The sequence below is a fragment of the Ktedonobacter sp. SOSP1-52 genome (assembly GCF_016587395.1).
On the sequence record NZ_BNJH01000001.1, the window covers coordinates 2121024 to 2236366 of the forward strand.

97 protein-coding genes and 19 pseudogenes (1 of these 116 only partly in view) are annotated in these 115343 nt (G+C 53.4%); 46 read left to right on the forward strand and 70 right to left on the reverse strand.

Annotated features, from left to right (window positions below; all coding sequences use genetic code 11):
• Positions 1 to 228 precede the first annotated feature (228 nt).
• The 4 genes and pseudogenes from JMJ16_RS09940 to JMJ16_RS09955 all read left to right on the forward strand — a co-directional run.
• Entirely contained in the window at positions 229 to 549 is a 321-nt protein-coding gene (locus JMJ16_RS09940; protein ID WP_201380829.1) for a PadR family transcriptional regulator, read from the forward strand.
• Positions 533 to 880: a DUF1048 domain-containing protein gene (locus tag JMJ16_RS09945; protein ID WP_201380831.1), complete on the forward strand. Its 348-nt coding sequence runs from the start codon at positions 533 to 535 to the stop codon at positions 878 to 880. Before JMJ16_RS09940 ends, JMJ16_RS09945 begins: the two co-directional genes overlap by 17 nt.
• A gap of 10 nt (positions 881 to 890) precedes the next feature.
• Complete coding sequence (locus tag JMJ16_RS09950) at positions 891 to 1241, forward strand: DUF1048 domain-containing protein (protein ID WP_201380833.1); 351 nt, start codon at positions 891 to 893, stop codon at positions 1239 to 1241.
• A gap of 12 nt (positions 1242 to 1253) precedes the next feature.
• A pseudogene (locus JMJ16_RS09955) lies at positions 1254 to 1496 on the forward strand (ATP-binding cassette domain-containing protein); the annotation flags it as partial.
• Positions 1497 to 1597: 101 nt separating this feature from the next.
• On the opposite strand, the gene JMJ16_RS09960 reads toward JMJ16_RS09955, so the two are convergent.
• From JMJ16_RS09960 to JMJ16_RS09975, 4 genes are all read right to left on the reverse strand, one after another.
• Positions 1598 to 2452, reverse strand: coding sequence for a carboxylesterase (locus JMJ16_RS09960; RefSeq protein WP_201380842.1), 855 nt, complete (start codon positions 2450 to 2452; stop codon positions 1598 to 1600).
• A gap of 104 nt (positions 2453 to 2556) precedes the next feature.
• Positions 2557 to 3018, reverse strand: coding sequence for a cupin domain-containing protein (locus JMJ16_RS09965; protein WP_201380844.1), 462 nt, complete (start codon positions 3016 to 3018; stop codon positions 2557 to 2559).
• A gap of 34 nt (positions 3019 to 3052) precedes the next feature.
• Positions 3053 to 4171, reverse strand: coding sequence for an alpha/beta fold hydrolase (locus tag JMJ16_RS09970; protein WP_201380846.1), 1119 nt, complete (start codon positions 4169 to 4171; stop codon positions 3053 to 3055).
• A gap of 62 nt (positions 4172 to 4233) precedes the next feature.
• Positions 4234 to 4989 (reverse strand): SDR family oxidoreductase, encoded by a 756-nt coding sequence (locus JMJ16_RS09975; protein ID WP_201380848.1) that lies wholly within the window; start codon positions 4987 to 4989, stop codon positions 4234 to 4236.
• A gap of 275 nt (positions 4990 to 5264) precedes the next feature.
• Here JMJ16_RS09975 and JMJ16_RS53940 point away from each other — a divergent pair.
• The 3 genes and pseudogenes from JMJ16_RS53940 to JMJ16_RS10000 form a co-directional block, all read left to right on the forward strand.
• Positions 5265 to 7226 (forward strand): annotated as a pseudogene (locus JMJ16_RS53940) (tetratricopeptide repeat protein); the annotation flags it as partial.
• 62 nt (positions 7227 to 7288) lie between these two features.
• Positions 7289 to 7516, forward strand: a pseudogene (locus JMJ16_RS56890) (tetratricopeptide repeat protein); the annotation flags it as partial.
• Positions 7490 to 8341 (forward strand): tetratricopeptide repeat protein, encoded by an 852-nt coding sequence (locus tag JMJ16_RS10000; RefSeq protein ID WP_374228997.1) that lies wholly within the window; start codon positions 7490 to 7492, stop codon positions 8339 to 8341. The pseudogene JMJ16_RS56890 and the gene JMJ16_RS10000, both read left to right, overlap by 27 nt.
• A 77-nt stretch (positions 8342 to 8418) precedes the next feature.
• Here the strand turns inward: JMJ16_RS10000 and JMJ16_RS10005 are convergent.
• A pseudogene (locus JMJ16_RS10005) lies at positions 8419 to 9129 on the reverse strand (IS6 family transposase).
• Between the two features lie 48 nt (positions 9130 to 9177).
• On the opposite strand from JMJ16_RS10005, the pseudogene JMJ16_RS10010 reads away from it, so the two are divergent.
• A pseudogene (locus tag JMJ16_RS10010) lies at positions 9178 to 9363 on the forward strand (IS6 family transposase); the annotation flags it as partial.
• Positions 9364 to 10013: 650 nt separating this feature from the next.
• On the opposite strand, the gene JMJ16_RS10015 reads toward JMJ16_RS10010, so the two are convergent.
• The 3 genes and pseudogenes from JMJ16_RS10015 to JMJ16_RS10020 form a co-directional block, all read right to left on the reverse strand.
• The gene (locus tag JMJ16_RS10015) at positions 10014 to 10268 is read right to left on the reverse strand and encodes a helix-turn-helix domain-containing protein (protein WP_374228998.1); all 255 of its coding nucleotides are present in this window, start codon (positions 10266 to 10268) and stop codon (positions 10014 to 10016) included.
• Positions 10245 to 10486: pseudogene (locus JMJ16_RS56895) on the reverse strand (recombinase family protein); the annotation flags it as partial. The pseudogene JMJ16_RS56895 and the gene JMJ16_RS10015, both read right to left, overlap by 24 nt.
• Positions 10483 to 10833, reverse strand: a complete 351-nt coding sequence (locus JMJ16_RS10020) for a Tn3 family transposase (RefSeq protein WP_201380852.1) — start codon at positions 10831 to 10833, stop codon at positions 10483 to 10485. The gene JMJ16_RS10020 and the pseudogene JMJ16_RS56895, both read right to left, overlap by 4 nt.
• Positions 10834 to 10983: 150 nt before the next feature.
• On the opposite strand from JMJ16_RS10020, the gene JMJ16_RS10025 reads away from it, so the two are divergent.
• From JMJ16_RS10025 to JMJ16_RS10040, 4 genes are all read left to right on the forward strand, one after another.
• A complete protein-coding gene (locus tag JMJ16_RS10025) occupies positions 10984 to 11889 on the forward strand; it encodes an N-acyl homoserine lactonase family protein (RefSeq protein WP_201380854.1) in 906 nt (301 codons plus the stop codon).
• Positions 11876 to 12331 (forward strand): MarR family winged helix-turn-helix transcriptional regulator, encoded by a 456-nt coding sequence (locus tag JMJ16_RS10030; RefSeq protein WP_201380856.1) that lies wholly within the window; start codon positions 11876 to 11878, stop codon positions 12329 to 12331. Before JMJ16_RS10025 ends, JMJ16_RS10030 begins: the two co-directional genes overlap by 14 nt.
• A gap of 67 nt (positions 12332 to 12398) precedes the next feature.
• Positions 12399 to 12845, forward strand: coding sequence for an SRPBCC family protein (locus JMJ16_RS10035; RefSeq protein WP_201380858.1), 447 nt, complete (start codon positions 12399 to 12401; stop codon positions 12843 to 12845).
• A 596-nt stretch (positions 12846 to 13441) separates the two neighbouring features.
• Complete coding sequence (locus JMJ16_RS10040; RefSeq protein ID WP_236601353.1) at positions 13442 to 14656, forward strand: IS110 family transposase; 1215 nt, start codon at positions 13442 to 13444, stop codon at positions 14654 to 14656.
• Between the two features lie 575 nt (positions 14657 to 15231).
• Here the strand turns inward: JMJ16_RS10040 and JMJ16_RS10050 are convergent.
• The 11 genes and pseudogenes from JMJ16_RS10050 to JMJ16_RS10095 form a co-directional block, all read right to left on the reverse strand.
• Positions 15232 to 15615, reverse strand: a complete 384-nt coding sequence (locus JMJ16_RS10050; RefSeq protein ID WP_201380860.1) for an FAD-binding oxidoreductase — start codon at positions 15613 to 15615, stop codon at positions 15232 to 15234.
• Between the two features lie 50 nt (positions 15616 to 15665).
• The gene (locus JMJ16_RS10055; protein WP_201382805.1) at positions 15666 to 16100 is read right to left on the reverse strand and encodes an SDR family oxidoreductase; all 435 of its coding nucleotides are present in this window, start codon (positions 16098 to 16100) and stop codon (positions 15666 to 15668) included.
• An 89-nt stretch (positions 16101 to 16189) separates the two neighbouring features.
• Positions 16190 to 17041, reverse strand: a complete 852-nt coding sequence (locus JMJ16_RS10060) for an alpha/beta fold hydrolase (protein WP_201380861.1) — start codon at positions 17039 to 17041, stop codon at positions 16190 to 16192.
• A gap of 186 nt (positions 17042 to 17227) precedes the next feature.
• Positions 17228 to 20161 (reverse strand): PAS domain S-box protein, encoded by a 2934-nt coding sequence (locus JMJ16_RS10065; RefSeq protein WP_201382806.1) that lies wholly within the window; start codon positions 20159 to 20161, stop codon positions 17228 to 17230.
• 255 nt (positions 20162 to 20416) lie between these two features.
• Positions 20417 to 20575, reverse strand: a complete 159-nt coding sequence (locus JMJ16_RS10070) for a hypothetical protein (protein WP_201380862.1) — start codon at positions 20573 to 20575, stop codon at positions 20417 to 20419.
• 96 nt (positions 20576 to 20671) lie between these two features.
• Positions 20672 to 20779 (reverse strand): annotated as a pseudogene (locus JMJ16_RS56900) (hypothetical protein); the annotation flags it as partial.
• Positions 20780 to 20887: 108 nt separating this feature from the next.
• The gene (locus tag JMJ16_RS10075) at positions 20888 to 21040 is read right to left on the reverse strand and encodes a hypothetical protein (RefSeq protein ID WP_201380864.1); all 153 of its coding nucleotides are present in this window, start codon (positions 21038 to 21040) and stop codon (positions 20888 to 20890) included.
• 100 nt (positions 21041 to 21140) lie between these two features.
• Positions 21141 to 21536, reverse strand: a complete 396-nt coding sequence (locus tag JMJ16_RS10080; RefSeq protein WP_201380866.1) for a response regulator — start codon at positions 21534 to 21536, stop codon at positions 21141 to 21143.
• A 9-nt stretch (positions 21537 to 21545) separates the two neighbouring features.
• Positions 21546 to 23819 (reverse strand): PAS domain S-box protein, encoded by a 2274-nt coding sequence (locus JMJ16_RS10085; RefSeq protein WP_236601556.1) that lies wholly within the window; start codon positions 23817 to 23819, stop codon positions 21546 to 21548.
• A 452-nt stretch (positions 23820 to 24271) separates the two neighbouring features.
• Positions 24272 to 25231 carry an NADP-dependent oxidoreductase gene (locus tag JMJ16_RS10090; RefSeq protein ID WP_201380868.1) on the reverse strand — a complete coding sequence of 320 codons (960 nt, stop codon included), beginning with the start codon at positions 25229 to 25231 and terminating at the stop codon, positions 24272 to 24274.
• A 266-nt stretch (positions 25232 to 25497) separates the two neighbouring features.
• A pseudogene (locus tag JMJ16_RS10095) lies at positions 25498 to 26215 on the reverse strand (IS6 family transposase).
• Here JMJ16_RS10095 and JMJ16_RS10100 point away from each other — a divergent pair.
• Positions 26214 to 26735, forward strand: coding sequence for an SDR family NAD(P)-dependent oxidoreductase (locus JMJ16_RS10100; protein ID WP_236601358.1), 522 nt, complete (start codon positions 26214 to 26216; stop codon positions 26733 to 26735). The pseudogene JMJ16_RS10095 and the gene JMJ16_RS10100 overlap by 2 nt on opposite strands.
• Here the strand turns inward: JMJ16_RS10100 and JMJ16_RS10105 are convergent.
• Positions 26732 to 27679: an NADP-dependent oxidoreductase gene (locus tag JMJ16_RS10105; protein WP_201380869.1), complete on the reverse strand. Its 948-nt coding sequence runs from the start codon at positions 27677 to 27679 to the stop codon at positions 26732 to 26734. The genes JMJ16_RS10100 and JMJ16_RS10105 overlap by 4 nt on opposite strands.
• Positions 27680 to 28159: 480 nt before the next feature.
• The gene (locus tag JMJ16_RS10110; RefSeq protein WP_201380871.1) at positions 28160 to 28702 is read right to left on the reverse strand and encodes a dihydrofolate reductase family protein; all 543 of its coding nucleotides are present in this window, start codon (positions 28700 to 28702) and stop codon (positions 28160 to 28162) included.
• A gap of 482 nt (positions 28703 to 29184) precedes the next feature.
• Between JMJ16_RS10110 and JMJ16_RS10115 the strand changes: the two genes are divergently transcribed.
• Together JMJ16_RS10115 and JMJ16_RS10120 are read left to right on the forward strand one after the other, a co-directional pair.
• Positions 29185 to 29694, forward strand: coding sequence for a hypothetical protein (locus tag JMJ16_RS10115; RefSeq protein WP_201380873.1), 510 nt, complete (start codon positions 29185 to 29187; stop codon positions 29692 to 29694).
• Between the two features lie 515 nt (positions 29695 to 30209).
• Positions 30210 to 32055, forward strand: a pseudogene (locus JMJ16_RS10120) (reverse transcriptase domain-containing protein).
• A gap of 389 nt (positions 32056 to 32444) precedes the next feature.
• Here JMJ16_RS10120 and JMJ16_RS10130 read toward each other — a convergent pair.
• A complete protein-coding gene (locus JMJ16_RS10130) occupies positions 32445 to 34370 on the reverse strand; it encodes a hypothetical protein (protein ID WP_236601363.1) in 1926 nt (641 codons plus the stop codon).
• Positions 34371 to 34758: 388 nt separating this feature from the next.
• Between JMJ16_RS10130 and JMJ16_RS10135 the strand changes: the two genes are divergently transcribed.
• The 3 genes from JMJ16_RS10135 (at position 34759) to JMJ16_RS10145 (ending at position 36924) form a co-directional block, all read left to right on the forward strand.
• Positions 34759 to 35157 (forward strand): hypothetical protein, encoded by a 399-nt coding sequence (locus tag JMJ16_RS10135; protein ID WP_236601365.1) that lies wholly within the window; start codon positions 34759 to 34761, stop codon positions 35155 to 35157.
• Between the two features lie 345 nt (positions 35158 to 35502).
• The gene (locus JMJ16_RS10140; RefSeq protein WP_201380877.1) at positions 35503 to 35787 is read left to right on the forward strand and encodes a hypothetical protein; all 285 of its coding nucleotides are present in this window, start codon (positions 35503 to 35505) and stop codon (positions 35785 to 35787) included.
• 165 nt (positions 35788 to 35952) lie between these two features.
• On the forward strand, positions 35953 to 36924 hold the full coding sequence (locus JMJ16_RS10145) for a phosphotransferase (RefSeq protein WP_201380884.1): 972 nt from the start codon (positions 35953 to 35955) through the stop codon (positions 36922 to 36924).
• Positions 36925 to 37326: 402 nt separating this feature from the next.
• Here the strand turns inward: JMJ16_RS10145 and JMJ16_RS10150 are convergent, their stop codons facing one another.
• The 3 genes from JMJ16_RS10150 to JMJ16_RS10160 form a co-directional block, all read right to left on the reverse strand.
• On the reverse strand, positions 37327 to 38661 hold the full coding sequence (locus JMJ16_RS10150) for a transposase (protein ID WP_201380886.1): 1335 nt from the start codon (positions 38659 to 38661) through the stop codon (positions 37327 to 37329).
• A gap of 281 nt (positions 38662 to 38942) precedes the next feature.
• The gene (locus JMJ16_RS10155) at positions 38943 to 39857 is read right to left on the reverse strand and encodes an NADP-dependent oxidoreductase (protein ID WP_201380888.1); all 915 of its coding nucleotides are present in this window, start codon (positions 39855 to 39857) and stop codon (positions 38943 to 38945) included.
• Positions 39858 to 39950: 93 nt separating this feature from the next.
• A complete protein-coding gene (locus JMJ16_RS10160; protein ID WP_201380890.1) occupies positions 39951 to 40778 on the reverse strand; it encodes an SDR family oxidoreductase in 828 nt (275 codons plus the stop codon).
• A 164-nt stretch (positions 40779 to 40942) separates the two neighbouring features.
• Between JMJ16_RS10160 and JMJ16_RS10165 the strand changes: the two genes are divergently transcribed.
• Complete coding sequence (locus tag JMJ16_RS10165; protein ID WP_201380892.1) at positions 40943 to 41530, forward strand: TetR/AcrR family transcriptional regulator; 588 nt, start codon at positions 40943 to 40945, stop codon at positions 41528 to 41530.
• A gap of 681 nt (positions 41531 to 42211) precedes the next feature.
• Here the strand turns inward: JMJ16_RS10165 and JMJ16_RS10170 are convergent.
• Complete coding sequence (locus JMJ16_RS10170; RefSeq protein ID WP_201380894.1) at positions 42212 to 43084, reverse strand: alpha/beta fold hydrolase; 873 nt, start codon at positions 43082 to 43084, stop codon at positions 42212 to 42214.
• Positions 43085 to 43262: 178 nt separating this feature from the next.
• Between JMJ16_RS10170 and JMJ16_RS10175 the strand changes: the two genes are divergently transcribed.
• Positions 43263 to 44150: a LysR family transcriptional regulator gene (locus JMJ16_RS10175; RefSeq protein WP_201380896.1), complete on the forward strand. Its 888-nt coding sequence runs from the start codon at positions 43263 to 43265 to the stop codon at positions 44148 to 44150.
• A 496-nt stretch (positions 44151 to 44646) separates the two neighbouring features.
• Here the strand turns inward: JMJ16_RS10175 and JMJ16_RS10180 are convergent, their stop codons facing one another.
• Positions 44647 to 45285 (reverse strand): hypothetical protein, encoded by a 639-nt coding sequence (locus JMJ16_RS10180; RefSeq protein WP_201380898.1) that lies wholly within the window; start codon positions 45283 to 45285, stop codon positions 44647 to 44649.
• 264 nt (positions 45286 to 45549) lie between these two features.
• On the opposite strand from JMJ16_RS10180, the gene JMJ16_RS10185 reads away from it, so the two are divergent.
• Both JMJ16_RS10185 and JMJ16_RS10190 read left to right on the forward strand, forming a co-directional pair.
• Positions 45550 to 45723: a zinc-binding dehydrogenase gene (locus tag JMJ16_RS10185; RefSeq protein ID WP_201380900.1), complete on the forward strand. Its 174-nt coding sequence runs from the start codon at positions 45550 to 45552 to the stop codon at positions 45721 to 45723.
• A 476-nt stretch (positions 45724 to 46199) separates the two neighbouring features.
• Positions 46200 to 47132: an SDR family oxidoreductase gene (locus JMJ16_RS10190; protein ID WP_201380901.1), complete on the forward strand. Its 933-nt coding sequence runs from the start codon at positions 46200 to 46202 to the stop codon at positions 47130 to 47132.
• Between the two features lie 636 nt (positions 47133 to 47768).
• On the opposite strand, the pseudogene JMJ16_RS10195 reads toward JMJ16_RS10190, so the two are convergent.
• Positions 47769 to 48297, reverse strand: a pseudogene (locus tag JMJ16_RS10195) (transposase); the annotation flags it as partial.
• A gap of 127 nt (positions 48298 to 48424) precedes the next feature.
• Here JMJ16_RS10195 and JMJ16_RS10200 point away from each other — a divergent pair.
• Together JMJ16_RS10200 and JMJ16_RS10205 are read left to right on the forward strand one after the other, a co-directional pair.
• Positions 48425 to 49657 (forward strand): hypothetical protein, encoded by a 1233-nt coding sequence (locus JMJ16_RS10200; protein ID WP_236601368.1) that lies wholly within the window; start codon positions 48425 to 48427, stop codon positions 49655 to 49657.
• 393 nt (positions 49658 to 50050) lie between these two features.
• A complete protein-coding gene (locus JMJ16_RS10205) occupies positions 50051 to 50350 on the forward strand; it encodes a hypothetical protein (RefSeq protein ID WP_201380903.1) in 300 nt (99 codons plus the stop codon).
• 434 nt (positions 50351 to 50784) lie between these two features.
• Here JMJ16_RS10205 and JMJ16_RS10210 read toward each other — a convergent pair whose 3' ends face one another.
• From JMJ16_RS10210 to JMJ16_RS10230, 5 genes and pseudogenes are all read right to left on the reverse strand, one after another.
• Positions 50785 to 51528, reverse strand: a complete 744-nt coding sequence (locus tag JMJ16_RS10210; protein ID WP_201380905.1) for a LysR family substrate-binding domain-containing protein — start codon at positions 51526 to 51528, stop codon at positions 50785 to 50787.
• A gap of 319 nt (positions 51529 to 51847) precedes the next feature.
• Positions 51848 to 53233, reverse strand: a pseudogene (locus tag JMJ16_RS10215) (ISNCY family transposase).
• Positions 53234 to 53239: 6 nt separating this feature from the next.
• On the reverse strand, positions 53240 to 53677 hold the full coding sequence (locus JMJ16_RS10220; protein WP_201380907.1) for a transposase: 438 nt from the start codon (positions 53675 to 53677) through the stop codon (positions 53240 to 53242).
• A gap of 465 nt (positions 53678 to 54142) precedes the next feature.
• A pseudogene (locus tag JMJ16_RS10225) lies at positions 54143 to 54520 on the reverse strand (transposase); the annotation flags it as partial.
• A gap of 184 nt (positions 54521 to 54704) precedes the next feature.
• On the reverse strand, positions 54705 to 55439 hold the full coding sequence (locus JMJ16_RS10230; protein ID WP_201380911.1) for a helix-turn-helix domain-containing protein: 735 nt from the start codon (positions 55437 to 55439) through the stop codon (positions 54705 to 54707).
• Positions 55440 to 55600: 161 nt separating this feature from the next.
• On the opposite strand from JMJ16_RS10230, the gene JMJ16_RS10235 reads away from it, so the two are divergent.
• Together JMJ16_RS10235 and JMJ16_RS10240 are read left to right on the forward strand one after the other, a co-directional pair.
• Positions 55601 to 56464 carry an alpha/beta fold hydrolase gene (locus JMJ16_RS10235; RefSeq protein ID WP_201380913.1) on the forward strand — a complete coding sequence of 288 codons (864 nt, stop codon included), beginning with the start codon at positions 55601 to 55603 and terminating at the stop codon, positions 56462 to 56464.
• Between the two features lie 14 nt (positions 56465 to 56478).
• The gene (locus tag JMJ16_RS10240; protein ID WP_236601370.1) at positions 56479 to 57039 is read left to right on the forward strand and encodes a hypothetical protein; all 561 of its coding nucleotides are present in this window, start codon (positions 56479 to 56481) and stop codon (positions 57037 to 57039) included.
• A 738-nt stretch (positions 57040 to 57777) separates the two neighbouring features.
• On the opposite strand, the gene JMJ16_RS10245 is transcribed toward JMJ16_RS10240, so the two are convergent.
• The 4 genes from JMJ16_RS10245 to JMJ16_RS10260 form a co-directional block, all read right to left on the reverse strand.
• On the reverse strand, positions 57778 to 59442 hold the full coding sequence (locus JMJ16_RS10245; protein ID WP_201379118.1) for an IS1182 family transposase: 1665 nt from the start codon (positions 59440 to 59442) through the stop codon (positions 57778 to 57780).
• A 177-nt stretch (positions 59443 to 59619) separates the two neighbouring features.
• A complete protein-coding gene (locus tag JMJ16_RS10250; protein WP_201380914.1) occupies positions 59620 to 60390 on the reverse strand; it encodes a sulfite exporter TauE/SafE family protein in 771 nt (256 codons plus the stop codon).
• 65 nt (positions 60391 to 60455) lie between these two features.
• A complete protein-coding gene (locus JMJ16_RS10255; RefSeq protein WP_201380922.1) occupies positions 60456 to 61895 on the reverse strand; it encodes a rhodanese-like domain-containing protein in 1440 nt (479 codons plus the stop codon).
• A 52-nt stretch (positions 61896 to 61947) separates the two neighbouring features.
• Positions 61948 to 62541, reverse strand: coding sequence for a rhodanese-like domain-containing protein (locus JMJ16_RS10260; protein ID WP_201380924.1), 594 nt, complete (start codon positions 62539 to 62541; stop codon positions 61948 to 61950).
• Between the two features lie 222 nt (positions 62542 to 62763).
• On the opposite strand from JMJ16_RS10260, the gene JMJ16_RS10265 reads away from it, so the two are divergent.
• The 3 genes from JMJ16_RS10265 to JMJ16_RS10275 are packed head-to-tail and all read left to right on the forward strand — an operon-like array spanning position 62764 to position 65615.
• Entirely contained in the window at positions 62764 to 63432 is a 669-nt protein-coding gene (locus tag JMJ16_RS10265) for a metalloregulator ArsR/SmtB family transcription factor (RefSeq protein WP_201380925.1), read from the forward strand.
• Positions 63433 to 63445: 13 nt separating this feature from the next.
• Positions 63446 to 64939 carry an MFS transporter gene (locus JMJ16_RS10270; RefSeq protein ID WP_201380927.1) on the forward strand — a complete coding sequence of 498 codons (1494 nt, stop codon included), beginning with the start codon at positions 63446 to 63448 and terminating at the stop codon, positions 64937 to 64939.
• 49 nt (positions 64940 to 64988) lie between these two features.
• Positions 64989 to 65615, forward strand: coding sequence for an RNA polymerase sigma factor (locus JMJ16_RS10275; protein ID WP_201380929.1), 627 nt, complete (start codon positions 64989 to 64991; stop codon positions 65613 to 65615).
• Positions 65616 to 66419: 804 nt separating this feature from the next.
• Here the strand turns inward: JMJ16_RS10275 and JMJ16_RS10280 are convergent.
• Positions 66420 to 66695, reverse strand: coding sequence for a DUF2071 domain-containing protein (locus JMJ16_RS10280; RefSeq protein WP_236601371.1), 276 nt, complete (start codon positions 66693 to 66695; stop codon positions 66420 to 66422).
• A gap of 401 nt (positions 66696 to 67096) precedes the next feature.
• Here JMJ16_RS10280 and JMJ16_RS10285 point away from each other — a divergent pair, with 401 nt between their 5' ends.
• Entirely contained in the window at positions 67097 to 68653 is a 1557-nt protein-coding gene (locus JMJ16_RS10285; protein WP_201380931.1) for a serine/threonine-protein kinase, read from the forward strand.
• Between the two features lie 72 nt (positions 68654 to 68725).
• On the opposite strand, the gene JMJ16_RS10290 is transcribed toward JMJ16_RS10285, so the two are convergent.
• From JMJ16_RS10290 to JMJ16_RS10310, 5 genes are all read right to left on the reverse strand, one after another.
• Entirely contained in the window at positions 68726 to 69433 is a 708-nt protein-coding gene (locus JMJ16_RS10290) for a carbohydrate ABC transporter permease (protein WP_201380933.1), read from the reverse strand.
• Positions 69379 to 69651 carry a hypothetical protein gene (locus JMJ16_RS10295; RefSeq protein ID WP_201380935.1) on the reverse strand — a complete coding sequence of 91 codons (273 nt, stop codon included), beginning with the start codon at positions 69649 to 69651 and terminating at the stop codon, positions 69379 to 69381. The genes JMJ16_RS10290 and JMJ16_RS10295 overlap by 55 nt, the downstream gene beginning before the upstream one ends.
• Complete coding sequence (locus tag JMJ16_RS10300) at positions 69648 to 70025, reverse strand: carbohydrate ABC transporter permease (protein WP_201380937.1); 378 nt, start codon at positions 70023 to 70025, stop codon at positions 69648 to 69650. Before JMJ16_RS10300 ends, JMJ16_RS10295 begins: the two co-directional genes overlap by 4 nt.
• 51 nt (positions 70026 to 70076) lie before the next feature.
• The gene (locus tag JMJ16_RS10305; protein ID WP_201380939.1) at positions 70077 to 70559 is read right to left on the reverse strand and encodes a carbohydrate ABC transporter permease; all 483 of its coding nucleotides are present in this window, start codon (positions 70557 to 70559) and stop codon (positions 70077 to 70079) included.
• Positions 70560 to 71082: 523 nt separating this feature from the next.
• Positions 71083 to 71394, reverse strand: coding sequence for a YtxH domain-containing protein (locus JMJ16_RS10310; protein ID WP_201380941.1), 312 nt, complete (start codon positions 71392 to 71394; stop codon positions 71083 to 71085).
• A 311-nt stretch (positions 71395 to 71705) separates the two neighbouring features.
• Between JMJ16_RS10310 and JMJ16_RS10315 the strand changes: the two genes are divergently transcribed.
• The gene (locus JMJ16_RS10315) at positions 71706 to 71942 is read left to right on the forward strand and encodes a hypothetical protein (RefSeq protein WP_201380943.1); all 237 of its coding nucleotides are present in this window, start codon (positions 71706 to 71708) and stop codon (positions 71940 to 71942) included.
• A 222-nt stretch (positions 71943 to 72164) separates the two neighbouring features.
• A pseudogene (locus JMJ16_RS10320) lies at positions 72165 to 72482 on the forward strand (DDE-type integrase/transposase/recombinase); the annotation flags it as partial.
• A gap of 396 nt (positions 72483 to 72878) precedes the next feature.
• Here JMJ16_RS10320 and JMJ16_RS10325 read toward each other — a convergent pair.
• Together JMJ16_RS10325 and JMJ16_RS10330 are read right to left on the reverse strand one after the other, a co-directional pair.
• On the reverse strand, positions 72879 to 73607 hold the full coding sequence (locus tag JMJ16_RS10325) for an SDR family oxidoreductase (RefSeq protein ID WP_201380945.1): 729 nt from the start codon (positions 73605 to 73607) through the stop codon (positions 72879 to 72881).
• A gap of 16 nt (positions 73608 to 73623) precedes the next feature.
• The gene (locus tag JMJ16_RS10330) at positions 73624 to 74088 is read right to left on the reverse strand and encodes a MarR family winged helix-turn-helix transcriptional regulator (RefSeq protein WP_236601373.1); all 465 of its coding nucleotides are present in this window, start codon (positions 74086 to 74088) and stop codon (positions 73624 to 73626) included.
• A 1250-nt stretch (positions 74089 to 75338) separates the two neighbouring features.
• On the opposite strand from JMJ16_RS10330, the gene JMJ16_RS10335 reads away from it, so the two are divergent.
• Positions 75339 to 75932, forward strand: coding sequence for a hypothetical protein (locus JMJ16_RS10335; RefSeq protein ID WP_201380949.1), 594 nt, complete (start codon positions 75339 to 75341; stop codon positions 75930 to 75932).
• A gap of 487 nt (positions 75933 to 76419) precedes the next feature.
• On the opposite strand, the gene JMJ16_RS53955 is transcribed toward JMJ16_RS10335, so the two are convergent.
• The 10 genes and pseudogenes from JMJ16_RS53955 to JMJ16_RS10380 form a co-directional block, all read right to left on the reverse strand.
• Complete coding sequence (locus JMJ16_RS53955; protein WP_236601089.1) at positions 76420 to 76980, reverse strand: IS630 family transposase; 561 nt, start codon at positions 76978 to 76980, stop codon at positions 76420 to 76422.
• Positions 76926 to 77426, reverse strand: a complete 501-nt coding sequence (locus tag JMJ16_RS53960; RefSeq protein WP_236601227.1) for a winged helix-turn-helix domain-containing protein — start codon at positions 77424 to 77426, stop codon at positions 76926 to 76928. Before JMJ16_RS53960 ends, JMJ16_RS53955 begins: the two co-directional genes overlap by 55 nt.
• 1476 nt (positions 77427 to 78902) lie before the next feature.
• On the reverse strand, positions 78903 to 79070 hold the full coding sequence (locus JMJ16_RS10345) for a hypothetical protein (protein ID WP_201380951.1): 168 nt from the start codon (positions 79068 to 79070) through the stop codon (positions 78903 to 78905).
• A gap of 577 nt (positions 79071 to 79647) precedes the next feature.
• A complete protein-coding gene (locus JMJ16_RS10350) occupies positions 79648 to 79971 on the reverse strand; it encodes a nuclear transport factor 2 family protein (protein ID WP_201380953.1) in 324 nt (107 codons plus the stop codon).
• A 68-nt stretch (positions 79972 to 80039) separates the two neighbouring features.
• Positions 80040 to 80957 (reverse strand): SDR family oxidoreductase, encoded by a 918-nt coding sequence (locus tag JMJ16_RS10355; RefSeq protein WP_201380955.1) that lies wholly within the window; start codon positions 80955 to 80957, stop codon positions 80040 to 80042.
• Positions 80958 to 81077: 120 nt separating this feature from the next.
• A complete protein-coding gene (locus JMJ16_RS10360; protein ID WP_201380957.1) occupies positions 81078 to 81821 on the reverse strand; it encodes an SDR family oxidoreductase in 744 nt (247 codons plus the stop codon).
• Between the two features lie 171 nt (positions 81822 to 81992).
• Positions 81993 to 82865: a helix-turn-helix domain-containing protein gene (locus JMJ16_RS10365; protein WP_201380959.1), complete on the reverse strand. Its 873-nt coding sequence runs from the start codon at positions 82863 to 82865 to the stop codon at positions 81993 to 81995.
• A 187-nt stretch (positions 82866 to 83052) separates the two neighbouring features.
• Positions 83053 to 83382: a hypothetical protein gene (locus tag JMJ16_RS10370; protein ID WP_201380961.1), complete on the reverse strand. Its 330-nt coding sequence runs from the start codon at positions 83380 to 83382 to the stop codon at positions 83053 to 83055.
• Positions 83383 to 83791: 409 nt separating this feature from the next.
• Positions 83792 to 84856, reverse strand: coding sequence for an IS630 family transposase (locus JMJ16_RS10375; RefSeq protein ID WP_201380962.1), 1065 nt, complete (start codon positions 84854 to 84856; stop codon positions 83792 to 83794).
• Positions 84857 to 85208: 352 nt separating this feature from the next.
• Positions 85209 to 86915, reverse strand: a pseudogene (locus tag JMJ16_RS10380) (M3 family oligoendopeptidase).
• Positions 86916 to 87427: 512 nt separating this feature from the next.
• On the opposite strand from JMJ16_RS10380, the gene JMJ16_RS10385 reads away from it, so the two are divergent.
• Positions 87428 to 87952 carry a YceI family protein gene (locus JMJ16_RS10385; protein ID WP_201380964.1) on the forward strand — a complete coding sequence of 175 codons (525 nt, stop codon included), beginning with the start codon at positions 87428 to 87430 and terminating at the stop codon, positions 87950 to 87952.
• On the opposite strand, the pseudogene JMJ16_RS10390 reads toward JMJ16_RS10385, so the two are convergent.
• From JMJ16_RS10390 to JMJ16_RS10400, 3 pseudogenes are all read right to left on the reverse strand, one after another.
• A pseudogene (locus tag JMJ16_RS10390) lies at positions 87941 to 89581 on the reverse strand (AAA family ATPase). The gene JMJ16_RS10385 and the pseudogene JMJ16_RS10390 overlap by 12 nt on opposite strands.
• A gap of 374 nt (positions 89582 to 89955) precedes the next feature.
• Positions 89956 to 90774: pseudogene (locus JMJ16_RS10395) on the reverse strand (IS6 family transposase).
• A 180-nt stretch (positions 90775 to 90954) separates the two neighbouring features.
• Positions 90955 to 92270 (reverse strand): annotated as a pseudogene (locus tag JMJ16_RS10400) (cation:proton antiporter).
• A 1098-nt stretch (positions 92271 to 93368) separates the two neighbouring features.
• Here JMJ16_RS10400 and JMJ16_RS10410 point away from each other — a divergent pair.
• Positions 93369 to 94535, forward strand: a complete 1167-nt coding sequence (locus JMJ16_RS10410; RefSeq protein ID WP_201380985.1) for an IS701 family transposase — start codon at positions 93369 to 93371, stop codon at positions 94533 to 94535.
• 343 nt (positions 94536 to 94878) lie between these two features.
• On the opposite strand, the gene JMJ16_RS10415 is transcribed toward JMJ16_RS10410, so the two are convergent.
• A complete protein-coding gene (locus tag JMJ16_RS10415; RefSeq protein WP_201380987.1) occupies positions 94879 to 95370 on the reverse strand; it encodes a MerR family transcriptional regulator in 492 nt (163 codons plus the stop codon).
• Positions 95371 to 95637: 267 nt separating this feature from the next.
• On the opposite strand from JMJ16_RS10415, the gene JMJ16_RS10420 reads away from it, so the two are divergent.
• On the forward strand, positions 95638 to 96588 hold the full coding sequence (locus JMJ16_RS10420) for an LLM class F420-dependent oxidoreductase (RefSeq protein ID WP_201380989.1): 951 nt from the start codon (positions 95638 to 95640) through the stop codon (positions 96586 to 96588).
• A gap of 135 nt (positions 96589 to 96723) precedes the next feature.
• On the opposite strand, the gene JMJ16_RS10425 is transcribed toward JMJ16_RS10420, so the two are convergent.
• The gene (locus JMJ16_RS10425) at positions 96724 to 97218 is read right to left on the reverse strand and encodes an Lrp/AsnC family transcriptional regulator (RefSeq protein WP_201380991.1); all 495 of its coding nucleotides are present in this window, start codon (positions 97216 to 97218) and stop codon (positions 96724 to 96726) included.
• A gap of 120 nt (positions 97219 to 97338) precedes the next feature.
• On the opposite strand from JMJ16_RS10425, the gene JMJ16_RS10430 reads away from it, so the two are divergent.
• Positions 97339 to 97938 carry a cysteine hydrolase family protein gene (locus JMJ16_RS10430; RefSeq protein WP_201380993.1) on the forward strand — a complete coding sequence of 200 codons (600 nt, stop codon included), beginning with the start codon at positions 97339 to 97341 and terminating at the stop codon, positions 97936 to 97938.
• Positions 97939 to 98015: 77 nt separating this feature from the next.
• Here JMJ16_RS10430 and JMJ16_RS10435 read toward each other — a convergent pair.
• The 4 genes and pseudogenes from JMJ16_RS10435 to JMJ16_RS10445 all read right to left on the reverse strand — a co-directional run bounded on the left by JMJ16_RS10435 (position 98016) and on the right by JMJ16_RS10445 (position 100780).
• Positions 98016 to 98811, reverse strand: a pseudogene (locus JMJ16_RS10435) (IS5 family transposase).
• 22 nt (positions 98812 to 98833) lie between these two features.
• A complete protein-coding gene (locus JMJ16_RS53965) occupies positions 98834 to 99061 on the reverse strand; it encodes a hypothetical protein (RefSeq protein WP_236601377.1) in 228 nt (75 codons plus the stop codon).
• Positions 99062 to 99263: 202 nt separating this feature from the next.
• Positions 99264 to 99848: a dihydrofolate reductase family protein gene (locus tag JMJ16_RS10440; RefSeq protein WP_201380995.1), complete on the reverse strand. Its 585-nt coding sequence runs from the start codon at positions 99846 to 99848 to the stop codon at positions 99264 to 99266.
• A 98-nt stretch (positions 99849 to 99946) separates the two neighbouring features.
• Positions 99947 to 100780 (reverse strand): AraC family transcriptional regulator, encoded by an 834-nt coding sequence (locus JMJ16_RS10445; RefSeq protein ID WP_201380996.1) that lies wholly within the window; start codon positions 100778 to 100780, stop codon positions 99947 to 99949.
• A 263-nt stretch (positions 100781 to 101043) separates the two neighbouring features.
• Between JMJ16_RS10445 and JMJ16_RS10450 the strand changes: the two genes are divergently transcribed.
• Complete coding sequence (locus JMJ16_RS10450; protein ID WP_201380999.1) at positions 101044 to 101376, forward strand: hypothetical protein; 333 nt, start codon at positions 101044 to 101046, stop codon at positions 101374 to 101376.
• Here JMJ16_RS10450 and JMJ16_RS10455 read toward each other — a convergent pair.
• Positions 101328 to 101861: a hypothetical protein gene (locus JMJ16_RS10455; RefSeq protein ID WP_201381001.1), complete on the reverse strand. Its 534-nt coding sequence runs from the start codon at positions 101859 to 101861 to the stop codon at positions 101328 to 101330. The two genes, JMJ16_RS10450 and JMJ16_RS10455, sit on opposite strands and share 49 nt — an antisense overlap.
• A 138-nt stretch (positions 101862 to 101999) precedes the next feature.
• On the opposite strand from JMJ16_RS10455, the gene JMJ16_RS10460 reads away from it, so the two are divergent.
• Complete coding sequence (locus tag JMJ16_RS10460) at positions 102000 to 102227, forward strand: hypothetical protein (protein ID WP_201381003.1); 228 nt, start codon at positions 102000 to 102002, stop codon at positions 102225 to 102227.
• Positions 102228 to 102479: 252 nt separating this feature from the next.
• On the opposite strand, the gene JMJ16_RS53970 is transcribed toward JMJ16_RS10460, so the two are convergent.
• Positions 102480 to 103061, reverse strand: coding sequence for an ATP-binding cassette domain-containing protein (locus JMJ16_RS53970; RefSeq protein WP_236601557.1), 582 nt, complete (start codon positions 103059 to 103061; stop codon positions 102480 to 102482).
• Entirely contained in the window at positions 102955 to 104184 is a 1230-nt protein-coding gene (locus JMJ16_RS10465) for an ABC-F family ATP-binding cassette domain-containing protein (protein WP_236601379.1), read from the reverse strand. The genes JMJ16_RS53970 and JMJ16_RS10465 overlap by 107 nt, the downstream gene beginning before the upstream one ends.
• A 1269-nt stretch (positions 104185 to 105453) precedes the next feature.
• Here JMJ16_RS10465 and JMJ16_RS10470 point away from each other — a divergent pair.
• Entirely contained in the window at positions 105454 to 105702 is a 249-nt protein-coding gene (locus tag JMJ16_RS10470) for a hypothetical protein (protein ID WP_201381005.1), read from the forward strand.
• 757 nt (positions 105703 to 106459) lie between these two features.
• Here the strand turns inward: JMJ16_RS10470 and JMJ16_RS10475 are convergent.
• Positions 106460 to 106708: a hypothetical protein gene (locus JMJ16_RS10475; protein ID WP_201381006.1), complete on the reverse strand. Its 249-nt coding sequence runs from the start codon at positions 106706 to 106708 to the stop codon at positions 106460 to 106462.
• A gap of 321 nt (positions 106709 to 107029) precedes the next feature.
• On the opposite strand from JMJ16_RS10475, the gene JMJ16_RS10480 reads away from it, so the two are divergent.
• Complete coding sequence (locus JMJ16_RS10480) at positions 107030 to 107317, forward strand: hypothetical protein (protein ID WP_374228943.1); 288 nt, start codon at positions 107030 to 107032, stop codon at positions 107315 to 107317.
• 262 nt (positions 107318 to 107579) lie between these two features.
• Here the strand turns inward: JMJ16_RS10480 and JMJ16_RS10485 are convergent, their stop codons facing one another.
• Both JMJ16_RS10485 and JMJ16_RS10490 read right to left on the reverse strand, forming a co-directional pair.
• Complete coding sequence (locus tag JMJ16_RS10485; protein WP_201381008.1) at positions 107580 to 108263, reverse strand: hydrolase; 684 nt, start codon at positions 108261 to 108263, stop codon at positions 107580 to 107582.
• 303 nt (positions 108264 to 108566) lie between these two features.
• Positions 108567 to 108947 (reverse strand): hypothetical protein, encoded by a 381-nt coding sequence (locus JMJ16_RS10490; protein ID WP_236601381.1) that lies wholly within the window; start codon positions 108945 to 108947, stop codon positions 108567 to 108569.
• Between the two features lie 309 nt (positions 108948 to 109256).
• Here JMJ16_RS10490 and JMJ16_RS10495 point away from each other — a divergent pair, with 309 nt between their 5' ends.
• The 5 genes and pseudogenes from JMJ16_RS10495 to JMJ16_RS10515 all read left to right on the forward strand — a co-directional run.
• Complete coding sequence (locus tag JMJ16_RS10495; RefSeq protein ID WP_201381010.1) at positions 109257 to 110492, forward strand: IS110 family transposase; 1236 nt, start codon at positions 109257 to 109259, stop codon at positions 110490 to 110492.
• A gap of 199 nt (positions 110493 to 110691) precedes the next feature.
• Entirely contained in the window at positions 110692 to 111000 is a 309-nt protein-coding gene (locus tag JMJ16_RS10500; RefSeq protein ID WP_201381012.1) for a transposase, read from the forward strand.
• A 54-nt stretch (positions 111001 to 111054) separates the two neighbouring features.
• Positions 111055 to 111876: pseudogene (locus JMJ16_RS10505) on the forward strand (IS6 family transposase).
• A 263-nt stretch (positions 111877 to 112139) separates the two neighbouring features.
• Positions 112140 to 112712: a TetR/AcrR family transcriptional regulator gene (locus JMJ16_RS10510; RefSeq protein WP_201381014.1), complete on the forward strand. Its 573-nt coding sequence runs from the start codon at positions 112140 to 112142 to the stop codon at positions 112710 to 112712.
• A gap of 451 nt (positions 112713 to 113163) precedes the next feature.
• Positions 113164 to 115343, forward strand: partial view of a PAS domain S-box protein gene (locus JMJ16_RS10515; protein ID WP_201381016.1) — the 5' portion only. Its footprint extends 382 nt past the window's final position; only the first 2180 of its 2562 coding nucleotides appear in the window; its start codon is at positions 113164 to 113166; its stop codon lies off the right edge, out of view.

The window sequence follows — 115343 nt, forward strand, 5'->3', positions numbered from 1 at the left end:
CATCTTGTACGCTTGATCAATGATCGGCCTCGGAAATGCCTTGGGTGGCATTCTGCTTACACTTCATTCTTGGCCGAAATTGGGACCATGTCGCACTTTACTTGACAATCCATTATTTTTCTCTTGACGCTCACACTACTAAGTGTTACAATATAGTGGTACTAAGTAGTACTTCATATCGGTGACACTGATTAGTAAGGAGGTGTCGACACGGATAAATTAACTGAAATGCTCAAAGGTGTCCTGGAAGGGTGTGTCCTTGAAATTATCAACCGAGGAGAGACCTACGGTTATGAAATCACACGAAAGCTCAACGCTTTGGGCTTTACAGACGTGGTGGAGGGAACGGTTTATACCATCCTTATCAGGCTTGAAAAAAATAAGCTGGTGGAGATTACGAAAAAGTCGTCCGACATGGGGCCGCCCCGAAAGTTTTTTACGTTAAACGACGCGGGCCGTGAGGAACTGTGCCAGTACTGGAAAAGGTGGGAGTTCCTATCATCAAAAATCAAAGAGTTAAAGGAGAAAAACCATGAATTCTTGGGATAAAATCACAGGCAACGACATGACGAGAGAATTGAAGACTTTTGAGGCGCGCGCAAAAAAACTTCCCACTGATTATCAAGCGGCATGGGGAGAAATTCAGGCCAATCTTTGGCCTCATACAGATTTCACCGGACGTAACCTCATGCCGATTCTTGATCGTGTGCTTGGCCTGCTCGAAGAAGCGGTGGCGGATGGCCAGAGCGCCCGGGAGGTTCTGGGCGACGATATCGCGGGCTTCAGTTCGGCGTTGGCGGGCTCGGAGGGGGCAAAGTCTTATCGCGACAAGTGGCGCGAGCAACTCAACAATACTATCGCTAGAAAATTAGGCAAGTAGGAGAATAACAATGAGCATACGAGATCTCATCGAAGGCAAAAAAGCGTGGCGAGCGCATATGGCACGTGTCAAGGCGCTCCCACAAGAGTATCAGATTGTTTACAAAGAGATTCAAAAATATCTCTTTAAGGTCGGGCCTGTCGAGCTAACCGAGGGGACTGATTTGCTCTCGGGGATTGTCGATCTTTTTGAGGAGGGCGCAGCCGTTGGGAAAGGTGTACTCGAAGTGACAGGCAGAGATGTGGCAACTTTCTGTGATGATCTCATCGAGGGTTCAAAAACATATGCCGACGTCTTTAAGGAATCAATTGGCCAAGAAGTCGCCAAGACCATGAAAAAAGGTACGGATAAAGATCATTGAGGGGGGATCGGTATGGAAAATGCGATTGAAGTGACGAGCCTGCGAAAATCTTTCGCAGGCGCGAAAGGCGCGAAAACCAGAGTCCTGAGAGGCGTAGATTTCAACGTCCGCAAAGGCGAGATATTCGCCCTGCTCGGCTCAAACGGCGCTGGCAAGACGACGACCATAAACATCCTTTCGACACTGCTGAAATTCGACGAAGGAACCGCGGCAGTGAACGGTTTTGACCTGGTTTCGCAACCTGAGAAGGTACGAACAGACTAGATGAACCGCTCTCTCTGCTGGACTCGATCTCGCATGAAGAACAAACGGCTTGTTTGCCTGTTCCACAACTGGCGTGCGTTCCTCTTGACAGACTACTGGCCGATCGAGAGGTGCCCTGCGATGAAGGCAAACGCGATCTCGGCCACTTCTCGCCAGCCATGGTCAATGGTGAGTGAGTGCCCGCGACCGGGTATTTCACGGAACTCCGTGACTGAGGAATTGTGTTGCTGCAATTTGTATGCTGCTTTGACAACTGCCAGCGGGACGGTATGATCTTGTTCGCCTGCGATGAGCAAGAGGGGTCCACGTTGGGGGTTTCTGGTGTTGACCTGATCTTCTGTCCACGGGTTCAGGTTGGCGGCAGCGGCCTGGAAGAGAGGTGTTCCGGAGCCAGGGACCGCGTACCGGTCGTAGAGTTGGTGGGCTTCCTCTTCCGAGAGCGCGTTGGTAAAGCCGTAGCGAAACTGCTCGTAGGTCAGTGCGACAGCCCGATGATAGTTGAAAGGATTCGAGAGAACCGGCGCACCGGACTTGAGTTCGGAGAGCGGCACGGGCAGCACGCCACGGAACCCGGCCGGGTCGATGGCGACCGTCACCGCCGAGAGACCCTCATCGGCCAGTTGTTGAGCGATGAGGCCACCGAAGGAATGTCCGATTACAGCAGGCTTCCTCTTGAGCTGACCGAGCGCCTGAGCATAGTAATCGGTGACCTGCTTGATCCGCTTGTGAGCAAAGACCTCCGGGTTCTCATTGGCCTCTGCGACGGTCTCCGGGTCATCGGGCCAGCCTGGCGCGAGCGTCGTGTAGCCCCGTTCTTCGAAGAACGGGCGCCAGTTGTCCCAACTGGATGCCAGGAGATAGAGGCCGTGGACGAATACCGCTGGCTGCAATCCCGAAGCGTTGGCGCGGTCGATTTGTTGTTGTTCATGGATCGTAAGATATGTCATGTCGTCCTCCTTTGGTTGGGTCATTGGACATTGTTTCACTGAATGAGAAGTACCCCCTACAATGGACATCCTGTTTCAGCAACAGGAAAAGGAAAGCGACGGGACTATTCCGTCAGAGGGGGGCCGGTCACCACCAGACCATACTTGGCCGCAAGAGCTGTGAGCGCTTGCATATCCAACTGCGGAGCCAGATAGAGGGGATGTAGCCCTTCAAAGAACCCTCGCAGCCCACCTGGAAGAAAGGTGACGAGCATCTTTCCCGCCGTTAATCCACGCCAGGCATGTGACACGCCTCCGGGAATGCGCAGAGAGGTTCCCGCTGAAGCGGTAAACACCTGTTCCCCCAGTTTTACCCGATAAGTCCCTTCCAGAATGTAGAGGAGTTCCTCTTGCTGATGGGTATGTTCAGGTGGTCCCACTTGCGGGAGCGTGATCGTGACTGCCTGATCGAAGAGGCCATTGGTGGTTTCCCCCGTGGCTTTCCAAATCCAGTACTCGCCGCTGGCTTCAAAGGTGGTCTCTCCTTCGTTCGCGCTCAGAACGAGCGATGCCATGTTTGTGGTCATAAAAGGTCTCCTTTTCTTTTTCTTCCCGTCTATTTTACTTCTTGCTGAGGAAGGCGAGAAGCTGGTCTACGAATGCTTGCGGTTGCTCTTCAGGGATCCAATGGCCTGAGCCGGTGACCACACCTCCTGTGACGTTGGTCGCATAGCTTGTAACCTGTGTTCCCACAGCAGCGCCGAGGCTGTGGTCCGCCCCCAGCGCAAGCACTGGCATTCGCAACTTCTTCTTGCCATAGATTTTTATCTGCTCTGCGTCCGTTTGAAAGGAACTGAAATAGCTGATGTAAGCATGCAGATGTGCAGGATTTTGCCAGTAGTGCGCATAGAGTGCTATCTCCGCTTGCGTGATGCTCCCCTGGACCTGTACAGGAACGCTGTTCTGGAAGAACTGAGTTAAAAAGGCTGCTTCACGTCCCTGGATGAGTTTTTCAGGCATCTGCGGCGTACTGAAAAATCCGAACCACCAGACGCCGGGTCCTTTGGCAGTCAGTGCTGGAAGCGTGTAGATACTCGCATCAGGGATCGGCGCTTCCAGCAGCGCCAGGTGTTTCACATTGGTGGGATAAAGCGCTGCATACGCATAAGCGACCATCAGCCCAACATCATGACCGACTAGATTGATGGGTCCAAGGCCGAGTTGCGAGACAAGCCCATGGATATCCCTGGCCATCGTTGCCTTGTCGTACCCTGTCGATGGCGCGTCTGTCTGGCCTGCACCCCGCATATCAGGAGCAATCACCCGGTAATGTTTGGCAAGATCGGGAAGCACTTTATGCCACGTGTACCAGGTTTCTGGAAACCCGTGGAGCAGCACCAATGGCTGTCCCTTTCCACCGCTGACATAATGCATGCGAATGCCATTGGTCATGGCGAAACTTTCAGTAAAGCCCTCTGGCAGAAGAGAGGATGCCTTCTGAGCCTGAGCAATCGAGGTGTGACCTCCTTCCTGAGCGTGTACAGCCGAGGAGAAACTTCCTGCGAACAGCACGATACTGAAAAGCAAAACCAGTGTGAGTTGCCATCTCCAGCGCTGGCCCGCTCCTCCAGGCGCAGACGTGAGGCTCGTGAACCAACCTCGTTGCATCTGCTGCTGCTGTTCATCCGAGATCTTGCTCGTTCTCCTCTTCCTGACATGGTGAAAGATATCTGTTTTCATGAAACAATCTCCTGTTTTTCTTCTCTGGTAGCAACCAGAACAGCATACTTTCTTTGCCCGATTTAAATGGTATTCAAGAGCCAGCCACCGTCTGCCGCGATCTCCGATCCCACCACAAAAGAGGAATCATCTGAAGCAAGAAACAGCGCGACTCTGGCCACTTCTTCTGCCTGGCCCAGGCGTTTGAGGGGAGAATGGTTGATGCGTGCCCTGTCCTGAGCCTGCAGGATCTCTTGTGAAGACCCTGAGCGGGTTAACAAGCGGGTTGCGGTGGGGCCAATCGTGATGGTATTGACCCGAATACCACGACCGATAAGCTCTGCCGCCAGTGCTCGCGACAGCGCGTGTATCGCTCCTTTGCTGGCAGTATAGAGCGAACTATCGACGATGCCTGTCAGAGCGTTGACCGATCCATTGAAGATGATGGATGCTGGCTCATTGAGAAAAGGGAGAACCTTCTGGACGGTGAAATACGCTCCCTTAAAATTAACGTTCAGCATCTCGTCAAACGCCGCTTCATCTACCTCTTCCAGAGAAGCCCCCTTGAAAATGCCTGCGTTGACAAACAGGATATCCAGTTTACCAAACGTCTTATAGGTGCGAGCCATCAACTGATCGATGTCACCGAGCTTCGCAACATCTGCCTGAACCGCCAGCACATCGGAACCCAATTGTCGAGTAACCTCTTCAAGGGTTGCGGGATCCCGCCCAGAAATCACGACTCTCGCTCCATGGGCATGAAAGGCTCTGGCCGTTGCCAAGCCGATCCCACTATTGCCGCCGGTGACTAAAGCCACTTTTCCTGTAAGTGAACGCATACTACTCTTTTCCTTTCGATAGGTGATCTTCCTCTCTGAAAAAGGATACTCTATTGTGCTGCTTTTTCAGAGGGCGTTATCGGTCTTTCAAGTGACCTTTTTCCGTCGCTTTCAAAAGAAACAAGAACGAGAAAAATCTTCGGAGCGTATCGCAGACCATCCAGCGTATCGTATACTATCCAATGGATGACCTTCTTTCCCATCCGATCGAGCAGGAACATCAGGGAAGGATGCTTGAGCGTACCCATCACATGGGGAGATTAGGAGGAAATGCTATGCCAAGGAACGAGTCCTTACGGAAGCTTCGCATCGGGCGCAATTGGCGGCAGCAAGATGTCGCGGACCAGTTGGGCACCACCATTACCACCATTGGGCGTTGGGAACGAGGCGATCAGCAACCCAGCGCCTACTTCCGTGTCAAGCTCTGTACACTCTTTGGGAAGAGCGCCCAGGAGTTAGGCTTGGTGGAAGCGTTTTTATCATCACCAGAGAACAATACCACAGATGCAGCGCAGGCCGTGAGCGCTCCCTCCGAGGAGAGCGCGTTGTGGACGGTGCCCTATGCACGCAATCCCCACTTTACCGGACGCGACGACCTGCTCTCCCAACTGGAGCAGCTCTTTGCTGAGGAGACACCAGACCAGCCGAAGAGCGTTCGCCAGGCCGCCTTGATCCAAACCCAGGCGATGACGGGATTAGGTGGCATTGGAAAGACTCAGATCGCCATCGAATATGCCTATCGCGCACGCGTGCAGGGACGCTATCGCGATATTCTCTGGATCTCTGCGGCAAGTGCAGAGACGATTGTGACCAGCTTTGTTGAGCTTGCGCGTTTGTTGCCAACGCTTGTTCCCCAGGAGGAGACCAATCCACACACCATCATTGCCGCCATCCTGCGCTGGTTAGAACAGCGCGAGCCGCCCTGGCTGCTTCTGGTTGACAACGCCGACGATCTCTCCCTGGTTCAACCCTATCTCCCTCGCCAGGGCAATGGACACATTCTCCTCACCACGAGGGCACACGCCGTTGGTACGCTTGCTTCCTCCGTCGAAGTCGATACGATGGGGATCATGGAAGGAACCCATCTCTTACTGCGACGGGCGCACCGCTTTTCGGCCTCCTCACCCGAGGAAATAGACGAAGCCATCAATGTGGTCATTACCCTGGCACAATTTCCTCTCGCCATCGATCAGGCGGGTGCCTATATTGAAGAGACAGGATGCAGCCTGCATGACTATCTTCACATCTATCAACAGCATCGCTCCGCGTTACTGGCACGGCGTGGGAAGCAGACCACGCCATATCCCGAGTCGGTGGCAACCACCTGGTCCCTTTCGTTTGAGCAGGTGGAACGAAGCAACCCGGCAGCCGCCGAACTGCTCCAGCTCTGTGCCTTTCTCGCCCCGGACCACATCCCAGAAGAACTGCTCACAGAGGGTGCTTCTCATTGGCCTCCTGCACTGGGTGAGGCGGTAACGAATCTCCTCAGCTTTAACCAGATGCTCGAAACCTTGTTGGCCTTTTCTCTGGTAAAACGGCTCTCTGAGGAACGGATGCTGAGTATCCATCGTCTGGTACAGGCTGTCCAAATGGATCGCATGGAAGTCCAGACCCAACGTGCCTGGAGCGAACAGGTGGTGCGTGCCGTGCAGACGGTCTTCCCCCAAGATCCGAAAAACGTGAGCACCTGGCCTCAGTGCCTGCGCTATCTGGAACAGGTCGAGGCGTGCGATACGTTGATCCAGCACCACCAGCTCCTGCTGCCTGAGGCGGCAGATCTGCTGGACCGAACAGGCAGCTACTTTCTTGAACACGCGATGTACACGCAGGCAGAGTCCTTGTACCGGCACGCCCTTGCCATCTGCGAGCAGCGCTTCGGTTTGGAGCATCCTCAGACAGCGGCCAGTCTGAACCACCTGGCGATCCTCCATCGAGACAATGGCAACTATAAGGAGGCGGAGCCATTGTACCTGCGTGCGCTACACATCCGAGAGCAGCAGTTGGGTCCTCATCATCTCGACACCGCTGCCAGCCTGGACAGCCTGGCGAATCTCTATGAGTCACAGAGAATCTACGCCAGGGCGGAACCCTTCTACCAACGTGCGCTACGCATCCGAGAGCAGCAGTTGGGTCCTCACCATCTCGACACCGCTGCCACCCTGTACCACCTGGCGATCCTTTATAGAGATCAGGGGAAATACGAGCAGGCGGAGCCATTGCTTCAGCGAGCATTGCACATCCGAGAGCAGTTCGTACCTCACAATTTCGATACAGCTGCCACTCTGAACTATCTGGGGGGATCTATCAGGATCAAGGCAAGTATGCCGAGGCGGAATCCTTCTACCAACGTGCCTTTGAGATCTTTGAACAACAATTCGGCTCTTCCCATTTTTATACAGCGATGTCTCTGTACAATCTGGCAGCTTTATATACGGAGCAAGGATGGTACAGGGAAGCGGAGCCGTTATGCCAGCGGGCACGAGACCTCTACGAACACCATCTGGGCCCCCTTCATGCTCACACAGCAGATATTTTGGCCTGTCAGGCCATGCTCTCGCTCAAACTGGGCAAGCATGCACAGGCGGAAGCGTTGGCTCTGCGGGCGCTACGCATCCACGAAGAGCATCTGGGGGCTTTCCATCCCTACGCGTCTCTCGATCTGGTGATCCTGGCGAGCCTCTATCGAGACCAGGGGAAATATGCCGAGGCAGAGTCGTTGTTTCTTCGGGCTCTCGCCATCAATGAACAGGCGTTTGTCTCCACCCATCCGCAAGCGGCTCAAGCCTGCTATGAGTTCGCTTTGTTGCGGCATGCACAGGGTCACGACGACGAAGCCCGTTCCCTCTACGAACGCGCACTGGCAGCTCGAACCCACACATTTGGAGCGACACATCCCCGGACCATCGAGGCCCGCGAACGTTTGATGGCGCTGTTGCGGAGCATGGGCAGCACTCAGGAAGCTGCGCAACTGGAGGAAGCCCAACCTCGATCAACACATCTCCCCAGAGAGAGGACTCGCGCCAGCAGGAGAGGGGGATCAATGGAGCAGAGTGCGGCGGTAATCAGTGCAGGGGACGGTGTTCTTCCTGCGTGCCCTCACTGCCAGCAGACGACAGAGAGTATCAAAAGCGGGAAAAATCGGTCGGGGAGTCAGCGATTTCGATGCCGTGCGTGCCAGTTGTACTTTACTCCTGGGCCACGTGTCCGGCAACCCGATCAATCACGCAAAGCCGAGGCTCTCACGCTTGCAGAACAGGGTGTGAGTTATCGTCGTATCGCGAGCCTTCTGGGCGTGCATCATCAAACCGTGAGCGCGTGGATCAGTTCTCCCAGCACGCAGAAGGCAGAATGAGCAAACATATTCTGGCAGTGTTGCAAAAATACGAAGGGGAACACAAAGGACGGAGTTTCACTGTTCTTCTGCTGGGTTTAGATGGCCATTCCGAACAGTTCCGCGATGAATACTGCCTGCCTCAAGCTATCTCCTTTGCTCACTTCTTGCGTCTGTCCTTTTCTCAGCATGTTCATCACCTCATATCCCTGTACAGTTCTCCACGCCGTTTCAAACGAGAAGAATCCCATCCCTGGCTTCACCAGACGTTTGATAAAACGATGATCTTGTTCGATCAGATTGTTCATGTATTTACTCTGCCGGAGTTCACATGGTTGTGGAAGAAGTCCTTCTGCTTTGAGGTCGTTAAGGGCTTTCGGATAAGCAGCGTTCTTGTCGACCGTCATCACGCGGGGAGTCACGGTGTGGCAGGCACGAATGGCTTTCAAGAAGAACGCTTTGGCCGCTTGCGCATCTCATTTGGGACTCAGAAAAGACTCCAGGGTCTTTCCTTGCGAGTCTCCTGCTCGATAGAGAGACATCCACATTCCCTTGACCTTCACGTACGTCTCATCCACCCTCCAGGAATCGGTGGTGATTTTGAGATGCGGGCGACAGCGTTTCTCCAGTTCGGGGGAGTAATGCTGGACCCAGCGGTAGATGGTGGTATGGTCAACAGCCAGGCCACGCTCTCTCATGATCTCTTCCAGATCGCGATAGCTGAGTGCATACCGCAGATACCAACGGACACACAGCAAAATAATCTCGGCTTCAAAATGACGCCATTTGAACGGGGCTTGGCCTGTCATCATACTTCTCATCTCATCTTTTGATTGCATCTTATCTGATGAGTTTTACGAGAGCGAAGCATGCGGCGGTTTACATCACCTGGACAGGCCCAACGCTTCCTCTCAGCCTTTGGACCGATCCTGGATCACTTTCGGCCCAAACGGCACCGTTTCACAGCAGAAGATTACCATACTCTCATGCAGGATCGGTTTCTGATCTGGAACGAGGTAACCAGCGGGAAAACTGCCGCCTAACACCAACCATCCTCTCCAAACCTCCGCTTCTTTTCTGCTCTTCCCCCTTCTTCCTAAAAAGCGCTTCTATTTCTCCGTCAAGTTGACAATACCGCTGCATTTGCAGATCTCAAAGAATTGGGTCATATCGAAAGCAAATGACGTCCGATTGTCAATTTGGGAATGAAATGGGCCTGGCACGGTCTTGGTGAAAACGCCTCTGGAAGGGAGTGAAAGCACCTCTCCTTGTGTTCAGTGTGAGCACATTTCTTTACAGGAAATTTCCTCGGTCACCAAATTGTGCCAGACCCATTAAAGAAACTGGCTCAATCTTGGTGAAAGCATCCTGAGCTTATCTGAGCATGGCGCTTCATTCTCTGCGGAGAAAAAAAGCGCTATGCTCAGATAAGCTCCTCATTCACCTCAATTGGGCTAGAACCGTTTTATTCGTCAGACAACAAGAAACGAACCCCTTTTTGGGGGAGATTACACCAATTTTTTGCCTAATTGGAGTGCGCACCCCTTTCAAGCATCATACGACGAGGTGTCGACGCTATGAACCGTGAGCAGTGCGAGAAGACCTTTACAGATAAGATGGGGTCCCGACATATTTTTCCCGATATTTTCCCGCTAAGGGACTGATAGGGGAAAAGAGATCTTCATCCTTCCCGCTACGCTTGTGATCCCGTTTGTTTCCTTGCCTCCTTGACGTAGCGAAAGAAGGTCGAGCGAGAAATCTCAAGCATGGAGCAAATTTCAGCGACGGAATGCTTCGAGTCTTGGTAGAGATGTCGGGCCAGAGCAACTTTCCCATCAGCAGTTTTTCTCGGCCTGCCGCCGACACGCCCTCTGGCCTTAGCTGCGGCCAAGCCCGCTCTGGTTCTCTCTCGAATGAGATCACACTCAAATTCGGCCAATGCTCCCATCAGGTGAAAAATCAGTTTGCCACCGGGTGTTGTGGTGTCAATGTTCTCCGTTAGGCTGATAAAACTCACGTCTCGCTCATTGAGAGATGAAGTGTCTCGATGAGAGCTTTCAGAGAGCACCCCAAACGGTCGAGCTTCCACACTACGAATATATCCCCTGGTCTGATAAAAGCGAGAGTTTCCTCCAAATCTTTGCGTTCAAATTTGGCTCCCGTCATGGTATCGCTGAAATAGGGGTCAGCGTATCAAAACCTGAAAACTGTACGTTAAGCTGGCGAGCGTGTGGACTCTTCACCGTCAAATCCCAAATAGAATCCCCAGTCAGATTGATATGCTCCCAATCCATCGGAGAGAGATAGGCAAGTTGTTCTGGTGTGATGGCCATCCCCTCTTGTTGGGGTAGAGTTAAGGTTCGTACCACCAGCGGCAAAGTAGGCACGCGATACGTGCCGTTTTGCCAAATGGTTTTGGAACTTGACCACTTTTTGGCCGTTTCAACCAGTTCAATCCTAGCACCAGCAGTCTTTTCGGGCAGAATAGTGCTGACTCCAATGGAAAGAAGCACTATTCTGTTGACCTATCGCAATCTACTTTGCAGCTGGTGGTACGAACCTTAACTCTACCCCTAGTAGATCCCCCTTGACATTCTCATATTCATGACGTATCATTCATGATACGTCATGAATGATAGGAAATCAAAAGAGGAGAATGAACTATGCGTATTCATGCCATCCAGACGGGGACGGTCGCCATTAAAGCGAGACAGGTAAGTGGGAAAGGAAGTGGTTCTCTGCGCCTCATCAATACAATACTCGACAAGGAGTGGACAGAGCCCTTACCCATTTATGTTTGGGTAATTGAACATCCAGAAGGGCTGATCGTTATCGATACTGGTGAGACCGCCCGTGCTGCTGAACCGGGTTATTTCCCCTGGTGGCATCCCTACTACAAGAGTGTACGTGAAGCCATGCGTCCTGAAGAGGAGATCGGGCCGCAACTTCGTACGCTGGGTCTCTCACCCAATGATGTTCGCTGGGTGTTACTGACACATCTGCACACTGATCATGCGGGAGGGCTGCATCATTTCCCGAAATCTCAGATCCTGGTGTCACGTGCTGAGTATCAGGCTGCTCGCGGTTTTAGGGGCCAGGTGAAAGGCTATTTGCCCCAACATTGGCCAACCTGGTTCTCTCCAACATTGATTGATTTCGCTCCTGAGCCGTTTGCATCGTTTCCCCAGAGCTATACGCTGACCAAAGCAGGCGATATTCATCTGGTAGCGACTCCTGGTCATACCCTTGGGCATTACTCGGTTATCTTGCAAGAAAACGACCACGTGCTCTTTTTTGCAGGCGACACATCGTATACGGAGCAGTTGATGCTGGAGCAGTCAGTTGATGGAGTCACATCAAATATCGCCGTCTATCGAGAGACGTCACGCCAGATTCTGGCGTATCTGCAATCAACACCGACCGTCTATCTTCCCAGCCATGATCCTGATGCGTTAGAGCGTTTGGTCACTCGCAAAGCCGCTCTTCCTGTGAGTGCTCAACGAGTCTCTGGGGCGAAAACAGAAGCACATCAATGGAGAACGGAGAAGAAAACCCATGCACCCTGCTGAGGAATTACGCTATCTTATCCTTGCCGCACAACGAGAGGGGAACCGGATATTCACAGAGGCGTTACGCCCCCTTGGTCTTACCTCATCGCAGGCTGAGGTCCTGCGTGTGCTTCAGGATCACCAGCCATTATCACTGATCGCACTTGGGAATATGCTGATCTGTGAGAGTGGCAGTCCGAGCAGGTTAGTCAATAGGTTAGTTGAGATGGGTTTGGTCAAACGGATCCCATCCACAACCAATGGTCGTATGGTAGAGCTGACATTAACCGAAAAAGGAGAAGCAATGGCTCAGCACGTGATGTCAGCAGAAGCAGAACTTCACACGTTACTCATGAGGGCCGCTGAAGGACACAACATCTCTGATTGTCTGGCACTCTTGAGACGTATCGTCGAGGAACGCCCGGCAGGGGAGGCTCTTACACGGCGTATGCAAGAGCGGTAGTTGGCGAACTGCTTCCTTCTCTCACTTACGTTGTTCCCATTCAGAATTGCCAGAGGAGATGTGCATCATGAAATTTTCCAATACCATTCTCATTCGTCGCCCCATTGCTGATGTCTTTGAGTATCTTGCTCATCTTGAGAACTTGCCACAATGGAACTATGCGCTCCAGGAAACGCGGAAAATCTCACCGGGATCTCTCGGAATCGGGAGTGTGTATCAGCAGGTGCGCAGATTGCCTCAACCGATGAAAGAGACTCTGCAAATAACAGCCTACCAGCCAGATCATTCTCTGGTGGTATGTGGAGGTTTCGCTTATTTCCAAGGGCAAAGTACCTATATGCTGGAGTCGCTTACAGATGGAACGAAGCTAACGAATAACGTAGAATTGCATGCTCCTGGAGTACTTGACGTAGTATCAGCGTTGTCTCTTAGGAGCGTACAGCGTGCAGTTGCGCAGAATATGGCTGTTCTTAAAGGGCTGCTTGAAAGGAGCGCCCAAGAGTATTCTGATTGAAAGGCGAGTGCTTTGCCTTCCGCTTTCTGGGGTCAGCGCATCTAAACCTTAGCGTACAGTTTTCAGGTTTAGATGCGCTGACCCCAAATACTTTTCGCATTCTGCTTCTTGTAACGCATCCCTCTGTAACGCCTCATTTTGCTCGTGCTTGGAGATGCGAATATATCCGATCTTCATAGAACCTCTGCTGTAAGTGTCACTTACTCATCTCGCTATGCACAAAACTGATACTTTGATTATGGCACATTTTTTGAGACTGCCCCAGCCATAAGCCCTCGCTCGCAGAGGCGATGCGCTCCCATGCTGGAAAAGCTGATCAGAAAGAGGTATGTCCAGGATGTTAGCATGTGAGTTGCAGAGAGTGCGTCATTTCGGTATCCTTGACAGGTAAAGCTGACGGGGACGCCGAGGGTACGCGGCGTCAGGGTTGGCCCGTTTGCACGGTGGGACACCAAGCCCGATAGGATGTTTGGCCACCCGTCGAATCCGCTAGACTGGGAGCGTGAAAGATCGCAGTCCGTATCGGTGTATGAACACTGCAGAACCCAAATGACGTACTCTTTCGTCCTTGTTCTCACCTGAAAAGGAGGAAATGTATGCTCTCATCTGTCTCCGGAGAACGTTTCGTAGCCCTGGATGTCCATAAGCATTATGTCGTTGTCGGAGCGGTCAATCCCTCCCAGCAGGTGGTCCTTTCCCCACGCCGAGTCGATCTGGATGATTTCCTTTCCTGGAGCCAACAGCATCTTTGCTTGACGGACGCGGTTGTGTTGAAAGCTACCACCAATGCCTGGCATCTCTGTGACCAGCTCCGTCCCCTGGTTTCCTCTGTAACAGTCGCTCATCCCAACCTTGTGAAACTCATTACCACTGCTCGCGTTAAAACCGATGCGCGCGATACGCTGCACCTGGCGCGACTCCTGGCCGCAGGTCTGATTCCTGTGGTGTGGATCCCTCCTCAGGATGTGCGTGAGTTGCGCGGTCTCATCGCGCACCGCGCTCGTTTGATCCGTCAGCGTACGCAGGCCAAGAATCGACTGCGCAGCACCTTACATCGTTACAACATCGCCCCACCAGCTGGAGGGCTCTTTCTTCAGGCTCAGCACCCCTGGTGGGAGAACCTTTCCCTCTCAGCGGTTGAGAAGCTACGCATCCGCCAGGATTTGAGCTTGTTAGAGAACTTAGAGCCATTGATTGGAGAAGTGGAAACGGAGCTGACGCGCTTAAGTGGGACCGAGCCGTGGGCCAGCCAGGTGGTTTTTCTGCTCCAGGTGCCCGGCATTGGAGTCATCAATGCGCTCATTCTGCTGGCGGCGATCGGGGATATTACGCGTTTTCCCAGCGCGAAGCAGCTTGTGGGATATGCTGGCCTGGGAGCGAGTGTCCACGCTTCTGGGCAGACCTACCAAACCGGCCACATTACCAAGCAGGGACGAAAGGAAATGCGGGCAGCGCTCGTTGAAGCGGCCTGGATGGCGGTCGAGCACCATCCTCATTGGAAAGACCAGTTCGAGCGACTAGCGATGCGGATTGGCAAGAGGAAAGCCATTGTGGCCATTGCTCGCAAGCTGCTCGTGATCATCTGGCATGTGCTTTCCAAACAGGAAGCTGATCGGCATGCTGATCAGGCGATGGTGACTCGGGCGATTATGGAATGGGCGCGCAACAAATCGACCGCGACGCGGCAAGGGCTTTCTCGTGTCGAGTTCGTGCGCCGCGAGCTGGATCGGGTCGGAATCGGGGCTGAGATGGAGAGCTTCGTGTTCAATAGCCGAACTTACCATTTACCGGCATCGGCTCGTTCGGGCTAACCCTGCCAAAATTGACAAGGAAGCGAGCTCCGCTCGTCCTCCCATCACGTTTCTGGAAGAGATCACAGCAAATGCTGTGAGACTAGGGGATTTTGTGCCTGGCGAGAGGCAGCGTACCACGTTTTCTCTTTTTCTTCCCTCTTGACAGGGTACTTCATCGGTTCGTGCAAAAATCTATCATAAGCCTCTAGAAACGCTTCACAGGCCATTCGAGGCGATGGCAGAAGAAACAAAGGCGCGAGTGAGAAATGCATGAAATATATGATAAAACTGCTTTTATGACACTTCCTGAAGAGAGTCATGAGCCATATTTCAGGACATCTGCACGCTCTGATAGATTTTTGCACGAATCCTAGTCATACCTCAACAAGTAGCCAATTCTGCTTTTGTGTTGCTTGTTGTTTTACTCATGATTTAAATCTTCCTCCTCGCCCTCTGTTATCTTGACAGATCAGCATCAATATCCCACGGAGTGCGCAATGAGATGGACATCGGCAGCCGAGTCCTACCTCAACGAGACACGGTCCGGGTCTGTCTCCCTTTGCGTGATTCTCAAATTGAACGGCAAACTCAGATCAGTGGAGCTTCGCAGCTAAAGCCGATGAATGAGTATGCCCCCCCTGAACATGGGCCGTACGCGCTCCTGGATCGATGGCAACTGCCCTCATCTGAGAGCAATCGATCACGATGCCATTCTCGGAGAGGGCTCGTCCTGCAAAGTCGTTTCCTCCTCCAAGAACAGAGAGTGGCAGGCCATGCGAACGCGTCCACTGAACCGTGTGAATGACATCTTGCGTATTCGCGCAGCGAACGAACGCAGCTGGATGGATGTCGACCTTTCCATTCCAGAGTTGGCGCACGTGTTCATAGGCTCCATCCCCGGGGAGGATGAGTTGACCCGTAAGGGGGGCGAGAAGGTCTGCGAAAAAAGAATGATCATATCTATGAATGGTTGACATTTCTTCTTCCTTTCCTGTTCGTTTCATTTTTAAAAGTCTTTCAACATCACTTAAATTTGCGCCACTCCCCCATCGACGAACAACTCGATCCCAATGACAAAACTGCTGTCGTCTGAGGCCAAAAACAAGACGGCTTTCGCAACTTCGTCAGGATCGCCCAAACGCCTCATTGGCACAGTAGTCGCGATCCCCGCGAGGATTTGCTTTGTCTGCTCCTCTGTCTCTCCCATACTATTCAGCATTGGTGTGTTGATCGGACCAGGACTAACAACGTTGATGCGAATTTTGCGACCGCTCAATTCGACCGTCCAGGTGCGTGCGAATGATCGCACAGCAGCTTTGCTCGCACCATTTATGGTACCTCCTCCCTGCCCTTTGGAGGCCCCGATTGAGGCGGTGAGAATAATCGATCCTCCATCTTGCAAGAGTGGAAGCCCTTTTTGCCAGGGCTTGTGAATGATTGCAGAGAGGAAAGAGTCATGGATCTCAAAGTGTCTGGCTTCCCCTTACGCTTCTTAGAACCATACGGCTTGTGAACAAGGCCCGTTCAAAGACCTCGTATGAGGGGAAGAACTCAAGGATAAACTTGCTGCAGGAAAGCGGCAACGTCACGGTTGAATTGGGAAACCTGCTCTAAAAAAGGAGTGTGACCACACTGATCATACACAATACGCGAAGTATGTGGAATATAGCGAGCGATATAGTCTGAAGCAGCAGACAAAATCACACGATCGTTTCGCCCGTGCAACAGCAATGTAGGAATAGTAATACTCTCTAAGACGGCTCGATTATCCATTTCACGCATGAGCATGCCCTGACGTGTGGCAGGCAAGGTCACTGCGCCAAAGCCAACCATCTGGTAAAAAGTCTGTGGATCGACCCCTTCGTAGGTCATCAGATCCACGAATTGTTGCAAGGCCGTCATCCATTGGGCGTAATCGGGAGATAAGAAACCCGGAATCAATTGGAGAAAATCTCCGCCAAAGAGAGGCAGCACCTCCTCTCGGCCTGCATCCGAAGCAGCATCCACAAAAATCAGCCCGCTCAGGTTGTCCTGTCCCCAGCATTGGACGTAGTCACAGAGGATGTGACCTGCGTAGGACCAGCCTACCAGGAAGGGCTTGTGCAGATGCAATGCGTCGATGACGGCTTGAATGTCATCAGCCCAGATTTTGCTATTTTGGTACGCTCTCAGATCGGTCGGCTTGTCAGAGAGTCCATGCCCCCGTAGATCCAGACGAATCAGATGGTACTGTGCACCCAAATTCTCGTCCTCAAATTGCCTATCCCAGGCGAGACGACTTTGACAAATCCCATGAATCCAAAGGATCGCCGGTTTGCTTGGATCTCCATGCTCTTCCACGAAGAGCCTGGTCCCGCCCACGCCTTCAATAGAACGTCCTTTATACTTAGGAGCAAGTTTCATAGTAGACCTCCTGTAGATTGATAAATATGGATGAAATGCAAAGAAAACCGTATCACCTTCTGACGAGCGAAGGTGTCCGCAGGAAATAGGTCCGTGATGGCGGCGCGCATCCGTGCGCATCCGTATCGACACGGCTTCTGCCGCCATCATCGTCTCACATGATGTGCATGTGGAGGTCTTCCCGGGTCAGCCATCCCTCTTCTTGGGCAGGGTCACCTGGAAGGTGGAGCCTTTGCCGGCTTCGCTCTCCACCATCAGGGTTCCCCCATGATGCCTGACGATCTCCGCCACAATGTGTAACCCCATGCCCAGACCGGGAATCGCCTTCTGCTTGGGATCTGTGACCCGATAGAATCGGTCAAAAATCTTGTCGTGCAGCTCGCGCGGGATGCCCAGCCCGTGATCCTGCACCTGGACCACGACCGCATCTTTGGAGGCCGAGAGTTCCATCTCAACCGCCTCTGCGCTGGGAGAATACTTGATGGCATTGCTGAGCAGGTTGGTGAAGACCTGTCCGAGCCGGTCTCGGTCCCCCAGCAGGCTGACCTCTGCTGTACCATGTACCAGAATGGTATGGCTCGGGTTGGTTTGCTGCATGGTGTCGACGATCTCCCGCAGCAAGGCATCGAGATCCACCGATTCCTGCCGGTACTCCAGCCTCCCTGCCTGGATCTTGGAGACATCGAGCAAGTCTTCTACCAGTCGGGTGATTTTGTTGATCTGGGTTTGCATGCTCGAGAGAGCTGGAGCCTGGAGGCCTTGCTTGACCAGTTGCCGGTGCAGCAAGGAGGTCTGCATTTTCAAGGCCGTGAGTGGGTTCCTCAGTTCATGGCCGGCCATGCTGATAAAGTCATCTTTGCGTTGTTCGAGTTCCTTGCGGGCCGAGTTATCCAGCACAAAGCCTATCGCTTGGAGTGGGTGATGCTGTAAGACGACGCGACCCACGACCACCGGAAGGCGACTGCCGTCTTTACACACGTACTCTTTCTCATAGGGCGTCATTGACTGTTGGGTGGCAAGTTCCTGCTGGGCTTGCTGAGTACGAGCTAGATATTCTGGAGGCGTCATGTGCATCCAGTTCATGTGCCCTTCATGCAGATCTTCGCGGGTATAGCCGGTCATGCGCAGAAAGGTGTCGTTCGCGTCCACAATCTGTTCACCTTCGATGATATGAATCCCGATAATGCTGGAGTTCATCAGGATGCTCGCTTGTTCCTGACTCTGGCGTAAAGCTTCCTCGACGCGCTTCTGGTCATCAATATCAGTGCCAGTGCCGAACCACTTGAGGATCTGACCCGCTTCATCGCGGACTGGGAGCGCACGGGTTAAATACCAGCGGTACTCTCCAGTCCGTCCATCCTTAAGACGATATTCGTTCTCGTAGATTTCCCCTATTCTGAGTAATTGGTGCCGGATCGCCAGTGTCCGCTCAATGTCCTCTGGATGCACGAACTGACGCCATATATCGTCTCCTTCGAGGGTAAGATTGGCCTGCGTTACGTCGCGATAACGCTGATTCGTGTAGTCTAGACGGCCGTCGGGCCACATGGTCCACACCAGTTGCGGCACCATTTCGGCGAGCGTGCGAAAGTTCTGCTCACTGGTTTTGAGCTGCTGCTCAGCCTGTTTCTGCTCCTCTATGTCAGTGCAGGTGCCAAACCATTTGAGGATCTGACCGGTTGCATCGCGCACCGGCAGCGCGCGGGCTAAAAACCAGCGATACGCTCCAGTTCGCCCATCTCTGATACGACATTCGTTCTCAAAGAGTTCACCGGTGGCAAGGGATTGCTGCCGAAGCGCAAGCGTGTGCTCGGCATCTTCGGGATGCAGGAATTGACGCCATCCATAGTCCCGTATCTGCTCGAAATCGGCCTGCGTCAGGTCACAGTAGCGCTGATTACAGTAGTCAACACGGCCATCGGGCTGCGTTGTCCACACCAGTTGCGGCAGTGTTTCAGCCAGCACGCGCCAGTTCTGCTCACTGGCTTTGATTCTCTGTTCAGCCTGTTTCTGCTCGTCAATGTCGGTAGCAGTCCCAAACCATTTCAGGATCGTGCCCTGATCATCCCTGTGTGGCGCTCCTCTAACAAGGAACCAGCGATACTCCCCGGTCGTGCCATGGCGCAGGCGCTGTTCCGCTTCATAGGGCCTGCCGGTCTGGACGGCACACTGCCACCTCTCCAGGACACGTTGTTGGTCATCGGGGTGGATGGCCTGGAGCCAACCATCCCCTTGAGCTTGTTCAGAAGTCATATTGGTAGAGTCACACCAGCGTTGGTTACAGTATTCACACGAGCCATCGGGGCGCATGATCCAGACGAATTGGGGAATGGTATCGATCAGGACACGGAGTCCTTCTTCTGCTCGTTTGCGCGCGGTGATATCCAGCCCGGTATAGATGAGGTACTCGACCTGTCTGTCAGCATTCAGATGCGGGGTCATCGTCACCGCAAGATCCAGATACCACCCCTCTTGTGGGCGTATCCTGGTCTCAAAGTGCACGATTTCGCTCCGACTGGCTTGTTCAATCGCTGCGCGTAATTGCTGCTGGACAGGTGGAGCATACGACCACCAGGGAGTTTCGGTGAACGGTTTCCCGACCACTTCCTCTCGCCGGAGGTGTGCGTCCTCTAAGGGGCGCTGACTGATGGCCAGGACCATCCCATCAGGGGTCAAGATCACGAGCCGGTCAGAGACAGTCTCCAGGATATCAGCGTAGAGATGTTCGCTGAGGGGAACCATCTCCTGGCGTCGGGCTCGTGCTCTCACGTTGTGGAACTGCAAGGTGAGCCCCCCCATGGTCGGAGCGAGCTGCACGTGCAGCCTGGTCTGGGTTATGGGAGACCAATACTCCACTTCGGTTGGCTCTTGGGTCTGCCTGGTCTTGAGCACTGCCTGATAGAGTGAGGGGCTCACGAGTTGTGGAGCACCGCGCCAGAAGGGGTTCCCCAGGAATTGCTCTCGTGATGCGCCGAGCATGGTCTGCGCGCTCGCATTGGCATACACAATCGTGGTGGCGTCATCGACGACAAATAACGCATCAGGAAGCATCTCAAGCGTGCTGAGGAGCGTTTCACGCGATGTGAGCATGCTTGACTCGCTGCTTTGTGGGTTGAACATCATACTGTCTCTCTCCCTTTCATATGGCCCGTGTCTCGGTGAAGAGGTTTTTCGCCTCTGACATCGAGCTGTATTGTTGTATGGTGGTTGTCGACCTACCTTCTCTTTGTGGGCAGAATTATCGAGTACAAGGGGTCATCGAGCAGGGCCGTGCGAGTTCCTCATGTGCCTGCTTGATATAGGCTTTGTATTCTGGAGGGGCCATCTGCATCCAATTGATCTTTCGTTGACAGAGATCTTCCCGGGGATAACCGGTCATGCGTAAAAAGACATATTGGCCTCCACAATCACATCGTCTTCGCCAATGGTGATCCCGATACTCGTTGAGTTTATCAGTGTGCGCACCCGTTCCTGGCTCTGGCGCAGGGCCTCTTCAGTCTGTTCGGCCCGCTTTAAACATCGATGTCTGTGCATGTGAAATCCAGTGCAGAATCGCCCCCTGCGCATCTTTGTAGGGAATCCTTCGAGCGTGGCGCACACTGCCAAACAGCTTGCCAGGCAGTTCGTGCTTGTCCCAAGCATGGTGGCGGCTCTTGTATTAACATCCTGGATCATGGCTTTCTGATCTAGAAAGATCGGCGCATCAGGAGGCGTATCCAGCAGAGCAATGAGTTTCAGGGAGAGCGCAGACGAATTGCCCGAGGTACATCCTCATCTATGAAGCGTTAGGTAGTCAACTGCTCTCCTTATTGTGTGCTTGTTTGGCTGCATCCATCGCTATGATGCTCACGCGGTGGCAGCAGCCAGCACGACATCCTTTAAGAGAAACTCACCATACAGGGCGAGCGCGGAAATCCGGTCACTGCTGGCGCAATCACAAAAATGGTCAGTGTTCCAGTACACAAGACCAGGCAAAGCAGGCCGACGTAACGCAGCCATGCACCTGCAATGAGGGGAATGGCGGCAACGATCACCATCACTTACCAGAAAGGGATGAATACGATCACCATCACTTTCTGGTAAAAAACTCTTGTCCTTCTCATGCAAGAAGATGTGCGATCAATTGCAGCAGCGTCTCCAGATCAAAGGGTTTCTGGAGCGTTCTGAGATGATCCAAGGCGCCGCTTTCTTGTGGCAAATCGGCACTCATCAGGAGGATGGGTGTGTGCTCACCTCCTTCTCTACGCTGCAACTGGTCGGCGAGTTCCAGCCCATTCATCCCAGGGAGATGATAATCGAGGAGAAACAAATCAGGCGTGATCGTTTGCAGCATATTCAGCGCCATCTCGCCGCTCGGGGCAAGATGCCCTTGATAGATTGCCTCCTCCTGGAGCACTTCCAGCAGGAGATTGCCAAGGATGGGATCATCTTCGACAATGAGAATACGCTTGACAGCAAGAACATCATTCCATGCTTGTGGCTGGAACGTCTCCATATGCGCTCCTTATGTTCTTTTCCGGGGAAGCGTCACCTGAAAAGTTGATCCTTTTCCCATTTCGCTCTCCATCGTGATGGATCCTCCATGGTATTTCACAATCTCCGCGACAATATACAAGCCCATTCCGAGGCCTGGAAAGGCGCGCTGATGTGGAGCAACCGCCCGATAGAAGCGCTCAAAGATTTTCTCGTGCTGCTCTTGTGGAATGCCGATACCCTGATCATGCACGCTGAGCGTCACGGCCTCTTCGGAGGTCTTGCTATCCACCTCTATCGTGTTGGCTCCTGGGGAATATTTGATCGCGTTGCTGATCAGGTTCAGCAACATTTGCTCGAGCCGGTCCTTATCCCCGACCAGAAGAGGGGGGGACGCGGCACGATGCACGACGATGGTATGGGTCGTCTGCATCTGTTGCACGATCTCAACGACCTCCTGGAGCACGTCGTCCATATTCACCGTTTCTTGGGCATACTCCAGGGTGCCAGCCTGAATTTTGGAGAGGTCGAGCAACTCTCCGACCAATCGGGTAACCATGTTGAGTTGTGCCTCCATCCGGGAAAGAACGGTATCCGCGTTGTAGATGCCTTGCTTTCCCAGTTGCTTTCGTAATAGTTGCGTTTGCAGCTTCAAGGACGTGAGCGGTGTCTTGAGTTCATGGCTGACCATCCCTAGAAAGTGATCTTTGCGCTGCTCCAGCTCCTTGCGGGCTGAGTTGTCCAACACAAAGCCGATGCCCTGGAGCACCTCACCATGAAAGGCCACTCCTCCCATGAGCACGTCCAGGCGGCTGCCATCCTTACACACGAGTTCGGCTTCAAAGGGCGTGGTATCTTGCTGCACGACCAGTTCCTGGTGCACTTGCTGGAACAGCGAGGGCTTCGAGGTTGGCAGGGTGAAACTGCCCCAGTTGATACACTGCCGGCACAGCTCGTCTCGGTTATAGCCCGTCATCCTCAGGAAGGTGTTGTTCCCTTCCACCACCACGTCGCCTTCGGCGAAAAAGATCCCGATCACGCTAGAATTCATGAGATGGTTCACGCGTTCCTGGCTTTGACGCAAGGCGTCCTCGGTTTGTTTCTGCCTCTGGATATCAGTGCAGGTGCCAAACCATTGGATGATCTGCCCCGCCTCGTTTCGCAGAGGCACACCCCGTGCTAAAAACCAGCGATAGGTGCCCGGCTGTCTCTCCCTGAGACGATATTCATACTCATAGGGTTCCCCTGTCTCGAATGCTTGGCGCTGAAGAGCCAGGACCCGTTCTCGATCCTCAGGATGTACAAACTGAAGCGAGGCCGCTTCATCAGACGTGATATCCGTTCGGAGGGCTGTGGGCCACATGCCCTGGATGCACTGCCGGTCAGCGGGAGGCAGGTGCTGGAGCCATTCATCCTCTGGGCATTGCTCGGACATCATATGGGCATAGTCGTGCTTGCGTCGATTATAGTAGGCGATGGAACCATCAGGCCGCCTGACCCAGACAAATTGGGGCACGGTATCGAGCATCGTACGAAGTTCCTCTTCCACGTGCTTGTACTGGGTAATATCGAATCCCGTACAGATCAGATACTCGACCTGCTGATTCGCCGCACATTGGGGCGTCAGCGTCACAGCAAGGTCGAGATATCTTCCTGGGTGTGGGTCTATGCGGGCTTCAAAGCGTACTGTCACTCCCTGTCTGGCCTGTTCAATCGCCGCACCTAATTGCCTTTGGGCATGCGGGACAGACGACCACCAGGAAACAGCGGTGAGCGGTTTGCCAATCACCTCCTCAAGCTGGACCTGCGCGTCCGTCAAGGGACGCTGACTGATCTCCAGGATCAGTCCCTCCGGTGTCAACATCGCGATCCGCTCAGCACTGTGCTCCAGGAGATCCCGATACCGCTGTTCACTTTGGCGAAGGGCGTCCTGGCACTGCGTTGGTTCCGTGTTTTCCTGGAACACGACCGCGAGGCCCACTCCGGTGGGCGAGATCTGTGCATGGAACCAGGTCTGGGTCACCGGGGAACGATATTCCACGTCGGTCAGTTTCCGCGTCTGTCTGGCCTTGAGCACCGCCTGGTAGAGCGTTGTGCTCACCAGGTGAGGAGCGAGGCACCAGAAGCTGTTTCCAACAAGCGCCTCTTGTGTGGTGCCGAGCATGGTCTGCGCGCTCGCATTGGCATACACAATCGTTGTGGCGTCATCGACGACAAACAACGCATCAGGAAGTGTCTCAAGCGTGCTGAGGAGCGTTTCACGCGATGTGAGCATGCTTGACTCGCTGCTTTGTGGATTGAACATCATACTGTCTCTCTCCCTTTCACGTATCCCCATCCCTGGTGGCAACGATGTTTTCCTGCTTTGAACCGCAAAAAATATCATGCAATGGCGATGATCCCTCTTCTGTGACATCGGTTGTCACAAGCGATGAAAAAGTGTGTGTATGCAATACGTGCGTTTCCCGGAGAGGCAGGAGCAATGAGCATCTGCCCCGGGCCCTTTCAGGGGCGGCTTTGAGGGCTCTCCGTTGCAGCGCTTATTTACAACAGAAAACGGTATTGTCAACGTACATCTTTCTCTTGATGAGCTTTTACCACTGAACCTTCATTTGAGGTCTTTCAGAAGGCTTTCTTCCGAGAAGATTTTGGGCCGGCGCCCACTTCTCTCCAGAATTTCTGGCGATAAACTCAACAATTGTCCTTGCGTTGACACTACCTCCTCATGGTTTTTTAGGACTTGACCATAGAGGGTCTTCATCCTGGTACATTGAGCACGATTTTTCCTTGATGGTGCCGCGCCTCCAGTCGCTCATGGGCCTGTTTCGCTTGTTCCAACGGAAAGACCTGGTCGAGGTGAACGGTGAGCTGGCCCTGGTCGACGAGCTTCGTCAGTTCGGCCAATTGTCGCCCATCAGGGCGGAAGTAGAGTAGGTGCGTGTCAATATGACGGGTGGGTGTCACCTGCTCAAGGTCGACAATCGTGACGAGCCGCCCCCTCTCGCGTACCACCTGCAGACTTCTTGCCGCTGTCTCTCCCCCAACACAGTCCAGGACCGCATCGATGCCCTCAGGATGAGCCGCGTGGACAGCCTCCGCGAAGTCCGTTTGCGTATAATCAATGAGTTCGCTGGCTCCCAGTTGCTGAAGGTACGGGTGGTGCTCGCTCCTTGCAGTGACCATGACGTGTGCTCCAACGCGCGCAGCCAGTTGGACAGCAAACGTGCCGGTTCCTCCCGCCGCACCGGTAATCAAGAGCGTTTCTCCCGGTTGGATCTTCAGCAGTTCGAAAATCGCCTGGTAAGCGGTCAGCCCGTTGACGGGAAGGGCAGATGCGTGCAGGGCATCGAGCGAGGAGGGCATTGGAGCGACGAGATTCGCAGGGACAGCCACGGCAGAAGCATAATGACCAATGCCGACCTGGTATGTCGCGCAGATCACGTGGGTTCCCACATCCCATCCCGTGACTGCCTCTCCTACCTTTGCAATGATCCCTGCTGATTCCCAACCAAGCACGAGCGGAAACTGTTGCCCTTCTAATACGACGCTTCCTTGCCGCACTTTCACATCCCACATCCCGACGCCGGCTGCCTGGACGCTGATGAGGACCTGCTCTGGGCCACAGGGTGGCACAGGCAGATCCACAAGCTTGAGTTGATCAGGGCCGCCAAAGGCGGTAATGGCGATCGCTTGTATGCGTTGTCCTTTGTCGATCACTGTTTTCTCTCCTTTCTGCAATGCAGCGTTCGTGCTCTTGCCTTGTACTGACACCAAGAAGTATACTCTGATAAAGGACCTGTTAAAAGGGCCATTTTCATGTAGATGAAAGGGGCCATTTAAGAAAGATTTTGATCCCTACAGGGGCTTTAAGGAGAGCAGATACAGTATATCTAAAAGGGTATTGTCAACTTAATGAGAAGATAGAAGAGCTTTTCTAGAAAGAACGATGAGAGGAAAGAAAGAGGCAAAAGATTGAGGAGAGTTTAAGCTGCTGTTTTCCCGCTGGTTACCTCGTTCCAGATCTGGAAGCGATCCTGTATAAGGGCATGATAGACTGAGGAGTTGAGACGATGTCGTTTGAGCCGAAAATGATCGGAGATCGGGCCAAAGGTAGAAAGAAAGCGTTGGGCATGACCAGGAGATTTGAAGCGCCGCATGGTTCGTTCTCGTTGTCTGGTGGGTTGGTGTGAGTTTTCTGCCCGATTGTTCAAGCCCTTGTGTTGGCGGTGCTCAATGCCAGGCAAGATGTCTCGTTTCGCTGCTCCATAGCTCTTTAGCTTGTCGGTAATGATCACCCGTGGCACATACTGTACCCCCCTTCAACAATTTGCGAAAGAACTTCTTCGCTGCCTGTTTGTCACGTCGACTTTGTACTAGGATGTCGAGCACATTGCCATACTGATCAACGGCCCGCCACAGGTAGTGGGTCTTCCCGCTGATTTTGAGAAAGACTTCATCCAGGTGCCATTTGTCTCCTCGCTTGCCATGACGGCGTTTCAGCTCATTGGCATACCTCTGGCCGAATTTCTGACACCATTGACGAACGGTTTCGTATGTCAGCACCACGCCCCGTTCAGCCATGACCTCTTCAATATCGCGATAGCTGAGGGAAAAACGGAAATAGAGCCAGATGCAGTGACTGATAATTTCTGGAGGAAAACGAAATCCGTTGTAGGGGAAAGCAGATGGACTCTTTTTCATGAGGTTATTCTATTATATCGTTCAGCTCTTTGCAGATAGGCTCGCCAAGTTGACAATTCCGTTTCAGGACATGACGCGGGAAGAACTGGGTGGCAAGCTCGACGACGAGATGCGTGCGGCGTTCGCGGTCACCAAAGCCGTTCTGCTCGCCATGACTGAACAGGGCTGGGGACGCATCATCTATCTCGGTACCGGCCTCAGCCGCCATCCCCGGGAGAGCATGATCGCACTGGGCATGGCCAAGGCCGCACTGACACAATTCGCCCGGTATCTCGCCCAGGAACTAGGCCCGCGAGGCATCACGGTCAACGTCGTCGAGCCCGGCCCGGTGGAGGACACGCGCATGGTGGGTGTCCTCGATGAGGAGTACAAGCAGCGGCAGGTGGCCGCTACCCCCTGGGGCGCCTGGCACACCCGGGCGACGTTGCCCAGGAAGAATAGTCATTCTGATCGAGGCTCCCTAACTGGGCAAGAGCCAACTTTTGCACAAATTCCCAAACAGAGCTTGCGTCTGTTCTAGACACTCAGAACTAGTTTTCCGCGCAGATGACCTTCTGAGAGGCGCTCGTAGGCTTGACGAGCCTGTTCTAGAGGATACACTTTCTCGATCAGTGGTTTCAGGTGCCCTTCATCGGTGAAGCGAGCAAGCTGTGTAAGATCATCGACGTTGGCTTCAACGATGAACCAGACCCCCTTCTTCTGGTACTGCTCGGCATATTTACTCACCAGATTGGAGGTACCAGCAATTCCTACATATGTACCCTCTGGTCTGAGCAGTTTGATGCTTGCTTCAATCACCGAGGCTCCGACTACGTCGAAGATAAAGTCGATATCACTCACCACTTCAGCAACGTTGGTGGTGGTGTAATCGATCACTTCATCGGCACCAAGAGAGAGCAGGGTCTCGCGGTGCTGTCCAGAAGCCACGGCAATTACGTATGCGCCTTTGAGATGAGCAAGCTGGACGGCATAGTTCCCCACACCACCAGCGGCACCTTGGATGAGGATACGCTGTCCGGCTTGCAGGTTCCCCTTCTTGAAGAGTGCCTGCCAGGCGGTGAGCGCCGAGAGGGAGAGAGCCGCACACTCTTCATGACTGACTGATCGGGGTCGTAGGGCAATCTGATTGGGAGTGACAATGGCATATTCAGCCCAGGCGCCATCACGATCAGGGCGGGGAAGCCCATAGACTTCATCGCCTCCTTGAAACGCTGTCACTCCCCCACCAACTGCTTCAACAATCCCCGAGACCTCGTGGCCGGGGATAATAGGGCGTGGTCGTGGCTGGGCGCTATCCCCATGGATATACCATGTTTCCGGCCATGTGAGTTCATCCGGTGTTAAAGCCGCAGCTTTCACCCGCAAGAGCACTTCCCCAGCAGCAGGTACCGGTTTCGCAACCTCTACCACTTCCAAAAGCTCGGAACCACCAATCTTTTCAGAAACAATGCCAATGGCTTTCATTTCTCTCTCCTTTTTCCTCTTGGATTTTTGTGAACTTGAAGAACCCTCACATCCGCTCGCAAACACCTCGACCGTATCATGTGTACTCTTCCCTCCCTCAGAAGAGGTTCCGATCGTGATCGCGAGCTTGGGGAGGCCATTCATGGAAAGAACCTCCACGGCGTTTGGTTTGTCCGGTCTGACATCGACGTATGCTTTGCACGAAGACGTACTATGTTGAAAGAATAACAGTTCCGAGCGAGAATACTTCGTTGACGAGAACAACTTTACAAGCTACCTGCGGTCTGTTCAGATGCATGCTTGCGGCAGAAACCGCCTGCGCTGTTATGTTCCAGGCCAGCAAAACGAGCAAAGCACCGCCACACATACAGAGCTATATCCGATGCATCTCTTCCTCCTTATACCCACGGGTTGCGCAACGAGATGCACCTCCAAACGTCTCGATGAGAGTTGCCAGCGTTTGGTCTAGCTCCGCTCCGGCTAAGGCTGATCTGGTTGGTAGGTGAGGACGATGACGCCGGAGCTGAAGGTCCTGGTCTCGATCAGCTTCAGCACCTTCTTCTCGCTTCCCTCTCGGAAGAGACGCTTGCCGCTACCCACCACGACCGGGAAGACCATGAGCCGATATTCATCGATCAGGTCCAGGGACATCAGGCTGTGGACCAGCTCTCCACTCCCGAAAATCAACACATCCTGCCCCGGTTGCTGCTTGATCCGGGAGACTTCCTCCGCGAGATTGCCTGTGAGCAAGCTGGCGTTCCACTCCATTTCTGAGAGCGTGGTGGAGATCACAAACTTCGGCAGGCTGTTCATGCGCTCCCCATACTTCCCAGTTCCTTGCATGCTCGGCCAGCCGGCTGCAAATTCCTGATAGGTTCTGCGCCCCAGAAGGAGTGCATCGCTGGCAAAAAGCTCATCGGATTTATATTTTTGTGAGTCTTCACGCCTAAATTGAACAGTCCACTCTGGATTTTCAACAACACCATCCAGAGCCATGAGCATCGAAGCAACTATTTTTCTCACATTTTTCTCCTTAAAAGGAATGTCACCGTAATGTACTTGCAATTTGCAAGTGTTCGCGACGTACGGATAGTCTACCAGAAGTCGATCAGGAAAAACTTCTCCCATCTTGCTCTTCTCTGCCTACAGTCAGCACCCATTCCCAGAAAAGGTGAGAAGTCCTCTATCAACCTCGGCGATGACACCAACTTTTTTTGCCCAATTCGAGTGCGCACCCTTTTAAGCATCATATGGAGGGGTGCAAGTAACTCATTTCTCGAAATCGGGAATTCCGCGATTTCGGATCGAGCCGATCTTCCAGAAAAAACAAGAGTAGGTAACTTGCCAGTTGAAACCTGATCCCCCTTTCAATCAAAGCTAGAGCAAGTAACTCATCGCTCGAATGCTGCCTGATGTTCAGGAAAAACGTCTTTTTCCCTTGACACAAGAAAAACTCCTTTTGCAGAGTATTCATAACCACATCACACACAAAAGGAGTTTTGGTTATGATACCCTCTTCTTCCCTCTATGACCAGTCCACCATGACGAACATGCTCTCAACTGATCCGCTGATTAAGGAGTACCGCGCCTTCTTTTCCCTGCTCGACTGGTCCACAGTCGAGCAATGGCAAGCCCAACGTTCGGCCTGTTGCGGCTCCCACGGCCACTCTCTCACTGCCTATATCAAAGCTTTCCTCGTCCGTCTTAAGGAAGGCTTGATCTACGCCAAACAACTGCGCGACTTTCTGCTCAAACATCCCTTGCTCGTCATTGAGCTGGGCTTTGATCTCAAGCTGGATGACCGGGCCGATTACGGCTTTGATGTCGAGGCTACCCTTCCCTGTCGCTATTGGTTGGGCGAGAAATTGCGGCAGTTGGACCCCGCCTTGTTGCAAGCCACGGTACGCGATCTGCAGCAGGAGATCCCAGGTCTGGGCGAAACCGTCGCCTTTGACGTGAAGCATATTTATGCCTGGGTCGTGCGCCGCTTCGGCGCTCGTGAGATTCCGCCTTGAAGGCGGAGAGGTTGAGAGTTGTGACCTCTAGGACAATGCCTTACTTGGAGGGGAAACCCAAAGAGGACAAGAGCATGGCATTAAAGCAGCTAAACCTGAAGGTATGGAGGGTGACGAGCTGCAAGTCCTGTGCGCATGGTGAAGCTGTATTTGCTGAACCCAAGTTTCCAACGGTGCAAGCGTACACCCACCGCAGCATACCTGAAGCGGTGACACCAGAATAGGCATCTGTTGGCCCAGGATGTCAAACACTCTCTCTGGTGAGTACCCGAAAATGAACGGGGAAAGGAAACGAACGGGCACCTACACGCACTATGACGTCTCATGAGCGTAAATGCGGGATCGTCTAAAGGGCGCGAGCCCCACGACGACGGAACCCCCATAGTAGCCACCGCAAGGCGCATGAGCACCTTGTAAGGCGAAGGGGCAGTCTCCGAAAGGAGACCAGAGCTTACCCTTTGATAAAGGTAGGCAGGGTAGGTATCGGAAAGTATCCAAAGACGGAGGTATGCGTAATGCAGAGCGCCAAAGCCTATTTGGAGCTTGTTCACGAGCGAGGCAAACGAGGATTGCCTCTCGAACGAGTCTATCGACAATTGTTCAATACTGATCTGTACCTGAGCGCTTATGGCAAAATTTATCGGAATGCTGGCGCGATGACCAAAGGCGTTACCGATGAAACTCCAGACGGAATGTCACTGGAAAAGGTTGGGACCATCATTGAAGCTTTGCGACATGAGCGGTACCGCTGGAAACCAGCCCGACGAACCTACATTTTGAAGAAAAATGGGAAACAGCGCCCGCTAGGTATGCCCGTGTGGTCTGACAAATTGTTGCAAGAAGTGATCCGCCAGATCCTGGAGGCGTACTTCGAGCCCCACTTTAGCCATTCTTCACACGGATTTCGCCCAGGGCGTGGATGTCATACGGCACTCAGAGAAATCTATCACAACTGGGGAGGTAGCGTCTGGTACATTGAGGGCGACATTTCGGACTGCTTTGGGAGTCTGAATCATGAATTGCTCCTCCAAACCCTCAGTGAGCATATCCTGGATGGGCGATTTCTCACGCTCATGCAGGCATTACTCGACGCAGGGTACCTGGAAGACTGGCAGTTTCACCGAACGCTCAGTGGAGTTCCACAGGGCAGTGTGATCGGCCCTATCCTTTCAAATATCCTGCTGGATAAATTGGACACCTATGTCGAAACTGTTCTCATTCCCATGTATACCCGAGGAGGAATCAGGCGGAGAAACCCTGAGTATGTGCAGCTCATCAACCAAGCCCACTATCAGCGAAGGAAAGGGAACGCTGAAAAGGCAAGGCAATTGAGCAAACACGCTCAGCAAATCCCCTCCATCGATCCTCTTGACCCCGACTATCGACGTCTCAAGTATGTTCGCTATGCGGACGACTTCCTGCTGGGTTTCGTCGGACCAAAGGCAGAAGCGGAAGAAATCAAGCAGCACATTGGAGCATTTTTACGCGACGAACTCAAACTGGAGCTCTCGAAGGCGAAAACGCTCATCACCCACGCGAGAAGCGAGGCCGCACGATTTCTTGGCTATGAAGTGACCACCATTCAGGACGATGCGAAGCAAAGCCGTAGACGAGACGGCTCACGCCGTAGAAGCGTCAACGGAAAGATCGGACTGAGAGTACCTCGAGACGTCATCGCAGAAAAGTGCCGACGCTACAAGAAGGGAAAGAAGGCTATTCACCGGGCAGAGTTGCTGAATGAGAGTGATTTTACGATCATTACGGCCTATCAACTCGAATATCGGGGAATCGCCAACTATTATCGACTGGCCTACAACATGCACACACTTAACCACTTGAAGTGGGTCATGGAGTGCTCATTAACAAAGACGCTGGCATCGAAGTTTCGGGTGACAGTGCCTGACATTTATGAGAAATACGGGGCCGAGCTCGTGGCAGATGATCGCAAGTGTACTGGACTTCAAACTATCCTGCCACGACAAGGAAAAAAAACCGCTTGTAGCCACTTGGGGTGGGATATCGCTCAAGTGGGATATCAAGGCAATCCTTGAGGAGCAACCGTCGCGCCTATGGACAGGTCGAACAGAGCTCATCGACAGGTTATTGGCTGGATACTGTGAACTCTGTGGGGGAACAGAAGAGATCCAGATTCACCATATCCGAGCGCTGAAACACCTGCACCGCTATCCCGGTCGTGAGAAACCGGAATGGATGAAGCGGATGATTGCGCTTCACCGCAAGACGATGCCCCTCTGTCGAACGTGTCATGAGGATATCCATGCTGGACGTCCTCTGAGGCGACAAACCATCAAGCTCGCGGATGTCAAAGCCTTGCAAAAACAGGCAAGACAACGATACTAGAGAGCCGGATGCTCGGAAACCTGCAAGTCCGGTTCGGAGGAGGGGGGTCGGAAAAGTACCAGCCTTGATGGCAACTCGTCGGCCTCCTATCCTACAAGGAAAACAACGACCGCGTCTACGTCAAAGAGCGCTACGACAAAACGTGCATCCCGGCAGGAGATCCTGACTGTCGACTCGGCTTCAAACGTAGCACCAACCAGGAGCAAGCAGACGGGACCACCAAAGAGAAAAAACCCACGGGATGCGCAATGAGGTGACAGCAAGCAATCAATAAATATATTGAAGAGGTTAATGGAAACAGACAGGAGTGCTTGGCCCTCATGATCAGCTCAGAGGGAAGGGAAGATCACTCATCAAAAAAGGTGTTGTGCTTGCTTGTTCCTCCTTCGTTAGTTGATAGCAAGAGTGGTGGGAACGCCCGCGACCGTAATACGGAGTTGGGGGGGTCCCCACCAGGCATTCTGTGCGAGCCGATCAGGCCAACTCCAGCGATAGTGCGAACGGATAGCACGAGGGTGGCGACGTGGAGGAAAAACACGCTGCGGGAACTCGACGAGCGGGATGAGTTCAACGTATTGGCTTCGCCAATGAGTCGTCCAAGTACGGCGAAGTGCTCGCCCCGCCACATCTACCCAGCGGATTGATCCCAGCATCATGGGCGTTCGCAAAATTGTGGCAGGTGGGGGCAAGAGACGACGCACAGCACTCACCCTGCGGGCACGGTTGCCTTTAGCGCCTCGCCCCAGACACTGCTCTTTGAGAGCACAAGGCTCACAATCTCTTCGGAAGCCGAGGTACGTGGCACGTTGCGTAAACTCATTTTCTTGACGAACTTCGCTCAGCCAGAGGCTTGATCCTGCTGGACAGCGGAGCTTGCCATCCTCTTGCAGTACGAAGGCGTCGGCTCCGAAGCGACCAGTTGCCGCTCCGAACGCTCTCGCCCAAGGCCCGCGGCCATACTCCCGGGGAGCGTCCTCCACAGCCTTGAGTGAAGGGGGTGCTTGTTTGGGAGGTGCCCACTCGATCTCGCGCCGCTCAGCTTGTTGCATGGCCTGCCCAAGGGAAAGCCGAAGGTTCCACACCCATTGACACGCGATCTGCCAGAGCTCTTGTCCGCACTGGGTGTACGAACACCAGCGGTCGGGATCTTCTTCGACATCTTCATCCGCAAGCACCGCTTCAAAGGCTCCCCGCCCGTGATAGAGATCGAGCACATCCTCGACGAGGAAGCCGTCGGCAGGCAATGTCGTGATGAAGACCTCATAGACCCACTCTCCGATACACTTGCCGACCGAAGTCCTCTTTCCTGATGTGGGGACGTGGTGTCGAGCCACAATGATGCGCGTTTGAGGCACTCCCTCATCCAATGGTAACCAGCCTCCATCAAACACCTCGACGACCTCCTCGCTGTTCACTCTCGTCACGGATGCGGTTGGTGGATGAGCCAGGACGCGTTGGATCTGAGGGTGTTCCAGGACTCGATACCCTCTCGCCCGTGTGACCAGATGCACGCCTGCTTCAATCAGTTGCGTAATGGCTACTGTGTCACCATATTGCCCATCAAGACGAACCAGCGCGACCTCTGGAGTGAGAGTAAAGAGCTTCAAGTAGGTTGTAATGGCTCGAAGTGCCGAAGTAAGCTCTCCTTGATAGTCGCCATTGCCTCGGCCCGCGTAAGTGCCGATCCATTGACGGGTGTGCATCTGAAGAATGACAGTGCGAGTACGGACAACCTCGCCTCGTTTTCGCCCAGTGTAGCCTGGTGCACAGACCGCATCGAGTCGGCGCCGAGGGGGAGGAAGCGTTGGATCACAGGGCAAGGCACGTTGCTGGGCTGCTTGGCGGGTAGCATCCACATCAAAGACGATAAAACGACGACCCTGCCGATCCCAAATTCCACCGATCGTCTCCGTGGTCCACCCCTCAGCAAAGCTGTTCTGCTCGAAGAGCGTGCGAAACGCTTCCAAGCAGGGATGGTCGACGCTGGCGAGGAAACGACTCAAGCTGGAGTGATGGGGAAGGCGAGCCCGTCCAAACAGAGCCATGAACGCAGCCCCAAAGGGAGCTAAGCGATGAAAGAAGTCGGCCAGCGTTCGTTCTCCGCTCATGGCATAGCCGATTAACAAGGCCAGAAAATCAAGCGGTTCATAGCTGCCGAAACGGCCTCTCACTAAGCGAACTTGATGGGCAAAGGTTTCAAGCAGCCCTTTCGTTGCGAGGTGCTGAGAGAGGATAACCACTTCGGCAAACCACGCAGGAACCGAGGGATGATCTACAGGAGAAGTTTGAACCTCGATGCTTGGGTTCGGTATCATACCTAAAGAGACCTCCTCATGAGAGTATGTTTTGTTTCTTTCTCATTAAAGGTCTCTTTTTTCTCTACGCTGCTAGCTTGCTGTCATCTCGTTGCGCATCCCGTGGGCAGATCCACTTGGTGGGTCATTTACCAAATACGTCTCGCGCAAAACCAACGCCAGCCCGCACGAAAAAACAGGCGATATCGGTTCGCATGATGCTCTCAATCCGCCATTGGTGCATTTGGGCAGTAGTCGGCTTTCCTCGTATGGTTGAGTTTTATCTTATTTGTGCCCAAAACCTGTCTTGACTTTTGGAACATCATAGCTATAATCAAGAATATGGAGGAAAAAAATCGGAAGAGAAGCATTAATCCCAAATCCAGCGCTTGAACCCTTTAAGGTTTTAGTGGGCGAATGGCAAACCATCGGATCCCATCCCTACCTTCCCGGTATTACTTTGCATGGCCGTACCACTTTTGATTGGCTTGAGGGCGGCGCTTTCTTGATCATGCATTCAGAGATTGACGACCCCAACATTCCTAGCGGTGTCGCTATTTTTGGCAGCGACGATGTGGCTAAGAAATATTTTATGCTTTACTTTGATGAACGTGGCATCTCAAGAAAACACGATGTGACCATGACAGGAGATCAACTCAAGTGGTGGCGCGACGAGCCCAGTTTTTCTCAGCGAGTCACCATTGTCATAGAAAACAACAGCAACAAGATGGTCAGTAAGGGTGAAATGTCACGAGGGGGAGCAGCCTGGGAGGAGGACCTAGCACTGACGTATGTGCGATTAAGGTAACTCATTTTTTCCCTTCATCGAATTATCTTATTTATAGTAAGGTAGGGAAAAGAAGCGCCTGGTCGAGGGCCTCGATCAGGCGCTTTTCTGCGCAGGGTTACTGCTTGGGTGCGGTGTACCTGCCGTAAAACAAGACATGAAGCGATCTCATTTACACTTTTCAGCTAAAAGAAGCGAACATGAGACGAACTATTTTGCTGTGAATTTACAAATGTCGAGTACCGTGAACTGCTCCAGAGGTGGTTTCTCAAGCAACCAATGGTTGTGCGGCTCAACATTCAGAGCAAGTTCCCATCCTTCAGTTCAAAAACTGTCAGCCCTTCAGTGAATTTACCAGGAGTTGAGGTGCGTCTCTCCGCCGTGTCTGGCGTTCGTTGGGAAGTGATCGAGTTGGATAGAGGTCAGCTAGGGGTTGAGGTCATATTTGCTGATGGGCATCGAACCGTGATGCAGGTGACGCACGACAGAACGCCAGCGAACAATGTTGATGTCCTGTTCATAGGCCGTTCTCGTTCGAATATGCAGCGTCTGCTTCTCGCTATCCAGGGAAAGATGGTTCTGAGTCCGATAGAACTGGCGGAAATCGAGGCAAGATGTCTTGCTGCCAGTCCTGCTCCCTGGACAGTGTAAATATGATTACTAAATGGCGGCAAAATTTGATAATTGTTTGACGTAATTTCGGTGTTGCCTTTTCCCTCCCTTAACGAGGGAAAGGGCTTTGTAAGCGGGTTCAAGAGCTTTCTCTTTGAGAAGGCTATCTGCGATAAGCATCATAAATGAAGGTGGGCCATTGCCATGACCGGAATCGAAGCTTCGACCTCTCCCCCTGCCTTGCCGCGCTGGTTCGGATCTAGAGCCAGCCCAGATGATCCGGCCGTCTCGGCCCTGATCACCCGCGTCGCGCGAGGGGCCGGATGGGCAGACATCGGCGGTTCGTTCAACCTCAACGTGCGAATAGACGCTGAGCCGCCGGTTGTCCTCCGGGTTCATAGGCCGTGGGTAACGCGCGGCCGAGTGGCTGGACTGCGACGCCTGCGCGAGCGGCTCCAGCGCACCCAAGTCCGAGTCGCTCGGCCGATTCGGATGTTCGGCTCCGACCTCGTGAGGGTCGCTGATCGTTGGGCTGAGCTTGAGGAGTTCATCGGTCACGTGCAGCCACGGGCGAGCGAGGACTCCTACGTCCGCCTATTCGAGGAGCTCGGACGTCTTCACGCGGCGCTCAAAGCAGTCTGGGAGCCCAGTCCGCCCGAACCTCTCGACGACCACAGAACACTCGGGCAACTGCGTTACTCGGTCGGCTTCACACGCCGCCGGCTTGGACCCGGCAGCGAGCCGGTCGTGCGTCGGATGCGCCAACTGACTGGCGAGCTCTCCAAGCTCCGGAAGGGCCTCGAACTGCCATGCACTCCGATTCATGGGGATTACCGCTTGCACAACGCGGGAGAACTGTCAGACAGCTCATGGGCCACCTTCGACCTGGATTTCGCGAGGGTCAGGGAGCGGCTGTACGACATCGCGGGCAGCCTGAATGACGTCGCACAGAGCGGCGCATGGCTCGATCCGCGACGACTGCTCGACGCCTACGAAGGCACGGCTCCGGAACCGCTGACTCGCGACGAGCACCGTTGGCTCCCCGGGGCTCTGGCCCTTATACCCTTGCACTGGGCCGCCACCGCCGGACTCGTCGGCGGCAGCATCCACGAGGCCGAGAGCGCAATGACCGCCGCCGAGGCCTGGTGGTCGCGCCGCGCTGAACTGTCGTCGTAGTCCGGCGGCCGCGCTCGGGGACTGAGTTCTCTCGGCCCGGGCCAGCGCTGGCCCGGGCCTGCGAGGCGAGCGCTTTTGGCCGCGCATTTGCCGTACAGCGGTGCCTGTACATCTCGCCCAAGGGAGATAGCGACACTCTCCGATACTCAGAACTTACGGATAGTAAGTTAGATCGAACAGTCGGAAAAATAGCGGTACGAGGGAAAACACCCGTCGCGTGACTGTAAATATGATTACTAAATGGGTCTGGCTCAATTTTGGTGAAGGATGCGTTTATTTGACGACTCCTCTCTTTTTTCTGAGCATTTGATGTTTAAACTAACGCGAGCCTAACTGAGCCATAGAATGGATGGCTCAGAGCCAAGAAAGACGAGTGAAGATGAAAAGATCAGTCAAATACCCTCAAGCGGCGGCGGCGTTGTTGCTCTTTTTCTGCTTTTTACTCGTTTTACGGATCACGGGACGGCGTGTCCTGGGCTTGGGATGGAAGCCTTTGGCGCGTCCTGGCGCTTTTCCCCGTGGTTGTGGTGGTCGAGCGGGTGTTCCCAACTGCTGCAAAAGGGTGGGCATCGCCCGTCGTACCTGCGTCAACGTCAGCACCGAGTGGTGCGTCTCCCACGGCCTATAGCAACCCACCACCTGTGGACGAGCCAGGACCAGCAGATTGTGCGCACAGGCCACCACTTGGGCCCAGCGTTCGGTGCGCTCAGGGGTACTCAGCCGTGGGATATCCCAGAGCAACTCCTGCTTGTCGAAACGATAGCCATGCTCATGCGAATACCGCAAGCGATACGTCGGGCTGACTTCAGCCAGAGGAGCAGGCAGATCGCCTTGCCAGACAAACCAACTGATCTTGGGATCACGCGCACGACCTGCGGCTCCATGACGGATGATCTGGATCACCGAGACCTCTATCCAACGGGCGGGACGCAGGTGCAAGTGCTTCCAACACCGTACCTCGACCCGCGCTCCTTTAGAGTCAGCGCCTTCCCAGGTCTCGTCCGGTTTCCCGTGGCTGCTCTCATCCTTGCATTGAAAGCGGTCTCCATCCTTGCGACTGGCCCCGATCTGACCGGGAACACGTACAGGAGCCGGGCGATAGAACACCCGATTGCTCTTGACGCGCAACAGGCTACACGCCCTCACATCAGCCAGCCGTACCAGAAACGGCGCGCAGGCGTACCAGCGATCGCCGATGATGATGGGATGCAACCCACGTGCGACCAACAAGGCCACTACCGCGTGCAGTTGGCGGGCAGCAACTTCTGTCGCTTGTTCCGTCGAACGCACCCGCACCGTGTCCAGCACATAGGTCCCTTGACCAGCTTGGGTGGGCAAGAGAACCACATGGCTCATGACCCAACCAGGACTGGCCGCATGGCTGTTCTTGGGCAGATTAGCCATCGGAACCAGCGTCCGATCCTCGGCTGTTTCGGCCTCTGGGCGATACAGGTTACTGGTGTCCACGCCCAGAAACACGAACTCACCTGCTTGAGGCAGGGGCGCGAAGTCCACAAACACCTCGCGCAGCCGCGCTGCATCGATCTGACCGTCTTCCAGAGCTTCGTACAAGCTGGCCCAGGTCCGCTCAAAGAATGGCGAGAACGACAATTCGGGAAAGCTGTGGGCTGCTGCTTCGCTGGAGAGCGCGTCGACCAGATTGAACAGGGCATCTCTGGCTTTCCCAAAGCACCGATAGATCTTGTGACGAAAGTCGTTCAATGTGTTTCTGTTCATGGGAGGATGCTCCTGATTTTGGTTCATATGGCTCGTACATTGGTGCGCATCAGCACACCTTTTGAGGCAAAACGGACACGCATCAGCGCAAAGCGTTGAAATCGACCATCTCTGAAAAGAGGAGCAGCTGAGAGTGCCTTTGCAACGTCGTCCTGCCATCATGTCTTGGCCAGTCCACCAGTGAGACACCGAACGAACCGTGGTAATTGAAGAGATCACGGCCCGCGACCGCCACGGTGATGAAAACCGTGGCGGTCGCGGGCACTCCTGATCGCGCGTGTTCAGGCGGTGAGGATAATCTTGGCAGTACCACCCTTTTCGGCGATTGCCTGTGCTTCGGCGGCATCAGCGAGCGGCATGATACGCTCGACTGGGATCGTCAACTTGCCATCGCGTACCGCCTCTGCATAGCGCAAGATCGTTGCGGAGTTGACTGGCGCGATAACAATATTGATCTGAATAGTAGGATGCAGCGCAGCGTTTCGCGGGTTTTGCGTTGGGAAACAACCAAACGTGCCACCTTCCTTGACCCTGGCAAGGAGCTGGCCGGCGCGCTCCCCACCGACGGTGTCGGCGACGCAGTCGAGAGGACCGAGTTTCTCAATCTCTGCATCATCATCGATGGCGATGGCCTCGCTCACTCCGGGAAGGTGTCGAGCAGCGTCCAGTCGCTTGCCACGAACGCCAGCAATGACGCGAGCCCCGATCTGCGATGCTGCGAAGACCGCTGAGCGACCGACGCCACCTAAAGCCCCGGTGATGAGGACGGTCTGACCGGGTTGGACCTTGGCACCAAGCCGTATCATCGCATCACCCGTGACGTTGACCAGTGGAAGCGCGGCAGCGGTGGTCATCTCCAGGCCATCGGGAATCTTGACGAGGTCGGTGGCTTTGACGGTACAGAGTTCGGCGTAGGTATGTCGAGCCACAGCCATGACTCGGTCGCCAGGCTCGAAACCGGTGACGCCCTCGCCCACCTCGACAACGGTGCCAGCGAGGTCGAGGCCGGGGATGTAGGGGAACGCTATGGGAATGAAGTCCTTGACTGCGCCAGAGCGTACCCGCCAATCAGCAGGGTTGATGCTGGTGGCCGCGACGCGCACGAGCACCGAGCCTTCGGAGGGTCTGGGGTCTGCGATATCTTCATAGGCGAGATTTGACGCGGGGCCGTACTCGTAGAGAACGATTGCTTTCATGCTTTCCCTCGATTTCTTGAGAACTGTTTCTGAATCTCCAGGTCCGTTTCTCCTTATGACCTGTTGCTATAAAGAGTGGTCCTGAGCCTTATCTCAGTTGTTGACATAGTGCTGTTCGATGTCCGCGAGCAATCCCGGATGCACAGGCCGCCATCCCAGGAGTTCCTGGGTCTGGGCACTCGACCTCGGGAAGTCGCTTGCCACCACGTTGCCCAGAAAAGAGCCGAAGTGAGCCTCTGCCTCTTCGCGGGCAATGCTGACCACTGGCAGGTTCAGATTGCGACCGATGACGCTGGCAATGTCGTGGAAGGGGACACCCTCGTCGCCGACCCCATTAAGCCGTGACCCCGCCGGGGCGCTTTCCAGGGCCAGGCGGTACAGGTGCGCCGCATCGAGGCGATGAACGGCGGGCCAGCGGTTGGACCCGTCGCCGATATAGGCCGAGACGCCCTTCGCGCGTGCGATGTTGATCAGTCTCGGTACGAAGCCGTGCCTGTCATCCTCGTCGTGCACAGACGGAGAGAGAGAGACGACCACTGATCGCACTCCCGCCAGGGCGAGCAGCGCGTTCTCCGATGCCTCCCCGTTGAGGTGCGCGGTGATCACGAATGGCTTACCTGTGCCTGCGAGCGCCGTCCCCATCGTCTCGACGGCGCGCAGATCGGTGGTGAGCGAGGCCGCGAAGTCCGAGAGGTTGTGCTCAAACGCCAGGTGAATAACGCCGTCCACCGCCGCCGCAGCGGCGCGCAGGCTGTCGAGGTCGTTAAGGATACCGCGCTGCACCTCGGCCCCAACTTCCTTCAAGGCCTCGACACCCTTGTCTGAACGGGTAAGGCCGACAACGGTATGACCAGCACCAATGAGCTCCCGGACGACGGCGGAACCGATGTAGCCTGTTGCTCCTGTGACAAAAACACGCATAGGAAAGTTCTCCTTCTCCCTGGAAAATGAATCGTGACTGTGATAAAATGAGGCTACTTCCTCATACTAAACGGAGGGACCCTCAGATTTCCCTCTCATATAATAACGGAGGGTTCCTCACTTTGTCAAGGACCCGTATCTCCAGGAGAACGGAGGAACATGAAATGCACGAGCCAGCACCAGCCAGCCGCCCCATGCGAGCTGATGCCCAGCGCAACTATGCCAGCCTGCTGAACACGGCGCGAGTCGCGGTTTCGGAGCGTGGCGCTGACATCGTCCTGGAGGACATTGCCAAATCGGCTGGGGTCGCCATCGGTACGCTGTATCGCCACTTCCCCACGCGTCAGGATCTCCTTGAAGCTGTGTTCCTGGATGAGACCAATGAATTGAGGGCGCGTGCTGAAGCACTCGCCAGCGCTCCGGTCCCTTTCGACGCCTTGATGAGCTGGCTTCGTCTCCAAATGGACTTCGCGGCTTTCGGGCGGAGCATGGGAGCAGTCATCATGGCTGCCAAACATGTTCCGGGAACGAGAATCTATGAGGCGAACAAAGCGATGCACGAGGCGGGAGCAGTCCTCTTGCAGCGCGCCCAGGCCGCAGGAGAGATCCGCCCGGATGTCCATATGCTCGACGTGATCCGACTCGTCTACGGAATTGCCCTGGTGAATGAACGTGCGTCCGATCCTGATGGGGCCAACCGCATGCTCGATCTCGTCATCGCCGGCATGAGAACACAGCCGAGTCGGAACTGAAAGATGGGGTGCCACCTCTCAGCGAGGAGTCGATCCTGCTTTCTAACGGCGTGCGCTAGGTCGCGCATGCGCACCAGCTTCGCTGGAAAGTCGAAAGGCAATGTTGGGGGAGGGCCAACCTTGGAACGTTCTCGATAGCGGGCATGGAGGCCCAGTACCAGCGAAGCTGACACAGACCGCAAAGAGATGGTAATAATTGGGAAACGTCCAGCACCTGTTGTAACCACAAGATGTCCCCTGCGCTGCCCTCACCCATTTCCCAAAATAGTGCGAAACAATTCGTCTCTGGGGCTCCTTCTCTCGATTCTCCAGAGCCAATTTCCCTGTTTCGCGCTGATGTTATCAGTTTCGCTCAAAAGGTGTGCTGATGCGCACCCACTGTACTATTTGGATACATTCCTCCACCTTGGCAATCCTCTCTCAAGGATTGCTGAGTTTATTTTAGTTTAAACGTCAATTGTCATAAAAGATATCTCATCTCTATAAAGATACTTTTCTCTTATGAAGAGTAAGGCCGTCAAACCATTCAAGAGCTAGCCGTGCAAAAACAATTCACCCCCCAAGGCTTTTGCTCTCCTCCTTCCCAAGAAGTTCTCTCAGCAATAATTCACAGGCCCTGAGAAGATGGCGGAGAACCATTGATTCTCAACATTTGCACGTACTGTGCCTGCTTTTGGCGGCCTACCGCTCTTGTTCAGAGAAAAATGCGTTGAGTCGTTGTAGTAGTTCTTCTGGTTGTTCCTCTGCAATATAGTGGCCGCATTGTGGGATGATGCCGCCGGAGACGTGTTCAGCGAGCTGAGCGAGACTATAGAAAGGCCAGCCTGCACCGCTGTATTCGCCTCCCAACGCTAAGACCGGGATGCGTAACTTTTCTTTGCTGTATTCTTTAAAGAGCTGGGCATTGGTTGAGAACGAGCGATAATACTCAAATCCGGCTCGTAAGGCGTCTCGGCCAGAATAACAACGAACGTACTCGTCGATATCTTCCTGAGTGAATGCAGCCGAATTTCTTGCACGGGAGAAGAACCACTGAAGCAGGATGTGCTCGCGTCCTTCGGCAAGAGATTCCGCCAAGCTCCTGGGAGCCTGGAAAAGGCCGAAGTGCCAGATTTTGCGTTTGATGGCAAAATCTTCGCCCCCAAAGCCTTCGAGGGGACTGTCCAGGATCACGAGGCGCTGCACAGCCTCACGGTACCGAGCGGCATAGGCATAGGCGGTTAAGACCCCCAGATCATGACCGACGAGGAAAATCTGCTGGAAACCCAGAGAGCGCACCAGAGAGAAGGCGTCCTCAGCCAGCGTTGAGGCATCATAGCCGCTTTCCGTTCTTTCCGAATCGCCCATCCCACGCGAATCGGGCGCGATCACCGTATATTTCTCGGCGAGTGCAGGCATGATTTTTCGCCATTCGTACCAGGTCTGAGGCCAGCCGTGGAGCAGCACCACCGGAAATCCTTGACCGCCAATGACATAATGTAAACGGACCCCATTGACTTGTGCTGTTTGATGAGTAAAGAGAGGCTCTAATTGAGCCGGAAGTGGTGTAGTCATTTTGTCCTTTCTCTTGTTGAATCCCTCTTGAGCAGACAGGGTTCTGTACAGACGTATCCTACAATAAGTTGTCACACGGATAATTTGCTTGCGCTCCATCAGCATAACAGAGTATGATATATCGAACAACACAAAGTATTCGAAGCAAACATTCATCTTTACTGATAGTTTGAGGATTATGGATCTACGACATTTGCAGACGTTCAAGGTGATTGCGGAGACAGGTAGTTTTGTCCAGGCTGCCGAGCGACTGCAATACGCGCAATCAACACTCACATTACAAATTCAGCAACTTGAAGCGGAGCTCGGAGTCGAACTCTTTGATCGCCAACGGAGAAAAATCCAGCTTACCGCCGCAGGACACACACTCCTCATCCACACTCAGCATGTACTCAATCAAGTCGAGCAAATGCAGCAGGATCTCTCAGATCTCGCCGCAGGAGAGAGCGGCACGTTACGTGTGGGCATGATCGAGCCAATAGCACACCTCTATCTTATGCAGGTCATGTGCACCTTTCGTGAGCGCCATCCCCGTATCCGTCTCACAATCGAGATCCTGAGCACAAACCGCACGCACGAACAACTCATAGCCAATCAGATTGATCTAGGCATCTCAACGCCACCACCCGCCAACGTAGGACTCATCTTCGAACCAATCCTGACCGAAACGCCTGTCCTACTACTCCCCAAAAACCATTCTCTCCTGCAACAAGACGAGATCTTGCTGAGCGATCTATGCGCTGAATGCTTGCTACTCACGGATCCGCCCTGTGCCTATCGCACGGCTATCGAGCAAGCCTTTATGGCACGCGGACTTCCACTGGCAATTGGCATTGAGATCGGTAGTCTCGAAATCATCAAGCAAGCCGTCCAGCAAGGAATGGGAGTCGCAATCATGCCTAAACTCGCCACATACCATATTCCAGACGACACAGTTATCCAACATATCAAAGACTGGAAGCTGCATATGCCTCTTGGTCTCATCACCAGAGAAGTTCCGCTCCCACAAAGCAAGGCGGTACAAGCGTTTAGCTCCCTGTTCAAACAGGCCGCCGCAGACGCTTGAGCAGCGGCTTGATATCTACCAACAGGACACTACCGCACAACAGAAACAAGGGAAGTAATTTGCTGACAACCATCTATTCCCACGCCGGCTCATCTGGCAACAGCCCTAATCCTGTCACGTTTTGCACGTCGAAGTGGAGCAGACTCAGCAGCAGAAAGCAACTTGGTAAGCAAATAAGTAGACAACAGAAGATAGAGAAACGTGTCTGAAATTCTGGCAGCAGTACGACGCAGATGGCCAGAACTGTAAATCCCAGAATTAAACGGCTGATGCCCAATTTTGGGGCTTACTGCTCGCTTGTTTGGATCGCCATTGGTAAACAGTGATATAGTCCTTTCCAGAAGCGTCTTTCATCACCAAGAATGGGGTGCGGCAAGTTTTTTTGCGCTGAGCCTATCCTGGCCCTTGAGTATGAACGGACCGGAATACTCAAGGGCCATGTAACAAATGAAAAAATGAACCCCAAACAACACTGATAAGCAGTGTATAGAGATGATTACATAACGTGAAAATGCCGATCGATCATCTTGATAGTTTCTTCCAGTGAGTGGCTACCGTCAATCTGAACAAGGGACAACCCTTGCTCAAGGGCTTTCTGGGTAACATAAGCCGCAAAAGAGATGTCACGTTGCATCCAATTAGCAAAAGCTTGTTCGGGGTGAGTGCAAGCCGCGACAACTTCTTGAGCCCATTCCCTCCGTAGATAGTGCTTCATTTGAAACTCAGGAACGGGAACCATCCAAAGCGCCTGATGGAAGGTCGTCAACAGAGGAGCTAACAGGTGAGGCAACAATGCATTCCCTTCTACCAACACAGGGGCTGTTTTGGGCAAGGCAAGCAGATCAGCGAGGATCAGCGGGAACTCTTCCTGATACAGCTGGATTTCCTCCGATAGTTGTTGGGCCGCTGGCCGTATCCATAAAGCATCCCCACTCAGGGTGCTCAGTTTGGAAAAGATAGGCTGGAGTTCAGGGGTAACAACAGATATGTGGCACTCGTATGCCTCATCGCAACGATAGAGCTGCCATCCATACTTTGCTACCAAGGCATCAGCCACCGAACTTTTTCCTGCACAAGGTGAGCCACCGAGCCAGTACACATGGGCGAGTTCTTGTTGAATCGCTTCTGCCTTCATTGCACCTCCTCATATGGCGTGGAGCATTTGATGTCGTAACGATACCAGGCTCCCATTTTACCACATCTATTTATGCGTTTTGATCGTGAATTACTCCTTGAAGGCCCTTGAGTATGAACGGACCGGAATACTCAAGGGCCTCTCCTGATCACGAGGACACGATCGATCTCCATTGTTCCGAATGCAACGCTTGATCTGAGTTTGTTGTTGTTCAAATGCCTCTCACTTCATATCGTATTTATCTATACACTGTTGTTGTATGGAATGAGCCGTGCTACTCATGGGCGGATCTTAACTGAATTGGCGAGACTGGTTGAGGAGGGAAAGATGCGTCCACTGATTGATGAGCATACCTTTGCCTTGAGAGACGTGGCTGCTGCACACCAATTTCTAGAATCGGGTCGTGCTCTTGGCAAAGTAGTTCTCGTGGATGACTAGAATCCGTTGCAACGAACGATACGTGAACATAAAGCATCTCAATTTTTTGGGATGAGATTGCAAAAGAAAGTGATCGAGGGTTTGCCGGCACACAGAGATACACCCTTTCAATTCGAGTACACCTAGCACATCGGCGAGCACATTCATGACATTCCCTCTGTTTGAGATGTTCAGACAATTATTCAAGACGATATAGCATAGATTCCCTCAGTGTTCAAGAGTATACTCTGCATATCGAGAAGATCACTGGACCTTGCAAGCGTCGCTACCTTTGAAATCTGATCATTGGACTGCGGCTCAGAGTAGAGAAGCCAGTGACCGAGAAATCCTAGATATAGGATATTACGCACCTAGACGATTTTTTAATTACTTCTTGAATAGAAGAGCGCAGCGGTGAAGCATTGTTCGCGAGAGAGGTTTTTCGAAAGGTACTTCTCTCTCCAAGACCATGCGAACCCTGCTCAGAGGAGACTACCATGATTCTTGTAACAGGTGTCAATGGCTTGATCGGATCTACCGTGATTCACGAGTTTGCGCGCCAGGGATACCCCGTGAGGGCACTCGTCAGAAATCGTGTGAAGGCACAGGTACTGGAGGCGCTGTCTGGCGTCGAGGTTGTGGAAGGTGACATGCTCCGACCTGAGACGCTTGGGCACGCGTTAGATGGTGTGGACCGCGCTTTGCTGATCTCTTCTCCCAACCAGCAGATGGTGCAGGCTCAATGCACGTTCATCGATGCCGCCAAAAAGGCGGGCGCGCGCCACATTATCAAGCTTTCTGGCGTGACGACGTCATTGGATTCGCCCTTTCTTTTTTCGCGAATGCACGCAGAAATTTCGGACTATCTCGAACACTCTGGGCTCGCCTGGACCTTCTTGCGCCCTAGCCAATTCGCAACGGAGTATTTGCGGGAAGTGCCCACCATCATCACTGAACGTGCGCTCTACCTTCCTTTCGAGGATGGAAAGCTGACTCCCGTAGATCTGGAGGATGTCGCGAAAGCCGCCTTTACGTTGCTGACCACCCCAGGGCATGAAGGTAAGGCTTACATGATGTCAGGTCCACATGCACTGAGTATGACAGAGATTGCCGAACAGATTTCCCTTGCTATTGGCGAGAGCGTGCGCTATGTCAGCATCCCTGTGGAAGAAAGGCATCAAGCACAACTCGTGGCAGGCATTCCCGACTACGTCGCAGACGCACTCGACGTGCAGTCAAAATTGCGTCAGAAGGGCAATGGTGAGGAAGTGGTGCATCTCGAAACCCATACCGCATTGGGTATCCGTCCCGCCCCCTTCGCCGAGTTCGCGCGTCGCCATGCCGCCGATTTTCTCGGGACTTCGGAGTGGGGAATGGCTCAAAAAGAGCGAAAGAATCCTCTTAGCCTGCGGGACCTGACCCTGGTTTGAGGTCGAGTGTCTTACTTGGATATATTTGTATCGCTTCCTTGCTAGAGTACTTTGGGCAAACGCATAAAGTTGTGAAACATGAGACATCCCAGATTTTAGGGATGAGCTTTTGAAAGAAGCGAGCAGTTCTCCTCCAGAAGTGGAGAACTGCTCGCTTCCGTTCTCTCTAAGAAAAACGGGTGATGCAGGGTTGTCTTGCTGGAGATCACCTCCGTGTGAAAAAAGAAGGAAAGAGGAAACAACTGGACAACGACCTTTTCACCTCAGAAGCATCCCATCGGCTTCCAGAGAGAAGACAGGGATCCGCATTGCGTGCGCTTCGCGCCATCTGCTGGTGAAGGGCGTTGTGCCCGATGCAAACAGGGGACAGACCCGGTGGTCAGGCGGTTCTGACCATGGAGTCTCTCGCAGGATGGTGGAGCTCAACGCTTCATCACAGCAGCGTCACCCAGACGCTGGCCTGGAGTCGGCCAGCCAGGTACGGTAGTGTTGCAAAAAACTTTGAGCTGAGACAACGGAGCAAGTAATTACGGCATAAGAATTATTGCTGCAGATAAAAGGTGAGTGTTCTACATCTTTTCCTCGTGGACTTTGCTCATATATACCCTCAATTTGCTGAGCTTTAATTTTTTGCAACACTACCTTGTGTCGCATGTTGCGTTCTTCGTGATAGCGCTCCGATGGAGCCAGCGCGGTCAAAAAGGGCAAGGCCCAGACCCGCTGTGCCCAGGGAATTGGCGTGAGCAGCAGTATCGAGATCCAGCGTAACCCATTTGTTGCGCACAAAGAACTCTTTGCTCGAACGAACGGGATCACGAGAGACCCCGCGTGCCGCAATCTTGCGACCTCGTCGGCGCTCGATAGTTTCGTCGATCCCCAGGATCACTGGCTCAGTTGCGGCAACAAACAGAGACACCAGCAGCACCAGCAGGCGGCGACTGAGTTCTCGCGAGGACCAGGTGGCACGACTAAGCACACGGTGATAGTTCTGGAAGTGCTTTTCCTCGGCACATCCCATCACGCGCAAGATGGCGGTAACCGTTCGCTCACCAGGAGCCAAAATCGCCCCAATCAGCAGCACTTTGGCCCATTCCCAAATCCTTTCGCTAAAAGCGGTTTCAAAGTGGCGCAACACGTGTATAATCCTTTTAGGCAGCGTCTGCATCTCGCTTTTTTCCTTGGTAAGAATTTTGAGAGAAGCTTACTCTGCCTTTCGTTTTTTGTCTAGTAATTGGATAAAGTCTACCTGAGGAAATAACAACATCTTTTCTCAGTAGGAGGTCTTACTACGTATGATACCGAACCCGTGTATTGAAGTTCAAACCTCCCCAGATGAGCGCCCCTCAGTGCCTACATGGTTCGCCGAAGTTGTGATGGTTGCCCAGCATCTGGCAACCACGGGGCTCCTTGATGCCCTCGCTCATCAGGTCCGTCTGGTGCGCGGACGCTTCGGCAGCTATGAACCGATTGATTTTCTCGCGCTCCTGTTGGGATATGCGATCAGCGGGGAACGAACCTTAGCAGCGTTCTTTGAGCGAGTCACTCCCTTTGGAGCCGCTTTCATGGCTCTGTTTGGACGTGCAGATCTTCCCCATCGTGCCACGCTGAGTCCTTTTCTGGCAAGCGTAGACCCTCCGTGTCTGGAAGCATTTCGCGCGCTCTTCGAGCAGAACAGCTTTGTCCAGCGGTGGACCAATGAGTCCATCGGGGGGATTTGGGATCGGCAAGGATGCCGCTACCTCGTTTTTGATGTGGATGCCACCCGCCAGGCCGCACGGCAGCGCGCCTTGCCCTGTGATCCCACCTTGCCAGCCCCTCGTCGCCGACTCAATGCGGTCTGTGGGGCAGGCTTCACCGGACGAAAGCGAGGGGAGGTCGTTCGCACACGCACGGTCGCACTCCAGATGCATACTCGCCAATGGGTCGGCACCTATGCAGGCCGTGGCAATGGGGACTATCAAGGAGAACTCGCTTCGGCCCTTCGAGCCATCACGACCTACTTGGAGTTCTTTGCTCTTCCCGCAAAAGTCGCTCTCGTGCGCCTCGATGGGCAATATGGTGATGCCGTCGCCATAACGCTCTTGATTGAAGCGGGTGTCCATCTGGTCACGCGGGCGAGAGGATATCGAGTGCTAGAGCATCCGCACATGCAACGCGTGCTCGCGCACCCGCCAACCGCATGCGTCACCCAGGTAAGCACAAACGAAGCAGTTGAGTTGTTTGATGGCGGCTGGCTCTCGCCAAGCGAAGGGATGCCTACCATCCGTGTCATTGTCGCCCGACACCGCGCACCGCAGTCAGACAAGAGGATTTCGGTAGGCAAGCACATCGGTGAATGGGTCTACGAGATCTTCCTTACCACCTTGCCTCTCGAAGGGTTCCTCGTCGAGGATGTGCTTGATCTCTATCATGGACGAGGAGCCTTTGAGGCCGTACTTGCGGATGAGGATGTCGAAGAAGACCCTGATCGCTGGTGTTCGTACACAGAGTGCGGACAGGAACTCTGGCAGGTCGCGTGTCAATGAGTTTGGAACCTCCGGCTCTCGCTTGGGCAGGCTCTGCAAAAAACGGAGCTGCGTGAGATCGAATGGGCCTCGCCCAAAGAAACCCCTCCTCTGCTTCTCTTCAGTGAAGAGCCCGTTGAGGAGTATGGACCATGGGAATGGGCTGCAGCGTTTGGGCGAGCGACCGGACGCTTCGGTGCAAAGGACTTTACCCTGCAAAAAGATGGTAAGCTCCGTTGCCCCGCCGGAGCAGGCCTGTGGTTGAGCGAAGTTCGGCAAGAGAATGCCTTTACCCAACGCGCAGTCTATCTGGCCTACCAAACCGACTGTCAATGCTGATCTCTTCGGGAGCAATGCCTGGCAAAAGGCGCGAAAGGTGACCGCGCTCGTCGCGTCAGTGCAGTCCGCCGCCTCTTGCCACCACCTGCGCTGGTTGAACACGAGCCTGTGTTGCTTGGACCAATACGCTGGGTAGATATCGCAGGCCGAGCCCTTCGCCGCACCTGGACCATTCATTGGCGTCGTCAACACACCGAGATCATCGCGCTGGTCGAGCGCCCTGAGAAGGTTTTCCCACCACCACGTCCCCCTCGTGAAGTGCGTTCGCATTACCGCTGGAGTTGGTTCGACCGGCTCGCCCGTAATGCCTGGTGGGGGCCACCGCAACTGCGAGTTTCCGTGGCAGGCGTCCCCACCTTTCTCGCTATGAAGTAACGCAGGAGGAATTGACTTCCAAACAGGGAATTTGAGCGAGGTGTCATCTCCCCTCTGAGCTGCTCATGAGGGGCAAGAGGCCCTGTCTGCTTCCAACAACTTCTTCCAGTATTTCTTTGTTCGTTTGCTTACATCTCGTTGCGTATCCCGTGGGCAGACCCGAAGAGTGGGCACTTTTTGCCCTCAAGGGTTGGCATTTGCCCTGAAGGTTGAGCAGCACAACCATTGAGCATTCAAGAAGCCGCTTTGGGAGCGGCTTCCAGTGTGCCATAGTTGTAAATTCGATGAATCAGGTGGCAGATGAGCCCAAGAGGAGGACGATTTTTTCTGGCAGCGGATGAGATATGGCGCTCAAAAGTGAGACACCCGGGCTCCGTTCCCTGTACCAGTCTCCGTGAAAAAGCGGGCGTGGTCGCGTGCGAGCAGCGTGCTTCTCAATCTGGCATTTCATTCTGTCCTCGAGAACATCCCTTCTTGTTTTGTGCATGGTGCGCGAGGAGCTCTCGTGCAACTGCAAGGAATCCCTCAACAACTGGAGAGAAGCTCTTGCGATGCCACACGAGAGCTGTCTGGACAATGATGACATCACCATCGTCGGAGAGCGGGCGATAGATGACTCCCTCCGTACGCAGGGGCATCGCTGAGGCTGGCACGAGGGAGACACCAAGATTGGCAGCCACGAGCCCAAGCACCATACGGATGTCCGAGACCTCTTGCGTGACACGCGGACTCTCGCCACACCGTAGGATGATCCGGTCGTAGAGAACAGGAGTTGATTGACGCTGACACAAAATGAAAGATTCCTTGATCAAGGAACGCAACGCGACGGAGGGCTGTGACGCAAAGCGATGCTGTGGGGAAAGCACGGCGACAAACGGAATGTGTTGGAGCACCTCTCCCTCAAACTCCGCTGGGAGATCCTGGAAACTGGCCACAAACCCCACCTGGATCTGCTGCTTTTGCAGTGCCTGGAGTTGCGCCTCAGGATGCATCTCGCAGAGGTGCACCTCGACCGCAGGAAAGCGTTGATGGTAAACGGCGAGCACATCGGGAAGGAAGCTCTCGGTCGCCACAGCATTGTTGACAAACCCGATATCCAGTCGTCCTACTTGACCATGTTGCGCCTGCTGCATTCGTACGAGCGCATGATCCACCTGCTCAAGAAGGTAGTGTTGCAAAAAATTTTGGGCTGAGAAAATGCAGCAAGTAATTACAGTACAAGAAGTAGTTGGACAGAGAAAAGGTAATCGTTCTGCACTTATTCCTCGTGAGATATGTTCATATAGGATTCAAATTGCTGAGCTTTAATTTTTTTGCAACACTACCCTCGATTCTTGTTCATGTCTCCATTCTATCACTGAAACTACCAAAGTAGTACTAGTACTAGTATCCATTGCGAAATAGCTCCAGTGGCCTATAGAGACGATGAAAATTCAACAGTGATTATGTATTGCTGAGTTTTATGTGGTAGAGTGATCTTCCCTCTGAGGGAGGGGGTTATGCACTCTGCTTCTGGGCGATATGCCTGAGATTACTGGCGAGAACCCCGAGACCCAGCCACCGCTCCATCCCGTCCTGCCCGTGATGGCGGCATTTACTCCATCCGTAGTCGCGTCTCAGGCTTGCAATCCGCCCCTCGATACCCGCGCGGAAGCGATAGCCGCGCCGGAAACCGCGCGTGCGTTCTAACGCCTGCCGTTCCTCCGACACCTTGCCCATTGCCGGAATAGCGATCCGCTTGACGCCCGCCGCCCGCAGACGTTCCTCTGTGTCTGCCGAGTGGACCCCACGGTCGCCAGTGACGAGATGGGGGGGTCGGGCAAACACCTCCCGATGGTGGACCACAGCGTCGATAGCCTGTCCATGCTCTTCCGGGTGTTCCAGGATCTCGTAGCGCGTCACGATGCCTCCCTCGACCTCATCGAGCATGACCTGTCGTCCGAACTCGACCAGGGCTCCGCCCTTGTGCCGCGGAATGGCACAGGTGTGCGGCTCAAACAGGCTCAGCACCTTCTCGCTCGCGGGCACCTTTTTGTTCTCCAGCACGCGCTTGCGGGTTTAGGTGATGACCCGCTCCACCAGAGGCAGGACCTGTTTAGCCTGGCGTGCCAGCAGTTGTGCAGATTGCTGGGTCTCCTTGCTCAGCACGCATACGACATTTCTGGCCTGCTGCACCATCTGCTCAGTGGTTTCTACCAGCTTCTGATACAGTTTCTTCTGCTCGGCTTCCTTGTCTTCCCCTTTGCGCCGCAGTTGCCGATGCAACGTCTGAGCGGTGCTTCGGGCGGTGCGCATTCGGGAACGGCAGAGTTGTTGGATATTCTTGACTGGCGCTTGGATCAGCGGTCTAGCCCGCTGCACCATTCGAGAGAGCACGCGCACACTGTCCACCAACAACCCGCTGTCTGTGGGGTGATGAATGGTGGTCTGCACGCACGTCGCATCCAGCCGCAGCTTGCGCCCTTTGGTCACCCTGGCCTGCGCCGCCAGCTCCACCACACGATCGTTCAGGGCATGGATCGTTTCCGGTCGCAGCGTCTGTTCCCAGCGCCACACCGTACTGGCATCGGGAACGGCATGGAAGGCGACCCGACAGAACCAGCGCAGGACCAGGCTATCTTTGACGCGCCCTTCCAGTTCTTTATAGCTCCACTGATACAGGTGCTTGAGGATGAGCATCCGCAAGAGCACTTCCACCGGCGTCGAGTGTCGCCCGTGAACCAACGTAGATTGATACCGTTGGCCGAAGTCAGCCCGCACCTGGTGATACAACTCGTCATCATCAAGCAGCACGTTCAGGCGAGAGAGCACAGGATCGATCTCTGCTGCCAACTCGGGCACCTGCGCAAATACATCTTCTCGCGCGTAGCAGTCCATTAACATGAGCGTTTACCTCTGGCGCTGGCGAAACTCTGGCCGCAGTCGTCCCTCGCTGCTTTTCGCCCTCTCACTCGCCCGTTCCACTCGGTTTGCGAGTTCTTCCAGCACAGCAGGAGACACCTGACTCGCTGCCCGGCTCACGAGGCTCTCGAGGGGCGCTGGCCGCATTTCCAGCCGACAAAACCAACGCAGCACCAAGCTGTCTGCCACTTGCTCGACTGTTTCCTGCTCACTCCAGGTATACAGATACTTGACGAGCAACAGACGCAGCAGCACTTCTCCCGATATAGCATCCTCCCCTAGCCCATCCAATCTTGCGCACACCTGGCGAGCAAGCGGATATGCGTCCAAAACCGCATCCAGTTCGCTGAGCACCGGGTCGGTCTCGACTGCCTGAGCCGCTATCTTGGCAAATATCCGTTCCATTCGGGATAGTTTTCTTTTCATGGCTCTTTCCTCCTCTCCAATTCTACCACTGAGCAGGGAAATATCCCATTTCAACGCAGGCATGAGTGACTTACTCTGGCTTCTCCCTCCTTCCGGGCTGGTTCCTCTCTTTCCGGCCAGAGGAGCCTATCCATCGCTCAGTCACGTTTCGAGAAGGCTGATTAGCCCAAGAAGCGGCTCTACAGGCTGCATTTCGCAATGGATACTAGTACTAGTTTGCACTGCGAAATGCAAGCGGCCTGGGAAGCGAGTTTACAGGATCAGCTTGCCTCTCAAATACGCTGCTTCTCCCGCAAATCGTCTCAATCTCAGGGATGGGAGGCCACTAGAGTGGCCTGTGGAGCGGATTGCATTTCGCAGTGCAAACTAGTACTAGTATCCCCTGCAAAATGGATAAACAGGCTTGAGGAGCCGATGTAAGCGCAACAGTTGTGGGGAATGGTTGTGCTTCCCTCTGATTGAGCTTTAAGCGGCTGTGGCCTGGGCAATATGGCGCAGGTTACTGGCGATAACGCCCAACCCGAGCCAGCGCTCCATCCCCTCTTGCCCGTGATACGCACTTTTGCGCCAACCATAATCGCGTCGCAAGCTGGCAATTCTGCCCTCGATGCCCGCACGCCAGCGATAGCCCTGCTTCCACCTGCGTGTCTGCCGCTCCCTCTTGCGTTCCTCACAGATCTTGCCCTCCGCTGGGATCGCCACCAGCTTGACCTCTGCCGCCTCCAACGTGCTCGACGTCTGGGCCGAATGCACTCCCCGATCGCCTGCCACCAGATGAGGGGGATGGCCCAAGACCTGCTGGTGATGCGCCACCGCCTCGATCGCCTGCCCATGTTCATGAGGCCCACGGGATGCGCAACGAGGTTCAATAGCTGAACAGTAAATGAAAAAACTGGCAGGAGAGTAGAAAAAACTTGTTCGTAAAGGAGAAGCCTATGAACTCAGAAAATGGGCAAGCCAGGATTTCTCGTTACTCTTCACGCTACACATCTCGAATACGAGGACAAAGGAGCAGCGCAGAGAAGGCTCATCTAAAAGTCCGATGAGAGACTGACTGGCTCTGTCCTGCTTCAGTTGGAAACCGCTCCCGATCTTTCCCAGTCACGTCTAGGTCTTGCGCCTCATCACCCACCGGCCAATCATATTCCACGCCGATCTGCTTGCAGCACCACCTTCCCCAGACATACATCTGGCGAAGCATCGGCTCTGACTGGTGCCCCAGTTCCGTCAACGTGTATTCGATCTTTGGAGGCGTCTGCGCGGATGTCTGCCGGTGAAGCACTCCCATCTGTTCCAGTTCCCGCAACTGGACAGTGAGCGTCTGCCGGTTCGCCTGGGGCAGAAGCCGCTGTAGCTCGCCGAAGCGTTTGGAGCCACTGAACAGATGATACCAGATCCAAAACTTCCATCTACCCCCCAGGCTCACGAGCCAATCGTACAGCGGGCCAATCTGCTCGCTGTACCACTTTCCCCATGTTCCCATCTGGCACAAGAGCGGCTCTAAACTCCACCCCAGTTCCGTAAGCGAGTATTCCACTTTCGGGGGCACCTGGACATAGGCCTGTCGGCGAAGCAACCCCGTCTGCTCTAACTCCCTCAATTGGATCGTGAGCATCTGTCGGCTCACCTCGGGCAAGAGCCGCCGGAGTTCGCCAAAACGTTTAGGTCCACTCAATAACTGATGCAGAATCCCAAACTTCCATTTGCCTCCCAGACCGTCCCCGCCGAGCGGGCAGACGGTGGTCTTCTTCTGCCTTGGCATGAACATTGCTCCTTTCAAAAGAAGTTCTTTCGCTCTTCTGTCAGATAAAATTGCGTACTTGTTTCCATCCTCTCCCTCCGGTACAGTTTGCTTGTACCAAGTAGTACGGAGAGCCAACTATTCAAGTTGCTTCAAATCAAAAAGGAAGGAGATCTCGTGCTATGTCAAGCACTGATCCAGTCGAGACCCATGAGTGCACACTCCATCTTCGTGACGGGAGGACTCTCGGCTATACAATCTACGGCATGCCGACCGGCAAAACCCTACTCTACTTTGGTGGTTCTCGCCTGGAAGCGGAATTTCTGGCGCGGCCTGCACAGCAGGCGGGGATTCGTCTCATCGGCATAGATCGTCCGGGGATGGGACGGTCACAGTTCCAGGAGGGCCGTCGCCTGTTGGACTGGCCCGCTGATGTGGTCGAGGTAGCTGACCACTTGCAGATTGACCGCTTTGCCGTGGTGGGCCTCTCTGGAGGAGGTCCCTATGCCTTAGCCTGCGCGTACAGCATCCCTGACCGCCTGACTGCCTGCGGGATCGTGTCTGGCGTGGGTCCGATTCGCGTGCGCTTCTACCAACGACTGCCTTGGCTGCTGATCCCCATCATGTGGGTCATGAGCCGCTTTTTTCAGAACGAGGAACAGGCAAGATCGTCTCTGACGCATTTCACGCGGAGTTGGCCTGAGCCGGACCGCAAGAGTCTCCTCGCTCCTGAAATCCGTGACCTGTGGACAGCTTCCATGGTGGAAGCGTTTCGCCAGGGAGCCAGAGGACTGACCTACGATACCCTGTTAGGAGAGGGACGCTCGTGGGGGTTCAAGCTCGAAGACGTCGCTTTCCCCACGATGTACCTCTGGCATGGTGAACTGGATCAAGATGTGCCCATTGTCATGGGGCGAGCGGTGGCAAGACGGCTTCCCCACTGTCAAGCGACCTACTATCCAGGAGAAGGTCATATCTCTTTGATCGTCAACTACCGGGAAGAGATCGTGACAACCTTGATGGCAGAAGCGCGCACGGTTCATTGAGGAGTGACGGAAGGATGCCACATTTACAGGTCAACATCCAAATTACTCCGGAATCGAGGCCCTCAACCCCTTCCTGGATGGCAGAAGTGGTCGTCTTTGCGCATCGCCTCTCTCACGAGGGAATCCTGAAGGCAATCGCCGATCAGGTGCGTTTCGCCCGCGCACGCTTTGGCCACTACGACGTGATCGATTTTGTCGCCGTTCTCATCGGCTATGCGGTTTCGGGCGAACCCACCCTGCTGGCCTTTTATGAACGGCTTGCTCCGTTTGCCGAGCCGTTCATGGCCCTCTTTGATCGCTCTCGCTTGCCCCATCGTTCGACCCTTTCCCGTTTTCTTGCCGCCCTCGACCAGAGCACTGTGGAAGCCCTGCGCGCGCTCTTTCAAGAGGATCTGCTTGCGCGTCTACCGTTTGCTTCTCCTGGAGGCTTGTTCGACCGGACGGGAGAGCAGTGGATGGTGGTGGACGTTGATGGAACGCGACAAGCTGCCCGCCAACGTGCACTCCCGCAATTGGAGTCGCTACCCCCACGGGATGCGCAACGAGATGCGTTTTGGGCTAAGGCGTCTTCATAGGCTCATTCAATGTTCTGGCTTATTGCTGGCAAGGAATCAGCAATAACTCTGCCTTATGCAAACAGAAAAGCAATGAAGAATGCCCTCATCCCAGATTACTGGTGAGTTAAATCTCGTTGCGTATTCCGTGGGCAGATCCGTAGGGTCGGGTTCATTCCACTATGCTTTCAGATGGCATAGGATACGGAGAAGAGATGAAATGCAACTCCATGACATACTCCAAGCATGTCTCCTCGCTCTTGCAAGTCGGCATCCCAAACATCTGCTGAGGAGCAATCGCACAGTCCTTGGTGACAATGCCTTTTGTCCGCATTGTCAGACAACGTCAGAGGTGGTTACATGGCTTCAACAGAGGGAGCCCTGGTTTCTTAGAGAAGAATGCCTATTTAGTGATCGATGCACAGCAATGTGCCATCTATTTGACAGAATCCTCTGAGAAGATCCCTGCTTACTGGATTCACTGCCGAGGGAAGATGCCCACACGTACAGAAACACATACAGAAGAAAGGTGCACTCATTCTACGCTTGGTGGTAGTGTTGCAAAAAATTAAAGCTCAGCAAATTGAAGTGCACACGAACACATTTCACGAGGAAAAAGGTGCAGAATGCTCACCTTTCCTCTACGGAAATGATTCTTGTACCGTAATTACTTACTCTATTTTCTCAGCTCTAAATTTTTTGCAACACTACCACAATTGGTAGCTCCCCACTAAGATATTGTTGGCGAATGAGCAGAAGCTACGCAACAGCTACTTGCTTGACAGAAGCGAGCAGCTCTGCAAAACGAGAAGTTGGCGTGGTTGCCAGCTTCGCTTCTGCAATCCAATGACAAGCCCGAAGCATGTTGATGGAGGTCGCTGTTAGAAACGCCTGGAGATTGAGCTTTTTCACGCCAATGTATCGGGATCTGCGTATCTCACAGGTCCGTACACTTTGAGCAACGGTTCCTTCAATGCCTGCTCGCGCTGCATACAGGGCTCGAAATTCAGCGGTTTCCTGACGTTTTCGAGCCTGCTGAAGTGCCACATAGCTGGCTTCATCTGGTCGCAAAATGAGTACTTTGGCTGCGGTTGACGAACACTTCTCATGAAGTGTGCAAACCCGACAAAGGGGAAGGGGAAACCGGATACGCAGACTTGGCTTTCCATGTCGATCAGGGATATGTCCCCAATCTCGGCTTGTCTGCCCAGCCGGACACAGGACCTGTTTGGCCTTCCAATCAATGTGGAAGTGGCTATGATCAAAGCGCCCAGCTTCTTTTGAGGCCCAACTGGTATCAGGAAGAACCGGCCCAACCAGATCAACCTGATGGCGATGCTGACTCGTAGCAAGCAGTTCGGCGTCCACATAGCCTTTATCGACCAGGTGCTGGCCGGGGAAAAGTTGGTTGCCAGCCAAGCGTTCATGAAGATTTTCCATGACGTCTCCATCTGGGAGCGTGGATGCTGTCGTGGTAACTTCGAGCACAAAATGAGGCTGATCAGCGTCACATCCTTCGGTAAAATGCACTTTGTAGCCAACCCATCCTGTCTGCTTCTTCTTGCTGTATCGCGCCTCCACATCATATGGCGATTGGATCAAGAGCGCTGCCGGGGGAAGCTCCTGATCTTTTCTCCAAGGTGTTCCCTGCTCACATGCGTGATACTGCTGGATCCAAATCCTTCGCAGAATCTCTACGGCTGGGAGTTCTTGTAACCAGGCATGGGTTGTGCTGCCCCAGATGCTCTCCAGGAGCCTTCGGCCGTCAGCTCCAATCTGCTCTGAGAGCTCTTGACGCGCTTTCTCGTCCTTTGGTAAACGAAAGTCGCTAAAGCGTGATCGATATCGTTTTTCCCATTCAGGTTGAACACGCTCAAGAAGCCAATCGGGAGCTACTTCTGCCAGGATATTGAGGACATGGCGCATGGTTTCTCCAACACATTCCAGACGGTTGACAGCTCGAATAGCCGCCAGAATATGCGTTGAATCTGTCCGTTGTTTGCCTCGTGCTTTGACCCAGCCTCGTTCTCGGAACTGAGACAACATCAGATCAAACAAACGGCGTTCCGCTTGATTGGCAAGGAGGCGACCACGAAATTCACTTAACACGGAAAAATCAAATCCTGGATCCTTGATTTCTAAGCTCAAGGCGTATTTCCAATCAATGCGCGTTTTCACTGCGTCTGCTGCCTGCCGATCCGTTAACCCTTCTGCATATTGCATTACCATCACCAGTGCGAGACGCCAGGCCGATATTGCAGGCTGTCCTTTGTTGGAAAATAAGTCAAGGAAATCTTCATCGCGAAAAAACGTTCCTAATGCATCTCGCATATGAATACAGATGTTGCCTTTCGGCAAAATGGCTTGTGCTATCTCTACAGTTTCTTCTGGGACTGGCGGTATCGCTTGTGGCTGTAGTGTCATGGGTTCCCTCCCTCCTGAATGCTTGTTTTTTCTTGCTTCTTCAGTATCTCACATTTCGCCTCAAATTAATTCGCCAACAATATCTTAATGAAGTCCTACCCCACAATTCGTCCCCTGAGGTTGCTCGTCGCCAGGTGGTGAAAGTGTGGTCAGACACCGGGCTCTGGCACCTCGCCTTTAGAACATCGGCAGTTTTGGCACATTGAGCAACAGCAGCACCAGACTCAATCCCAGCACAAACAGGGCAAAGGTCTGCTGTAAGCGCGCAACCGGGAGCATCCGCGCCAATTTGGTACCAGCCAGCAGTCCGGTGAACCCCATCGCGGTGAATACCAGGATCTCGGTCCAGGGGAGGGCAATATGGCTGTTCAGGTGACCGGCAATCCCCGCAGCGCTAGTGAGCGCTATCACGACCAGAGACGAACCAACGGCGGTCGTCATGTCCATGCCGAGCAAGAGGACGAGGGCAGGAACAATCAGAAACCCGCCACCGACGCCCAAAAAGCCGGTGAGCAAGCCAGCGCCCAGACCTCCCAACAGGACCAGCCACCAGGGGCGGCGCGTCGCGGTTGTGGATGTGACCACGCCCATTTTTGGTCGCAGCATCAGGAGCGCAATAACCAGCATCAAGAGTGCGAACAGCATCAGGAGCAGCGTGCTATTGAGCATGGTTGACACGCGCGCGCCTGCATACGAGGACACAATGCCATACATCCCAAAGAGGAACGCTTCTTTGAGCTTGACATTCCCTGCCCGCCAGTGCAGCACACTGCCCATCAGTGCATTCAGCCCCACGATGATCAGTGAAGCCGTCACCGCCATATGTGGGTCCATGTGCAGCAGGTAGACCAGAACCGGGACGGTCAGGATCGATCCCCCGCCCCCCAACATTCCTAAAACGAGGCCGATTGCGGCGCCGAAAAGAACCGTCATGAGCAACAGACTCACCTGTACCCCTCTATCTCTTTCATTGCTGTGCTCCGGACACCTGAGGGCGCCCGGAGCACGTTGCCTCACCTGTAGGAAGGCTTGGTCCCTTTGACCACCGGGTGGCCAGCCTTTTGCCACTGGAGAAACCCTCCCACGAGATCCATGACCTGTGGATAGTGATGGGCTTCCAGCAAACTTGCGCCAATGGGCGAACGGGCTCCTCCCTGGCACTGCACCACGATGGGTTTCTCAGGAGAGATTTCCTGCAGGCGCTGTTGCAAGGAGCCCAGGTGAATATGCTGGCTCTCCGGGATATGGCCTGCTGCGTACTCCTCGCTCCCGCGAATATCGAGCCAGGTCACCTGCCCCTGAGCGAGCAGCATCTGTGCCTCCTGTACCGTGATTTGCGGCGTTTTGCCCAGAGGCTGCCGGGTCTGTTTCCAGGCGGTGAGCACGTCAGGGGTCCAGACATGGGCTATCTGATGCAGGCCGATGAGACGGAGCTGGGTCATCGCTTGCTGGAGGATGGAAACATCAACAATCAGTGAGAAGGGTCGATCAAAGGGAAGCAACCATCCAGCCCAGTTCAGGAAAATGGGTCCAAATGGCACGTGGATGGTCCCTGGAATATGTTCCTCTATGTATTGCCGGGAGGGACGGGTATCGATAACTGGGATGCCAGATTGCAGATCCGCCGCCAACTGCTCGGCGCCTGCTTCAGGCAGCGCGACTGCCCCTTCGCGCGCCAGGGCTGGCCCAATCTTATTGATGCGCTTCATTTCCGCGAAGTAGGTGGGCGGCTCTGGTTGTCCTTCCAGCACTGTTTGGACAAAGCGTTGCTCGTCCGTGACCTCGAACGCCCAGTTGGTGCGTTTCTCATATCCCAGGGTCGTTTGCGGAATCGCGCCTAAAGCTCGTCCACACGCGCTACCTGCTCCATGGCCAGGCCAGATCTGCAGGTAGTCAGGCAAGGCGCGGAAGCGCTGCAACGAGCGGAAGAGCTGGCGTGCTCCTGACTCCGCCGTGCCGGTGATCCCGGCAGCTTTTTCCAGCAGATCCGGGCGGCCAACGTCGCCGACAAACAGGAAGTCGCCGGTAAAGATCCCCATCGGTTCATCGGTGGCCGCCGTATCAGTCAGCAGGAACGAGAGGTGCTCCGGGGTGTGGCCGGGAGTGTGCAGGGCCTCGATGTGGATGTTGCCAACACGGAATGTCGCTCCATCGCGCAGGAGGATGGCTCCTGCTTCCCCAGCATACCCGTATGTCCAGTCGGCAGGACCCATATCTGAAAGGTAGAGCTGCGCTCCGGTTGTATGCGCCAGTTCGCGCACCCCGGAGACAAAATCAGCATGAATATGCGTTTCGGTAACGGCGGTGATGCGCAAGCCTTTGTTCGTAGCCAATTCGATATACTGCTCGATGTTGCGGTTGGGATCGATAATCAACGCTTCGCCTGTCGCAGCGCAGCCCACCAGGTAACTGGCCTGGGCCAGGGTTTCATCGTAGATGAAACGGAGGATCATAGCAATTCACTCTTTCTCTGTAGATCTCATTGACGTCTCGTATTTCTGCGGCTTACTGCGCGGCATCTGCCATGTTTTTCAGCGTCTGGCGAACATCACAGACCGCGCCCTGGTTGTAGGGCAGTTTACTGAGCAGCAGCGCCATCCCGCAGGTATTGGAAGCCGCCGAATAGGCCAGTCCTCCGCCAATCAGGACCGCGATCCAGGTAAGCGGCTTCCAGGCGAAAAGACCTCCGAGCGCTCCCAACAGAACCAGTGTGCCTGCAACTCCACGCACCTGCCGTTCCATACTCCATTTTTGTACCCCCAGCTGACATGGCTTGCCCGCCTTCTCCCAGGCAACAATGCCACCGTCGAGGAGAGCAAGGGAAGACACCGGCACGGTCTGGAGCACTTCTGCCGCCTTGCGCGCACGTGTCCCGCTCTGGCAAATCAGGAGCAAAGAAGCATTGCTCGCGAGTTTCGCGATCTCGTTTGTAGAAGCAGGGAGCTGATCCAGAGGAATATTATGGCTGCCTGGAATATGTTTTGATTCAAATTCAGCGGGGGTGCGTACGTCAAGAACGATTGCATCTTGTGTCACCATGATCATTTCATAGGCTTTTTCGACAGGAACGATGGTTGTACTAGTGCTTTCCGGGTTCATCTCTCTTCTCTTTCTGTATGGTTGTTGTTAATACTCAGGGGGATGTTGTTTCCCTCACGTACTTGGATGCAACATCTTGCAGAAGGTTACATGGCTGTGATCATAGGAGAGAGGTTTCTCTTTCCCGTGTTTTAGGAGGACCTTCTTCTGGTGAGCATTGACAAGGGGCCATTATTCAATTATTCTATTGAATAATAAATTAAACGAATGGAGGGGGAGATTATGAAGGGTCACGAGAAACGCGCTTTTAAAGATCAGCTCTATGAGCAGTTTGCGCGCATTGGCAAAGCACTGGCCAACGCACATCGGCTTGAACTGCTGGAGGTGCTTGCGCAATGTGAGCGCAGCGTTGAAGCCCTGGCACAGGAGACTGGCCTGTCTATTGCGAATGCTTCACAACATTTACAGGTGCTTCGTGCGGCACACCTGGTCGACGTTCGCCGCGCTGGGGTCTCGATCTACTATCGTCTGGCTGATGAAACAGTGTTTACCTTGTGGCAGGCGATGCGACACGTTGGCGAGACGCACCTGGCCGAGGTTGAGCGTGTGGTGCAGACCTTTTTGCAGGATCGGGAACACTTGCACTCCATGGGGGCAGAAGCGTTGCTCCAGGGCCTTGCCGAACAGCGGGTGATCCTGCTCGACGTGCGCCCCACCGAGGAATATACGGCTGGACACCTCCCGCAGGCTCGTTCTGTGCCCCTTGAAGAACTCGAAGCACGGTTGCAGGAACTCCCGCAAGATAAGGAGATCGTGGCGTACTGCCGTGGCCCCTATTGTGTGTTCGCCGATGAAGCAGTCGCTTTGCTGCGTCTCCGTGGATATCGTGCTCACCGACTCGAACCAGGTCTTCCTGACTGGCGCGCGCTAGGACTCCCCATTGAAGTGTGAAAGAAGATTCCTGATGCGAACACTTTCTAAGGAAAAGACACGTTCCCTTCAAGGGCCAAAAACACCTGTGCAGCTTGGTCTGCGCGCCAACTGGCAACAGCTCATCCTGCTGGTGATTATTAATGCCTTTGTCGGCGGCATGGTGGGACTCGAACGAAGCATCGTCCCACTGCTTGGGCAGCGCGTGTTCGGTCTGGTTTCTACGACGGCGGTACTCTCTTTTATCATGAGCTTTGGTATCGTCAAGGCCCTGGCCAATCTTTTTGCGGGCCGACTCAGTGATCGCATCGGTCGCAAGGGGGTGTTGGTGGTTGGCTGGCTCATCGGAATGCCAGTCCCATTCCTCATTATCTTTGCCCCGTGCTGGGAATGGGTTGTCCTGGCTAATGTTTTGCTGGGCATCAACCAGGGTCTCTGCTGGTCTACGACCGTGATCATGAAGATCGATCTGGTAGGGCCAGCTCGCCGGGGACTGGCGATGGGACTCAATGAAGCGGCGGGCTACCTGGCCGTCTCTCTGGCCGCCATCGCGGCAGGCTACCTGGCCGCAACCTATGGGTTGCGCCCGCAACCGTTCCTGCTTGGCGCGGCCTTTGCCCTGGCTGGACTTGTGCTCTCGCTGCTCTTTGTGCGTGAGTCACATGGACATGCCCGCCACGAGGCGGCACTGCTCGCGCCTTCCGCCGGGCAAACGGCAAGCGCAGCCCCATTGGCCACAATGGTATCCACTGATCGACCCAAAGGGCCATCCTTCAAAGATATCTTCTTGCTGACATCCTGGAAGAATCGGACGCTCTTCGGGGTCAGTCAGGCAGGGTTGGTCAACAACTTGAATGATGGCCTGGCCTGGGGACTCTTCCCGCTCTTTTTCGCGGCTGGTGGGCTGAGTATCGTGCAGATTGGCCTGCTGACTGGTATCTATCCAGCCGTCTGGGGGTTCGGACAACTCGTGACCGGTGCCCTCTCCGACCGGATCGGTCGGAAAGGCATGATCGTTGGGGGGATGATCTTGCAGGGGTGTGCCATCGGACTGTTGCCATTGCTCCACGGGTTAGGGTGGTGGGCGACTTCGATGGGTTTGCTTGGGCTGGGAACGGCCCTGGTCTATCCGACCCTGCTCGCGACGATCACCGATGTTGCTCACCCGGACTGGCGCGCCTCGGCAGTGGGGGTTTACCGGCTCTGGCGCGATAGTGGATACGCACTGGGAGCGCTGCTCGCCGGAGTGCTGGCCGATCTATTTGGCGTCTCCTGGGCGATGGTGGCCATCGGCGCCCTGACTGCGCTCTCAGGGGTCGTAGCGCAGGCAGTGATGGCAGAAACATTGCCGCGCATACAACAGCAGTGTATGCGATCCAGCGAAAACGCGAAACGAAAGAAGGATGGTGTCTGGGCGGCGTCAACGGCCGTGTCCAACTGCATCTGCAATGACGTACGAAACTGCGAGCAAGAAGCCGAGCACTCGGCCTGGTTTTGCTGCTTCTCATTGTGCCAACGCTGCCGATAGTGGAAAGCAAAGGCGAAATGTTTTCCCAGAAGAGAGATGAAAGAAACACATGATGAATACTGATGGCCGGGAAATACCAACCAATCAGGAACAGAGCGCCTGGTGGAATATGTCGCTCGAGGTGTATGCCAATGAACAAGAACTCTTACACGGATTGTATCAGCAGGAGGAGCCCGCCTGTACCTGTTTGTTCAAACGTTTTGCGCGCCAGTTATACGCGCTTGCTTTGCGTATGACGAGAAGCCCAGAGGAGGCGGAGGAGATTGTCCAGGAAAGCTTTCTGCGCGCGTGTTCCCATATCAGCGACTTTGAGCAACGAAGCAGTTTGCGGACCTGGCTGTACCGGATTGTTTCCAACACCGCGCTCATGCATCTGCGTCGGAAAAAGCCTGACACGTGCTCCTTAGAAGCTTCGCAGGAAAGACAGGGGGAGGACCTGGCTTCGGAGGAGCAGACACCGGATGCACGGGTGCTGGATGAAGAATTGCGCAAAGCGCTCAAACTAGCGATCGGCCAACTCCCCGAAACCTTGCGCACGCCTTTTCTCTTACGCAGCGTCGAAGGCCTGCGGACAAAAGAGGCGGCCAGGCGTCTTGGTATTACCGAGACCACGCTCAAAGTCCGCCTGCACCGTGCGCGCCAGGAATTACGCAAGCTCATGCATTCTTATCTCTAACAAAATGTTTACCCTGGTTACTATCCTGGATCCACGCAGTAAGCATGAGGCATAGAGAGCAATAAGTGAAATCAACTTCGCTTTTCAGCAAGGATTGTGAAAGGTAGGATGATCGATGGTTTCTTTACAACATTCCTGGCGCTTCTTTTTGCGAGCATGTATTGCTACATTTACCCTCACTGTGTTGGTTGGCTGTGGAAGTGTCCAGCCATCGCAAACATCTCAAACAAGCTCAATATCACAGCAAACACAATCACCACAGGCAAGCATTGTCCTCGATCTGGATGTAGACCGGTACGAGTTTAATACGCCTGCGAATATGTGTCACGCACCGATGATTTCGGATGTGACTGTCAGTTCCCTTGGTCAAAGCCACTGGAATACGGCAAATAAGTCAGTACCGTCTCTGTTGTCTCAGCCGTCACTCTCACCACGCCAGATGAAGCAAAGCCTGGTGCAAGGGAGTTTTCAAATTTATACACCCTTCCATATGGCGAAGATAAATACTGTCCTTGATCGCCGTTCGTCTAAAGGGACCCCTGAAGAATTTGCGATGATGGGAGGGCAACAGGGGACTATGAGCATGCAGGTTGGCGAGTACCCACGTCTTGAGCCCGCCAAACGTTATCTCGTGGTCTTTGTTCCAGCCTTGAATGCAACGACGAAGAGCCTGATGTACCAATGGTTGCTTGCGTATAACGCATTTCCAATTGATGGCACCGGTATGGTCTCGTTTCAGCCAAAGATTGTTGAACATGGCAAAACGGAGCAGCAAGAGGTAAAAGTGCCGCTCTCGCAACTTCTTCAACAATTGGCGGTAAAGCATCCTTTGAGTTGGTTTGCGGGAAACTCGGGGAGGGTGCGCAGGCGAATATGTGCCATGCTAAAGGGAACCACCCCAACCCAGCATTCGCCATCGTAGGTGTCCAGTTCCAGCTCCGGCGGAATCAGAGGTCGCAACTGAGCAGGCTTAATTGGCCAGTGTGAAAAGAGCAGATCGTTCCAGGTCTGGGTCATGATCCAGCACGTATCGGGCAAGGGATAGGGGCGATGGACAGTATTTTGGAGTAGCGTTTGCATACGTACGTTAACCTCTTTGGAAAACAGCTTTCACTTCTCTCTTTCATGAGAGTGACGACAGCCAAACTCAGGGGAAGAGGAATTTTCGCTGTGTACATATGTAGATATGCATATACGCTTTTGTCTGCTTCTAGCTACTTATAGCCTGCTTTCGTAAGCCAAGGCAAATGCGGGTGTCATATGTGTGTGACACCAGGCATTTGCTCGTAGTCACACACATATGACACTCTTCCCGGAGGCGAGCTTGCAAGCCAGGAGGAAAAAGTAGGTGCTGGATGAGGAGTTCGTGGAGAAATAGGCAGGCCTCTTGCTATTTCGAGACAGGTCACTATAATAGACCGTAGCATTGCATTGGTACGTGTGCATGCAATATATTTTTGTTTTTGCTATAGGTAGTTGCTATGCCACAAGAAAAGATCCATCTTCATGGATATGAAATAACAGCGACCGTCCTTCGAGGTCCCTACAGTACTCTCTATCGAGGAATGGCGCAAGATACTCAGCAACCAATATTTATTCGAAACTGGCCGACGGCGCAGATCACTTCGGAACGCAAGCGGCAACGCTTACAAGATGAAGTCGATAAGCTGAAACTCCTCAATGAGCATCCTCATATCCTGGATACCTATAACCTCGTCATTGAGCAGCCGGGAATGGCCCTGGTATCAGAGGCAACATTGCTAGGATCGCTCCAGGATCGTCTTGAGGATAGCGAGCAGGCCCCCTTTTCGCAACAAGAGGTTTTTGCCATCATCGAGCAGATCGGGGATGCGCTAGTAGCGGCGCATGAGCAGGGCGTGGCTCATGCCAATGTCACTCCTCATGCCATTTTTTTTCGCCAGGAGGGCGAGGTAGCACTGGCCGATTTTCGCTTGCGGAATATAAGCGGAGCCATCAAGGAGTATCATGCCTATATCGAAGAGGCTGTTCCACGCATCTGGTATATGGCTCCTGAGCAGTTTGATGGGCGCATCAGCCAGTCCTCCGATCAATATGCTCTGGCTTGTATTGCATATAAGCTCCTGACGGGGCGCGTGCCATTTGCTGGCACCGCTCGTGCCACCCTCCTGCAGAAGCACAAAAATGAGACGCCGCAATTTCCCTCTCGTGTGCAGCCCGATCTTCCTGCGTATGTTGATGTGGCGCTGATGCGCGCGTTGGAGAAAGATACCTCGCGTCGCTTTCCCGATATGCGCTCCTTTCTGGCCACGCTCAAAGGCGAGGAGGCCGGGGCGTCACTCATCCTTCCTGCCGCGGTACCTGGAGCGCCAGGTGAACCAACCCAGGCGTTTGCGGCTCTTCCACCAGTGTCTGGTGAGATAGAAACCGGCGCGATTCAAGCGCATAGCTCCCCTGTCCCTTTGAGCGATGTGGCTGATCGCCAAGAGAAAAAGTTAAGCAAGAGAAAACTCTTGCTGTCTGTATTGCTCCCTCTGCTTGCCTTGCTGATTATTGTTGCCGCCTTCCTTTCCTTGCCGCGCTCCGAGCTTCCACCACTCTTGCAAGCGGCACAGCCAGATGGCGTGGTAACGAGACGTGCGTCAACACCAACCCCCGTTATCACCCGAGGGACGCCAAGCCCTACAGCGCAACCCAGCCCAACACGTCGTCCCTCGCCGACCACCATGCCAACCCCGACGCCGACGGCGCAGACTGCCCCGATCAAGGTAGCGCCTGGCCAGATGGCAGTTTCCCCCATCTTTGAGTGCGTGCAACCGTATGGCAACAGATATGATGCCTACTTTGGCTATAATAATCCGAGTTCAAATACAGTGACCATTCCTCAGGGATCTATGAATCAAATGTTCCCAGGACAATACAATGGTGGACAGCCTACAGTCTTTAATCCTGGCCGCCAATATCATGTCTTTCGCGTGACGTTCTATAATGGGGATATAGTCGCGTGGATGCTTAACAACAAAACAAGGACTGCCAGCCAGAATGGCCCAGGCTGTTGAGCACTGCTTGATGCGTGCTCACGAAACGCCATGCGCCGCTGAGGCGGCGCATGGCGTTTCGTGTTACAGACATTAGCCCTTGACGGAGCCTGCCAGGATACCGCGCACAAAGTAGCGTTGCATCGAGAAGAAGACGACCAGGGGCAGTGCCATTGAGATGAAGGCCGCCACGGTCAGCACTTGATAGTTATTGCCATAGGTGTTGACCAGGTTGGCGATGATCAAGGTCATAGGCGCGTTCTGGGGGTTGTCACCCAGGAAGATCAACGAGATCAGCAGGTTGTTCCAGACCCACATAAACTGGAAGATGGCCAGCGAGGCCAGCGCCGGAACCGAGAGCGGAAGAATGATGCTCCAGAAGATGCGCACATGCGAGGCCCCATCGATATGCGCCGACTCCATCAGGTCGCCTGGCAAAGCGGCAAAGAAGTTGCGCAGCAGGTAGATGGAGAAGGGCAGGCCAAAGGCGGTATGTGCCAGCCAGACGGCGGCATACTGGCCGTTGAGTCCCAGCATGGTATAGAGGCCCAGGATAGGCACCAGGGCAATTTGTAGCGGAATAATCTGGAGCGCGACAATCCCCAGGAAGATCCAGTTCCGTAATGGGAACTTCATCCAGGCGAAGGCGTAGGCCGAGATGGCTCCAATGAGCAGCGGAAAAATCGTGCCAGGAATAGCGATGATAATACTATTGAGGAAAGCACGCCCAAAGCCCTGGGCCTGGATCACATCCATATAATTCTGGATGGTAAACTGCCAGGGGGAACGAGTCCAGTCCACCAGCCAGTTGTATTAATCAGGGAGGGTGGACGGAAGGAGCTCACAAAGAGGCCAAAGGTAGGTACCGACCAGAGGAGACCGATCGCGATGGCCAGAGCTGTCACGACACCACTGCTAGCACTGCGTGCCAGCACGCTTCCCAGGCTTGAACGTTCCCGCTTTGGTTCCTTCAGCTCCGGTGCTGAAGTGGTGACCTGTTCGGTTTTTGCGGTGCTCATTGTAGCGCCTCCTCCTCCCGTATTCTGCGCACGTTCAGGTATATCACCGGAATAACTGTTATCAGCAACAGGACCGCCAGCGTGCTGGCCAGGCCATAGTTGTTATACTGGAACAATTGGTTGTAGAACTCCATCGCCACCACATCGGTGTGAAAGTTACCACCCGTTATGATGTAGACCACGTCAAAGATCTTGAGAATGCTGATGATCATGGTTGTCAGGACAACCACCAGCGTTGATTGAATCATCGGCACCATCACGTGCCAGAAGAGCGTAAAGCGGTTTGCCCCATCAATCTTCGCGGCCTCTAGAATCTCATCTGGAATACCTTTTAAGGCTGCTGAGATGATGACTATGCAGAAACTTGTCCACATCCAGGTATAGACGAGAATGAGTATAAAGTTGCTGAGCGTTGAATCCTGTAACTAGGCATGAGGTTGACCGCCGAAGAAGGTCACAATGGCGTTTAGCAGGCCCGTCTGTGGCTGATCGGCGGGATCGAACTTATAGACGAAGCGCCAGATAACGCCAGCCGCGACGAATGAGATGGCCATGGGTAAGAAGAGCGCCGATTTCACAATGCTCTCAATTTTGACGCGATCCACCAGGACTGCGATGACCAGGCCCAGGCCGACCGTCAGGATAGTTGCCAGCACCAGCCAGAGCAGATTGTTCCTGATGACCTTGAGAAGGTTCGGATTGGAAAAAACCTGCTGGTAGTTTCTCAGGCCCACAAAGGTGGTCGAGGTACTGTTATAAAAGCGCAGAAGAATAGAATTGAACAAAGGATAGAGAAAGAACGTTATCTCCAGAATGAGGGCGGGTGCGATCCAGACCAGCGCCCACCAGTAAATGGAGCTCCGTGTTCTTCTTGTCCGTGGGGACGTTGTGACTTGCTGTGTTGCCATACCCTGCATCCTTTCATCTTGGCAAGAGTGATCTATTAACGCCATGTGCTCGTCTGAGGCTGAAGCTCTCGCGCCCGCGACGGAGGCGATTCCAAGAGGGGAGTCTGGAAACGTGCCTGATATCAGGTAACGCGCCGACCACCTACTCTACGCCGGAGCGCGTCTGCCCGAACGTCCAGGTCAACCACACTAGAGCTAGCCTTCCTGCTTCGGTGGGAAGGACTGGAAGTGTGGGCCGAATCCCTGGAACTCTGTCGCTTTTGCACGGGGAGCTTTCAGTGGCTAAGAGCCTCGGGAGGTGGTGTTTGTCGGTCTTAAAGAAATACCTCTGGGAGGAGACCAGTGGAGAGGAAGAATCGAAGATAATAAATGGAGAGCTTTGTTGGTACGTGTCATCGGACCGCATCATCACCACACAAGGTGTCACTCTGTCTTTAGAGAGAAGACAGATTTTCCTGGATGAGCACAGGACCTGTCCTCTCTCCTCTCAACACCTTGGATTTGCATGGATGGATGGAAGATATCATTCTGAGTGTGTATCTTGTTCCAAACGGTCAAGATCCCGTTGAGCCACCTCAGCGCGATTCATGGTTTCCTGTACGGCATCATGAGCTGCCGAGCTCATTTGTGAGGCTTGGGCAGCTCGCTCTTGCACCTCCCTTACCTGCTGTCCCATCTGGTGGACCGATTGCTGGAGTCCTACATTCTCAGGGGGATGACCACGCAGGTATCCCAGGCGTTCCCCTACCAGATGCCGTATCTCTTCCCCCTTCTTTGGCGCAAAGAACAAGCTGAGCCCGAGCCCTGCAAGAACCCCATTGGTAAAGCTACCCATAAACTCACTCCTTTTCAAGAGGTATTGTGCTTTGTCTTTCCAGTGAGAATACGAGTGAAAACTGCTAAGGGTAACAGTCCCTCATTACCGCCTCATCCGTCGGAGATAGGGAGTCGCCGATACAGCGCTCCTGTTACCAGATGGTGTCACGAGACGTGCCCTGTCAGGGAGAGGATGTTGACATGGAGGGGCTGAGAAAGGTCAGCAATGGCATCTTCTCAGGACGCGTTGTCTGTTGATGATCTCCTTTGGTGAGGGGCAGGCAACAGAAGTTGAAGAGATGTTTGATAAGTATGAGAGGAGTCGGATCAATGACAACAAAAATCCGTCCAGATGAGACACGAATGCAAGAAACCCAAGAACGCTACTTCCGGGTCACCGACCAAATCCCTTCAGCTGTATGGTATTGGAGCGCGGTTGCCTCTATTGGCGTTTCCGCCTACCTCTTCTTGGCGGGCAAACGCGATTGGAGCCTCTTTGTGGGGCAATGGCCACCCACATTCCTGCTCTTTGGGCTCTATCATAAGCTGATAGGATCAGCCCATTAGCAGAGAGGGATGGACGTACGACTGGTCTTCCTCAGACACATAGAGTGAGATAAGCGCCCTGATCGCTTTCTACCTGGGAAGTGAGGTGGATCGATTAGGGCACCTGACTGTTGTGCCCAGGCGTTCATCCCTTGTTGGAGAGCATTGACAGGTATTGTCAACTTGGGAATGTAGCTGAACAATGTGCTAGAATAACTTCATGAAAACAACTTCCACTCTGTCCCACGCGTCATCATCACCGATAAACTGAAGAGCTATGGAGCAGCGAAACGCGAGCTCCTGCCTGGCGTGGAGCATCGGCAGCACAAAGGATTGAACAATCAAGCGGAAAATTCCCATCAACCCATGCGGCCACGAGAGACGAACATGCGGCGCTTCACGTCAGCCAAGCAGGCCCAACGCCTTCTCTCCGCCTTCGAACCCATCGCTGGGCATTTCCAGCCGCACAGGCACCACCTGAGCTCCAGGGAATATCGTGCCATTTTACGGGGCAGATTCCTGGAGTGGAACGAGATAACCGCAGGGAAATGCATCGCATAACAGCAAAATCTTCCCTCTCTTTCACTGTCTTCAGTATCTCTCCTCTTTATAACTCAGCAATAATCTGCAATCCGACAAATAAGTTGACAATGTCGTTCATCGCGAGGGTGTTTGGGGTGGCAGCCTAAGCGCAAGAGGATGAGAACGGTTCCGCTCGCGATTCCTTTCGCAATTTTCTTGCAACACAACTCATGGTCGCACCGGCAGTCGAAGGCATTGATCTGTTCAAAATAGCGGGCCACTTCCTCTTGTCACCGTTTCCAGAGAACGATTGATGATGATCCTCGCATCTCGCACACTCCATTGTGAACAGTACCAGCTGTTCAGTGCTGGTTGGAAGGAGTGTAAATGTGAGAATTTCGTCCCACATTTACACCTTAAAGGCTGAGAGAGAACTCACCAGGGAACGTTTCCGTTTCCATCCTGGAAGGATCCTGTTGGGCTATCTTCGCCCAGAGTCGCGAGACGCACGATGACCGTAGCTGCCTGCTCAACGGTTCGATAGCCTCTATGGTTATTGAAATCCGTGTCCGTAAAGCCAGGATCGGCAGCATTGACCTTTATTGGAGTCTCTGCCAATTCTTTTGCAAATTCAACGGTAATAGCATTCAGTGCCGCTTTAGAGGATTGATACGGCAAATTATTGACCTGAAAGAACTCAGAGTTCCTATCGCGGGCCAGCGTTATAGAACCCAGTCCGCTTGAAACATTCACAATTCTCCCGGCCTGGGATTTGCGCAGCAAGGGCATCATTGCTTTGGTGACCGCCACTACGCCAAACACATTGGTGTTATAGACTGTTCTCATGACCGCTAACGCGGTGTCACTGGGTGTGTTCGCGTTGCCCCCCGATATGCCAGCGTTATTAATCAGGATATCAAGTCTCCCAAACGTCTCCGCTATATATTGAGCCGCCCGCGAAATGCTCTTCTCGTCAGTGACATCGAGTTCCACAAACGTAGCCTGAACATCCAACGCGGCCAGTTTTTGGACCGCCTCTTCACCTCTTGCTTTATCGCGGGCCCCAATGATCACGCAGATACCCTGTTGTCCCAGCTGCCTGGCAGTCTCAAATCCAATCCCTTTATTCGCGCCGGTAATCAGGGCAAGAGTATTCTTGGACATATGACATCTCCTTTGTCTATTGTTTCTGACGTTGCCGTCTGTATGCATAATCTTCCGCTAAAACCGCTTGGACTTTCTCAAGAGCCAGTGTGAGGTCGGTGAGTTCCTCTACACTCAGGGTTTGTGTGAGGCGGGCAACCCACTCATTTTCATACTCAGCCAGCTTCTCCAGGAGTTCCCTCCCTTTTTCCGTAATGCGAACGTTCTTCGTTCTCTGGTCGATTACAGACTCATAGGTCGCTAGCCCCTCATCCACCAGCGCATCAGCTAGTCGCTGAATGCTCTGTCTCGTGTAACCAGTCAGCTTGGCAATCTGACTCACGGTGAGAGGGCACGGCTCAATGTTCCCCAGGATTCGCCAGCGAGCGCTTGTCTGTTGATACTTCCCGGTAACGAGATCTCCGTGCTTAAACACCATGTTACTGGCTGCAAACAATGCTTTGGTAAATTGTGTGAAACATTCTGATGTATCGTTACGCATACACAGAGCCTATCATAATTGACAGTATACTGTCAATTATAAACGTCTTGGATCACAGCCGGGCGCGATGGAACTGATGCAAAACTGCACGGCGAGGCCCTCAAGCGGTTTATCAGCGGATGGCAGAAGCCTTGGTGGGGACCAGCGTCGCGATCTATGAGGTGTAGTTCTCGACTGTTCTCGTGTCTCAGCCATCTTGGATGCCTAGCCGATGATCAGGCCATATCCAGACGACAAGGACGCGGTGACTGCCCGGAGCGTTCGGGTTATTTACAACATTCTTTGCTGATGCCCAGATGGGGAGCGGTTTGCCCAGGTACGCTCGTACCAATGCTCACATTTGAGAGCAAGTGCTCACGTTTGAGGGCCAAACCTGCTCACTTGGTGGATCTGGCTCAAATTTGATCCTGTTTGAAATGTGCAACGAGCTGAAGGGAGGATTGGGAGTGTCATGGCATTCTTCCAGACGCTGGCGGATGGAGAGAAGGGATTTGTGGCATGAGCGATACGAACAGGGAACATCCGCCCCAGGACGACATTGGTCTTGAGATGGTACGTCGCGACTGGACGACCTACCATGACCAGACCCGGTGGATCCTGGAGAACATGCTGACCTGATAGTTGCTGCTCCAGCGCGATCGAGGTCACGAGCACGACCACCTCCCCTCCGTTTCAGTGCTGCTTGAACAGAGGGGTTGCCTGGCTTACGAGATGTGCAATGAGCTAAGCGCAAGGAGCGCTTTGTCTTCAGGCCGAGTAAAAACCAGGGGGGATCTGCTGATAGTGCGAAAGAGGCATCTGTTCCTTAACTCCTTCTGCTTCCACCCCCTCTAATTGTGCTCTCTTCTCTCAGCTTTTCTCTCGCCAATCTCAGCCGTTTTGAGGAGGGGACCCCGCCTGGGGAGACGATGACGGAAAGTTGTACACAATGAGATGTATCTATGACTGAAGTGGCTCTCGAACGTCCTTCATTGCTGTTATGCTTTCTGTGAAGAAGTGACATTCCCCCCTCTTGTCAACAAGCAAATGCTGTGGCCAAGAGGGCTTCTGAAGCCGTTTCGCACTCTACCAACTGTGTGCTGTTGCAATCTCGTTGCGCAACCCGTGGGTTCAGCGCGTTCAAGTACATACCCAATTAGGGGGAAGTATGTCCCACTATAATTGAAATATAGAGGTTATCTAAACTTCTCCGGGATAGCACTATGCGTCCCGTTTCATGTTCCTTACACGACCACACGAAAGGAGCAGATATGTCCTATCTTTTGCATTACATACGACGAACCGTCATGTCCGCTCGTCAACATCATAGGCAACTGCACATGCGGCGAACCATCATGTTTGCTCGTCAACATCATAGGCAACTGCAGGGAATGCTCCTCATCGTTGCTCTCCTGGCCAGCATGATCCTGCTTGCCCACTCCCTCGCTATCACCCAGCAAACGGCAACGCACTATGCACCCTCGTTACATCCATCTATCGGCTATCCACATGGTGCTAGTTCCCCCGCTGCCGTTCCGCAGAACTCGACCCCCCAGGTCGCCTACTCGCATGGCGCTAGCTCCCCCGCTGCCGTTCCGCAGAACTCGACCCCCCAGGTCGCCTACTCGCATGGTGCTAGCTCCCCCGCTGCTGTTCCGCAGAACTCGACCCCCCAGGTCGTCTGCCCGCATGGTGCTGGCCTCCTCAATATGGCCTATCCTGGGTGGACTCGCTCCTATCATCGTCTATCCTGGCGACAGCCCATCCATCGTCTATCCTGGCGACAGCCCATCCATCGTCTATCCTGGCGACAGCTCATCCATCGTTTATCCTGGCAACAGCTCATCCATCGTCTATCCATCTAGCGGCCCTTCCGCTCAGCTGAAATAGCAACCTGTCACGCAGTGTTGTTGGAAATACGCAGAATCCCGTCGGTTCCGCCGTCGCCACCGAGATGTGACAAGCATCCCGGTGGCTTCTTCGCGTTCAGTAACTTCTTCGAGCAGCCTCAGCACCGGCAGAAATGCCTGGCGGTGCACAATAGCCACTACCTCTTTGATTTCCATGTCATAATGCACTTCTCCTCTGATCTCGATGACTATTTTGTCGCAATGAATCCTGCATCTCTGTTAACAAGGTCACTGCTAAGTACAATCAAGCAATGTTTTGGGAAATAAAGTTATTCATCAAACCGAGGCAGGAGACCCCCGCATTCATGCGCGGGGAGGAATGCCGAGTCCTTTTCAGGCGCATGGGTGGCGGCGTCTGCCCTCTCCTTTCCGGTTTTCCTGTGTTGCCTAAGAAGAGATGTGTAGATGTTCGCGAACAGGCTACTGACCTCGTCATAAACAACTAAACTTCACCAAGTGCATAAGAAAAACAACGTTGAAGGATATCGCGTCGATGACGCAGGCGCTCTTTGGCACGCACAAGCTCTTGGTTGAGGTGAGTGAGATCCTGGCAACACAGGTTTTTGAGTTCGCGGCGTTTGAGGAGATTCCACACGTATTCCTGAGGATTGAGGTCAGGAGCATAGCCAGGCAACCGCTCGAGATGCACCCGTTTCCCTATTGGACTGGAGAGAAAGGTTTTGATCACATTCGCGCGATGGATTGGCGAGCCATCCCAAATAATGAGCAACTTGCCTGAGATCTTGCGGAGTAAGGCTCGTAAAAATCGTACGACGTCTTCGGCTCTATAGGCGTGCTCTTGTGTTTGCATGAAGATTCGCCCTTCTTGGGTGATGCCTCCAATTGCCGAGAGATGATCGCGGGTCAACTTGACACGCACTATCGGGGTCTGTCCTCTCGGGGAGTAGGTTCTCACCATCATCGGCAGAAGATAAAAGCCTGATTCGTCTACAAAAACGATCGTTCGCCTTTCTTGTGCGGCTTTTTTTTTAGAGCGGGCCACTCATGTTCTTTCCAGTCTTCAATTGCCTCCTCATTACGTTGTGTCGCTCGTTCCACCGGTTTTTGGATACTGTACCCCATCTCGCGGACAAGGCGACCACAATGGTCGGGATGATAGCTCACCTTGAACTCTCGTTTGATCACTTGGGCTAGTCTTCGACTATTCCAGACCTCCCCGACAAACCCATAGGCTGATGCTCCTTTCGCCAACAACGTCGGAATGTGCGCCTTCTGTTCAGCCGTCAAGCGAGGTGTCGCTCCTTTTGCAGGATGCGCTTTGAGGGCTTTTTCTCCCCCTTCTCTTCCTTGTTTGATCCATTGGCTCACGGCTCCTTCGCTCACTCCCAATGCCACGGCAATATCTTTTTGTTTCCATCCCTCATGTTTGAGGACCCAGGCGCGTTTGCGCCTTTCTTCTCGCCAATCGGCTTTTCTTGGTGCTCCCATTCCTCCTTCTATCGGCTTTCCCTCCTCATTCTTTACCTCTCTCTGTCGAGGTCAGTAGAGCAAAGGCACTCCTCTGACTCAGGAGAAACGGTTTGTGATGCATGGATACCTGCATCAGCCAGACTGTTCAGCATGCCAGGATTGGCATGGGGCCAAAGCCCTCCTCGCTAGCTCAACCTGTGAGTACCCTTTCCTGGTGGGGCGACCCTCTGAGGAGAGTGGCGGTTAGTTGAACCGCTTGTCACCCGTCCTCTCGTATCCTTCCCCAATTCACGGGCTAGCGTGAGGAGAGATACAAGCCCCGCATGTATGCGTGGGGGTTTGGTGACTTAACCCCAACCTTACATGTATCATCTGGCGGTCGTGGCACTGGCAAGTCCACACTACTTGAATTGCTGCGCGCATCATAGGGAATTCCCATTTCTGCGTTGAGTCTGTTGAGAGCACAAGAGCAGAGGTAGCGGCTTGTTACCAGGATGCTGCCTCACTCAAAAACTTGCCACGCCTTGTACGAACCAGCCTGTGACGATTGCTCCTCGTTTTTTCTTCCAGCTCAGAAAGTCTCATCTTGCTCGAAAGGGGAGGGACCCACAAGAGGCGCTTATCATCTTCCAGCCCTCTCCCATCTATATCTTGGATACATTGCATTTTGTGTGTCAGGCTTACATTTCTCGAAACCTCTATTTTAAGAACTATTTCTATCTGCATGAGAAAGTACTCCTTGAGTAGGAATGTCTGAGGATGCTCTCTCGTTTGCCATCTGGGTTCAGATGATGGGTGCTGGGAGATGGTTGCGGAGAGGGAGCCTCCCGACGTTTGTTTCAGGCGTGGGCAGGTTACTCTTTCTTGTGAGCATTGAGTGCCTCCTGGAGGAGAATATTTTCACGTGAGCCAAGGTTCTATTGGCCTGCGCGAAACACAGCGACCCAGGGTGTCTCCTGCTGTGTGTTCAGCAGAAACAGCAGCGATTGGAGGCTGTCGGGTTCTTGCGTTTGTCCTACATTGCTGTGCGTGTAATGAATAATGTATATGTTGGAGTATGTCTCACGATGAAATTTGTTATTATCATTCTAGCGCTTTCTGCGTCTCTTCTGGCGTATCCATTGTGCATGAAAATGGCAGAGAGAAGAGGATCGCGTGCCACCTGGAAAGGGCTTCCCGTAAATGTGAGAGTAGCAGCATACACATGTCTCGACTGGTGTTGCCGCAACTGGTGCATCTGTTACTGGCAAAGTTGTTGCAATCATGGTCATGGGCGTTCAACCTTTCCGGAGTGCCAGAGCATGAGGCAAGACGTGACTCTATCCGCGCATTGTTGCGGGTCGTTGCTATCGCCTGCTGGTGCAGAGATAGGCGTTATGCTCTCAACTGTGGTATGTTCTGCTTGCACGTAGAGTCGCCCAGATATGAGCACATACCAAGCTTTGATGCTGCGCTCCCATGTGTTGAAGTATGAATAATCATTATCCAGACCATTCATTCCAGGACGATGGTCTCCAGGAGCGAGAACATAGGAGCACCCGTTTGCAGGATGTTTTGCTTACTCCCTCCACTGGGGGCATGAAACACCTCATACAATTCCTCTATCTGGAGGGTTTCCAGAAGAAGCCCGTCTAAGATGGGATTATCTTCAACAATAAGCATAGGCTTCCTGAGAGTCTGTTCACCAGGTCACGTGGAGCACGAGCTGGTCTTCTTGCTGCTGCATCTGGGTCAGTTCCAATCCCTTGCCCAATGGGAAGAACTGAGGCGTCTCCATTCTGGTGTGGTTCTCCTTTTCTCACTTTTGTGTGAAAAACGAACTACACCAGCACACCACCTCACTCGTGGCTCTCCAGATATATTTATGAGTTTATCCCCAAAGCTGTGTCTGAGCCCCTTTCTGCCACGAATCATTACCAGGAAGCAGGGACGACCTTTTTCAGATCTCGGCTTTGAGCCCACAGACATGAAGCGAGGTAAACGGGGCGCAATGCCATAAAGCAAGGCCATTCCTTGATCGAGAGGCCGGCGCATAAATTCGCCAGTTTCTACTTATGACGCAATAAAAGCCCGTTTTGGCAGAAAAATGAGCCAACCGACACGTATTTGTGCCCGCGCCGCCATCCAGTGAAGTGTTTCCTGCATGGACATCACGAAGGAGTGTGAACTCCATTGTTTCATGACGTCTATCGTCTTGTTTCCCGCTCCTCTCCAGGCTCAATCTTTTCGCTCGCTGCTATTAGGAGATGTCCAGCGACTGGATGGCACCATCACGCAGAGTGAAGGCGAATGTACCCGGTCCATTATAGCCTCCAACAGATTGTACATGACCTGCTATGATGGTTCCTTCCGCATTCTTTTCACTCTCTGGCTGGAAGCGCACATGTACGCCGAATGTCTCTCGCTGTGCCCAGTCCCGGATCTGCTGAAATCCTGTATACGTCGAAACATCAACGAGCGTAGCATCTGGAGCAAATAGCGCCATAAAATCGTCGAGCTTGCCTTGATTTATCGCCTCGATCGCTCGGCGGACGAGTGGGGAGCGAAGTGATGCTGTTTCCAATTAATCTTCCTCCATTCTCATACATTGTATGGTTTTAGAAATTTTATAGTCGTGAGACTATCATCGCATTAATCTTTAGGCTGTTTGATCACTGGGTGGAGCAGGTTGGCGAAACCCATACGTGTGAGATAATCCGCCTGCAACTCCCAAAGGAGTGCGTTGCCTTTTTCTACATTCGCGTTCGAGTAGTCCACGACTGTGCGGAAAGGACGTGTCCCGGCGGGTAAGCTTACAATATGCACGAACTCGTCGGCGATGGTTTGTGGAGTAGCATCCACTCCTGACTGGAAGAGGCTGCTGGTCGCTTCTTCATTACGTGCTACCATGCTATCGAGTGGTGCATATGCTGCGGTCGTTGCGGTATCGGCAGGACGGCTCGCATCGGGGAAGTGCTCGGTTCCCGAGGTAAGGGGTCCAGACATCACGATACTAGTTTCGATGCCGAACTGGTTTACTTCGTAAGCAGTCGTTTGAGCCAAACCATCTACTGCCAGCTTCGAAGCCACATAGGGACCCATGAATGGTGGTACAACGACTGTCGTGGTACTGCCTGTATAGAGTAATAGGCCTGCACCGCGCTCACGGAAGTGTGGCAGGGCAGCGCGGTTGACACGTGTGACGCCCAGGACATTGACATCAAAAAGGCGTTCGATCTCCTCCACTGAGAAAGCTTCAGTATATCCCACGACCAGATGTCCAGCATTGTGAAGAACCACATCAATATGACCTTGTTCAGACAATATGGTCTGGATCGCTTGATTAGCTGACTCCTGAGATGTCACATCCAACTCGACGACGTGCAGGTCTACTCCATTGGCGGTTGCATATTCCCGCTCTTCTTGTACACGAGCTGCGTTGCGGCCTGTGGTGCCGCGCATGCTGGAGTAGACAGTATGACCGGCTTTTGCCAGGCTATGCGCTGATGCCTGTCCGATGCCTGTAGCTGCGCCAGTGATGAGAATGACTAACTGGTTGGTTTGGGTCACGATAATAATTTCCCTTGTGTTTAGTGAATTTTGCTATAAAAGACGCAGAAAATCCTTTTTCCTGCCGCGTGGCGATGTTGCAGGAATTTTCTTACTCTATTGCTCTCTATCTTAAGGATCTTAGATGAATGCTCCATTGACACGTATCGTCTGCCCTGAGATCCAGCCAGATTCATTGCTAGCCATGAAGAGGATGACTTTGACGATATCTTCTACTTCGCCAAGACGGTTGAAGCCTATCATGCGCTTGAAGGCGTCAATTTGTGCTTCTGTTTTGTCTGCAACAAACAGTTCAGTGTTGGTAGGTCCAGGGGCGATGGCATTAATGGTGATCCCTTTGGGAGCAAGCTCCTTAGACATGTGCCGGGTGAATTGTTCAACTGCACCCTTGGTTCCTGCGTAGAGGCTGTAGGTGGGAACCATTTGTCCAAGGATAGAAGTGGAGAGGTTAATAATACGCCCGCCTGGTTTCATGAGTTTTGATGCTAACTGGCAACCGAAGTAAGTCCCTTTGACATTGATCGCCATATGCTGATCAAAATCGTGCTCTGTGATCTGTTCAAGCGGCTTGGTTGTCATAATGCCTGCATTATTGATCAAGATATCGACCTGCCCAAAATGTTCAATAGCTGCATGGAACAGAGCTTCTAGCTCGGAAAGTTTGCTGACATCTGCCTGCACGGCTAGAGCCTGACCGCCGTTTTTCTGGATGTTCTGAACAATGGTGTCGGCGAAATCCTTGTTGTGGACATAATTGATGACAACTTTAGCACCATTGGCTGCGAATGCTTCGGCGAATGCCTGCCCCATGCCGCGCGATGCACCTGTCACTAAGACGACTTTGTTGTTAAATGATGTATTCATTTCTTTTCCTCCATCCGATCTTGCATAGTCACGAACTGAACAAGAGCCGTCTCATACATGTAATCGGGCACGTTCCCTTCATGGCTTAACCATAGTCTACCGAAACGTAGATAAGGGGGTCTTGTACGTTTGGCTGAAGGTTTGTACATGTTAACGATCTTTGTCACGATTTTAGGATAGGTGTTCTCGAATGTAGGATGGAGTGACTCCTAGAACTTGTCGCATATGACGGACTAAATGGCTTTGATCGTAAAATCCTACTGTAGTGGCTATCTCACCGATAGAAAGTCGGGTTGATTTGAGCAGGTGTTGGGCGCGTTCTAGACGGCGTTGCACGATATAGGTGTGCGGAGAGAGGCCGGTTGTTTGGCGAAATAGGCTTGAGAAGTGGGATGTACTCAGGCCTACTTCAGCTGAGAGTTCGGCGAGTCCCAGATCCTCGGTGAGCCGATCCTCGATGATAGACGTGATTTTTCGTAACAGGTATGGCGGCAAGCCTTTTGTGATCTCTGGTGGATTGTGAGGTGTGCTGGTGTATTTATGAATCAGATGAGCCGCTAACGCTGTGGTGAGGCCCTCAACGTAGAAACGTCCCGATGGTCCTCCTTCAAGGAGCTCTGTCAGCAAGGCTGAACTGATATGTTCAATTCGTGTATCCTGCGCACTAAAATGGTCCAGCAGCTCGATATGCTGCTGATTGTAATCGTCTGAGACCATTTGTAGCAATGTGGGCGTGAGTAATACATGCATATGTTCAGCTCCATCTTTATGGCGCCATATGCTTTCAGTTCCGGCAGGCACGATTTGTAAATTCCCACGAGCCATGATGTGATGAAGTATCCGCCCGTTTCGTACTTGCTCGATCTGGATGGGTGGCCCCTGGTGCAGGCAAATCATGTGAGAAGATGAGCCCGGAAAGACATATTCTCCGCCAGCATGATAGCGTTGTTCAATTACAATGCTTTTCCATGCCAGAGACTCGCTGGAGCGAAGTATTCCCCGCTGAGAATTGGCTTGAGTAGAGCCAGTGATCTTCCTTTCCATAGTCTCAATACTCCTTTTGGGAATAGTTCAGTGCCTTTTTAAGAAGGCGTGTCATTCTGTATATTGTATCAGATTTTGTTAGGAAGGTTAGACTGGCCCCTTCTTGTACAGCTAAAAACGCCAATGTGTGCTTTTTGCGCTTTTAAAATTTATTTTTGGCATGTGCTTCTGTACATAGGAGATAGTGTCAGCGGGATAGGCATAATTGTGCGACTTGCCAGCGAAGTAGGATTCGTGGACCGCCATATCGAAATGTCCGTGTCAGCTTTATTGTAAAACGCGCCTGAACGACTGCTGTATTGGGCTTGTAGCTGCCTGTGATCGCCGCTAGTATAGTGATATACTTTAACAGGCACAATTGATGAAAATGGTATGCGAGGAGATGGAGAGCGTCAGGGAACTGGGCGAGCACAGTTGTGAAATCCTCTCCATACGCCTGGGTGCAGACATCAATGATGGTTTGTCGCTTGCGTGTTGAAAGATCGTGAGCGGAACGTAGGGTAAGCTGAAGTGACATAGAAACTTCCTCCTGAGAAGAGAATATCTGAGCATCTTTTTTCTTCACAAAAACCTTGAAGGATACCAAAGGGGCAAAGATGTAAGGAGGAGCACGAGGAAGCACACGCAGAGCAACATATGTGCACTCATGGGGAATAGAGAAGAGACAAGGATAAAACCAGAAGCTTCCTTGAAGAGAGATCAGATCCCAACAACGTCAATAGAACATGCTTGCACGGCTCCTATCTGTAGACTACTAGGCTCTTCCCCAAAAGGATATCATCTAGGCCGGGCTCTCATCAAGCCTTTATCAGGAAGAGCCATCATCAAAGCAGGGCATCTAGCTTGTCTATCTTCCCAAAAGAAAGGCGCGCATCTTCCAGCAAACCGTTTAACGAGTAAAGCTGTGTCTGATACCAATTGGCGTTCTAAATGATAACCTTGAGATGGGGAAAGTTGGTTAAGGAACGCAATCGTTCAGTATCATAAGCAAGATCATTGAGCCCTTGGCACAGCACGTCAATTAACAATTCCAGCGAGGGAAAGATGCGGTTATGAAAGTATTTTTCTCGCAACTCATCCCAGATGTGCTCCACTGGATTCAGCTCGGGACTGTAAGCAGGTTGAGGAATCAGGCGGATATTTTCAGGAATGACCAGTTCATTGGCCCGATGCCAGCCTGCTCCGTCAACTTGCATGACGATGAAGTGTGTCGAGAAGGTCTGGCTGACCTGCTCCAGAAAGAGATTCATCATTGCAGTGGAAGCCTCCGGTAAAATCAACGAGACTATCTGGCCAGGGGCTGGAGCCACAACGGCGTAGACATAGGTGTATTCTCGCACGACCTGCGCCGGGACATGTGGGCGCGCCCCAGGCGGTGCCCAACACTGTTTGGCGCGGTTGATGCGGCCAAAACAGCCTTCGTCTTGCGCCATTATGAGGACCGGGCGCTTATCTTCGACTGTGCGGGTTGCGATGAGGGCCTGAGCCTGCGCTTCAAAGTTTTTTGTAAAACGCTCCTGCTCTTGCGGATCCGCTTGGGGATGTCTGGGGCGAGGCACCAGCTTTCTCCAGCCGTGACGATTCAGTAAGCGATAGATTGTACTCTCAGCGACCTCGTGTCCAACTTTGGTTTCATAGGCATGTTGGATCTGGGCTACAGTGGCGATCTCTCCACTCTCGGCTTGCGCAAAGAATGGGAAGAGGAATGCTTTCTCTTCCGCCAAGCTGAGATACTGATGCCGACGGCCTCCTTTGCCTGGCGTTTCCAGCGCTATTGGTCCTAAGCGGTTATAGATCGAGACAACTCGATGTACTGTCGTGGCTGAGGTACCTGTGTGTAAGGCAATCTCTTCAGCTTTCCGGGGTGCCACCAAAGCATTGTAGATAATCCACCAATGGTGGCGCACCCACGGATGCGCATTTGTGTGCATCCGTTCTTTGACCTCATCCACCGACAGGTGCAAGGCAGCTCGTGTGATACGATGACCCATAGGTGATCTTCCTTCCTGTGCCACCAACTTCTCGCCCCAGCAGAACCCAATCTCTACCACCTGTGGCGGCCCTGATAGAGGCGCTGGCGCAACTCGTTGCGTGGCTCTTGCCCCCTAAGTGACATCAGCATCTGCCAATGGAGCCATTCTGGTACCGGCGCGCTTTTTCGCTGTTCCGCTGGTGCGACCAGAGGTCAGCATATCGAGAGAGATTGTGCAAGGTTGAAAAGCCTTGTTCTTGTGTCTCCATGATGAGGGACCTAAAAGGCCACAGGTAATAGGAGTCGTGGCCTTTCGTCTGCCATCAATACTCCATCATGTGTTCTAACGCCTCAAGAGCAGAGTGAATTGATCACTCTGCTTCTTTCACCCATTCTGCAATCTTCCCCATCACGAACTGTACGACATCTTGCAGCGTAGCTGTATCAAAGGTGAACTTCGCGCCTGCTGCTGCGTACAGTTCGGGGAGCGGGCGCGTCGCCCCAAACGAGAGGGCATGACGATAGCGCTGGATCGCGCTTTGTGGATCGTGCAGATAGTTGCGCCAGACCTGGAGCGCACCAATCATGGCGAAGGCGTACTCGATATAGTAGAATGGTACGACAAAGAAATGCAAGGTCTGCTGCCAGTTTCGTTCATGGTTTCCAGTCCGCTCCAATCAAGATACGGCTCAAAGCGTCTGCCGAGTTCCCCCCACTTCAGGGACCATTGCCTGCTCAGGATTCTCATAGATCCAGTGCTGGAAGGCATCACCACGGATCAGACGCGAGAGATCTCTCAGCGTTTCTTCCAGGCGCTGAAGGCGGATGGAGAGTGCCTCTTGCCTTGTACAGAGCCCTGAAGAGACCAGGTTCATACTCCCGATATATTCCATGCTTGTTGAGGCAACTTCCCCAAACTCTATCGGATGCATATCTTCCCTTCGCTGGTGAATATACGGGAGTCTGCGCATCTCAAAGGCGTGGAATGCATGGCCTGCTTCATGAAAAACTGGCCCGACGATGTCCTGCATGGTTCTCACGTGGCTAAAGATGAAGGGTAATTGCTTGACTTCCAGCACTCCAGTATACCCGCCTGGCGCTTTGTTGGCTCGCTCATCCAGATCGAAGCAGCGCTCTTTGATCATGGTGTCAAAATAGCCGCCCAGGGCTGGATCGATCTGATTGAACATCCTGGCGCACTGGCGCAGGAGTGCATCGATATCTGCAATCGAGCGCGGGGCAGCGCTGGCTTGTGAATCGACAGAGAGATCCCAGGGGCGTAGCGTCTCCACTCCGAGCTTCTTGCGTCGCTTCTCAGCAAGCTGGCTTACCACCGGCACGATGACCTGTTCAACCGCCTTATGCAGCATTTTGCAGTCATCGGGTGTGTAATCACAACGATAGAGTTGCTTCCAGCGATACGCGCAATAGTTATTATAGCCTGCGTTGTGCGCAATCTGCTGGCGCACCTGCACCTGCTTCACCCAAACCGTATTGATCGCTTCATAATCCTCGAATTTCCGCTTGTGGAACGTACGCCAAGCTCGTTCGCGCTGCTCGCGATCTGGGTCCTGTATTACGGGAAGGAGCGAAGAAACAGGAACTTCTTTCCCTTCCCACAGTATCGTCTGCGCCCCATTAATACGCATATATGCTTCACTCAGTCTCTTTTCCTCGTTGAGCAGAGGGATATTTTTCGTGTGAAAGAGCTTCGTGTCTACCTGCAACTTGCGCAGAGGGATGGCGAAGCCTTCAGGTCGCAGACCACTCTCCAACAACTGCTGCTTCATCTGCTGCTCACAGTTCTGCACAGGCGTCAAAATCTCATCCAGAAAACGCTGCCTGCGTTGAGAGAGACCCTCATCGGCTGTATTGCGTGTAGTGGCAATCTCCAGCCAAATCTGTGTTTCATCAATCAGCGCGCTCAATCGCGACCATTGCCTCAGCCATGGCTCCAGGGTTTTGGGTGAGAGCTTTGTTGCTTCCAGTTCGCGATACCACAGCTCAATTTGATCTCGCTTCGCCTCCAGCAGCCGCTCTGACAAGCGTCCCCTCCCGTCCCTTTGCCTCCATATCATACTAACTATTCATACGTAGCTTGCAAAATAAAATATACTGTGCTATTCTCGACATTGGAAGTCGCTCCGCAAGAACTATTTTCCCGCGGATGTTGTGAGCTTCTACGGGAAATAACAGGATTGCCTCCAATGAGAACATTTCTACATGGAGATTTATGCGTAGCCAATTACCAACAACAGACACTCCTGCTGATCGCGAACATGAACTTGGGACCAACATGTATTTCTGCTTGTACGCTTCGTTGTGATCCAAGCCAAGGCCTTGTATTGCCCAGCTGACCACGCTGGCCCTCACCAATCGTTCCGCACAGCTGGTTGTGTTTCCGCGCTGCTAACTGTGCTGTAATACAGCTGGTACGGCAGTCGTCCCTTGTGTGGGTTTGTACGGTGGCGCGACAGCGCTGCCTCGCAGGTGTTCCATCCATCTCGCTCATCATGAGCAATCGATCCGGGAAAAGACCAACACTGCTAAACCATCCTCTCTACTCTGAATAAACATAAGGAAGAGCAATATGCCCTGGGAAATTGATCCCCACCATACCCTCGTCGAGTTTTCGGTGACCCATCTCACCATTAACATTGTCAAAGGGCGTTTTAAGGATACGCATGGCACCATCCATCTCGATCCCCAGCATCCAGAAAACTCCTGGGTCAAGGCTCACATTCAAACCGCCAGTATCGATACTGGTGTCGCACAAAGAGATGCCCATCTTCGTTCGGCCGATTTCTTCGAGGTCATCACCTATCCAACCATCACATTTGAAAGTACCAATGTACAGCCAACAGGGACGAACAGCAGCATCGTGACAGGAAATCTCACCTTACACGGCGTCACCAATACCATAGAACTCCAGACCGAATTTACTGGTTCAGTTCGCGACCCCCTCACGGAAAGTCTGCGCATCGGATTGACAGCTCGAGGCGTTCTTGATCGAAGGATGTTTCAGATGCGTTTCCATCGACTCGTAGGAGATGGCATTCCTCTTGTTGGAAATACAGTCCATCTTGAGTTACGTATTGAGGCCTTACATGTCTGAGAGCTCCCCGTGCGAAAGCAACGGGGGTTCCAGAAGTTCGGCCCGCGCTTCCCGTTCTTCACGCCAAAGGAGAAGAGCAGGCTCTAGTGGTAGTTCTCCTGGACTTTCGGGCAGACGCGCTCTGGCTCGAGTCACACCCAAGCTTCGGGGCAGAGCCTGCCCCTCTCTCGCACGTTGTGTGGTACGCTCGTGTGCTGCCCGCAGGCGCGCCTCTGCACCCTCCCAATACGGCTGGTATTGGGCACACGAGGGAATAGGATCTGCTGGATCAAGATAAGCAGCCAGAAAGGCGGAATAGAGATCGCGCTGCACTAGGCCTACACCACAGTCACACTGATGCCAGCGCTGGGAAAGGGGCTTCTTGACCTTCTTGCCACAACCATGACACCATTGGCTCAGCGCTGTTGTACGCGTGGGGACTTCAACCAGGGTGCCGCTCGTGCTTGCAACGGTGCGTCTCAACAGTTCCACAAACATCCCTGGGGCTCGCAGTCCCACACTCTTGCCGAATTGCTTCTGCCATGCCTTGTAGGAGACCTTTTCGATGATGATAGTGCTGGTCTGCGCAACCACCTCGTGCACCTTGCGGCCATGCAGGCTCTTGCGGTGTGCCGCCAGCTTGCGCTCTTTGCTCGCTTTGCGTAGTCGCGTGGCCTGGTAGCCCTTGCTCTGCTTCCACCACAACTTCCGCTTGCCCTGCTTTGTAGTGTTCAGGATTGGCCGCTCGCCTCTGCCGCTCCATCTGCCGCTGCAAGCGACGAATGGCTCTGGTGTCAGGAGCCAGTTCCGCACAGAACACCTCCAGGCTGGCCTCCTCCTCCTGAGGAACGAGCGCCAGGGTCGAGGGACCCAGGTCAGCGCCAACGACCCTTGCCCAACCGTGTGCTTGGGCTTGCGGTGAGGCTTGCCCTCCAGGGCGAGCTGCACCACGTAGCGATAGCCCTCTGCATCGGCTCCCGCCGCTTTGGGGTTGCTCGCGGGACGTTGGACGAGGCGGGCATACTTGATGCGGTGCCTGAGCCCATGGATCACCACCTCGTCCTTCCAATCGATGAAGGCAGGAAGCTGATCTCCGTTCCAGAGCAGGAACCCTGCGTTTCCCTTCTCGGGTGGCTGCAGGACAAAGCGCAGGCCGGTATCATTGCGCTTGTTCTCGATGCTGGAGAAACCACGCCCTCGGCTCTTGAAGCGCACGCGTTTGGCCTGGCCCAGGCAGACGCGGTTGAGGGCGCGGTAAGCACGGGTCGCCAGGGTTTGGGCGAGCACGGCATCGATGTGCTCGGCAATCCATCCCACGCGCAAGCCTTTGACGGCTTCATGCAATGCTGCCTCGGTGAACCCGTACTGCTTGCGCAAGGCGGAGAAGGCTACTGCTCGTTGGGTCTTCTGCGTGCGAGGAAGCTCGCGAGCCGCTTGCCAGGCAGCGTCAGCTCGCATGCGGCGCAGGCATTTCTGTCCCTGGGAGAGGATGGCGTTGTAGAGTTGGCGAGCGGCTTCCAGGTGAGCGCGCAGGCGAGTGGCTTGTCCTGGGTCGACGACGAGGGGCAGCTCGAGCAGAAAGGTAGGCGTTGCCGGTCGCTTCTCCTTGGGATGTTTTGGCTTCTGCTGTCTCTGGCGTTGTCCAGGCATGTCGGCTCCTTCTCTCCATTCCCACCGATGAATCGTGCTGATATGCCTATTCTACCAGAACGAGCAGAAGAACACAAGTTCTATTTAGGAAAATACGCTGTTCCATTCGCGCGCGAGAGCAGATGTGGCGTTTCATCCCTGGCATCGATGACCAGGGCTTTCTCGCCACGTTCTCTGTAAGAGAGAGTTCACAACATGGAAGACAAGATACAGGTTTCCACCTTGTTGCTCACGTGGCTTCACATTTACTGATCTCGACAGAGACAAGTAAAGAGCACTAGAATAGGAGGCATGGGAGCACCAAAGAAAGCGGATGCGTCAGAACTGAGAACACAGAAGGGCACTCGGAGTGCGGGATCCTCAAGACGGTTCTGTTAGGCTCTCAGAGCCATGATGTTCCAGGCATCCAAGCGTTGGCAGAACAGGCGGCGTTGGTCGGCAAGAGAAACATATTGCTTCATCGTCGTAGGGAATCGGAAGAACTGGCGTACCTCGTCAAATGCTCTGCAAAAGCGTGATGCCGCCGTGAAGCTTCCAAACCCACGCATAGGATAATACCTCTGTTTGATGCCACGATGGTCTTGTTCTCGTCGGTTGTTCAGATACGGATTGCAGCGATGGCGTACCTTGCTGCCTAGGATTTCGCGCACAGCACGAGGATAGGCATCATGTCCATCCGTCGTCACCTGTTCTGACGCATGACCCACCGTCTCAACGGCTTGTTTGAAAAACCGTTTAGCAGCATCCATGTCCCGCTTTTGGCTGAGCATGCAATCAACGAAGTTCCCATCCCTCTCGAGAGCGCGATACAGAGAACACCACTTTCCATGTACTTTGGCAGAGGTGCGCATCCACATACCAGGATCGCCCTGCTTGTCCGCGTCGTTTGGCTCGCAGTTGCTTTGCAACCAGTGGAGCGAACCGCGCTTCCCACTCCCGAACGGCTTCATGGCTGAACACAAAGCCTCGCTCAAGAAACATCTCAGCCACATTCCGCAGGCTCAGCTTGTAGCGCAGCCGCCACAGCACAACGAGCAGGATGAGAGCAGTAGGATATTCCAAAAAGTTGAAAGGGTACCAGTACGCTCATTGAAGATCCGGCGGCACCCCTGGCAACGGAACGTCCGATAGCCCAGCGTGGTTTTCTTGTTCCGTTTCTTGGTGGTTGCTGACAAGCAGGACGGGCAATTCATGGGGCACGCCTCCTGAAACCCTGTGTGAGATGATCAGTCTCTCACACCTTGGAGGAACACTGCTTGGGGTCTTATTCTCAGCTCTGACACATCCCAATATTGCGCTCATGCAAAAATTATGCATCATTGTTATCTTGCACTTATGCACCAGTCTTTAGAGAAGGTCTTACACGAAACCATTTACGCCGATGTCTCTTCTAACAAATCTTCACTTGATGAGGAAGAATCCTCATCAAGTGAAGATTGTTGTAGCGATGGCAGGCGTTTGAGAAGCCAGCGGAGCGTAATTCCTTGTATCAGTAACGTAAAGAAGACCACCGCGTATGTCGAGATCAGTAAGACTGAACGATTGGGAACCTCCATCGGCAACGCCAGTACCAATGCCAGAGAAAGCGCTCCACGCAACCCACTCCAGAAAATGACGAGCCTCCATGAGCGGGGTACATATTGTCCCGAAGCCTTGAAACGAGGAGAAAGCACCAGCACCGAACGCGCCGCCAGAATCAGAACCAGGACCAACCTCGCGACAAGCACGACACTCACCGCAAACACCGCGATCAGCAGTGTTGTGATTTCTGCACCTGGCACCAGCGGCCACACCAGTGGATTGAGTTGTACCCCGACCAGCAGAAAGATCAGGGCATTGGCAACAAAGGCCAAGACGCTCCAGAAGTTATCAATGGCCGCCTGCGAGTTTCCTGACATACCGACACGGCGGCAATAGTTTCCGAGCATCAGAGCGGCCGCAATTACAGCCGTAATGGCTGAGAGATGGAAATGATCCGCGACCAGGTACACACCATAGGCCGTAATAATTGTCAGGGTTGTTTCCATTATTGGCTCGTCAATGCGCTTGACGATCTGGCTTACAAGCCACCCAATAGGCAACCCCAGCAGGAGACCTCCGCCCGCTTCAATCAGGAAGGAGAACACACCTTCTCCCCAGGCCAGAAAGGTTCCAGAGGGATGCCCTTGGATCGAGAGGAGAACAATGGCAAGAAACGTCTGATAGAGGGATCCGGCAACCCCATCATTAAACAAGCTTTCTCCTTCAATGATCACCGAGAGCCGCTCATCTAGGTGGAGCTGGCGAAAGAGGCTCAGAACAGCAACAGGATCAGTAGGTGAGAGGATAGCAGCCAACAACAATGCCGTACCCCAGTCAAGACCATCAAGCACATGTAAAATACCAGCAATAATACCGAGAGAAAGCAACAACCCTGGCCCCGCCAGAAAAAAAAGGTCCGCCAATGCGCACGAAGGAGGTCCCAACGCAGAGTCCAGGCTCCTTCAAAAAGTAAAGCCGGGAGAAAGACAAAGAGGACCAGTGACGGTGTGAATTGGACACCTGGCAAGAGGCCCGAAATACCTAAACCGAGTCCAACCACAACCAGCCCCAGGGTATAGGGGACCGCGATTTTCCGTGTGACCACAATGGTCACGAGGGCAATGATTAAGAAGAGCACCAGGTAACTCTCCACAACGGGAATATCCATAAAGCATGTCCTTTCTAAAACTGGTGAAACCGCCTGTGGATATTACCTGAAGGAACAGTCGTCACCTTGGCACAAAACACGGCTATAAAACAGATTGTGGCAAGCAACTTTACACTCCAGGCAAATAGTGACAGGTTATGAACCCAATACCCCTGGCCAAAAGAGTATACAGTGGAGGCTCGAGGAATCCCAGCAATTTGGAAATCAAGGAAGGCCCCAGACGGAAACGATGGGCGCACCTTTCAAGTTGGTGATGTGAACAAGTTGTGAAAAACGAAGAAAGATTTCGGCAAGAGTGGATAGTGGGGTAGAGCAACAGGGCATATGTAGATCATATGTCAGGTCCTTTCTTCTTCCACGCATACGACCCCGATAGAACCTGCTCTTCTTATTTCTTCCACAGGAGTATCGGTGGCCGACCAGCCTTCCCGGCACTCCATTAGCAAAGGGAAAACTCCTTTGACGATTGTCAGTATACAAGAAAAGCGTGCTCAGGCACAAGAAGAAATCAGCGTGAGCCGTTAGCATACATGCACTGCTTTTACCGCCCGTTTTCTCGCGTAACTGCGCCTCCTCAGCAACCGTCTCTTCCTCATCGCCACATGGACAAAATGGAATAACTCAACCATGAACTGATCAACAGCAAACCGCTTCCTTGCCTCGTTTTCCAAATCGCACCGCTAACTAGTGCTAATTTCCGGTGCAAAACACACAAATTGGCTTGAAAAGCTGCTTAGTACTACAGCCCCACTTAGCGAGGTATGTATGTTACGAAGTGGCTTCGTAGGCTTCTTCTTTGTAGAAGACTTGTAACGCAGCAGTGAGCTTGTGGAGCCACTCCACGTTTTAAGTGGGGCTGTAGTATTAGTACTAGTTAACGGTGCGAAATGAGCCCCTTCGACCCGCTCCACAAGCCAATCGTCTTTCTGAAAATCTGGCAGAGTGATTCAAGTCGCTTCTCAGGCGACTTGATATGGTTAAGCTTACATGTTATAAACCAGCCTGGGAAGCGGATTCAGGCATTTTGCACCGCTAACTAGTACTACAGCCGCACTTATGTGATACAACGAGGGAGAAATCAATCCGAGGAGGAGAGAGATGGAAGTGTTTCCCTCAATCGAAGATCTGCGTACCTGGGCGGATCGTTTGGAAGAAGTGCAAGTGCGGTTAGCGCCCTCCTTTGAGCGTTCGGAGCCACGCCAGCGGGCCATGGCCTATATTCGTGGGTTAATAAGCACCACCGAGCGAAAAAACGGGTGGCAACTCGCCGAATTGGCGAGAGAAGCCACACCCGACGGGATGCAACGTTTGCTCAACGCGGCGAAGTGGGATGTGGATCAGGTGCGCGATGACCTGCAGGAGTACATCCTCACCCATCTGGCTGACCCGGAGGCGGTGCTGGTGGTCGACGAGACGGGTTTTGTCAAGAAAGGGAACAAGTCCGCAGGCGTGGCAGCCCAATACAGCGGGACGGTCGACAAGATCGCCAACTGCCAAATCGGAGTCTTTCTGGCCTACGCCAATCGGTATGGAGCGGTCCTGCTCGATCGGGAGTTGTATCTGCATGCCGACTGGGAGAAGGAGCCCGAGCGGTGCAAGGAGGCAGAGATCCCAGAGGACCGGCGCACCACGATCCCCAAGCCAATGCTGGCCAAACAGATGCTGGAGCGTGCCTTCGCTCACGGGGTCAAAGCGACGTGGGTGACAGGTGATACCGTCTATGGCGGGGATACCAAACTGCGCATCTGGCTGGAGGAGCGCCTGCAGCCCTACGTGTTGGCCGTGCCGAAGAACCAGCGCATTGGGCTCAGCCATCGGGCAGATGAAGTTGTGGCGAGTTGGCCTGCCGAAAGGTGGCAACGTCTTTCAGCGGGAGAGGGCAGTCAAGGGCCGCGCTTCTACGATTGGGCCTGGCAGTCTCTGGACTTCCGGTGGACCGAGCCGGGCTGGAAGCAGTGGCTGCTGGCTCGGCGCAGTTTGTCCAACCCCACCGAGATCGCCTATTACTTCGTCTTCGCGCCAGAAGCAGTCACTTTGGAGCAGGTCGTGCGGACAGCGGGCAGCCGATGGCAAGTCGAAGAAGCCTTTGAACTGGCCAAACAGCAGGTCGGCTTGGATGAATACGAAGTGCGGCACTGGCAGGGGTGGTATCGGCATATCACTTTGGCGATGTTTGCCCTGGCGTTTTTGACGGTGATCAAAGTGGCAGGGCAAAAAAGGGGGCCCACTTTCAGGAGCGAGAAGTCGCAGAGCTTCTTCCCCTGACGGTCCTAGAAGTGCGCCGCCTGCTCTGGCGGCTGGTGTGGCAAGCACCTGCGACGCCGGAAAGTGTTCTGTACTGGTCACGCTGGCGTCGGCGACATCAAGCCAGAGCCAAACAATTCCATATCAAACGGCGAGCAAAGAAGCGGGCTGCATAAGTGCGGCTGTAGTACTTAGCTAGACTTTATCCATTGACTGGACAACAACGGGAAGGCAGAGTACTTTTCTCTCGTACCTAATAGGGGTGACAAGATTACCGCGGGGAAAACCTACGCTAAGCGCTTAGCGTAGGTTTTCCCCGCGGTAATCTTGTCACCCCTTCTCGGCCCTGATAGGCATTAGGCCATTACTCCTCATCTTGCAAAGCAGTACTCACCTCGCAGGTCATCGTGTGGCGCTGGTCAGGTTCTTGTTCATAGTAGGCAATTTTCGCAGTGATGGCGGCGAGATTTTTTTCTACCTCCAACAGATGCGCTTTCACCTGCTTTTGATGCTGCTTTAACAGATGCAGGCGTTCGGGAGTGGTCTGCTCTCCCTGAAGAAGGAGTTGGGTGTAGCGCTGAATATCGCGAATGGGCATGCTGGTGGCCCGTAAGCGTTTGATAAACTCAATCCAGTCAAGAGAGTCACTGGTATACGTTCGATAGCCATTCGTATCATCGCGCTCAACTGGCGGCATCAACCTGGCGCGTTCATAATAGCGCAACGTATGAGCGCTGAGTCCACTTATCCGCACCATTTGCTGAATGGTTAATGCTTGTTCTTCCCCGTCTTGGTGTTGGGCGCCCTCGCTCTTCTCGATTGCAGAAGTCTGGTCTCTATCCTGTCGATGTTGCATAGCATTCCCTTCCTCTCCTAATAACTCTTCGGAGAGGCTGTTGCGTTCTTTCTTACACAAGAGCTTACCAGAGAGTGCATGTTCAAGTCAAGTGGAAGCTGTTCTTATGGTATGCAACGAGTTGCCTATGAGCCTCTTGACTGAGAGCGCGCTCTAAGGTGTATAGTGCGCCGAAAGAGTATAAGGAGCTGCCTTGATTGTGCTCTGACATGAGCATGTGCAACTGGCTCTGTACCAGTCATTCATAGAAGAAAGTATTACATCATTATGGCGTTACAATTTGGTTTGATCGTCCCACAGGGATGGCAGTTGGATCTCGCAGGTATTCCTGATCCAGTCGAAGCCTATGAGTCAATGACTCGTGTTGCCCAGGTTGCGGAAGAAGTTGGCTTTGATTCGATCTGGTTATTTGATCATTTTCATACATCCCCAATCCCAACCCAAGAGGTCACCTTCGAATGCTGGACCAGCACGGCGGCATTGGCTCGCGACACCAAGCGTATTCGTATCGGACAATTGGTGTCGAGCAATGGCTATCGCAATCCAGCTCTGCTTGCAAAGATGGCAAGTACCGTTGATGTGCTCTCGCATGGACGCTTAATTTTCGGTATAGGTGCAGGCTGGTATGAGCATGAGTATCGTGCGTACGGTTATGAGTATCCCGACACTCCAACACGCTTGCGGTACTTACGGGAAGCCGTTCAAGTGATCCGCGAGATGTGGACCAAAGAAGAAGCCTCGTTTGAAGGCAAGTATTATCAAGTCCGTGGTGCCATCAATCAGCCAAAGGGGGTCCAAAAGCCACACATTCCCCTCTTGATCGGAGGACGAGGCGAGAAGGTCACGCTCAAGCTCGTTGCTCAATATGGCGATGCCTGCAACCTGAATGGAGAAGATATAGCAAGTTTGAAGCATAAGTTTGCGGTCCTCAAACAGCACTGTGAAGCGGTAGGGAGGGACTATAATGAGATTCGTCGAACCGTGCTTTATGACACCACAATAGCCGATACAGATGAAGAGGCATTTCAGCAGGCATATCAAGGCAATATTCCCGATGAGCAAACACGCGAGAAGGATCTTGTGGGCTCACCGGAAACAATTCGCCGACGCTTACGCGAAATCGAAGAGGCAGGAGCACAAGAAGTAATTATCTTCTCGGCCCACACAGTCAAACTAGATATCATTCGGCGTTTCGCCGAAGCATGCATTCAGAAATAGGATGACACATTCCGAATGACCTGCCCGACAGGTGTGCGTCTCTCTGTTGAGACACACACCTGTCGAGCAGAGCTATAAAATGAGGAGTCATCTATGCCCATTTAGTAAGTATCTCAAAATAGAACTTCTCTCGATTCAGCGCGTTTCTTTGGAGCTGTATGCTCTATCCGGAATCCGCTCAAGAGCAGGCTTTTGAACGGGAGTGGAGAGAATAAGGGAAGTCGTGACATCAGCAACGGCGAGAAATTGATCGATGAGCTCTTCTAAATGTGCTATGGATGCCGCGTACACTTTTACCAAATAGGATTCGCTTCCTGTCACGCGATAAGCCTCACGCACTTCAGGTAACATGTGTGCAAGCGCGACGACTCGTGCACAGTTTTCTTTCGTGGAAGTAACGTGCAAAAAGGCTTGAACGGTGAAATCCAGGCGACGCGCGTTGAGTGCGACATGATACCCGCTAATGATCTCATGCTCTTCCAGTTTTCGCACACGTTCAGCCACTGCGGCTAACGAGAGGTGGACCTGGCGACCGAGTTCGGCAAAGGTCAAGCGAGCGTTCTCGCGCAAGAGGTTGAGAAGGCACCAATCGATCTCATCAAGCTCAAGTGAAGATTCTTTTGTAGCCATGGCTTTTCTCCATCATATCTTGGGCTATACTTTCCTTTTTCCAAAGAAAGTATAGCAGAAATGGCCTGAAAATAATATATACTTTTCCTGAAGACTATTGAAGGAGAAGGAGTTCTTGCTATGGCGTTCTCATTCGTCAACGCAGCCTTACTTATTATTGATGTGCAACAAGGATTTGATGATGCTCTCTGGGGGAAACGAAACAACCCCTTGGCGGAGACCCACATTGTTCGCCTTCTGGAGGCATGGCGCGATCAGCAGTGGCCAATCATTCATGTCCAACATCAGTCCCGCTTTGCTCGTTCACCATTACATCCGACAAACCCTGGATATGCTCTGAAAGTCCAGGTACAACCCCTTCCAGGTGAAACGCTGATTACCAAGCAGGTCAATAGTGCTTTCATCGGAACATCACTTGAAACGCTGTTGCAGCAGCGACACATTACAACGCTTGTAGTGACTGGATTAACAACCAATCATTGTGTCGAAACGACCGTTCGTATGGCAGGAAATTTGGGCTTCCTCACCTATCTGGTGAGTGATGCGACCGCAACCTTTGATCGAGTGGGACCCGATGGGAGGCTGCACCGTGCAGAGGATATTCATGCGATCAGCTTAACCAGTATCCACGGAGAATTTGCCCAAGTAGTAACGACCGGCGAGATTCTGGAAGAAATACAGACAATACAGGGAAAAGGCAGGGGAACAGAATCGCTTTGAAAGACATCCCAACCATTTGGCACATCCCAGATTTTCTCTGGGAACAAATTGCTCCTCTCCTAGAGTCTGTTGTGAACTTATGAGGCATAAGTCATCAAAAGAGTAAACCGATGAAGCATGAGCGCAGCGAAAGCCAACAGGTGAAGACCAGCCAACGTCTCCGGCCAGCGTTCATAATCGCGAGCCAGGCGACGAAAACGGGCCATCCAGGCGAAACTGCGCTCCACTACCCATCTTTTGGGCAAGAGAACGAAGCCGCGTTTGGCCTCAGGTAACTTGACGACTTCCAGGCGCATCCCGTGGGTTTGGGCTGCTTGGGCGGGTACATCGCCAGTGTAGCCTGCGTCGACGTACGCCAGTTCCACCGTGCCTCTGGTGACTTCCTGGACGGCTTCGGCCAGTTCGCCCACCTGCGCCCGGTCTTGGTCATCAGCTGGGGTCACGTGCAAGGCCAGCAGATTGCCCAGGGTGTCCACGGCGGCATGGATCTTGCTGCCTTTGCGCCGTTTGGCCCCATCATAGCCGGCTCGATGCCCACTTTCGGGAGTCGATTGCAGCGTTCGGCTATCAAAGATGGCTGCCGATGGCTCTTTCTTGCGACCCGCTGCCAGCCGCAGCACTGCACGCAGGTCGTGGACGATGGTTTCAAAGACGCCAGCTCTCAGCCAGCGCTGGGTTTGCTGATAGATAATCGACCAGGGTGGCAGGTCATGCGGCATCATCCGCCATTGGGCGCCAGTCCGCACGATCCAACGCAAGCCATTAAACACTTCGCGCAGGCTGTGTTGCTTCTTCGGTCATCAAGGTCAGGTACGGAGCCACAAAGGCCCATTCTTCATCACTCACATCACTGGGGTAGGGTGTTCTGTTCACACCTCACAGTGTACCAGAATGGTCAGAGAATGGAGAGCGAGAGCCAGCTCTCCTGGTACATACCCCAAAGAGTGAGCAGGTTTTCCCGCTGGGTGGGCAGTTTGCCCCGAAAAGTGAGCAGCACAGCCATTGGTGGGCTGAGAAATGGCACAAGACGCGATTGTTTTTCATCAATCGGGTGTACATTCGGATTGGCATTGCTGGTCGTATACGAGTGAATGCTGTGCGCTTTGCCTCGAAATATGAGCAACACAGCTATTCAGATCGATCGACCTGCTCACTTTCCGGGCTCAGTGCGAATTACAGAAAAGGGTGCTCTCCATCGAATTTGGTCAGGATGAGCTTACTTCACTGCGATCCGCTCTTTACAGAAAAAGGAGCGGATCGCACGCATCTTTTCAGAGGAGAGGAGTGAAGCCGCATCAAGGAAAGCTTTGCAAGGAGCGGCTCCTTTAGCGGTTTTCTTCGGCCAACTGGTAGGTTGCGATCATAACGCCTGTGCTCGTCGTCCTGGTGCCGACAAGCTGGAGCGTGGCTGCTGCACCGCTTTCCGGGAAGAGGCGGCGTCCCGATCCCAGCACCAGCGGGTGAATAAGGAGCACGTACGTATCGACGAGGTTCGCCTGCATGAGCGACTGGACCAACTCTCCGCTGCCCATGATCACCAGATCCGTGCCTGACTCCCGCTTGAGCCTGGCCACAGTCTCTGCGGCGTCGCCTTTGAGCAGCGTGGAGTTGATCCACGGGAGCGGTTCAGAGAGCGTGGTGGAGGCGACGTACTTCGGCATGTTGTCGAGCCTTGCCGAGAAAGGGCTGTCCGTTCGCTTGGGCCAGACGGAGTAGAAGTCCTCATAGGTGCGCCTGCCCAGTAGCAGGGCAATGATAGTGGGCAGGCTATCCCCCGCCAGCGCCATCGCGTTGTAGGGCGCTCCCCAGCCGCCGTGCTCGAAACCGCCCCGGCGATCCTCGTCTGGCCTCGCCGGGGCCTGCATGACCCCATCGAGGGTCAGATTCGTGAAGACAATCACTTTGCTCATGAACTCTTTCTTCCTTCTGTCGAGAAACCATGGTGTTTCTCTCGTTTGTTGGAGTATATCCTGCCTTTCCTTTGAGCGCTTGTAAAAAACCGTCATCGTCAGACAAAAGCATGGCCTGCTTGCTCATGATAGAAGTCATCGACCTGTTGAGCAAGGCGTGTAGGAGTCATGCCAGAAAAGGCTTTCATGTCGTGAATCAAATGAGACTGGTCAGTGAAGTTAAGAGCAGCTGCCACATCGGTCAGCCGTGCAAAGCGCCTGGTTTTGATGAGGTGGATCGCTGCATTAAAGCGCTTTACCCGAAGATACGCCTGGGGGGTCAGGCCCACCGCCTGGGTGAAGCGCCTTTCAAACTGGCGTTCAGAGAGATGGAACGTGTTCAGCAAGTCTTTGACATGCAGCGAACCAATGTGCGCGTGGATCAAACGGAGGCTTTCTTCCACGAGCGTATCTCGCAGTTTCTCCTGCTTGAGCAGAGCCACCAAGAAGGTGGTGAGAAGCGCCATCTGTTCCTGCCCGCTCCGGGCTTCCATCAATTGACTTGTCAAATCGAGAGCCCCGCACTCCTGCGGACCTATCCAGCCGGGAGCAAGTTGCGAGGCATTGATCCCAAAGAGGGTTTTGAGGGCGGAAGGTTTGAAAATCACATGCACCGTTGTGAAAGCTGTTTTTTTGTATGTCATGACGCTGGGCTCGATCACGGGTCCAGAGAGAAAGAGGGGAGGTGGGCAAAAGCTGCGTCCCGAATGGGTGACGATGTGTTCAAGAGCCGCGTGCCCCTTATTGTGATGAAAGACCATTCCTGGCGCACCAGTGGGAGAGACTTTCATGGTCACGGCTTCCTCGCCACGATAGTCGGCGATCCTTACGCACTCTACCTCGTTTTTGAGGATGGCTGGAGGTGGGAGAATGGCAAAGTGGATCGAGTGCATACAACACATTCTTTCGTTTCATGAAAAGGCACATTATCCGATGGTTCTTTCTCAATTCTTCTTCTTTTGCTTGCCTGCAAAGCTGGTAACGGCGAGAGATGAGGCGATCTTCCTATCTCCTCTCTGGCTTGCTCTTTATCTCCCCTTCTTCGTCAAAAGTTCACAACAGCCTCTAGGGGGGTAGCTGCTTTTTAGGAGGGGAGAGGAGCCGGGCTACACTGAGAGGAGACAGCTTGTAACGAGTCACGAAAGCGAGGCCAGCTATGAGTCAAGGAGATATGGAGCGGGAAAAGTTTGTGCGTAGGCTTGAGAATACCATCAAATGGGCCACGCAACGCATGGATGAGGCCCAACGGAAAGGCGACACTGAGAGCTTTAACAGGGCCTCTATGGCGTGGCAGCAGGCGTCGCTTCTTTGGCTAGAGGCCGCCCAGGGCATGAGCCGGGAGAAAGCAGCGGCGGTGATGATCGGTTTCGCCACCGGAGGCGAACTGGCAAAGTGGGTGGATGAGCGCAGGCCGGGACCGCCGCCCTCTGTGTTATCGCTCTATCCGCCATACGACCCGAAGCGCCGGGAGCGCGACGATGAGCGATAGGTCTGTGTGATCCTGGCCGCCGCATCACAGAAGGGAGGCGGAGCGGAGAACGTCGCCCCAGCATTACAAGCCCCAGGCGTCCGCCTCGTTGCATCCAGCGCGCTACGGGCCAGCGCGGCCTTGACTTCGCGTGCGTTTTGGATTGGGACCTCAGCGCATACCCCGGCGATGGCCCCCACATCCCGGCCATGCGCTGAGTGCGTTGTGATTGTGGCACGCGAGTCAAGGCTCTCCACTGCGTTCCGACCCTGCCGGGCGCACTGTCCTTCTCGCTGTCCCCCAAGCACCAGGAAATTATTGATACGACGTTGCAGGCGATGTATGCGCGTGAGCGACAGTACCATCGTGCGCTGAGTCTTTCTCCTGAGGAGCCATTTCCCAGAAGGAGTATCGAGCAGCTGCGAGCCAGTCTGCTGGGCCAGAAATTGCGTTGGATTGCAGAGTACATTGAAGGCTACCCCGCTGCGGTTCAACCAGAACGGCAAGAGACAGCATGGGGATGGCAGATCACTGGAGGTATGCGCAGAGAGGTCTATCAGGTGGCGTCCGTCGTGTATGGTTCAGCGCTGGATCAAAAGACCTAGTCGTTCCCTAAAGGATGCCAGCACACGGGAGTAGGGGGCATGTTGGATGCGGCGCTGCTGCAATTTTCCCGAGAGCATTTGCCACCTGATCAACTGGTGAGCGTCGCCGCAGCAGCGAAGGAGATCGGAAGAGGGCGACAAACGTTGCATGAATGGATGGGTTCTGAGGGAACCCTTTGGATCTATGAGGCGGAGCGGGATGGTATGTGGCTGGATAGCCGCGAGATTCGTCGCCTGTGGCGGAAAAAGCATGGGCTGCAAACGTAGAATACAGCGCTTGAAATCTAAGGGTCTTTTCAATGTGTGCGCGAATCGCTTCTGCCGCTTGCCGATTCGAGAGGTCCTCAACTCTGGACGCAGCGACATCAATTCCTCCTCTTTTCTTTACAAATGCATCTCTCCCTTGCAAGGGAGAGATGCATTTGTTCTCTAGTCTACCCGCTGCCATTTTCGTCCGTCCAGTGATCCTAGACAGCTTCCCAACGGTATCGAATTCGGGACGACTCATATGCCCTACATTTAGTCGGCGTTTTGCCACGCGGAGTGGAGATATCCTGAATCTGACCCTGTGTTTATTGAGATACGGCCCTGATCCAGCGTCCAGAGCTCTCCGCCATAGCGCTGAATAAACCAGCGATCGTGCGATATAGCGATGACTGGCCCTGGAAATTGCAAGATAGCCTCTTCAAATGCCTCAAGCACATCCAGGCTGATATAGTTCGTCGGCTCGTCGAGCAGCAGCACATTGGGATGTTGTGCCATCAAGCAGGCAATCTCCAGTTTACGCTTCTGCCCATGGCTGAGATAGCGCACTTTTTTCTGCATATCTCCAAGGCGAAACAGGCCATGCCCCAGCAAGCGCCCGATAAACTCTCCTTCAAAGCCTACTTGTTGATGGCTATAAGCCTCAAGTACCGTCTTATCTGGATCAAGTGTCTCGGCTTCCTGGGAGAGATAGCCGATGTGCACTCCGGGAGCGAGCTGGACCTGACCACTATCGGGCTGCTCCTGCCCCATGATGATCTTGAAGAGCGTAGTTTTGCCCGCTCCATTGGGTCCTGTGAGCAGGATACGAGCTTCGGGTTGGATAGTATGGGTGATATCTTGAAAGAGTTTTTTTTTCGCCAAATTGCTTGCTGACGTTGGTCAGAGTGACTACTTCCTGCGAACGGAGAGGCTCGGTGGTGAACTGCGATTTGATGCGCACCAGTTCTGGGGGCTTAGGAATGGGATTGACCTCGATTCGCTTGAGCTGAACCTCGGCTGTGCGTACGATGCTTGAGACGGCATTCTGTTTGCCCTGTGCAAGGAAGTAGCGAACAAATTTGTCATCATCACGTGGCGCTGTTCGGTTGGCATGCCCAACATTGCGTTCCGCATCTTTGATGCGCTTGCGTAATTCTTGCATTTCCTCCTGTTGTCGTTCGTAGTCTGCCTCCCATTTGGTGCGTGCGTTTGCTTGTGCCTGAACATAGGCATCGTAGTTGCCAGTATAGCTGTGCAAGCTGCGATCATTCTCGTTGATCTCGAAAATCTGGTTGACGGCCCGGTTCAGAAACTGGCGATCGTGCGAGACCATAAGGAGCGCTCCGCGATAGTTGGTAAGATAGGACTCTAACCATTCCATGCTGGCGAAGTCGAGGTGGTTCGTTGGCTCGTCGAGCAGGAGCACATCGGGCGAACGCAATAAAAGGGCAGCGAGTCCGACGCGTGCGCGTTCGCCGCCAGAAAGGGTCTCCACACCTCGTTCTCTCGGCAGTGCATTGATATGGAGTCCTGTCAGGACCTGTTCTATCCTATAGTCAATTTCATAGCCGCCCAGGTCCTGAAACCTGCTGGAGACATTGCTATATTCGTTCAGAAGTGGGTCGATATGATCTGCATCGGCCACGGTCATAGCCGCTTCGAGTTCGTGCATGCGCTCCTCAAGCTGACGCAGATTTCCGGTTGCTTGCAGAAGCAGATCCTGAATACTTCCGCCACCGCCCTGTAGATGGTCGGATGCTTGCTGTGGTTGGTAGCCAGCCTCGACGTCGAGCGCGAAAGAGACTTTGCCCGACTCTGGTTTCTCCTGTCCAATGAGTATGCGGAGCAGCGTTGATTTTCCCACACCATTCGGCCCAACAACGCCAATGCGATCGGAGGCGTTCAAGACAAAAGAGACATCATTTAGGACAACATTGGCTCCATAAGCCTTCGTAAGTGAGCGTGCAGTAATAAGCATAGTAAAGTACCCCAATAATTTTTTTGCAATGTGAGGCCTCTTCTGGCTGCCAGATGTTGGGGTGCTCGCGAATGTGGATATATCAACCCGTAGAGGTGCCGTTGACAGTGCTAGGGAGATGAATGGGGGCGCACAGGTACGTAGCGCTACCAGGAAACATGAGCACCATATGCAAGCAGCCAGTTATTGTCAGAGGCGATATCGTCAATAAAGAAGCGATTCAGCCATCTCAGCGTTGCATAACGTGAGATTTTTTGTGACGAAACTAGGTCCTACCTGTGAACTGGGCTCATTTTAAAGGGTCTGCTCCTGAAGAAGTATAGAATCAAAAGTAAATTCTTGCTCAAGTATAAAGAAGATTCTTGGGGATGTCAATCTCTCCAACCAACCAGGGGTGCGGTTCAAAGTTTTGCGGAAGCGGAGAAGACGACCCACGGAGCGTGATCCCCAGAGAAGCAACAAGAGCGAAGCACTGATGATACTGGGTGGCATGAAAGACTGGCGACAACAGCACCCGACGGCGACGCTTTCCACTTGCCAGCAGCCATTCCTTGGTCACTCCCCTTGGGTGCTCTGGACGCACAGAGGCGCAGAAACGCTGGGGATGACGACCGATTTCTCTGCTGGGGATGTACATTCAGGCGGAGTTTGCAAAATAAGATGGTAAATGACCTACCATGTGAGCAACTTTTGCCCTCAAACATGGATCTGTCCCACTTTTGGTGATGCCCAACGGGTGAGTTCCATGGAACATGCTTGCTTACGAGCCAGTTTTTTCAGAGGCACTACAGAGTATGATTGTCATCATCTACAGTTGAGGAGGGAGGCACGACACGGATCTGCTATAATGCAAAGACAGAGAGCGACGAAGACCAAACTTCAGCGTCGCCAAGGAGCCCAAGGCCGTCCAGATTTCCGATGGGACACATCGAAAGGCTCGTTCAGGAGGAAGTAGGTGTTGCATCTCGATACCGTTGTACCGAACCCGCAATTTCGCATGCGTCACTCCCGTGTCATCGCTGCCCCGCTCGCCGATATCTGGGATGAGTTGAACACGGTGCCGATGTCCGCGCTCCCTCTTGGGCTCGTGCTCGAGAGCCTGCGTCTCCTGCCAGCCTCCCTCACCAGCCAAAGGCATCCAAGCTTGGCGGGGCGCACCTTTCTCGATGTCACGCCCATTCCCGTTCTGTTCTGCGAGCCTCCCATGTTGTCATCTCGGCAGGCCTCAGCCAGGCCTGGCGCTTGCTGGGAGGATCGACACCGCCTATTTTGGACGCGGCGGGTTTGCGAGAGTGGACCGGGACGGGATGGCTCAAGGTCGGGATGGAGTTCCGCCTGGAATCCACTTCCAAGGGCAATCTACTTAGTACCGAGACCCGCATTCAGGCGATGGACCCACAGACCCTGCGGGCCTTCACGGCGTACTGGTTCGTCATCCGCCCGTTTAGCGGGGTGATTCGTTGGGAGGTCTTGAGAGTCGTCGCGCATCGAGCAGAAACGAGGGAAAGGCCGCATTGATTTGTAGCAGCCCTGTCCGCGTCCGTAATGCGGCTTCGCTGGATGAGCGCGATGACGGTCAGGAATGCGTGAGGTCATGTCTCAGTTGCACTGTAGCCACACTTCTGGCTTGGTCGTCAGATACGCTTATCATTCACCAAAAGCGGGCCAGATCCCAAACATGAGCAGTTGCCCTCAATCTTGAACAGCACAACCATTGGTAACGGATCAAGCCGCTCCACAAGCAAATGGTTGCAAATCGTTTTTGTAAATGAGGAAGGAGGAAAGAGATCCTTCATTTTTCTGTTACGGTGTAAAAGCTGAGTAGCAAAAACTTTCGTTTGCTGAAACTTTTTGTGGAAGATTGGTTGATCTGTTTGGCTCCGTCATCTCCTCTCGAACTTTCTTTTTAGGAGTCTCGGATTTGACAAAAAAGCAGTTTGATTTTTGCGCTACCAGTCCTAGTTTCTCTCCTTGTGGCTTGGCTCCCCGGCTGAAGTGGTGTGCATTTTGCTATGAAGTGGAACTCCATCAACTTTTCTCATCAAAGTTGATGGAGTTCCAAGTGATGCGTCAGAGAAATCGTTTTTGATTCATCCATTCAAGCTCAAGAGGCTGGCGATATGATGAGTCAAAATTGGCGAGTTTATGGTAATTCCCACAAAGAGAAGAGTCTCAGGCGTTGCACTTTGCGCGTACCCACCCCAACCAGGGGCACCACCACGCGCGCCGTAGATGCCTGAGACTCTTCTCTTTTCATCAAAGCGAACACTCACTGCTAAACCGTCACTCCTGTAGCATAGACCGAGCGAGCGAGCAATACCACCAGAGAAAGGTACACCACCGAGACAACCGAGCGCGAGCGGAAGAGAGACGTATCAATGCAGGAGACTCCACTGCTGGCAAGCAACCCCCCCGCGAGCTGGAGAGAGCCTACCCACCAGAGCGCGATCCAGGACCGTGACGCAGCACTGGCTATCACACCCGCGACCTGGTGCTGGCTGTGTGACGCGTGACCAGCTATCACACCCAGGGGGGTACCTGCTTTTTATGAGGTGCCAGCCAGGGTAGGCGATCACCCCCGCCAGCGTGACACATCGCCATGAGTCACAGGCGCGCCGGCCGGGCGACAATGTGACGCCCGAGAGCCTATCACATTCTGCTGGAGCGGTTGTGATGTGGATCCACCCATCACACAGGGAGCGCGATCGTGCTCGCGTGACGCAGGACTGCCCATCACGGAGGAGCCAGGAGTGCCCGCCCGCGCAACTCGACGAATTACATCGAGTTACTGAAGCTGATCGAGGCCGACAATCCCATTGGCGACATTTTCATCATTACGGACAATTTGAGTAGTCATAACAGTCTGGAGACGCGCACCTGGCTGGCCGAACATCCACGCATCCAGCACCTCTTTCTTCCCAAAGGAGCGTGCTGGCTCAATCTGCAAGAGGGCTGGTGGAGGCTCTTTCGCCGCGACGCCTTCGCTGGACAGAGCTTTGCCAACCCGAGCGAGATCGACCTGGCCAGGCGCGTGACCACCGCGCAACTCAACGCTCGCGCCAAGTCCTGGGTCTGGGGACGACCTCCTAAGTCGCCTCGACACCGGCGCCGGACCTTTTATTACAGGATTTAAGGAACAGAGCACTACCGGTAGTTTGTCAACTTGGGATTTCGGCTTGTTTTAAGCTCACCAGATCGTGACAACTTGAGCTCAAATTGCTCAGAATAGATACTCGAAATCAGGCATGCTTTCCCAAGTCGACAAACTACCGCTACAGCGATGTACAGAAGTATTGAACTGGGGACTGGCGCAAATGATGCAATGAAGCGGTCCTTACCCCATAGTGAGGACCGCTTCATTGCATCAGATACCTAAATTATGATCAGTTTTTGTCCTATCTGGTCCTGGCACCAGCAGCCACAGGGACGGCACTTCTCTTGCCTGCTCCTCGCAGTTCCTCGAACCAACCCCAGTCCGTATTCTGATCAACGACCGTCTGCAAGAACCCATTGACCGTTTCTTTCCGCGCCCAATCGCGCTGAAGTTCACATGCCACCGCGTTCCACGTTACCAGTTGTGCACCAGCCTGAGATACTCTCTGTAACGCGGTCTCATGCGCTATGGGAGTCGTACCACCAAGCGCATCCACCACTGGATAGACTTCGTAGCCTTCCTTGAGCGCATCAAGGGTCGGGAACAGCAGGCAAGCCTCAGTCCATAATGCACCCATGATCAGTTTTCGTCGTCCGGTGGCTTTAATAGCCGCAACCGTCTCTTTGTCTTCCCAGGTGTTAATGGATGTACGATCATAGGATTTCACATCCGAGAGAACTTCCTTTAATTGCGGAATGGTATCTGGATTGACACCATTACTCACATTGACCGTTGTGAGTATGATAGGAAGTTCAAACGCCTTCGCGAGCTTGGCAAGCGTGACGACGTTGTTGATAAGGTCACCTGAATCCATCGATTTTACTGTGTAGATTTGCAACGGCTGATAGTCGATAAGCACCAGCGCTGCGTTCTTCGGAGTCAGCAGGTGATCTTTCATGGGGTCGCGCATTGGTAAACTGGTCATTATTTTCTCCTTTGTGGATTGTAAGAGCTTGGCACGCACTCCTCTCTCGCTCAGAGCCACCTTTGCCTCTCTGAACATACAAAGGGATACTCTGATTCACTTTGAGTATATCAATCCCTAAAAATTCATCTCTTATCTCATGAGGCGAGTCTTTCTTCACCCCTCACACGAGACGTCACGCAACAGCTCTGGTCGCAGGTCAACATCACAATTGCGGAAGACTTAGTGCTGCGTTCCTCATTGGTATGGATAAAACGCTGAATCAAGGTCTAGAACTAAAGCAGGCATGCTCTCCCCATAGGTTTAGCGAGCAGGAATGTCAGCGCCAATGAGGAACGCAGCATTAGTGCTACATTCCTCAAAGCGGTAACAAAAGAGACGATGCAGGTGGCGCCGCGTTCTGGGAGGCCGACCCCAGATCCAAGGTTTGGCTCGGTGGTTGAGTTGCGCCGTAGCCACCTGCATCGCTCGCTCGATCTCATGAGCATTGGCAAAACTCTGGTCTGCGAACGCATCACGTCGGAAGAGGCGCCACCAACCTTCTTGCAGATCGAGCCAACACACTCCTTTGGGAAGAAAGAGGTGCTGGATGCGTGGATGGTCGGCAAGCCAGGTGCGAGTTGTTATTTGACTAAATTGTTGGCGTGGTTGCCAGATAAAATACCACGATTTTACTGACCTCATAGCAACCAACCTCTGCCGCATAAATGGCTCATAGACACGTTTGAAACGTCATGCGCCGTGTTGGCGCACCACTCCGTATGAAAATGGGTAGAATTGAAGTGGCAGCGTTCCAGAGAAAAGACGAGCAACAGTATACCGTGCCAGAACGTGTTTTTTGAAACTGTACCGAGGTGTCTGGACGAACCACTCCATGTTGCCTAAACGGCGAGAGCCGAACGCAAGAGCACGAAGAATACACTGTACAAGAGCAGACACTCCCTAGGACGTTGCCGCAGACAGATGGGATAGGAAGAGAAAGGAGTGGGAAACATGAGCCTGGAAGTGATGTATGAACGGTGTGCAGGGATAGACGTGCATCAACGCTTTGTGGTGGTGTGTCTGATTGTGGCGGAAGGAGGAAAACGGCACCAAGAGATCCGCACGTTCCGTCATGAAACAGCAGGTCTCCTGGCATTGCGCACCTGGTTATTGCAAGAAGGATGCACCCATGTGGGCATGGAAAGCACGGGAGTGTACTGGATGCCGGTGTATCGACGCCTGGAGGGCTTCTTCGAGCTGATTGTGGCCAATGCGCAGCATATCAAAGCCGTGCCAGGGCGAAAAACGGATGTGCAGGATGCCGAATGGATCGCCAGTTTGCTTCAACATGGACTCGTCAACCCCAGTTTCGTGCCCAGCCAGGAACAACAAGACCTGCGGGATCTGACCCGGCTCCGGGTGAGCCTCGTCCGGGAACGCGCTCGCCTAGTCAATCGGGTACATAAAGCCCTTGAAGAGGCCGGGATAAAGTTAGCGACCGTCCTCAGCGATATCATGGGCTTGTCTGGACGAGCCATTCTCCAAGCGCTTTGTGAAGGAGAAAGCGATCCAGAGCGACTGGCCAAGCGGGTACATCCAGGTGTGCAGGCGAGTCAGGAGCAGATTGTGACGGCTCTGACAGGAGAAATGCGGGAGCATCATCGCTTTTTATTACGAGAATTGTTGTCCCTCATTGCGGTTCAGGATCGTGCTATCGAACACCTGGAAGAGGAGATCGAGCACCATCTTCACCCTTTTGAAGAACAGATCATGCGTTGTGAACAGATCAATGGAGTGAGTCGACATGTCTTGTATGTGTTGATGGCAGAGGTGGGAACCGATCTCCAGCGCTTCCCGGATGCCGAGCATCTCAGTTCCTGGGCCGGTGTCTGTCCCGGCCAGAAGGAAAGCGCAGGGAAGCGACTGAGTGGAAAGTGTAAGAAAGGCAATCGGTATGTACGGGAGGTGCTGGTGCAAGCGGCTCATGGGGTACGGCGGTCTCGCACGTACTTAGGGGAGCGGTATCGCCGCCTCAAAAAGCGCCGAGGGAGCAAACGAGCGGCGCTGGCCATTGGACACGATATTCTCGTCATCTACTGCCGGATGATGAAAACCGGGCAGGAATATCAGGAGAAAGGAGTGGAGTTTTTCCAGCAAAAGGATCGTAGCAAGGTTGAGCACCTGCTGGTTCGTCGTCTAGAGCATATGGGGTATCAACTCACACGACCATCGCAGCCAGTAGCCTGAAGCACGAAGAGCAAGCATGAAGTGCAAGCACACTAACCACGACCGGAGAGTGGGGAAGGGGAGGGTTTCTGTCTTCTTTTCCCGGCATTTTCAGAATGCACTGTTGGGAAACCCTCAAAAGGCCATTGCCTCAGTTCATTAGGATAGAAAAATCACCAAGAGAGATGTGAAACAAAGAAGACCCACAGGAGAAAATATCATGACGTTACGTCCTCAAAACGATTTTTCGATCCCCGAAGAGACCGCTCGTATCGCACACGCAGCCTATCCCAGAGGAAATATGTACATTCACATGCGGGATGCGCTAGGAACCATCTACCAGGATGAGAGCTTCACTGATGTGTTCCCCCACAATGGACGTCCCATTGAGGCTCCATGGTGGCTGGCTCTGATTACCGTGCTCCAGTTCATGGAGGAACTGCCAGATCGACAAGCAGCCGATGCGGTGCGAGGTCGTATCGATTGGAAGTATCGGTTCTGTCAGAACTCAGAGAAAGGCTTGTCCTAGCGACCATTTGCAAGGTATGCTGAGAACAACAACTCATCGAAAAAGGAGCGATTCATGAACTGCCCATATTGTGCCTCAGCCACGACCAAAGAACAAACCCAGAAGACCGCGCTCGGCTATCGCACGTTCCGTTGCTCAGTTTGCAAGCATCTCTTCAATGAGTGCACAGGAACGCCATTCAACTTCCTGGAATATCCCACCGATGTGGTCTTCCTCGTTGTTCTGTGGCGACTCCGGTACAAATTGAGTCTGCGAGATCTCGCCGAAATGTTCCTTGGGCGAGGGGTTACATTCACCCATGAGGCGGTTCGAGAGTGGGAACGGCGGTTTGCTCCGCTTCTTACAGAGCAATTGCGGATCAAACGGCGCGGGCAAGCTGGGCAATCGTGGTATGTGGATGAAACCTACGTGAGGGTTAAGGGAAAGTGGTGCTACCTCTATCGTGCTATTGATGCAGATGGCAATCTGGTGGATTCACGCCTGAGCGAGAAGCGCGATATGGAGGCCGCTCAGCAGTTTTTCAAGCAAGCACTCGCCGTTGTCGGCCATACACCCGAATGGGTAACGACGGACGGCCATACATCCTATCCGCGGGCAATACGTGAGACGATAGGCAACAATGTACAGCACCGAACAAACAAGTACCTGAATAATCGGCTGGAACAAGACCATCGAGGGATCAAGCAGCGGTAGTATCCCATGCATGGCTTCGGGCGCTTTGACTCTGCCGCTCGTTTCTGTTCGGCCTTTGACGAATTACGCAACTCTCTCCGTCCTCGCTCCGCCATGAGAGAATCGGTCCCCTCTCCAGAGCAGCGCCAAGCTTTCCTTGATCGGCTTGCAGCTTTGAAGGAAGCGATACAGGCAGTCTCCTAGCAGACTGCAATACCTCAACTTTCGCCGCTCCTGGTGAGCTTCAACGCTCTCAGTTCTGACACAACCCTTCTTCCTCTCATCTGCTCTTTCTCCTCATTCACCTCTTTCTCTTCAGTATACTCCTTCCTTCAAACTCAGTTTACGATCCTAGAAAAAAATGAATCACACTCATAATTTGTTCTCCCCTTGACAATAGACAGATCAGTCTGTATACTCTTCTTGAGTGCAAATACAGAGCTTTTTTGCAGAAGGGAAGTCGTCTCATGAATGATCGTGCATTCACACCATATGAGCGTATCATCGATACCGTGTCAAGATTATTCTATCAGGAAGGTATTCACGCAACAGGAATAGATCGCATCGTGAAAGAGTCCCGTGTTGCCAAGATGAGCCTCTATAAGTATTTTCCCTCAAAGGACCATCTGGTGATCGCCTACTTACAAAAGCGGGATGTTCGCTGGCGAGCTTGGTTGGAGGAGGCGGTGAATCGCATCGGTGCGACACCTGAAGGCCGCATTCTTGCTATCTTTGATGCGCTCGACGAATGGTTTCACTCTTCCGATTTTCACGGCTGTGGTTTCATCAATGCTGCCGCCGAATTTAACGACGAGCAACGTTTTGTGCATGACATCGTGAATGAACATAAACAATTGGTCCATGCGTATGTGAAGCAGTTAGCTCAGGCGGCGACCTTGACTGACATTGACCGCGTTGCTTCACAGATTTGCCTGCTGATGGATGGCGCTATTGCCACAGCGTTAACGCAGAAGAATGTGAATGCGGCGCAAACTGCACGCCAGCTTGTAAGTATGCTCCTGACGCAACATCACCAGTAAATACCAGATCAACAGAGAGGAGAAGATAGATGTCTCGTCCGATAGATATGCAACTACCATTGGTGCCCACCAGTACGAGCGTCTACTGCTACGAAGTGCCCACGTAGAGGGGATGAGATATGGATAGATGATATTTCGGTCGAGAGACCAGGCCGATCTTCATGGTCTGCCTTCCACGCCTTCTTCAAACCAACGCTTAAGCTGCCAGAGAGACCCATATGCTTTACTTTGGTGCTCAATGAAAGCTGTTTAAATGAGACTTTTCTCGTTGAGAACATATTCGCATGTATTACCTGCTATAGGGGCACTTCGTAGCAGTGATTGTTTACACTGGCCTATGGAGAGGAAAGGGTGGAGAGAGAATGCGTTCTTCTAGACGTCTTGGGGTGAGAGCAGGGATGGAGCTTTGCTAGCAGGGATGGGGACATGTGAAAGGGAGAGCTACCACCGTATGTTGAAGACAAAGCAGACGAAGCAGCGTCTCATGAGAGACAGCAATGAGACGCTCATCACGACTCTTGAGACACTTCCTGGTGCATTGTTTGTGCTCGATGAGACCGCAACGATTGTGTATATCAATGCAAGCGCGCAGGCCATGCTAGGAGCATCACCAGAGACACTTATTGGGAACAACTTCTGGTGCAGCGCTCCCCACCTGGTGAGCCCCGCGCTCTACCAGGCCGCGCACAAGACGAAACAGACCCGAGAATCGACGGAAGTGGAGTATGTTTCTCTCGTGACCCGCAACTGGCTACATGTGCAGCTCGCTCCGACCGTTGGGGGACTGGTGTTACATATCCACGAGAAAAGAGAACCTTTACCTCGCCAGGAGACATGTTTCCCAGAAGAACACCTCGCCGCTGATGTCCTGGAGAACATGTATGTCGGAGTCGGATTCCTCACGCCCGAGGGGATCTTGTTGGACATCAATGAGGCTCCGTTAGCAGATGCGCAGATCCGACGCGAGGAGGTGATTGGCAAACCGTTTGCCCAAACCCCCTGGTGGTCCTTTTCTCCTGTCAGTCAAGAGCAGCTCCGCGCCGCCATCGCGCGAGCCAGCACGGGAGAAACAGCGCATTTCGAGGCCCAGCTTCGCCCAAGAGAAGGAATGCTCCTTTCCTTTGAGGGGGTGATCACCCCCCACGTCGACGCGGATCACCACGTCGAGTACCTCGTCATCGCCGGCATTGACATCACCGCACGCAAGCGAGCCGAAGCAGATATCCAGGCCCTGATTGATGCCATCCCCCAGTTGGTCTGGATTGCAGGTCCCGATGGATATATGACCTACAACAATCAGCGCTTAATCGATTATCTGGCAATGACCCTCGAACAAGTCGAAGGTGATGGTTGGATGGTGAGGGTGCATCCTGATGACCACCAACGTGTAAGGCAGGCCTGGCAGACAGCCATCCAAACCAGCACGCCCTATGAAGTAGAACATCGCTTGCAAGACGGCACCAGCGGAGCGTATCACTGGTTTCTAGTACGAGGCATGCCGCAGCGAAATGCAGAGGGCATGATCCTGCACTGGGTTGGCACCTGCACTAACATCGATGAGCAGAAACAAACCAGGCAGCAGTTCAAAGAAAGCCGAGAGAACTTTCGCGTGCTGGCCGAAACGGTGCCGCAATTGGTCTGGACTATGTGGCCCAATGGTCGTCTTGACTACACCAATCAGCGTTATCGTGACGTGACGCAGACCAATCTTCACCTCGAAGGAGATGATCTCTGGCGTCAGTTCATACATCCAGAGGATATTGAGCGGACACTGATGCTCCGACACCAGGCGCTCAAAAACGGTGACATCTACGAGAACGAATATCGTATCAGGGATGGACGGACGGGAGAGTATCGCTGGTATTTAGCCCGCGCACTCCCAGTCCGCGATGAAGCAGGCCAGATCGTGAAATGGTTTGGCACCTGCACAGATATCGACAATCAGAAACGCGTCGAAGAGGCCCTGCGAGAGAGCCAGGAGCGCGTGAGTGCCTTGATGAACTCGAGCATTATTGGGATCACTGTCCTCGAAGGGGAGCAGATTGTGGATGCCAACGACACCTTTCTGCGCATGACTGGCTATACCCACGAAGACTTGCGTACCGGGCGCATGAACTGGATGTGCATGACAGCTCCTGAGTATCTCGCTCGGACCCAGCAAGCGCATCGGGAGCTTGCCACCCAGCAGTCGATGACGCCTTATGAGAAAGAGTATGTGTGTAAAGATGGCAGTCGCCTTCCGGTGCTTGTGGGTGGAGTCGTCTTACAGCATCACTCATGCCAAAATATCACCTTTGTGCTGGATAACTCGGCGCGCAAGGAACTCGAACAACGCAAGGATGATTTTATCAGTATGGCCAGCCATGAACTGAGAAACCCGCTCGCCGCCTTGAAGATGCAGACCCAACTGGTGCGCAAACGACTGGAAAAGCACTCCCAGCACGAGGCGGCCACAGCGCTTGCCAGGGTGGAGGGTCCCGTCAAACAACTCGAACGTCTGATCAGAGAGTTACTGGATGTCTCCAAGATCCAGGCAGGCAGGTTGGAGTATCTGCAGGAGACGGTCGATCTTGAGGCGTTGCTTCACGAGGTGGCCGAGACCATGCAGCAGATACATACGACGCATACCAT

Coding starts and splice junctions, on each gene's coding strand:
- JMJ16_RS10230 (WP_201380911.1), bottom strand. CDS start 55,439: ATGCCAAGGCAGAAGAAGACCACCGTCTGCCCGCTCGGCGGGGACGGT.
- JMJ16_RS10040 (WP_236601353.1), top strand. CDS start 13,442: ATGCTCTCATCTGTCTCCGGAGAACGTTTCGTAGCCCTGGATGTCCAT.
- JMJ16_RS10260 (WP_201380924.1), bottom strand. CDS start 62,541: ATGAACCCGGAAAGCACTAGTACAACCATCGTTCCTGTCGAAAAAGCC.
- JMJ16_RS09970 (WP_201380846.1), bottom strand. CDS start 4,171: ATGAAAACAGATATCTTTCACCATGTCAGGAAGAGGAGAACGAGCAAG.
- JMJ16_RS10285 (WP_201380931.1), top strand. CDS start 67,097: ATGCCACAAGAAAAGATCCATCTTCATGGATATGAAATAACAGCGACC.
- JMJ16_RS10150 (WP_201380886.1), bottom strand. CDS start 38,661: ATGAACAGAAACACATTGAACGACTTTCGTCACAAGATCTATCGGTGC.
- JMJ16_RS10105 (WP_201380869.1), bottom strand. CDS start 27,679: ATGAAAGCCATTGGCATTGTTTCTGAAAAGATTGGTGGTTCCGAGCTT.
- JMJ16_RS10295 (WP_201380935.1), bottom strand. CDS start 69,651: ATGAGCACCGCAAAAACCGAACAGGTCACCACTTCAGCACCGGAGCTG.
- JMJ16_RS10015 (WP_374228998.1), bottom strand. CDS start 10,268: ATGGGAGCATTGGCCGAATTTGAGTGTGATCTCATTCGAGAGAGAACC.
- JMJ16_RS10200 (WP_236601368.1), top strand. CDS start 48,425: ATGATACCGAACCCGTGTATTGAAGTTCAAACCTCCCCAGATGAGCGC.
- JMJ16_RS10075 (WP_201380864.1), bottom strand. CDS start 21,040: ATGGCTGCGTTACGTCGGCCTGCTTTGCCTGGTCTTGTGTACTGGAAC.
- JMJ16_RS10375 (WP_201380962.1), bottom strand. CDS start 84,856: ATGGGTCATCGTATCACACGAGCTGCCTTGCACCTGTCGGTGGATGAG.
- JMJ16_RS10370 (WP_201380961.1), bottom strand. CDS start 83,382: ATGTCACTTCAGCTTACCCTACGTTCCGCTCACGATCTTTCAACACGC.
- JMJ16_RS10420 (WP_201380989.1), top strand. CDS start 95,638: ATGGCGTTACAATTTGGTTTGATCGTCCCACAGGGATGGCAGTTGGAT.
- JMJ16_RS10510 (WP_201381014.1), top strand. CDS start 112,140: ATGAATGATCGTGCATTCACACCATATGAGCGTATCATCGATACCGTG.
- JMJ16_RS10145 (WP_201380884.1), top strand. CDS start 35,953: ATGACCGGAATCGAAGCTTCGACCTCTCCCCCTGCCTTGCCGCGCTGG.
- JMJ16_RS10030 (WP_201380856.1), top strand. CDS start 11,876: ATGCACCCTGCTGAGGAATTACGCTATCTTATCCTTGCCGCACAACGA.
- JMJ16_RS10275 (WP_201380929.1), top strand. CDS start 64,989: ATGATGAATACTGATGGCCGGGAAATACCAACCAATCAGGAACAGAGC.
- JMJ16_RS10490 (WP_236601381.1), bottom strand. CDS start 108,947: ATGAGGTCAGTAAAATCGTGGTATTTTATCTGGCAACCACGCCAACAA.
- JMJ16_RS10160 (WP_201380890.1), bottom strand. CDS start 40,778: ATGCGTGTTTTTGTCACAGGAGCAACAGGCTACATCGGTTCCGCCGTC.
- JMJ16_RS10180 (WP_201380898.1), bottom strand. CDS start 45,285: ATGAAGGCAGAAGCGATTCAACAAGAACTCGCCCATGTGTACTGGCTC.
- JMJ16_RS10070 (WP_201380862.1), bottom strand. CDS start 20,575: ATGCACAGACATCGATGTTTAAAGCGGGCCGAACAGACTGAAGAGGCC.
- JMJ16_RS10155 (WP_201380888.1), bottom strand. CDS start 39,857: ATGAAAGCAATCGTTCTCTACGAGTACGGCCCCGCGTCAAATCTCGCC.
- JMJ16_RS10255 (WP_201380922.1), bottom strand. CDS start 61,895: ATGATCCTCCGTTTCATCTACGATGAAACCCTGGCCCAGGCCAGTTAC.
- JMJ16_RS10465 (WP_236601379.1), bottom strand. CDS start 104,184: ATGCTTATTACTGCACGCTCACTTACGAAGGCTTATGGAGCCAATGTT.
- JMJ16_RS09960 (WP_201380842.1), bottom strand. CDS start 2,452: ATGACATATCTTACGATCCATGAACAACAACAAATCGACCGCGCCAAC.
- JMJ16_RS10175 (WP_201380896.1), top strand. CDS start 43,263: ATGGATCTACGACATTTGCAGACGTTCAAGGTGATTGCGGAGACAGGT.
- JMJ16_RS10365 (WP_201380959.1), bottom strand. CDS start 82,865: ATGGAAAGGAAGATCACTGGCTCTACTCAAGCCAATTCTCAGCGGGGA.
- JMJ16_RS10115 (WP_201380873.1), top strand. CDS start 29,185: ATGATACCCTCTTCTTCCCTCTATGACCAGTCCACCATGACGAACATG.
- JMJ16_RS10325 (WP_201380945.1), bottom strand. CDS start 73,607: ATGTCCAAGAATACTCTTGCCCTGATTACCGGCGCGAATAAAGGGATT.
- JMJ16_RS10100 (WP_236601358.1), top strand. CDS start 26,214: ATGAGGTTATTCTATTATATCGTTCAGCTCTTTGCAGATAGGCTCGCC.
- JMJ16_RS10385 (WP_201380964.1), top strand. CDS start 87,428: ATGCCCTGGGAAATTGATCCCCACCATACCCTCGTCGAGTTTTCGGTG.
- JMJ16_RS10170 (WP_201380894.1), bottom strand. CDS start 43,084: ATGACTACACCACTTCCGGCTCAATTAGAGCCTCTCTTTACTCATCAA.
- JMJ16_RS10410 (WP_201380985.1), top strand. CDS start 93,369: ATGGAAGTGTTTCCCTCAATCGAAGATCTGCGTACCTGGGCGGATCGT.
- JMJ16_RS10025 (WP_201380854.1), top strand. CDS start 10,984: ATGCGTATTCATGCCATCCAGACGGGGACGGTCGCCATTAAAGCGAGA.
- JMJ16_RS10085 (WP_236601556.1), bottom strand. CDS start 23,819: ATGTTCAATCCACAAAGCAGCGAGTCAAGCATGCTCACATCGCGTGAA.
- JMJ16_RS10130 (WP_236601363.1), bottom strand. CDS start 34,370: ATGATACCGAACCCAAGCATCGAGGTTCAAACTTCTCCTGTAGATCAT.
- JMJ16_RS10235 (WP_201380913.1), top strand. CDS start 55,601: ATGTCAAGCACTGATCCAGTCGAGACCCATGAGTGCACACTCCATCTT.
- JMJ16_RS10450 (WP_201380999.1), top strand. CDS start 101,044: ATGAGTCAAGGAGATATGGAGCGGGAAAAGTTTGTGCGTAGGCTTGAG.
- JMJ16_RS10500 (WP_201381012.1), top strand. CDS start 110,692: ATGACGTTACGTCCTCAAAACGATTTTTCGATCCCCGAAGAGACCGCT.
- JMJ16_RS10060 (WP_201380861.1), bottom strand. CDS start 17,041: ATGAAACTTGCTCCTAAGTATAAAGGACGTTCTATTGAAGGCGTGGGC.
- JMJ16_RS09945 (WP_201380831.1), top strand. CDS start 533: ATGAATTCTTGGGATAAAATCACAGGCAACGACATGACGAGAGAATTG.
- JMJ16_RS09965 (WP_201380844.1), bottom strand. CDS start 3,018: ATGACCACAAACATGGCATCGCTCGTTCTGAGCGCGAACGAAGGAGAG.
- JMJ16_RS10460 (WP_201381003.1), top strand. CDS start 102,000: ATGTTGGATGCGGCGCTGCTGCAATTTTCCCGAGAGCATTTGCCACCT.
- JMJ16_RS10065 (WP_201382806.1), bottom strand. CDS start 20,161: ATGTTCAACCCACAAAGCAGCGAGTCAAGCATGCTCACATCGCGTGAA.
- JMJ16_RS10190 (WP_201380901.1), top strand. CDS start 46,200: ATGATTCTTGTAACAGGTGTCAATGGCTTGATCGGATCTACCGTGATT.
- JMJ16_RS09950 (WP_201380833.1), top strand. CDS start 891: ATGAGCATACGAGATCTCATCGAAGGCAAAAAAGCGTGGCGAGCGCAT.
- JMJ16_RS10360 (WP_201380957.1), bottom strand. CDS start 81,821: ATGAATACATCATTTAACAACAAAGTCGTCTTAGTGACAGGTGCATCG.
- JMJ16_RS10270 (WP_201380927.1), top strand. CDS start 63,446: ATGCGAACACTTTCTAAGGAAAAGACACGTTCCCTTCAAGGGCCAAAA.
- JMJ16_RS10165 (WP_201380892.1), top strand. CDS start 40,943: ATGCACGAGCCAGCACCAGCCAGCCGCCCCATGCGAGCTGATGCCCAG.
- JMJ16_RS10185 (WP_201380900.1), top strand. CDS start 45,550: ATGAGCCGTGCTACTCATGGGCGGATCTTAACTGAATTGGCGAGACTG.
- JMJ16_RS10050 (WP_201380860.1), bottom strand. CDS start 15,615: ATGTCAACCATTCATAGATATGATCATTCTTTTTTCGCAGACCTTCTC.
- JMJ16_RS10300 (WP_201380937.1), bottom strand. CDS start 70,025: ATGTGGACAAGTTTCTGCATAGTCATCATCTCAGCAGCCTTAAAAGGT.
- JMJ16_RS09940 (WP_201380829.1), top strand. CDS start 229: ATGCTCAAAGGTGTCCTGGAAGGGTGTGTCCTTGAAATTATCAACCGA.
- JMJ16_RS10305 (WP_201380939.1), bottom strand. CDS start 70,559: ATGGCAACACAGCAAGTCACAACGTCCCCACGGACAAGAAGAACACGG.
- JMJ16_RS10335 (WP_201380949.1), top strand. CDS start 75,339: ATGTCCTATCTTTTGCATTACATACGACGAACCGTCATGTCCGCTCGT.
- JMJ16_RS10245 (WP_201379118.1), bottom strand. CDS start 59,442: ATGACACTACAGCCACAAGCGATACCGCCAGTCCCAGAAGAAACTGTA.
- JMJ16_RS10265 (WP_201380925.1), top strand. CDS start 62,764: ATGAAGGGTCACGAGAAACGCGCTTTTAAAGATCAGCTCTATGAGCAG.
- JMJ16_RS10495 (WP_201381010.1), top strand. CDS start 109,257: ATGAGCCTGGAAGTGATGTATGAACGGTGTGCAGGGATAGACGTGCAT.
- JMJ16_RS10445 (WP_201380996.1), bottom strand. CDS start 100,780: ATGCACTCGATCCACTTTGCCATTCTCCCACCTCCAGCCATCCTCAAA.
- JMJ16_RS10080 (WP_201380866.1), bottom strand. CDS start 21,536: ATGGAGACGTTCCAGCCACAAGCATGGAATGATGTTCTTGCTGTCAAG.
- JMJ16_RS10415 (WP_201380987.1), bottom strand. CDS start 95,370: ATGCAACATCGACAGGATAGAGACCAGACTTCTGCAATCGAGAAGAGC.
- JMJ16_RS10240 (WP_236601370.1), top strand. CDS start 56,479: ATGCCACATTTACAGGTCAACATCCAAATTACTCCGGAATCGAGGCCC.
- JMJ16_RS10035 (WP_201380858.1), top strand. CDS start 12,399: ATGAAATTTTCCAATACCATTCTCATTCGTCGCCCCATTGCTGATGTC.
- JMJ16_RS10485 (WP_201381008.1), bottom strand. CDS start 108,263: ATGACCAGTTTACCAATGCGCGACCCCATGAAAGATCACCTGCTGACT.
- JMJ16_RS10425 (WP_201380991.1), bottom strand. CDS start 97,218: ATGGCTACAAAAGAATCTTCACTTGAGCTTGATGAGATCGATTGGTGC.
- JMJ16_RS10345 (WP_201380951.1), bottom strand. CDS start 79,070: ATGCTTATTGTTGAAGATAATCCCATCTTAGACGGGCTTCTTCTGGAA.
- JMJ16_RS09975 (WP_201380848.1), bottom strand. CDS start 4,989: ATGCGTTCACTTACAGGAAAAGTGGCTTTAGTCACCGGCGGCAATAGT.
- JMJ16_RS10330 (WP_236601373.1), bottom strand. CDS start 74,088: ATGCGTAACGATACATCAGAATGTTTCACACAATTTACCAAAGCATTG.
- JMJ16_RS10280 (WP_236601371.1), bottom strand. CDS start 66,695: ATGCAAACGCTACTCCAAAATACTGTCCATCGCCCCTATCCCTTGCCC.
- JMJ16_RS10440 (WP_201380995.1), bottom strand. CDS start 99,848: ATGAGCAAAGTGATTGTCTTCACGAATCTGACCCTCGATGGGGTCATG.
- JMJ16_RS10220 (WP_201380907.1), bottom strand. CDS start 53,677: ATGAAAAGAAAACTATCCCGAATGGAACGGATATTTGCCAAGATAGCG.
- JMJ16_RS10310 (WP_201380941.1), bottom strand. CDS start 71,394: ATGGGTAGCTTTACCAATGGGGTTCTTGCAGGGCTCGGGCTCAGCTTG.
- JMJ16_RS10430 (WP_201380993.1), top strand. CDS start 97,339: ATGGCGTTCTCATTCGTCAACGCAGCCTTACTTATTATTGATGTGCAA.
- JMJ16_RS10315 (WP_201380943.1), top strand. CDS start 71,706: ATGACAACAAAAATCCGTCCAGATGAGACACGAATGCAAGAAACCCAA.
- JMJ16_RS53960 (WP_236601227.1), bottom strand. CDS start 77,426: ATGGGAGCACCAAGAAAAGCCGATTGGCGAGAAGAAAGGCGCAAACGC.